This is a genomic window from Amycolatopsis sp. ATCC 39116 (assembly GCF_000231075.2).
Lineage (GTDB): Bacteria > Actinomycetota > Actinomycetes > Mycobacteriales > Pseudonocardiaceae > Amycolatopsis_E > Amycolatopsis_E tucumanensis.
Genome location: NZ_AFWY03000004.1, coordinates 109,115 through 218,961, shown reverse-complemented (window position 1 = coordinate 218,961; position 109,847 = coordinate 109,115). Strand labels below are relative to the sequence as shown.

The window sequence follows — 109,847 nt, the reverse complement described above, 5'->3', positions numbered from 1 at the left end:
CGCCTCGCGCAGCGGGATCCGCTCCTCGGCGAGCAGGTCGCGCGCGTCGTCACCGAATAGGACGCCTGCGATCAGCTCGTCGTCCCCCATGGCGATCAGGTTAGATCAGCGCACCACCACGACGTGCTCCCCGCGCGGGACGAACTCGCCGATCACCGGGGCGCCCGGGATCTCGCCTGCCAGCAGGAGGCCGCCCGAGGTCTGGGCGTCGGCCAGGAGCAGGGCCTCCTCCTCGGCCACCGCGGACAGGTCGGCGTGCGGCCGCACCCAGTCGAGGTTGCGCCGTGTGCCGCCGCTGACGTAGCCCTCGGCCAGCGCCGCCCGTGCGCCGTCCACATAGGACACCGCGGCGGAGTTCACGACGGCCGTCACCCCGCTGGCGCGCGCCATCTTGTACAGGTGCCCGAGCAGGCCGAAGCCGGTCACGTCGGTGGCCGCGGGGATGCCGGCGTCCAGCGCGGCACTGGCGGCCGGGGCGTTCAGCGTGGTCATCACCTCGATCGCCTCCGGAAAGCGCTCGCCGGTCGCCTTGTGCCGCGAGTTCAGCACCCCGATGCCGAGCGGCTTGGTCAGCGACAACGCCATCCCGGGCCGGGCGGAATCGTTGCGCAGGAGGCGATCCGGATCGCCGACGCCGGTGACCGCGAGCCCGTACTTCGGCTCCGGGTCGTCGACGCTGTGCCCGCCGGCGAGGTGGCACCCGGCGTCGGCGCAGACGTCCGCCCCGCCGCGCAGCGCCTCCGCCGCCAGCTCGAACGGCAGCACGTCCCGCGGCCAGCCGAGCAGGTTCACCGCCACCACCGGGCGGCCGCCCATCGCGTAGACGTCGGACAACGCGTTGGCCGCCGCGATGCGCCCCCAGTCGTAGGCGTCGTCGACGACGGGCGTGAAGAAGTCCGTGGTGGCGATCAACGCGAGCCCGCCGGAGATCCGCACCGCGGCCGCGTCGTCGCCGTCGTCCAGGCCGACCAGCAGTTCGCCTGCCGGATCGGACGGCTGCCTGCCGACCAGCCCGCGCACCACGTCCTCCAGCTCGCCCGGCGGGATCTTGCACGCGCACCCGCCGCCGTGCGCGTACTGCGTCAGTCGATGGCCCATGCCCACATCGTGCCGCGTTCGCGCTGCGCGGGCCGCGTGAAGTTGCGATCATGGGGTGTCCCCCGAGGAGGCGTATCCGGTCTGGTGACCGGCGCGGTCTTCAAAACCGTTGGGCGGCAGCCGCTGTCGCCGGCGGGTTCGATTCCCGTCCGCCTCCGCCACCCAGGGAGGAGCGAGGAGTGACGGACCCCCGTCGCCGCGTGCCGCGGACCGACGTGCTGCTCGCGCACCCGCGCCTGGCCGAGGCGGAGCGCGTGCTCGGCCGCGCCCTGGTCAAGGCCGCGGTCGTGGCGGCGCAGGACCGTGCGCGGGCCGGGGAGATCGAGCCGGAGCAGGTGGCCGAGCAGGCCATCGCGGCGCTGCCGTCGTCCGCGACCACGCTGCGGCCGGTGGTGAACGCGACCGGGGTCGTCGTGCACACCAACCTCGGCCGGGCGCCGCTGTCGCAGGCGGCGCTGGACGCCGTGGTCACCGCGGGGCGCAGCACGGACGTCGAGTTCGACCTCGCCACCGGCCGCCGGGCCCGCCGCGGCCGTGGCGCGCTGGCCGCGCTCGCCGAGGCGGTGCCGGCCGCGGGCGGGGTGCACGTGGTGAACAACAACGCCGCGGCGCTGCTGCTGGTCGCGCTCGCGCTGGCGCCCGGCAAGGAGATCGTGATCAGCCGCGGCGAGCTGGTCGAGATCGGCGACGGGTTCCGCATTCCCGAGCTGCTGGCGTCCACCGGCGCGCGGCTGCGCGAGGTCGGCACCACGAACCGGACCAGCCTGCGTGACTACTCCGCGGCGCTCGGCCCGGACACCGGCTTCGTGCTGAAGGTGCACCCGTCGAACTTCCGCGTCACCGGCTTCACCGCGGAGGCGTCGGTGCGCGAGCTCGCCACGCTGGACGTGCCGCTGGTCGTCGACATCGGGTCCGGGCTGCTCGCGCCGCACCCGGTCCTGCCGGACGAGCCGGACGCCACCACGGTCCTGCGCGACGGCGCCGACCTGGTGACGGCGAGCGGTGACAAGCTGCTCGGCGGCCCGCAGGCCGGGCTGCTGCTGGGCTCGGCCGAGCTGGTGGAGCGGCTGCGCAGGCATCCCGCCGCCCGGGCGCTGCGCGTCGACAAGCTGACTCTCGCCGCGCTGGAGGCGACCCTGCGCGGGCCCGAACCGCCGGTCGCGCGGGCCCTGGTCGCCGACGTGGCGGAACTGCGCCGGAGGGCGGACGCGCTGGCCTCGCGGATTCCCGGTGCGAGCGTGGTGTCGTGCCGTTCGGCTGTCGGTGGCGGCGGCGCGCCCGGGGTTGAGCTGCCATCGGTCGCGGTGAGCCTGCCGGAGTCGTTGGCGGAGCCGCTGCGCACCGGGACGCCGTCGGTGGTGGGCCGGGTCGAGCACGGCCGGTGCCTGCTGGACCTGCGCACGGTCGGCCCGGACGAGGACGAACTGCTGCTCGCGGCGGTGCGCGCGTGTACGTCGTAGCGACCGCGGGGCACGTGGACCACGGCAAGTCGACGCTGGTCGAGCGGCTCACCGGCACCTGGCCGGACCGGCTGGCGGAGGAGCAGCGCCGCGGGCTGACGATCGAGCTGGGGTTCGCCTGGACGGAGATCGACGGGCGGCGGCTCGCGTTCGTGGACGTGCCGGGGCACGAGCGGTTCGTGCCGAACATGCTCGCCGGAGTCGGCCCGGTGCCCGCCGTGGTGTTCGTCGTCGCCGCGGACGAGGGGTGGATGCCGCAGTCGGCGGAACACCTGGCGGCGCTCGACGCGCTCGGCGTCCGGCACGCGCTGCTCGTCGTGACCAAGGCCGACCTCGCCGATCCCGGGCCCGCGACGGCGGAAGCGCTTTCCCACCTCGCGGTCCTCGGGAGCTGCGACGTGGTGTCGATCGGGCGCGGCGGGGACCTGGAGCCGGTGCGCAGGGCGTTGTGCGCGCTCGTCGACCGGCTGCCCGCGCCGGATCCGGCGGCGGACGTGCGGCTGTGGGTGGACCGGGCGTTCACGGTGCGCGGCGCGGGCACGGTGGTGACCGGGACGCTCGCCGGCGGCACCCTGCGCGCGGGGGACGAGCTGGAGCTGGCCGGGGAGCGGGTGACCGTGCGCGGGCTGCAGTCGCTCGGTGCGGCCGAAACCGAGGTGACCGCGGTGGCGCGGGTCGCGGTGAACCTGCGCGGGGTGGACCGCGACCGGGTGCGGCGCGGGGACGCGCTGCTGACGCCGGGGGCGTGGGTGCACACCTCGGAGGTGGACGTCGCGGTGCGCGCGCAGGGGGAGCTGCACCGGGAGCTGGTGCTGCACCTCGGCGCGGCGGCGGTACCGGTGCACGTCCGTCCACTGGGGACGAACGCGGCGCGGCTGCGGCTGCGGGAACCGTTGCCGCTGCGCATCGGGGACACCGGACTGCTGCGGGACCCCGGCGAGCACCGGATCGCGGCCGGGATCACGGTGCTGGACGTGCGGCCGCCGCCGCTGCGGCGTCGTGGTGCGGCGCGTGCGCGGGCGGCGGAGCTGGCTGCCGGGCGGGTGGCGCCGCCGCCGTTCGCCCGCGCGAGCGAGCTGCGGGCGATGGGATTCCCGTTGACGGGCAAGCGGATCGGCGAGTGGGTCGTGGACGACGCGGCCCTCGCGCGGGCGCGCGAGGAGGCGCTGTCGCGCTTCGACGAGTGGTCATCTCGCAACCCCGTGGTGGCTGGGATGCCGGTGGAGGCGTTGCGCCAGGCGGCCGGCCTGCCCGCGGCCGAGCTGGTGCCGGCCGCGCTGGACGGCACCGGGCTGGTGATCGCCGACGGCCTCGTGCGGCGCCCGGGCGCGGGGTTGCCCGCGCCGGTGCTGTCCGCGCTGGCGCGGCTGGACGAGCGGTTCCGGTCGCAGCCGTTCCGCGCGCCCGAGGCCGACGACCTCACCGAGCTGGGGCTGGGCGCGCGGGAACTGGCGGCGGCGGTGCGCGCCGGGCGGCTGACCCGGATCGCCGACGGGGTGTTCCTCGGCCCCGACGCGGTTCCGCGCGCCGCCGAGGTGCTGGGGACGCTGCCGCAGCCGTTCACGGTCAGCGAGGCCCGGCGAGCGCTGGACACGACCCGCCGGGTCGCGGTGCCGTTGCTGGAGCTGCTCGACGCCCGCGCGATCACCGCCCGGACCCCGGATTCGCGGCGCCACCTGCGCTGAGCTGCCACGACTCGCGGGTTTCGCTCGGAAGCGTGACGGGTACTCGACTCACGGTGAGGAGAGGAGCTCGTCATGGACACGAACGCCTATGTGGCCTTCCTCGTGATAGGCGCGCTGATCGTCCTGGTCGACGGTCAGTTCGTCTACCACAGCGGGAAGCGGTACCTGGCGAACGGGCAGGGCGAATCGGAATCGGGGGCGTCCATGGCCCGGCTGGTCGCGGTGCTGTTCCACATCGCGACGCTGGGCGTGCTCGCGCTCATCTCGACGATCGACTTCCCCGGCGGCACCACGCCGACGGCGATCGTGGGACGCATCGGCGTGTTCCTGCTGGTGCTGGCGCTGGCCCACGGCATCACCATCGCCGTGCTGTCGCGCCAGCGCGAGGAACAGGTCGTCGAGCAGATCAACACGCGGATGAACGCCCCGCGCCCGGCGGACCACTCGCTCAACGACCCGGTCGTCTCGCCGGTGCCCGGGCAGGAGGGCCGCGACCCGCGGGTCAGCCCGAGCATCGAGAGCGGCACGCCGTACACCACGGACCGGTACTAGGAGTTCAGGCTCCGCCGGCGATCCGACGACAGCGGCGGTGAACTCGGTGGCTCCGGCGTCCATGTGACGCCGGAGCTTCCTGCGCGCGGCCAGCGTGATCGAGTGCTGCGGCCAGGTCGGCGCGGTTCGAAGGCGCCTCGCACGGTCGCGGCGAGTCGACAGTCACCACGGTCCGGACGCCGGTGCGGCCTCCGCGTCGCTCTCCGGCCACGGTGGCGTCGTCACCGCGACCACCGTCAGCCCGTCCGCGCCCGCCCGGAACTGGAACGCCGTGCCGAGCGGGATCGTCAGGCACACCCCGGGCGCCAGGTCGGTGACCTCCTCGCGCGTGCCCTGCCTGCGCCACATCCGGCCGCTGCCGCCGACGACGTACCAGATCTCCTCCACGGTCGCGTGCGCCACGGCCCGCGACACCTGATCCCGCTCCAGCGCGAAGTGCGCGAAACTCGCCACGCCCGGAAGTGTGCACAGTGGACGGACGGTGGAGCCGTCCGGTGCGGTCACCTCGACGGCGTCCGCGAGACGCCTGGTCTGGAACGGTTTCACGACACGGCCTTCCGGTAGCGCCGCGACAGGACCCGCAGCCGATCGACGAGTTCTGGCGGCCCGGTCACGGTGAAATCCACGTCCAGCAGACCCAGGTGCACGGCGATGCTCTGCACGGTGTCCGCGCCGGTGTGCAGCACGCACGTCGTCGCGTCGAGCGCTTCGACCGTGCCCACCGCCGGGTTGATCCGCTCACACACCACGTCCGCCGGAGCGTGCACGGTCACCTCCGCGCGGTACCGCCACGCTGCCGCCGACACCCCGCGGCGCACCCGGTCGGTCACCTCTTCGGGCAGCTCACGCGGGGTGAACCGCGGGCCGGACGGGATCTTCGGCTCCATCCGGTCCACCCGGAACGTGCGCCAATCGCGGCGGTCGCAGTCCCACGCCACGAGGTACCAGCGGCTTCCCCAGTTCACCAGCCGGTACGGGTCCGCCACGCGCCGACCGGTCGTGCCGTCGTGCCCGGTGTAGTCGAACCGCAGCCGCTCGTGGTCGCGGCACGCGGCGGCGAGGAGGCTCAAGGTTTCGGCGCTCACGCGCGGGCCTTCGCTGTCGGCAGGCGCACGAACGGCGTAGGTGCTCAGCGCTTGCACGCGCCGCCGCAACCGCGACGGCAGGACCTGCTCCAGCTTCGCCAGCGCACGCAACGCCGTCTCCTCGACGCCGGTGAGGGAGCCGGCCGCTGTGCGCAGGCTGATCGCCACCGCGACGGCCTCTTCGTCGTCGAGCAGGAGCGGCGGTAGCGCGGCGCCCGCGCCCAGCCGGTAGCCGCCGACCGAGCCGCGCGTGCCGTGCACCGGGTAGCCGAGGTTGCGCAGCCGCTCGACGTCGTTGCGGACGGTGCGGGTGCTCACCTCGAGACGTTCGGCCAGTTCAGCGCCGGTCCAGTCGCGGGGCGTCTGCAGCAGGGACAGCAGGCGGAGCAGTCGGGCGGAGGTCTCCAGCATTTTTCCGAGTCTGCCGGATCAATAGGAACGAAGTCTTCCTATTGGCCGCCTAGCTTGGTGTCATGACCGAGATCAAGCCCTTCCGCATCAACGTCCCGCAGGCCGACCTGGACGACCTGGCCGACCGCCTCGCCCGCACCCGGTTCAGCGAAGAACTCGCCGACGGCGGCGACGACTACGGCGTGCCGGTCGCCCGCGTGCGTGAGCTGGTCGAGTACTGGCGCGACGGCTACGACTGGCGCGCCTTCGAAGCGAGATTGAACGCCTATCCGCAGTTCACCACCGAGATCGACGGCCAGAACGTGCACTTCCTGCACGTCCGGTCGGCGCGCGAGGACGCGCTGCCGCTGATCCTCACGCACGGCTGGCCCGGTTCGGTCGTGGAGTACCTCGACGTGATCGAGCCGTTGTCCCGCGACTTCCACCTGGTGATCCCGTCGATCCCGGGGTTCGGCTTCTCCGGCCCGACCCGCGAGCGCGGCTGGAACCGGTACCGGGTCGCGAAGGCGTGGGCCGAGCTGATGGCCCGCCTCGGCTACGAGCGCTACGGCGCGGTCGGCAACGACGGCGGCTCGCTGATCTCACCCGAGGTCGGCCGGGTGGACCCGGAGCACGTCGTCGGTGTGCACGTCACGCAGATCTTCTCGTTCCCGTCGGGCGATCCCGCCGAGGTGGCCGACCTGACGCCCGAGGAGGCCGCCGCGCTGGAGCACCTGCAGTGGTTCTGGTCGAAGATGGGCGCGTTCAACCAGCTGCAGGCCCAGCAGCCGCAGACGCTGGCGCACGCACTGGCCGACTCACCGGCCGGCTTGGCCGGGTGGAACGGCCAGCTGCTCGCCGGCCTCGACGACGACTTCGTGGTGACGAACCTGGCGATCTACTGGCTGACGGGCACGACGGCGTCCTCGATGCGGTTCTACTGGGAGGACGCGCAGACCGAGCCGCCCGCCGAGCCGACCACGGTGCCGCTGGCGCTGGCCGGCTTCGCGAACGACTTCCAGTCCATCCGCCGCTTCGCCGAGCGCGACCACAAGAACATCGTCAGCTGGCACACCTACGAGGTCGGCGGCCACTACGCGGCGCACCAGGCCCCCGCGGAGCTGGCGCAGGACATCCGGCAGTTCTTCGGCTCGCTCTAGTTGCAGACGGGCCGGACCGCGGGTCCGCGGTCCGGCCGCGGCGTCAGGCGTAGAGCGTCGGCGAGTACAGGCGCGCGTCGTTGCCCACGCCGTCGACTCCGAAGCGGATCGTGCTGTCCTCGCGGAAGTCCTTGTCGCACACGCCCCAGTGGCCGGAGCCGAGGTTGTTCCGGCACGTGCCCTGGCGGTAGGGCGCCCCGTTCAGGTTGTTGTACCAGCGGACCTCGGCCGCTTGCCCGTTCGCCTTCGTGTCGCGGACGTAGAACAGGTCGCCGTAGGGCTGGTAGCAGCCCTCCACCCCGGTGTCCGTCACGCAGTAGTACCAGTAGTTGCCGCTCGGGCCGTTCGAGGCCGTCGCGATGTTGTAGTCCGAAGCCGCGGCCGTTCCCGGGACGAGCAGCGCGAGCACCGCGCCGATCGAGGTGGCCAGGGCAACGAACAACGAGCGTCGCGCACGCATGTGTGGGAACCCCTTCGCCAGGATGGGCGCACTGTGTGCCGCCCCAGTGGCGGAGGACACTATTCGATTGTTGAACGATCCGACAATACTACGGGTGGCTAGGTCGCGGAACTGTTTGAGCCGGTTGGAGCAGCGTTCGACCATGTTGCGCCGCTTGTAGGTCGCGGCATCGAAGGCGGGTGGTCGTCCGCCGCGTGAAGCTCTGGCGGCGCGGTGTGCGGTCTGATCCTCGCGCTCGGGAGTGACGAACCGGATCCGCCGATCTCGCATCGCTTGCCGGGTTGAGGGGTGCTCGTAGGCCTTGTCCGCGACCACACGATCGGGTCGGCATCGCGGTCTGCCTGGTCCGATTCGGGCGACCGCGATGCCGTCGAGCAGTGGCAATAGTTGTGGGTTGTCGCCGGCGCGGCCGCCGGTGAGCAGCACCCGCATCGGCAGCCCGCGGCCATCGACGGCGAGGTGGATTGTCGCGAGCGCCTCGACGCCGGGGGCGCAGCCCCCTTTTTCCGGGCGCCCGCAGACGCCACGGAGCGCCGGTGCGTGGCTTCCACAGAATCGCGTTGAGCACCTGCCGGTGATCCCGCCACCGCCGACCCCGACCCACACCGGCAACAACGGCTCGATCCGCGCCCACGCCCGATCCGTCAACACTACGTCTAGTTGCAGACGGCCCCCTGGGCGGCGGAGCCGACCAGACGGGCGTACTTGGCCAGCACGCCGGTGCGGCGCGGGGGCGGGGGCGCTTCCCAGCCGGACCGGCGTTCGGCCATCTCCTCCTCGGAAATCCCCACGTCGAGCGTGCGCGTCTCCATGTCGAGCACGATCGGGTCGCCGTCGCGGACGAAGGCGATCGGGCCGCCGTGCGCGGCCTCCGGGGCGACGTGCCCGATGCACAGCCCGGTGGTCCCGCCGGAGAACCGGCCGTCGGTGAGCAGCAGGACGTCCTTGCCCAGCCCGGCGCCCTTGATCGCGCCCGTCACGGCCAGCATCTCGCGCATCCCGGGCCCGCCGCGCGGCCCCTCGTACCGGATCACCACCACGTCGCCGGGCTGCAGCGTCGGCAGCGCGTCCATCGCCGCCTGCTCGCCGTCGAACACCCGCGCCGTGCCCTCGAACCGCGACGAGTCGAACCCGGCGCTCTTCACCACCGCGCCCTCCGGCGCGAGACTGCCGTGCAGGATCGTGAGCCCACCGGTCGGGTGGATCGGGTCCGACAGCTTCCGCACGACCTCGCCGTCCAGCTCCGGCGGCGCCAGCTCGGCCAGGTTCTCGGCCAGCGTCTTGCCCGTCACGGTGAGGCAGTCGCCGTGCAGCAGACCCGCGTCCAGCAGCGCCTTCATCACCACCGGCACGCCGCCGACCCGGTCGACCGCGGTCATCACGTGCCGCCCGAACGGCTTCACGTCGGCCAGGTGCGGCACCCGGTCACCGATCCGGGTGAAGTCGTCCAGCGTCAGCTCGACCTCGGCCTCGTGCGCGATCGCCAGCAGGTGCAGCACCGCGTTGGTGGACCCGCCAAGCGCCATCACGACGGCGATCGCGTTCTCGAACGCCTCGCGGGTCAGCACGTCCCGCGCGGTGATCCCCGCGGCGAGCATCCCGACCACGGCCTCGCCGCTCTCCCGCGCGAACCGGTCGCGCCGCCGGTCCACCGACGGCGGGCTCGCCGAGCCGGGCAGCGACATGCCCAGGGCCTCCGCCGCGCAGGCCATCGTGTTCGCCGTGTACATCCCGCCGCACGCGCCCTCACCGGGGCAGATGGCGCGTTCGATCTTGTCGACCTCCTCGCGGGAGATCAGGCCGCGGGCGCACGCGCCGACCGCCTCGAACGCGTCGATGATCGTCACCTCGCGGCCGTCCACGTTGCCCGGCAGGATCGACCCGGCGTAGAGGAACACCGCCGCGACGTCCAGCCGCGCGGCGGCCATCAGCATCCCGGGCAGGCTCTTGTCGCAGCCGGCCAGCAGCACCGCGCCGTCCAGCCGCTCGGCCTCCATCACCGTCTCCACCGAGTCGGCGATGATCTCCCGCGACACCAGCGAGAAGTGCATGCCCTCGTGGCCCATGGAGATGCCGTCGGACACGGAGATCGTGCCGAACTCCATCGGGTAGCCGCCGCCCGCGTGCACTCCCTGCTTGCTCGCCTGCGCCAGCCGTTGCAGGGAGAGGTTGCACGGTGTTATCTCGTTCCATGACGAGGCGATGCCGATCTGCGGTTTGGCGAAGTCCTCGTCGCCCATTCCGACCGCGCGCAGCATGCCACGCGCCGCCGCGCGTTCCAGCCCGTCCGTCACGTCCCGCGACCGGGGTTTGAGGTCAGCCATGCTGACGACTGTATGCGCCGCGGAGGAACGGGCGGAACACCTGGCCGTCCCCCATCCGGATGCCGACCTCGTGGCGCAGCTCGTCACCGGCCGACCGGCGCGCGCCGCTGGTGGTGCTCACCGCCAGGAGGCGCTGGACCGGCTCGAATCCGCGCGGGAGGACTGGGCGCGCGAGCTGGCCGGGGACGTCCGGGCGGACGAGCTGGCCTGCGCGCTGGAGGTGCTCCGCGCCGTCCGGCGACGGCGCGCGGAGCAGGCCCGAGATCCACTCTCTACACAACGTTGACGACCGAGAACAAGTTGTAGAGAATCGATGTCATGACGACGGTGTCATTCGATCGGCATCCGGATTCCTACCGGCACTGGCGGCTCCGGATCGAGCCGCCGCTGGCGTGGCTGGAGATGGACGTCGACGAGCAGGGCGGCCTGGTCCCCGGCTACGAGCTGAAGCTCAACTCCTACGACCTGGGCGTGGACATCGAGCTCTACGACGCCGTCCAGCGGCTGCGCTTCGAGCACCCCGAGGTGCGCGCGGTGATCCTGACCAGCGCCAAGGACAAGGTGTTCTGCGCCGGCGCGAACATCCGGATGCTGGCCGGCTCCCCGCACGAGTGGAAGGTGAACTTCTGCAAGTTCACCAACGAGACCCGCAACGGCATCGAGGACGCCACCGAGAACTCCGGCCAGATCTACCTCGCCGCGGTCAACGGCAGCTGCGCCGGCGGCGGCTACGAAATCGCCCTGGCCTGCGAGAAGATCCTGCTGGTCGACGACAACTCCTCGACCGTCGCGCTGCCCGAGGTGCCGCTGCTCGGCGTGCTGCCCGGCACCGGCGGCCTCACCCGGGTCACCGACAAGCGCCGGGTCCGCAAGGACCGCGCCGATGTGTTCGCCACCCGCCCGGACGGCGTGAAGGGCCGCACCGCGGTCGACTGGCGGCTGGTCGACGAGCTGGTCCCGCGCCAGGAGTTCCGCGCGGTCGTCGAGCAACGCGCCCGGGAACTCGCCGCCCGGAGCAACCGGCCGCGGGACGCGCAGGGCATCGTGCTCGAACCGCTCGACCGCACCGAAGAAGACGACCGCATCACCTACCCCAACACCACCGCCGAGCTGGACCGCGCCGCCGGCGTCGTCACGATCACCGTCCGCGGACCGCAAGCAGACGGCTGGCTGCTCGCCCTGACCCGCGAGCTGGACGACCTCGTCCTGCGCCTGCGCACCAACGAACCCGAGCTGGGCACCTGGGTCTTCCGCACCGAGGGCGACCCGGACGCCGTGCTCGCCGCCGAACGGGAGGTGCTCACCGGCACAGACTGGCTGTCCAACGAGGTCCTGCACTACTACAAGCGCACGCTGAAACGCCTCGACGTCACCAGCCGCAGCCTCATCGCCCTGATCGAACCCGGCAGTTGCTTCGCGGGGGTGCTGCTGGAGCTCGCGCTGGCCTGCGACCGCCAGTACATGCTGGACGGCCCGCCGATCGACGACGAGGACAGCGAGGAACGCGCGTGCCTCGTGCTGTCGGACGCGAACTTCGGCGCCTTCCCGATGGGCAACGGCCTGTCCCGCCTGGAATCCCGGTTCTACGGCGAGCACGACCACCTGGACTGGCTCAAGCGAGAGCGCGACCGGCGGCTGTCCGCGGGCGAGGCCGTGGAGCTGGGCCTGGTCACCGAGGCCCCGGACGACATCGACTGGGAGGACGAGATCCGGATCGTGCTGGAGGGTCGCGCCGCGCTGTCGCCGGACGCGCTCACCGGCATGGAGGCCAACCACCGGTTCGTCGGCCCGGAAACCATCGAGACCAAGATCTTCGGCCGCCTGACGGCCTGGCAGAACTGGATCTTCACGAGACCGAACGCCTCCGGGCCGGAGGGCGCGCTGCGCCGCTACGGCACCGGCCAGAAGGCTTCCTTCGACCGCAAGCGGGTGTGAGATGCCGACCAGGATCGACTACGACGCCAAGATCCCGAACAACGTCGAACTGTCCGACAACCGGAGGCTGCAGCGGGCGCTGGAGGGCTGGCAGCCGAAGTTCATGCACTGGTGGGCCGAGATGGGCCCGGCGCTGGAAACCCAGGGCGTGTACCTGCGCACGGCGGTCAGCGTCGGCCGCGACGGCTGGGCGCACTTCGACCACGTCGTGCCGCAGGACTACCGCTGGGGCATCTTCCTCTCCGAACGCGACCCGGACCGCCGCATCGCGTTCGGCGAGCACCGTGGCGAGCCCGCGTGGCAGCAGGTGCCCGGCGAGTACCGCGCCGACCTGCAGCGGCTGATCGTCATCCAGGGCGACACCGAGCCGGCGTCGGTGGAGCAGCAGAAACTGCTCGGCCTGACCGCGCCCAGCCTGTACGACCTGCGCAACCTCTTCCAGGTCAACGTGGAGGAGGGCCGCCACCTGTGGGCGATGGTCTACCTGCTGCACGCCTACTTCGGCAAGGAGGGCCGCGAGGAGGCGGAGGCGCTGCTCCACCGCAACTCGGGCAGCCCGGACACGCCCCGCATCCTCGGCGCGTTCAACGAGGAGACCGCGGACTGGCTCGCGTTCTACATGTTCACCTACTTCACCGACCGCGACGGCAAGTACCAGCTGGGCACGCTGAAGGAGTCCGCATTCGACCCGCTGTCGCGCACCTGCGAGTTCATGCTCAAGGAGGAGGCGCACCACATGTTCGTCGGCACCACCGGTGTCGACCGCGTGGTGACGCGCAGCGCCGAGCTGATCCGCGAGCACGACACCATGGACATCGCCGCGCACGGCGGCATCCCGCTGGACATCATCCAGCGCTACCTGAACTTCCACTACACCGTCTCACTCGACCTGTTCGGCAGCGAGACGTCGACCAACGCGGCCAACTACTACACCTCCGGGCTCAAGGGCCGCTGGATGGAGACCCGCCGCAAGGACGACCACCAGCTGACCGAGGACGCGGCGCTGCTGGAGAAACCGCAGGACGACGGCACCTGGACCACCGAGGAGATGCAGAAGATCCTGCTGCTCAACCTCGACCTGCGTGGCGAGTACATCGCCGACTGCTCCTCCGGTGTCAAGCGCTGGAACAAGATCCTCGCCGACGCCGGCATCGACTTCCGGTTCCGCCTGCCGCACCCTGGTTTCAACCGGAAAGTCGGCATAAACTCCGGCCACCACATCACGCCGGACGGGACGATCGTGGACGAAGCGACCTGGGAGCGCAGCCGCAGGCACTGGCTGCCGACCGACGAGGACCTCGCGTTCGTCCGCTCGCTCATGCACCCGGTGTACGAACGGGGCAAGATCGCGAGCTGGGTCGCCCCGCCGCGACAGGGCATCAACGGGAAGCCGTTCGACTACGAGTACGTGTACCTGTAAACCTGCGGAGGGCGGGCGCGATGGTCGAGTTCAACGCCGCGGACTACCTGGTCGACCGGCACGTCCGGGACGGCAACGGCGCCCGCACCGCGGTCGTCACGGTCTCGCGCACGCTGTCCTACGCCGAGCTTTCCGAAGCGGTGCACCGCGTCGCCGGCGGGCTGGCGGACATCGGGGTGCGGCCCGAGGAACGGGTCATGCTGTGCATGGTCGACGGCGTCGAGATGCTCACCGGGATCCTCGGCGCGATGTGCGCCGGGGCGGTCCCGGTGCCGGTGTCGACCATGGTGACCGGGCCCGAGCTGGGCCGGGTGCTCGCCGACTCGCGGGCCAGGGTGCTGTGCGTGTCCGGGGAGTTCACCGCGGCCGCGAAGGAGGCGGTCGAGCTGGCGCCGGAGGTCACCGACGTCGTGCTGGACCGCGCGGACGCCGCCCAGTTCTCCCGGGTGTCCACACACGACTGGACACGACTGTCCACAGCAGACCCGCGGGAAACGTATGACACGTGGGCGGATTCGCCCGCGCTGTGGCTGTACACCTCCGGCACCACCGGCCAGCCCAAGGGCGCGATGCATCGGCACGCGAGCATCCGGGCGGTGTGCGAGACCTACGGCAGGCAGGTGCTCGGGATCGGCCCCGACGACAAGTGCTTCTCCGTCGCCAAGCTGTTCTTCGCCTACGGCATCGGCAATTCCGCGTTCTTCCCGTTGTCGGCCGGCGCGAGCACGGTGTTCGAGCCGGGCCGTCCGACGCCGCAGCTGGTCGCCGACCGGGTGCGCGCCGAGCGGCCGACGCTGTTCTTCGGGGTGCCGACGTTCTACTCCGCCCTGCTGGCCGCCGACCTGCCGCCGGACACGTTCTCCTCGGTGCGGCAGGCGGTGTCCGCGGGCGAGCCGCTGCCCGCGGTGATCTACGAGCGGTTCCGGGACCGGTTCGGGGTGGAGATCCTGGACGGGATCGGGTCCACCGAGGCGCTGCACATCTTCCTGTCCAACCGGCCGGGCGAGGTGGTGCCGGGCACCACGGGTGTCGCGGTGCCGGGCTACGACCTGGAGATCCGCGACCCGCTCGGCACGCTGATCGAGACCACCGGCCAGCCCGGCGAGCTGTACGTGCGCGGGCCGTCCACCGCGTTCGGCTACTGGAGCCGGTACGAGACGTCGAAGCAGGTGTTCCAGGGCGAGTGGCTGCGGACCGGCGACAGCTACGTGCGCAACCCGGACGGCACGTACACGTGCCTGGGCCGGTTCAACGACATGCTAAAGGCGGGCGGGATCTGGGTGTCGCCGGCCGAGGTGGAGCAGCGGTTGCTGCAGCACCCGGACGTCGCCGAGGTCGCGGTGGTGGCGGCGCCGGACTCCGACGGCATCGAGAAACCGGTGGCCTGCGTCGTGCCTGCCGCCGGGCGGGCCGTCGACCCGGACGCGTTGATCGACTTCTGCCGCGAGGGGCTTGCCGCGTTCAAACGGCCACGTGCCGTGGTGGGTGTCGAGGAGCTGCCCAAGACCGCGACGGGCAAGATCCGCCGGAACGTGATCCGCGAGCTGGTGCGGGATTCGCTGCGGCCGGGGGCGCTCACGTGATCGACGGCTGCACCGTGGTCGACGCGCACGTCCACGCGCCGCGGCTGAGCACCTTGAAACCGGCGTGGCTGGAGTGGGCGGAGCGGTTCTCGGGCCCGCACGACTGGCGCTCGGCCTACGACGCGGATGGGAACGTCGTGCCCGCGCGGCTGGACGCGTTGTTCGAGGCCGAGGGCGTCGACCGCGCGTTGTTGTTCTGCGAGTACAGCCCGCGCGCGACCGGGATCCAGCCGATCGAGGACAACCTGCCGCTGGTCGCGGAGAACCCGACGCGGTTCCGGCTGGTGGCGAACGTGAACCCGTACCTGCACCACCCGGTGGCGGCCGAGGTGGAGCGGCAGCTGGACCTCGGCGCGGTGGCGTTGAAGATCCACCCCGTGCACGGCGCGTTCTCGCCGGGGGACAAGGAGTTGTACGCCGCGTACCACGTGTGCGCCGAACGCGGGGTGCCGGTGATCATCCACTCGGGCACGAGCAGCTTCCCCGGCGCCCGCGCGAGCTTCGGCAACCCGGAGCTGATGGCCGACGTCGTGGAGGACTTCCCGTCGGTGCAGTTCGTGTTCGCCCACGGCGGCCGCGGCTGGTGGTACGACGTGGCCGCGTTCCTGGCGCTGGCGCGCGACAACGTGTGGCTGGACCTGTCCGGCCTGCCGCCGCGGAAGCTGCCGGGGTACTACGCGCGGTTCGACTTCACCCGGCTGGCCGGGCGGTTCGTGTTCGGCACGGACTGGCCCGGCGTCCCGGGTGCCGCGCGGAACGTCCGGGCGCTGCTGGAACTGGGCCTGCCGGACGCCGTCGTGCGAGACGTGCTGTCCGGCAACGCCGCGAAGCTCTACCCGGGGCTGGGGATCTAACGCATCGCCTGGTGGAGGCAGAGCCAGTTGCCTTCGGTGTCGGCGAACCAGGCCGCCTTCTCCTTGCCGAGCGTGGCGATGTGCCCCTCGGTGCGCAGGTCGCCGGTGTCGTAGTCGGCGAAGCGCACCCCGCGTTCCTCCAGGTCGCGGACCTCCGCGGAGATGTCCTCGACCTCGAAGCTGAGGACCGTGTTCTCGCTCGGCTTGGTGTCCGGCAGCGGGCGCAGGCCGATCACGTGCCCGGAGCCTGCCTCGAAGTAGCAGGTGCCGTCGGGCCCCGTGTCGGTCTGGCGCAGGCCGAGCTGGTCACCGTAGAAGTGCCGGGCGCGATCGGCATCCTGCGCCGGGAGCATGTGCGTGATGGTCGACTTGGTGAGCATGGCCCGCCTCCTTCACGAGAGCACTAATCGTGCGCCGCGAATTCGCTGGAGGCAACGGGGGTTTCAGCTGGTGCCGTTCACTTCACGCAACGTCCGCATCGCGTCGGCCAGCGCCTGCGAAGCCTCCGGCCCCAGCGGCTCCAGCACACGGCGCCGCAGGATCTCGGCGCACGCCTGGCGCGCCTTTTCCGCCACCTCGCGCCCGTGCTCGGTGAGGCACGCGAACGTCACGCGCCGGTCGTCCGGGCTCGGCTTGCGGGTGATCAGCCCGGCCGCGACCAGCCGGTCCGCCACCTTCGTGAACCCGCCGCTGGACAGCGCCGCCTCGGTGGCCAGGCGCGTCATCGGCATCCGGTGGCCGGGCGTGCGCACCAGCCGCAGCAGGATGTCGAACGGCGCCGGCGCCAGGCCGAACCGCTCGGCGATCTCGCCCATGAGTCGATCCTGCGTGGCGAGGTACCCCTCGATCACGAGGCCCCACCAGGTCACGATCTCGTCATCGCCGGGAGTGGTCACCCCATGACTATACCGACCAGAACTCTTCTCGGAATATATCTTGCTGGCGAGAGGTTCTGCGGGTTAGGTTGAGGCCCCGGCAAAGGAGCAGACGATGTCCATCAAGACGAGCGGCTTGCACCACGTGACCGCGATCGGCGGCGACCCCCAGCGCAACGCCGACTTCTACCTGCGCACGCTCGGCCTGCGCCTGGTGAAGACGACGGTCAACTTCGACGATCCGGGCACCTACCACCTGTACTACGGCGACCAGTCCGGCAAGCCGGGCACGCTGATGACCTTCTTCCCGTGGCCGGACGCTCCCAGCGGCCGCCTCGGCACCGGCCAGGCCACCACGACCGCGTTCTCCGTGCCCGCCGACTCGATCGGCTGGTGGAAGGACCACCTCGCCGAGGCCGGCGTCACCACCGGTCGCATCGCCAACCGGGAGGGCGAGGACGTCCTGACCTTTCGCGACCCGGACGGCCTCCAGCTCGCGCTCGTCGCGCACCCCCAGGGCGACCCGCGCGATCCGTGGGACAACGGGCACGTCCCGGCCGAGCACGCCATCCGCGGCCTGCACTCGGTGACCCTCTCGGTCGCCAAGGAGGACGCGACCGCCGACATGTTCGGCGAGCTGGGCCTGACCTTCAGCAGCCAGGACAGCAACCGCCTGCGCTTCACCGCCGGTGAGGGCGGGCCGGGCGCGATGGTCGACGTCCTGGTCACGCCGGACGCCCCGCGCGGGCTCGTCGCCGCGGGCACCGTGCACCACGTCGCCTGGCGCGCGCCCGACGAGGAAAGCCAGGCCGCGTGGCGCGAGGAGCTCGTCGACCGGGGCGTGAACGTCACCTCGATCCTCGACCGGCAGTACTTCCGCTCGATCTACTTCCGCGAGCCGGGCGGCACGCTGCTGGAGATCGCGACCGACCAGCCCGGGTTCGCCATCGACGAGCCGCTGCTGGAGCTCGGCCGCGCGCTGAAGCTGCCGCCGTGGCTGGAGCCGGACCGCGAACAGATCGAGCGCGCCCTGCCGAAGCTGGACATCCCGGGCGAGAACAACCGATGACGCTCGAGCACAAGTTCATCGAGGGCTCGCCGGATGCGCCGGTGCTGTTGCTGCTGCACGGCACCGGCGGCGGGCCGGACGACCTGGTCGGTCTCGCGCGGGAGCTGAGCCCGTCGGCCGCGTTGCTGGCCCCGGCCGGACCGGTGTCCGAGCACGGCGCCGCGCGGTGGTTCCGGCGGCTGGCGGAGGGCGTCTTCGACTACGACGACGTCCGCGCCCGCACCGAGGAGTTGGCGTCGTTCGTGCTCGACGCACGCCGGGAGTACGGACTGGACGGACGCCGGCTGGTCGCGGTCGGGTTCTCCAACGGCGCCAACATCGGCGGCGCGCTGGTCCTGTTGCGCCCGGACGTGGTGCGGGAGGCGGCGTTGTTCGCGTCGATGCTGCCGGTGCCGGACCCGCCCGCGCACGACCTCAGCGCCACCCGGGTGTTCCTGTCCAATGGGGAACGCGACCCGATGGCGCCGCTGCCGTCGAACGAGCAGTTCATCCAGCTGCTGCGTGAGCGGTCGGCCTCGGTGACGGTGCACCGCCACCACGGCGGGCACCAGATCACGCTGGACGCCCTCCAGGCCGCGCAGGCGTGGCTGACCGCTTAATTTTTGTCGGTGCCTCCTGCGAAGATCACGGCGACTTCGAGGAGGAACCAATGGGAACGTGGGGAATCGGGCACTTCGACAACGACGAGGCCGCCGACTTCGCGAACGAGCTGGACGACCTGCCTGCCGGTGAGCGCGGGGAGTTGATCCGGACGACGCTGGAGGCGGCGGCGGGCAACTCGGGGTACCTGGAGGCGCCCGAGGGAATGCTCGCGGTGGCGGCGGCCGCGCTCGTGGCGTCCCAGGTCCCGGGCGGTGATCCGGTGGACGACAGCTACGGGCCGGAGGAGCCGATCCCGGTGCTGCCAAGCGAGTTGAGAGCACTGGCGGTGCGCGCGATCGACCGGGTGCTCGCGGAGAAGTCCGAACTGGACGAACTCTGGGAGGCGCCGGACCGCCCGTCGTGGCTGTCGGAGATCGACCGGCTGCGCGAGGTGCTGGCGGGGGCTTGACGCCTCGACACGAGCGGCCGGGGCCGCCGCGGCAGCAGGCGGCCTGCTAGTGGGGCGGCCTGCCGGTGCGGGGGCCTGCCGGTGGGGCGGCCTGCCAGTGCGGGGGCCTGCCACTGGGGCTGCTTACCAGTGGGGTGGCCTGCCGGTGCGGGGGCCTGCCGGTGGGGTGGCCTGCCGGTGGGGTGGCCTGCCAGTGCGGCGGCCTGCCACTGGGGCTGCTTGCCGCTGCGGGGGCCTGCCGCTGCGGCCGCCTTCGGCGGTGGTCGCCTGCCGCCGCGGCAGAGCGCCCGTTGCGCTGTGCTGGGCGCGAGCTGAGCCCGAGCAGCAGAGGCCCCCGGCCTGCTGCCGCTGCGGGGTGCGGCGAGCCCCTGGCGGGCCGCCTGCCGCGGTAGGGCGCCGATCCTGTCGGTGCCCAAGCAAAGCGCCCCGGATCAGAACTCCGTCGGCCGCAGCAATGCGTCCGATCCGCCGTCGATCATCAGCTGCGCGCCGTGGATGTAGCCCGCCCCCGGGCCGAGCAGGTAGCGGATCAGCGAGGCGATCTCGTCCGGCCGCCCCCGGCGCGGGATCGGCGCCTGGTAGTTCCGGATCGCGTCCCCGAAGCGGGATGCCAGGCCGGCCTGCAGCAGCGGGGTGTCCACCGCCCCGGGCGCCACCGTGTTCAGCCGCACGCCCGCCGCGCCCCACTGCGCAACCCGTTGCCGCACCGCGACCGTCAGCGCGTTCTTCGACCAGGAGTACGCCAGGTGTCCCGCGTACTCGCCGGCCTCCGCCAGCGCGGCCGCCTCCTCGCCGCGCGCGATCGGGTTGTCCGCCCACTTCACCATCGTCGAGGCCGACGACGACACCGCCACCGCCGCGCCGCGCAGCGCCGGGAACAACCCGTCCAGCACCTCGACCGCGCCCCGGTAGTTGACCTCGACGATCCGCAGCGGATCCGGCACGTGCGGCCCGAGCCCGGCGCACACCACGAGCCCGTCCAACGCAGGCGCCAGCGCGAGCACCCCGTCCACCGCCGCCCGCCGGCCGTCCGCAGTGGACAGATCCGCGCACACCTCCGCGTCCCGCAGGTCGACGCCGACCACCTCGTGCCCGTCCGCCCGTAACGCCGCCACCACGGCCGCCCCGATCCCCGAAGCGGACCCGGTCACGGCGATCACGTCAGCACACATCGCGTCCCCCCGTAGATCGTCGGCATGCAGCGGTTGCAGTGCACGCACAGCGAACGTGCCCCGGCCCGCAAGCGCAGCGGCAGGTCCGGCTCACGCAGCAACGCCCGCGCCATCGCCACGAACTGGAACCCCTCGGCCATCGCCCGCTCCATCGTCTCCAGCCGCGTGATCCCGCCGAGCAGGATCAACGGCAGGTCCACAGCCGCGCGGAACTGGCGCGCCCGGTCCAGCAGGTAGGCCTCCTGGAACGGGTAGCTCTTCAGGAACGCCCCGCCCACGGCACGGATGCCGAGGCGCACCGGCTGCGGGAACGCCGCCGCGAACTCCCGCACCGGCGCGTCCCCGGTGAACAGGTACATCGGGTTCAGCAGCGAACTGCCCGCGGTCAGCTCCAGCGCGTCGACGGTCCCGTCCGCCTCCAGCCACCGCGCGACCTGCACGCTCTCGTCCAGCCAGAACCCGCCCGGCAACCCGTCGTCCATGTTCAGCTTCGCCGTCACGGCGATGCGCGACCCGACCTCGTCCCGCACCGCCCGCGCGACCTCCAGCGCCAGCCGCGCCCGGTTCGCGAGCGACCCGCCGTAGGAGTCGCGGCGCCGGTTCAGCCGCGGGCTGAGGAACGAGCTCACCAGGTAGTTGTGTCCGAAGTGGATTTCCACCGCGTCGAACCCGGCCTCGACCGCGAACCGGGCAGCCGACGCGTGCGCACGCACGACGCGCGCCAGATCGTCCACAGTGGCCGCTCGTGTCATCCGCATTCCCAGCGGGTTGGGGAACCGGCCGGGCGCCAGCGCAGGCAACCGGTTCGACGCCGCGTTCGCGACCGGCCCCGCGTGCCCGATCTGCGCGCTCACCGCCGCGCCCTCCGCGTGCACGGCCTCGGTGAGCCGCCGCAGCCCGGGCAGCGCCTCCTCGCGCATCCAGATCTGGTGCCGGTCGGTGCGCCCCTCCGGCGACACCGCGCAGTAGGCCACCGTCGTCATCCCCACCCCGCCGCGCGCCGGCCGCCGGTGGAACTCGATCAGCCGGTCGGTGACCAGGGCGTCCGGCGTCGCGCCCTCGAAGGTGGCCGCCTTGATGATCCGGTTGCGCAGCTCGACCGGCCCCAGTCGCGCGGGCGCGAAGACGTCGGTCATGACCCCGCCAATCCCGCCGCGACGAACGCCCGCAGCGTGTCCACCGGCACCTCGCCGGGCATCCCGTCGGCGAAGAACTGCAGCACCAGGCCGAACGCGAGCAGCCACCGCTGCGCCGCCTCCGCCTTCGCCAGCTCCGGCCGCGCGTCCCGGAGCAACTCGATCCATGGGCCGAGCCCGAACCACCGCGATGTCCACGCCGGCTCGCGCCTGCCCAGCACGAACCGCGCCAGCAGCCGCAACCGCAGCGCTCCGACGGGGTCCGCGGCCAGTTCGGCCAGCGGGGTGACGACCAGGTCCACCAGTTCGGGCACCGTCGGCGTCCAGCCGCCGCGCCGCCGCTCGGTGACCTCGTCCAGCCGTCGCTGCCACACCGGTGCGAGCCGGGCCTCCAGCAGCGCGGCGATGAGCGCGTCCTTCGACCCGAAGTGGTAGTGCACCGCGGCCGGGTTCATGCCGGCCGCGCTGTTGATCGCCCGCACGGACACCGCGTCGTAGCCGGATTCGAGCAGCAGTCGTTCGGCGACGGTCAGCAGTCGCTCACGGGTGGAAGCGTCGGTGCTCGGCACTCCTCCAGGGAAGCACGGATCCATCACCGAATCAATCACTGATTGACCGGCACAATGAGGACATGGCCGACGCGTTGCGCAGGTGGTCCGAGCAGCTGGCGGACTGGGCGATCCCCGAGCACATCCTGGCCGCGGCGCCCGAATCGCCCTGGGTCGTGCCGAAGCAGGTGTTCGCCCGCCGCGCCGACCGCCAGATAGCGGCGGCCGCGACGCCGACCCACCAGGCCGTGCTGGACGCGTTGCCCGGCACCGTGCTGGACGTCGGCGCGGGCGCCGGGGCCGCGAGCCTGCCGTGCGCGCGGTCGATCACGCGGGTCACCGCCGTCGACACCAGCGCCGGGCTGCTCGCGGAGTTCCGGCGGCGGGCCGAGGCGCTGTCGCTGCCGCACCACACCCTCGAGGGGCGGTGGCCGGACGTCGACGTCGAGCCCGCCGACGTGGTGGTCTGCGCGCACGTCATCTACAACGCCCCCGACCTCGCGCCGTTCGCCGACGCGCTGACCGCCCACGCGCGCCGGAAGGTCGTCGTCGAACTGGCCGAGGCCCACCCGCTGACCACCCTCAACCCGCTGTGGCGGCACTTCCACGGCATCGAGCGCCCGGACGGGCCGACGGCCGACGACGCCGTCGCCGCGCTACGGGAACTCGGCCTGGAGCCCGCGGTCGTGCGCTGGCACAAGCCGGCCAGGCCGGAGTACGCCCGGTTCGACGAGCTGGTCGACGTCACCCGGCGGCGGCTCTGCCTGCCCGTGGACCGGGCGGGTGAGGTCGCCGAGGCGCTGCGTGGTCTCGGTGTCGACCAGCGGACGCCGCCGGACCTGGGCTCCTCGGGTCGCGATGTGGTCACGCTCAGCTGGCCGGTTAGCCGGTCCGTGTGATTTCGACCTGCGCGAATCCACCCACCCGAGCACAATCGGCGTATGACTCACGCGCAGGGGGACGAGCCGGCCACCGGCACCCCACCCCAGCCGCCCGTGACGGAACCCGCGCCCGCGAAGCCGGTCAAGATCAAACGGACCCGCGTCAGCGGGACCTGGGTCGCGATCATCGTCGCCCTGATCATCCTGGTCTTCCTGCTGATCTTCATCCTGCAGAACCTGGACTCGACGACGGTGGCCTTCCTGGGGATGGAGGGCAGCCTGCCGCTGGCCGTGGCCATGCTGTTCTCCGCGATCGCCGGCGCCGTCCTGGTCGCCCTGGTCGGCGGCGCGCGCATCTTCCAGTTGCGCAAGGCGACCCGGAAGGCGAACAAGGCTCTCCGCTGACCCGGCCGTAACATCATCCTGGGAAACGGGGTGATGTGGTTGACCAGCGAGAACCTGCCGAGTTCGCCGGAGGGCGGCGACGAGAACCTGCTGCGCCGGGCGGGCCGGTTCGCCGGGTGGGCCGCACGCACCGGGTTCACGATCGGCAAGCGGCTGCCGCTGCCGGGCCTCGAACTGGCCGGTGAGGGGCTGCGGCAGGTCGAGCGGCAGGTCCTGACCGGGCTGCGCCGCCGCCTCGACGAGGTCGACGACCCGTACGTGGTCGCGCTCAGCGCGGCCGGCACGGAGCACGCCCCGAACGGCGCCGGTGAGCTGGTCCCCGCGCGCGAGCCGCTGCGCGCCGCGATGAAGGAGCTGCTGGACCGGTCCGTCGGCTTCGGCCGCGAGCAGGCCCGCGAGTACCTCTACGCCACGGTGCTGCGCCAGCTCACCCCCGACGAGGCCCGCATCATCGCCACGCTCGCCACCGGCGCGGCGTTCCCTGTGATCGACGTCACTGAGCGTGGGTTCGGCGGCGGCCGCACGATCTTGCGCAACGCCTCCACGGTCGGCAAGGCGGCCGGCGTGACGCTGGCCGACGAGGTGCCCGGCTACCTGACGCGGCTGGCCGGGTTCGGCCTGGTCGAGCTGGACGACGAGTCCGCCGAGCTGGAGTCGCAGTACGAGATCCTGGCGACCGAGGACCTGGTCCGGTCGGCCGCGAAATCCGCGCGCCGCGCGCGGCTGGTGCGCCGGACCGTGCGCCTGTCGCGCTTCGGCGTCCGGTTCTGGGCGGCGTGCGATCCCGGCGAGTGGACTCGCGTCCTGTGAGCGCTGCCACTACCGTGTAACGCGCAGCGCCGGACGAGCGCTCTACGTGATAAGGCCTCACCCAGGTAAGGGGCCATAGCACACCTGGGTTCCGCAGCGCCAGCTTTCTGTTGTCATTCTCACGTGTGTTTCGTCGTTGTTGCAGGTAGCCAGGCTGTGCGCACGACGATGCGCTGAACGACCGAAACAACTCTGTTAGGTTGTTTTGACATGTCCGGAAAGCACTTGATCGAAAATCCGACCAAGGCCGACGGGGCTGCGCTTTGGCGAATCGCACGCGATTCGCAGAAGCTCGATCTCAACTCGCCTTATGCATATCTGTTGTGGTGCCGCGATTTCGCCGACACCTCGGTGGTGGCGCGGGTGGACGGTGACGCGGTCGGATTCGTGATCGCTTATCGCCGTCCCACGGCGCCGGACACCGCGCTCGTCTGGCAGGTCGCCGTCGACGCGTCGCAACGCGGGCAGGGGCTGGCCGGAGCCCTGCTCGACAACCTGTTCACGCGGTTGGTGGCCGACGGGGTGCGTCACCTGGAGACCACCATCACGCCCGACAACAAAGCGTCCATCCGCCTGTTCACCTCCTTCGCGGAACGGTGGGGAGCGGAGCTGGAGCGCACCGAGCTGTTCGGCTCGGCCGACTTTCCGGACGACGGCACACGGCACGAGCCGGAAGACCTTTACCGAATCGGGCCGCTGCTCCCGAGATAACGGCGGAATTGGGCGAGGACGCCCGTGCGATTAGCTGTCGACAAGCACCAGTGAGGGGAAAACCCAAAGTGAGCATCTTCGAAAAGCTCGAATCCGAAGTGCGCAGCTACAGCCGGGGCTGGCCGGTCGTGTTCGACCGCGCGCAGGGCAGCCGCCTCTACGCCGAGGACGGCCGCCCGTACCTCGACTACTTCGCCGGCGCCGGCGCGCTGAACTACGGGCACAACAACCCCGTGCTCAAGAAGGCGCTGATCGACTACATCGAGCGCGACGGCGTCACGCACGCGCTCGACATGTTCACCGTCGCCAAGCGCGACCTGCTCGAGACGCTCGACGAGAAGATCCTCAAGCCGCGCGAGCTGGACTACAAGGTCATCTTCCCCGGCCCCGGTGGCGCCAACGCCGTCGAAGCCGCGCTGAAGCTGGCCCGCAAGGTCACCGGCCGCGAGTCGGTCATCAACTTCACCAACGCCTTCCACGGCATGACCATCGGCGCGCTGTCGGTCACCGGCAACTCGATGAAGCGGCACGGCGCGGGCATCCCGCTGGTGCACGCCACACCGATGCCCTACGACCAGTACTTCGACGGCGTCTACCCGGACTTCCTGTACTTCGAGCGGCTGCTCGAGGACTCCGGCAGCGGGCTCAACGAGCCGGCCGCGGTGATCGTCGAGACCGTGCAGGGCGAGGGCGGCATCAACGCGGCAGGCATCGAGTGGCTGCGTGGCCTGTCCGACCTGTGCAAGCGGCACGACATCCTGCTGATCGTCGACGACGTGCAGATGGGCTGCGGCCGCACCGGCCCGTTCTTCAGCTTCGAGGAAGCCGGCATCAAGCCGGACATGGTGTGCCTGTCCAAGTCGCTGTCCGGCTACGGCATCCCGATGGCGCTGACCCTGATCCGCCCCGACCTCGACGTCTGGGAGCCGGGTGAGCACAACGGCACCTTCCGCGGCATCAGCCCGGCGTTCGTCACCGCCGCCGAGGCGATGCGCACGTACTGGAGCGACGACGAGCTGGAGAAGTCGGTCCGCGCCAAGGGCGAGCGCATCGGCGCCGCGCTGCAGGGCCTCGTCGACGCCTACCCGGAAGCGGAGCTGACCGCGAAGGGCCGCGGCCTCGCCCGCGGTTTGGAGTTCCAGAACGGGGAACTCGCCGGGCGGGTCTGCGCGGCCGCGTTCGAACGCGGCCTGCTCATGGAGACCTCCGGACCGGACAGCGAGGTGGTGAAGCTGCTGCCGCCGCTGACCCTCACGGACGCCGAGGTCGGCGAGGGGCTGGAGATCATCGACGCCTCCGTCAAGGCCGTGCTCGGTAAGTAGAGAAGAACGAGAAGGGGATAAGTTTTGATCGTCCGGACCCTCGACGAGATCACCGACACCGACGCCGACATCAAGACGCCGAACTGGCGCTCGAAGCGGATCATCCTGGCGAAGGAGAAGGTCGGCTTCTCGGTGCACGAGACCACGCTGTACGCGGGGACCGTCAACGACTTCTGGTACGCCAACCACATCGAGGCGGTCTTCGTCTACGAGGGCGAAGGCGAGATCACCAACAAGGCGACCGGCGAGACGTTCCAGCTCAAGCCGGGTTCCCTGTACCTCCTCAACGACCACGACAAGCACCAGGTCCGCCCGAAGACCGACATGAAGACCGTGTGCGTCTTCAACCCGCCGGTCACCGGCCGGGAGGTGCACGACGAGAACGGCGTGTACCCGCTCGTCGTCGAGGAGGACGAGGCGGACGAGAAGTCCGCCTGAGCCACCACGGAGCGAGGCCCCTACCGAAAGGCAACGCATAAAAGGAGGCGAACCGATTTGACGATCATGGAAACCGGTGTCGAGGACAGTTACCCGACCAGGGTTCCTGCCCCGGCCGAGCCCTTCGATCGCGTCGACCCCACTGTCTGGGGCAGTGAGGCCGACGGCCCGATCGATGCGGCGACACTCGCTTCGCACGACGCGAAGGGGTACCACATCGTCGAGGGCCTGCTCTCGCCCGCCGAAGTGCAGGGCTACTGGCAGGAGCTCGTCCGGCTCTCCAGCGACGAGCAGCTGAAGGCCGACGAGCGGGTCATCACCGAGAAGAAGACCGGCAGCGTCCGGTCCATCTTCGAGGTGCACAAGATCAGCGAGCTGATCGCCGAACTCGTGCGCGACCCGCGTGTCCTCGACCGCGCCCGGCAGATCCTCGGCTCCGAGGTGTACATCCACCAGAGCCGCGTGAACTACATGCCGGGTTTCAAGGGCACCGGGTTCTACTGGCACTCCGACTTCGAGACCTGGCACGCCGAGGACGGCATGCCGCGTCCGCGGGCGGTGAGCTGCTCGATCGCGCTGACCGACAACTACCCCTTCAACGGCGGCCTGATGGTCATGCCGGGCTCGCAGCGGACGTTCGTCCCGTGCGTCGGCGAGACCCCGGACGACTACTACAAGTCGTCGCTGAAGGAGCAGGAGATCGGCGTTCCCAGCGAGAACGACATCACCAAGCTCGCCGCGGAGTACGGGATCGACCAGTTCACCGGGCCGGCGGGCTCGGCGCTGTGGTTCGACTCCAACATCATGCACGGGTCCGGCAACAACATCACGCCGTACCCGCGCTCGAACATCTTCCTGGTGTTCAACAGCGTCGAGAACGCGCTCGTCGAGCCGTTCGCGGCGGCGAAGCCGCGGCCGACCTTCATCGGCAGCCGGGACTTCACGCCTGTGACGCGGTAGACACCGGAAGAAGTGCGGGTCGGGTGTAGCCGCTTCATCGCGCCCTGTTACAGTGCCGCCACTGCGAACGGCGGCAGCATGGGTCTTCCTTGCTCGGGGTGAATCCCGTGTGACGCCGGTAGCGATGGCGAGGCGCACCCGGCCCCGTCACTTGTTTCACCGAGTGCGGCCCCGCACCATCAGATCGGGACTGATGGTGCGGGGCCGTACTCGTTTCCTCCGGCGCGGCGCTCGGGGAGGGGCCTGTGCTCAAGGGTTTGCGCGTCCAGCTGCTCGGACCGGTGCAGCTGTGCGCCGGTGACCGGCCGGTGCCGATCGGCGGTCCCGGTGTGCGCGGGCTGCTCGCGTTGCTGGCGCTCCAGCCGAACCGGATCGTCGCGCTCGACGACCTGATCGACGCGCTGTGGGACCACGACCCGCCGCCGACGGCGCGGACGATCGTGCACGGCAACGTCTCCCAGCTGCGGCGCGTGCTGCGGTCGGTCGGCACGCCGGAGGTCCGGATCGACACGGCCGCGCCCGGCTACCGGTTGAACGTCGACCCGCTGCTGGTCGACGTTCACCGCGCCCGCGCGTTGTTCGAGCGCGCCGAGGCCGCGCCGCTGGTGGAACGGGCCTCGCTGCTGCACGAGGCGTGGGCGTTGTGGCAGGGGCCGGAGCTGGGCGGGGTGCCGGAGTCGGTGCGCGCGCCGGAACTGGCGGACCTGCGGATCGCGGTGCACGGCGCCCGGGTCGACGCCGACCTCGCGCTGGGACGACACGAAGAGCTGATCGCCGAGCTGACCACGATCGTCCGGGCGGAGCCGCGGCGTGAGCGGACGGTCGGGCAGCTGATGCGGGCGCTCTACCACTCGGGGCGCCGGGCGGACGCGCTCGAGGTGTACCGGGAGGCCGCGCGGGCGGCGTCGGAGAAGCTCGGCCTCGACCTCGGGCCCGACCTGCGGGCGCTGCACGAACACGTGCTGAACGACGACTTGGCGCCGGTCGTGTCGGCGATCGACGTGAGCCGGGTGGTGCCGCGGCAGCTGCCGCCCGCGGTGCCGCTGCTGGCCGGGCGGTCGGCGGACCTGGCCTGGCTGGACGAGGTGGCGCCGGTCGGCGTGATCACCGGGCCACCCGGGATCGGCAAGAGCGCGCTGGTCGTGTCGTGGGCGCACGGCGCGGTGCCGAAGTTCCCGGACGGGGTCCTGTTCGCCGCGTTGCGCGGGTTCGAGGCGCCGGTGCCGGCCGCGGAGGTGCTGGCGCAGTTCTTGCTCGGGCTCGGCGTGCCCGCGGACGAGGTGCCGGAGCCGGAGGGGGAGCGGCTCGCGTTGTACCGGTCGCTCACCGGTGGACGGCGGATGCTGGTGGTACTGGACGACGCGCGGTCGGCCGAGCAGGTGCGGCCGTTGCTGCCGCCGGGGCCGGGGTCGGTCGCGGTGGTGACCTCGCGGGCGCGGCTGGACGGGCTGACCGTTTCGCACGGCGCGCGGGTGCGGTCGCTGGAGCGGCTGGCGCGGCGGGACTCGGTGCGGCTCATCGCCGACGTCTCGGGCGGGGCGTTCGAGGAGTACCACTCGCAGGTGGCGGCGTTGTGCGGGGACCTGCCGCTGGCGTTGCGGATCGCGGGCGCGCGGCTGGCAGCCGGTCCGTCGTGGACGGTGCCGGAGTTCGTGGCCGAGCTGGCGAGCGAGCGGACGCGGCTGGCCGCGCTGGACGTGGACGACGCCGGGGTGCGGGCGGCTCTGGACGTGTCGGTGCGGGGGCTGCCCGCCGAGGTGGGGGCGATGTTCCGGGCGCTCGGGGCGTTTCCCGGGCCCGCGGTCGGTCCGTTCGTGGCGGCGGCGTTGTGCGGGGTGCCGGTCGTGGAGGCGCGGCGGCGGTTGCGGGTGCTGGCGGCCCACCACCTGCTGACCGAGAGCGCGCCGGAGGTGTTCACGCGGCACGACCTGGTGCGGTTGTACGCGCGCGAGCTGGCTGGTTCGTCGAGTCCGCGACCGGCGGTGCGGTACTACCAGGCGGCGGCTGACGCGGCGCGCCGCCGGTTGCTGCGAATCGTGGACCCGCTGGACTTTTCGTCCGTCGAGGTGCCGGTGCCCGCGTTGTCCGGTTTCGATGACGCGCTGGCGTGGTTCGTGGCCGAGTGGCCGAACCTCTTGGCCGTGCTGGAGGCCGCGGCGGCGGCCGGTCTGCACGAGGACGTGTGGCGGCTGGCGCGGGTGGCGCACACGTACCGGGTGGTGCGCCCGCTGTGGGACGAGTGGCGGCGGCTGGTGGCGCTGGGGATGGCGGCGGCCGAGGCGAGCGGGGATCCGCGGGCGCGGTTCTGGATGTTGATCTCGCGCTGCGCGATGTTCCTGACGTTCGACCTGGGGGCCGACGCGCTGGCGGACGCGTCCGCGGCGCTGGCCATCGCGGCGGACGAGGGGAGCCGCACCTGCGCGATGATCCACCTGGGGTGCGCGTTGAACAGCTGCGGTCGCCACGACGAGGCGGTGGAGTGCCTGACGAAGGCGGCTTCGGCGGCGGGCACGGACGAGCTGCGGGGCCAGGCGCTGGCGAACTGCGCGGAGGCGGAGAAGGCGCGGGGCCGGTACGCGGAGGCGATCGCGCACCAGCTGTCGTCGCTGGAGATCGACCGCCGCCTCGGTGACGACAGCTATGTGGTCGTGTCGCTCAACAACCTGGCCGAGTCGTACCTCGGCCTCGGCGACGACGGGGCGGCGTGGAAGCACGCGTCCGCCGCGGTCGAGTTGGCGTCGCTGCGGGGTTTCCTGCTGCAGGAGGCGGTCGGCCGGCTGACGCTGGGACGGCTCTCCCGCCGCGACGGCGACCTCGACGGCGCACGCCTGCAGGTCGGGCTGGCGGCGGAGCTGCACTCGCGGGTCAGCCCCCGGCCGCCCGCGGAGGTTCTCGCGGAGATGGCGGAGCTGGGGCTACCGGTGGACGCTGCGCGGGGTCACGAGGGGTGACGCTTTCGAGTACAAGGTGCCCCCGCACTTAGCGAATTCTTAGCGATGGATCTTGCGGAGGGCGTATGGTCCGGCTTGGCCGTCTGGCGCAGTGGGGGAGCGTCAGACGGCCGCCTTGGGTTTCGGCTGGTTGGCCCTGGTGGTTGCTCCGCTGGACGGCTGGAAGCGGTGAACGGTCCGTTCATCGCCGCATGGTGGTTTCGGTGACGGGCATCTGGGTGCGGCGCGACCGCGCCGGACCGCGCCGGACCGCACTCAGCGGTGGCCGAATCGCGCTGCGGCAGCCGAGTCGCGCCGCGCGGTGGCTGGACCGAGCCGCGTCGCGCGGTGGCTGGACCGAGCCGGGTCGCGCGGTGGCTGGACCGAGCCGGGTCGCGCGGTGGCTGGACCGAGCCGGGCCCGCCAGCCGGGCCGCGCTGAACGGCGGCACGCCGAACCGCGTCTAGCGGAGCCGCGTCGCACCGAGCAGCGTCGCACCGAGCAGCGTCCCGCGGAAGCGGGCAGTGCCGGACCGCGCCACACCGTCCTGGGCCGCGCCAGGCCGAGCCGCACCGGGGTGGGAAGTGCCGGGGCGGGCTGTGCCGCACTGCACCACGGCACACCGTGCGGGGTCGAGCCGCACCGCAGCGTGCCGCATCGGGGCGAGCTGCCCCGTGCCGCAGCGAGTCGCGCCGTGCTGGACCACGCCGCACCGCATCAAGGCCGTGCCGTGCCTGACCGCGCCGTGCCGCGCCGCACCGCATCAAGGTCGTGTGCCTGACCGTGCCACGCCGCCGGCCGAGCCGCGCCGGGCCGCGTCACGCCGCCGGTCGAGCCAGGCCGGGCCGCGTCACGCCGCCGGCCGAGCCACGCCGGACCGCGCCACGCCGCCGGACCGAGCCGTGCCGCACCGAGCTCCGCAGTGCCAACCCCGCCACGCGGAACCCAGCCCGCGGCCCCACCACCGACCAGGCTCACTGGTCGAACAGGTTCACTTCCGGCGTGATCTCCAGCAGCTCGTGCACCGGGCGGCCGCGCCGGCCGTCGATCGTCGTCGTGCGGACTACCCGCAGGCGGGCCGTCACCGGGCGGTCCAGGTTCTCCTTGATCTGGTCCAGCAGGTCCGGCGCCACCGCACCCTGGATCGTCCCGCCGGACTCGCGCTCCAGGTAGAAGATCCGGCGGCGCGTGCGCACGCCGTCGAGCCGGCCGGAGACCGTCTCGTAGCCGACCTCTTCCCGCGACTCCCGCAGGCTGTTGTGCAGCACCTTCGCCTGGTCGGTCGTCATGCTGCGGGTCACGTCCTCACCAGCGGTGGGCGTCAGCTGCAGCCCGATGCCGGTGTTCTTGACGACCGCGCTGACGATGTCGCTCACCGCGTTGCGCACCGTGTCCCGTTGCAGCAGCACCGCGTCCAGCGCGCCGTCGTCGGAGCCGTTCGCGGGCAGGAAGTCGCACAGCTCCTTCACCGCGCGCTCCGACAGCGTCTCGATCCCGTCGTGGATCAACGCGTCGTCCGGCGCCGGCTCGGGGAAGCCGAAGAAGATCGTGTTGCCCGCCTGGCCGCGCTGGATCAGCGGCGCCTTGTCGCGGTCGGTTTGCTGGACGTAGGTGATCTCGCCCTGCGGGTTGCGGATGATGTGCCCGACCTCGCCGTCGCGTCCTGCAGTGCCCGGCTGATGTCGGAGAACGTGTACGCGTCCAGGTTCGTCGACCCGAGCATCGACACGCGCAGCAACGGCGACCGGGCCGTCCGCTCGAACTTCGCGTGCGCGGCCATCGCCGACGCGCGCGCCAGGTCGTCCAGCCACGTGCCGCCCGGGATCTCGTCGGCGATCCGGCGGAAGTCCATCATCACCACACCACCTCGGGGAACCCGCGGCGCCCTTCGTACGACCAGGTGTTGGCCCACGTCTCCTCGTCACCGGGGAAGCACAGGAACCCGTCGAGCAGACCCCCGACGGGTTGTACCTGATCGAGGTACATCGCGGGCTGCCCGACGATGACCCCGCGCAGGGTCAGCAGCCCGTAAAGCGCGTCCCGCACGCGGCCCGTCATGCGCTTGAGGCTGCCCCAGTCGTCCGGGATCAGCACGACGTCGAGCCCGCTGGGCACGTCCGGGGTGCGAGTGATGAACTGCCCGCCGATCCAGGCGCGGCCGCTCGGGATGATCCGGGCGACCGCGCCGAGATAGCTGTTCAGAGCGCTGAACAGGATCTCACGGGCGTTCTGGTGCGGCGCGTCGAAGACGAGACGTTCGTAGATGTCGGCCACGTCCGCCGGAAGCCGCCCAGTCGGAAGAACCCCCTCCGGGGTCCAATGGGGCAGCGGCATGTCATGAAGTTATCAGCGACGCGCAGCGTCTCCGTTGAGGGTGGCGGTGGGCGACGGGTGGGCCTACCAACAGCTGTGTGACGCTCAGCTCGCCGGGGCGCGGTCGTCCGACACCGGCGGGCGCACCGCGAACGGCTCCAGCTGCGGCCGCTTCGGCGACAGCCCGTCGCCCATCGACTCGCCACGCAGCTGCCGCCGGATCCACGGCAACAGGTGCGTCTTCGTCCACGCCAGGTCCGACCGGCGGTTGGTGATCCAGTCCGCCCGCGCGTCGACGACCGGCCACGGCTCCCGCCAGTCCTCCGATGTCGGCACCCCCAGCACCTCGGCCGCGCGCAACGCGATCCGCCGGTGGCCCTCGGCGGTGAAGTGCAGCCTGTCGTCGCTCCAGGCGCGCGGGTCGTGCAGCGGGTCCATCGCCCACAGGTCGACGATCTTGGCGCCGTGCCGGATCGCGCTGGTCCACAGGTGCGCGTTGTAGATGCCGATCTTGCCGCGCAGCACGCTCATCACCGGCAGGTGCTTGGTGTCCGGCCCGTTGAACACGAGGACGTCGATGCCGGCCGCGCGCAGCTTGCCGATCACCTCGTCGAGCTGCGCCGCGATCTCGTCCACGTCGGAGCCGGGCACGATCACGTCGTTGCCGCCGGCGCACAGCGTCACCAGATCGGGTTTGAGCTCGAGGGCGATGGGTACCTGCTCTTCGATGATTTCGGCGAGCATCTTCCCGCGCAGCGCCAGGTTGGCGTACTGGAAGCCTGGTTGTCCTTCGGCCAGGATCTCGGCGAGCCGGTCGGCCCAGCCTCGGAAGGTCCCGTCCGGGTTGAAGTCGTTGAGACCTTCGGTGAAGCTGTCACCCAGTGCGACATAGCTGTCGTACTCACGCACGCTGCCGTCCCCTTTCGCCAGCACCTGTGTTGATCGCCCCTCGAACAACTCAGCAGGATGCACCTGTAATCCCGACCTACGCCACCGTCGGTTCAGCGCGAGGTCACAGTCTCTTACGTTCTCGGCCTCCTGAGCTTCTCCATTACCGCCGTCCGCCCGGATCGTGTGGCGAAGATCTCGATGGTAGCTGCCCGCACCGACAGTTTTGGGGCACGCTGTAGGGGTGACCGGACAAGCCACGCCGCAGAGGGAGTCGCTGGGCAGCATCCTGGGTGGTCGCAAGGGTGCGATCGACGCGAGCCTGCCGCCGCTGGCGTTCGTGATCGGCTGGCTGGCCGCGGGTTCGTCGATCGCCTGGGGCGCGGCCGCGGCGATCGCCACCGCCGTGGTGGTCGGCGTGGTGCGCCTGACCCGCGGCGACAAGGCGCGGGCCGTCGTGGTCAGCCTCGCCGCGGTGATCGTGGCGGCGTTGATCGCGTTGCACACCGGTCGCGCGCAGGACTTCTTCCTGATCCAGGTGCTGTCCAACGTGGCCAGTGCGTTGCTGTGGGTGACCAGTGTGGTCGTCCGGTGGCCGCTCCTGGGGGTCGTGGTCGGGTTGCTGCTCGGCCAGAAGACCCGCTGGCGCAAGGATCCCGACCTGCTGCGCGCTTACTCGCGGGCGAGTCTGGTGTGGTCGTTGCAGTACGTGCTGCGCGTGGTCGTCTACCTGCCGCTGTGGTGGGCGGGCGAGCTGGTCGCGCTGGGCGTCGCGCGCACGGTGATGACCTGGCCGCTGCAGGCGCTGACGATCGCGGTGAGCGGCTGGGTGCTGTACCGGACGCTGCCGAAGGAGCACCCGGGGCTGCGCGTCGTGCCGGAGTCCGGGCGCGAGTAAGAGCCCCCGGCGAGGGGGAGGTCCGGGGGCCGCCCACACCGTACGACGGGCGGCGGGCCCGGCACTCGTGCTCCGCGCACGAAAAACGCCCGGATCTTTGGTCGGTCAGCCCGGACGGCGCGCCGCGGCCTCCCCGAACGCCTCGACCGCGGCCAGCCAGGCCGCACCGAGTACACCGTCCGAACTGGTGCGGACCTCGAGCCCGGCCAGCTTCGCCCGCACCCGCTCGCCGACCCTGGTGCCGTCGCCGAGGACGCTGCCGACCAGCACCACCGGGGTGTCCTCGTCCGGCTCGCGGGTCGCCAGCGCGGTCGCGACCAGCAGGTCGGCGGCGCGCTCGACGATGTCGGTCGCGGCCGGGTCGTCGACCGCGACCAGCGGCGCGAACCGGGCGAGGCGGACCGGCGGCTCGGCGTTGGCGACCGTGATCAGCCGCCGCCACGCGTACTTCCGGTCGGTCGCGTCGACCCCGGCCTCGGCCAGCACCGCGGTGGCCAGCGGGCCGAGGTCGCCGTCGCGGCCCAGCGCGGCCAGCGTGGCGCGCACGGCCTCCCGGCCCAGCCAGAACCCGGAGCCCTCGTCGCCCAGCAGCCAGCCGTAGCCGCCCTCGGTGGCGACCATGCGGCGCTTGCGAATCCGGCCCGCGATCGAGCCGGTGCCCGCGATCAGCACGGTCCCGTCGGGCGCGTCGGTGGCGGCGGCGAACGCGACCTCCGCGTCGGTCAGCACCACCACGCGGTCCAGGCCCAGGTCGCGCCAGGTGCGCTCGAACAGGGCCGCGACCGCCGGGTCGGTCAGCTTCGCGGTGCCGGCCATGCCGACGACGCAAGCGCTTGCCCGGCCGGGGACTTCGGTGGCCGCGCGGATCGCCGCCGCCAGGTTGGCGACCGCCTCCGCGGGCGGGTGCGAGTTCGGGTTGGCGCCGCCCGCGCGCCCGGCACCGAGCACCGTGCCGTCCGCGGCGACCGCCAGCGCACGCGTGGACGTGCCACCCGCGTCGACCCCGAGGACGAACTTCATCGCGTCCTGGTCACCTTGTTCAGCCCGCGCGGGCGGTCCGGGTCGAAGCCGCGGGCCAGCGCCAGCCCGAGCGCGATCCGCTGCACCGGCAGCACCTCCAGCACTGGCGCGAGTTCCTCGGCCACGGACGGTACCGGGATGCGGACCGCGGCGGGCACCTCGCCCGCCGACGACCCGAGCGCCAGCACGTCGGCGCCGCGCCCGGCCACCGCGGTGAGCACGTCGCGCAGGGCGGCTCCGCCCCGCCCGGCGCCGGTGATCGCCAGCACCGCGGTCTCCTCGTCGACGGCCGCGACCGGCCCGTGCAGCAGGTCCGCGCCGCTGTACGCGCGGGCGGCGAGGTAGCTGGTCTCGGCGAGCTTGAGCGCGGACTCCAGCGCGGTCGCATAGGAGTAGCCGCGACCGGTGGTGATGATCCGGTCGACGAAGCGGTACCGGTCCACGGCGCGCTGCACGTCGACCTCCAGCGCCTGCCGCGCCAGCGGTTCGATCTCGGCCGCGGCGGACGAGTCGCCGCCCCGGACGGCGTCGATGAGCAGGTACAACGCGAGCAGCGTCGCGGAGTACGTCTTGGTGGCGGCCACCGCTGTCTCGGTGCCGGCGCCGATGTCGACGGCCAGTTCGGCGGCGCCGCCCAGCGGCGAGGCCGGGGTGTTGGTGACCGCGACGGTCAGCGCGCCCTGCTTGCGGGCGGTCTGGGTGAACTCCAGCAGGTCGGGCGAGCCGCCGCTCTGGCTGACCGACACCAGCAGCACGTCCCGCAGGTCGGGGCGCGCGCCGTAGAGGGTCACCGTGGAGGGCGAGACGAGCCCGGCCGGCAGCCCGAGCAGGACCTCGATGAGGTACTTCGCGTACAGCGCCGCGTGGTCGCTGGAGCCGCGCGCGGCCAGCAGGGCGAATCGCGGCGGGCGCCGGGAGATGGCGGCGGCGACGTCGGCGATCTCCCCGCGGCGGGCCACCAGGCCGCCCAGAACGGCGGGCTGTTCGGCGATTTCCGCGGCCATGTGCTGTCCGGGGTTGCTCATGCTGGATCCCTTCGGAGGTCTAGACCAATGCTACCCCGGGCGCGGTTCCATCCGGAAAGGGTAGTTTCATCCTGCGCCGGAGGCGCGGTTCGAGGAGGAGTCGGTCATGTTGGAGTCAGCCACGCGCGGTCAGCGCGAACCGAAGTACTGGGCGTTGAAGCAGCATCTGCTCGACCTGCTGGAGACGATGCCGCCGGGTTCGCCGATTCCCACCGAACGCTCGCTGGCCACCGAGTTCGCGGTCTCCCGCACCACGGTGCGGCAGGCCCTGGCGGACCTCACCGCCGAGGGCAGGCTGCACCGGGTGCAGGGCAAGGGCACGTTCGCCGCCGAGCCGAAGCTCGCGCAGCGGCTGCAGCTGTCGTCCTACACGGAGGACATGCGGGCGAAGGGTCGCGAGCCGTCGTCGAAGCTGCTGGAGGTCGAGGAGCTGACGGCCGAGCCCGAGCTGGCGAAGCTGCTCGGCATCCGCAACGGCGCGAAGGTGCTGCGGATGCGCCGTCTCCGGCTGGCCGACGGCGAGCCGATGGCGCTGGAGACCACGCACCTGCCGCTCGGCCGGTTCCGCGGCCTGCGCAAACACGTGTCGGCGGGCGGTTCCCTGTACGCGGTGTTGCGCGAGCACTACGGCGTGGAGATGGACAGCGCCGAGGAGACGATCGAGACCGCGCTGGCCGGGCCGCAGGAGGCGGATCTGCTCGGCGCCGACGTCGGCACCCCGATGCTCCTGCTGTCGCGGCATTCGTTCGCCGCGGACGGCAAACCGGTCGAATTCGTGCGGTCCATCTACCGCGGTGACCGGTACAAGTTCGTGACCACGCTGCGGCGCCCGTAACTCCCCAAGATCCCTTGCGTTGTCAAGGGATCGTTAAGCCCGTCGTGTCCACTGTGGACGTTGAGAGTGGCCTGCGTCACCTTCCGGCAACGCTGGGAGCATCTCAATCGACAAACACGTTGGACACGATGGGGTTAACACGAGAGGGAGAGCGAACACACCGCGATCATGACCGAGGAGAAGGAAGAGAGCGCCGAGAAGAAGTCCGGGCTGTCTCCGGCGCAGGTGGTGGCGTCGGCGCTGGCCGCGGTGACGGCTGCTTTCCTGGGCTCCACGCTGGGGGTGGCGGGCACGGTCATCGGCGCCGGTGTCGCGAGCATCGTGACGACCGTGGGTGGCGAGATCTATCTGCGCTCGCTGCGCAGCACGCGGGCGGCCGCGCGCAAGACGGCCGAGCTGCTGGCCGTGGCCGAGACCCGGCAGCAGACGAAGGTCGTGCCGCCCGCGGTCGCGCCGCGGTCGACGCACCCGTTGATCAGGCACCAGCAGAACGGGGCCGCGCAGCGAAGACCGGCCACGCAGCTGACCGAGATGCCGACGAGGGTCGTGCACCCGATCACGCCACCGCTGTCCGGCGCGACGCGCCGGATGCCGATGGCCGGGCAGGGCGGTTCCGGGGGCGGCGAGAAGACGGTGTTCATCCCGAAGCCGGTGGACCAGCCGGTCGAGGAGGAGGCGCCGCCCGCCGCCGCGAAACCCTGGTGGAAGAGCCGGTGGACGCTCGCGGTCGCGACCAGTGTGGTGGCGTTCGTGGTCGGGATGCTGGCGATCACCGGCTTCGAGGCGGCGACCGGGAGCACCGTGTCCGGCGGCACCGGGACGACGCTGGGCCGGGTGGTCGGCGGTTCCGGCGGCGCCGAGACGACGACCACGCAGGTCACGACGGTCACCGAGAGCTCGACGAGCGAGGACGAGCGGGCGCCGGCGAGCACGAGCAGCGCGCCGACGACGTCGTCCAGCGCCGAGGAGACCGAGTCCCCCGTGACGACGACGCCGAGCACCAGCGTCCAGGAAACGCCGTCCGCCGCGTCCGAAACGGCGACCACGGCACCGAGCAGTCCTTGATCCGAAACCGGCCACAGGCCCTTCGCGAGTTTTCGCGAAGGGCCTGTTTCGTGTCAGCCGGCGAGCAGGACGGCCAGTTCGCGCGGGTCCTCGGGGCCGAGGTGGGGCGCGTCCAGGTCGCGCACGTCGAACCGGTTGCGCGGGGTCGCTTCGTCGGCCTCCCGGATCATCCGGTCCTGCAGCGCGAGGGGGATGGCCCGGTCCCGCGTGCAGCGCAGGTAGGTGCGCGGCACCCGGCCCCACGTCGCCGGGTCGCCGCGCGCGTCACCGGTGGTCAGGGCCCACGATTCGTCGGGCTCCATCGCGTTCAGGGCGGCGCGGAACGTGCTGTCCGCGTAGTCCGCGGCGAGTGCGGCCTTCGCCGCCGCGAGGAACGCGGGGTCCGCCGACCGCCAGTTCGTCCGCGCCACGCCGCTGGCCTGCGGATCCCCGATGCCGGGAATGGCGGGCAGGAGCGAGCCGGCCGCTTCCGGGGCCAGGAAGCAGTCGAGAACGCTGCGCAGGCGGACGCAGCAGAAGGCGGACAGGTAGACCAGCCGGGCGACGAGGCCGGGGACCTGGTTGGCGACGCCGGTGATCGTCGCGCCGCCGAGGCTGTGGCCGACGAGGACCACCGGGCCAAGCGCCGCCGCCCGGCGGACCACGGCGGTGACGTGCGCGACGGTGTCGGCCAGGGTGATCCCCGCGAGCGGTGACGGTTCGGCCGCGAAGACGGCCAGGTCCTGCGGGGTCTGGTAGCTGACCGGGAAGTGTCCCCGCGGACCGTGGCCGGGGAGGTCGACGGCCAGGGCTCGGTGGCCGGCGAGGGTCAGTTCGGCGACCACCGGGGCGAAGGAGCCCGCGTTGCCGTTGGCGCCGTGGACGAGCACGAAGACCGGGTCCGCCGTGATTGCCTTCGGTGGGGTGCAGCCCGCGGCCGCGAGCGCGGTCGTGCCGAGGAAGGCCCGGCGGCCGAGTTCACGCACGGCCGGTCGCCCTGCTGGTTCGGGTGAGTGCGCAGATCAGCAGGATCGCGCCGACGGTGCCGGCCACGTAGTCGAACCAGCCGGGCAAGCCGGCGGCCCGGAGCAGGCCGGCGACGCCGAACGTGGTGTTCCACAGGGCGTCCGTGACGGCCGAGCCGAAGCCCTGGACGAACAGGAGCGTGCCCACGATCCAGCGGGCTTTCTGGGCGTTGGTCATGGCCCCTCCGTTTCCGATGCGACTGCATCGAAACCGTAGCACGATCCGATGCGCTCGCATCGGTACAGTGGCGACATGCCCAGGAAGATCGACCACGACGACCGGCGGCGGCAGATCGCGGACGCCGTGTGCGCGTTGATCAGCCGCCGCGGGCTGGAGGGCGTGAGCCTGCGCGAGGTGGCCGGTGAGGCGGGCGTGTCGATGGGCGCGGTCCAGCGGTGCTTCAGCACCAAGGAGGACATGCTGGTCTTCGCGCAGGAGCACGTGAACCGGCGGATCAGCGAGCGGGCGCAGGCCAGGATCGGCGGTTCCGCGTCACCGGTGACGATGCTCGCGGAGACGCTGACGGCGATGCTCGCGGCCGACGACCCGGTGGAGGCGCGGGTGTGGATGGCGTTCACCGCGCAGTCGGCGGTCGACCCCGCGCTGGCGGAGGTGCAGCGCGGCCACTACGCCGGGCTGGCGGAGTTGCTCGCCGTGTTGTTGCGGGCCGCGCAGGACGCCGGCGAGGTGCGGGCCGGCGTGGATGTCCCGGCGGAGGCGGAGACGCTCATCGCCCTCGCGGATGGCCTCACGGTGCAGATCCTGCTCGGCCGCCGCGCGGCGGAGTCGGCTCGCGCGATGCTGCACGAGCGGCTCGACCGCCTGCGGGTGGCTTGAGAGCCTCCCGCCGGTCTGGGGCCTCCGGTCTGGCTTGACCGCGGCGGAACCACACTCGGCTGCCGCTCGGGCGAGCCAGGGCCGACGAAGGCCCGTGTCAGTCCAGCTGTGCCCGCAGCGGGCGAGTGGCTGCAGCCGGGTCCTCGGTCTCGGTGATCGTGCCTGCCGTGGGCGCCTCGGGCGACCAGTCGAGATGTGTCCGCGGCGCGGGTGGCGGTGATGGCGCGAGCCACGATCCGTGAGGCGGCCGCCGCCAGCTCCTCGGGCAGCCGGTCGCGTGACGGCCGCTGGCTCGCCCGTGTCTGGGCCAGAGAGCCGCGCGCGGGTGGCGGTGAGGGCGCGGCCGTTCGCCAGCGCGTGCGGTCGGGAGCCCGGGGTTCCAGCGTCGAGCTGCCCGGCTCAGTCCAGCTGCGCCCGCAGCGCACGAGCGGCCGCAGCCGGATCCTCGGCCTCCGTGATCGCCCGCACCACCACGATCCGCGTCGCGCCCGCCGCCAGCACTTCCGGCAGCCGCTCGGCGTCGATGCCTCCGATGGCGAACCACGGGCGCGCCGTGCCGAGCGCCGCGGTCGAGCGCACCAAGTCCAGGCCCGGCGCGGGGCGGCCGGGCTTTGTCGGCGTCGGCCAGCAGGGGCCGGTGCAGAAGTAGTCCACACCTTCTTCCACAGCCGCGGCCTCGGCCTGTGGACGGTCGTGCGTCGAGCGGCCGATCACCGGCTCGTCGCCGATCACCCGCCGCGCCAGCGGCACCGGCAGGTCGTCCTGCCCCAGGTGCAGCACGTCGGCGTCGACGGCCGCCGCGATGTCCGCCCGGTCGTTCACCGCCAGCAGCGCCCCGTGCCGCGCGCACGCCTCCGCCAGGATCTCCAGCGCGGCCAGCTCCTGACGGGCCTCCAGCGGCGCCCCGTCCCGCTTGTCCCGCAACTGGATGATGTCCACGCCGCCGGCCAGTGCGGCGTCGGCGAACTCGGCCAGGTCCGGCCGGTCCCCGGTGCACAGGTAGAGCCGCGCCGCGTCGAGGCGTTTCCTGATCTCGTCACCACTGAGCCCTGGCATGGCCTGAACCCTATCTCGCACGTTAGGGTGGAGGTGTCCGCACGGGAGCCCGAGCCACGGGCTGAGAGGGAGCTGCCAGCGCTCCGACCGTGGAACCTGATCCGGATCATGCCGGCGCAGGGAGCGTGATTCTCATGAGCAACCAGCACGTGGCCGTCGTCGGCGGCGGGGTCATCGGCCTGTCCGTGGCCTGGCGCGCCGCGGCGGCCGGGCACCGCGTCACCGTCGTCGACCCCGCGCCCGGCCGCGGCGCGTCCTGGGTCGCCGGCGGCATGCTGGCCCCCGTCACCGAGGCCTGGCCCGGCGAGGAGGACTCCCTCGCTCTCGGCGAGGAGTCCCTCAGGCGCTGGCCCACGTTCGCGCAAGCGCTTGCGGCAGACGGCGGCGACCCGGGGCTGTCCCGGGCCGGCACGATCGTCGTGGCACTGGACCGGGCCGACGCCGACCAGCTGGACATCCTCGCCGGCTACCTGCGGTCGGTCGGCCGCGAGGTCGAGCAGGTCACCGGCCGCAGGCTGCGCTCGCTCGAACCCGGGCTCGGCGCGGTGCGCGGCGGCCTGCTCGTGCCCGGCGACCTGGCGGTCGACAACCGAAAGCTGCTCCGCGCCCTCGAAGCCGCCGCGCTCGAGCACGGCGCCGAGTTCACCGGCGACGAGGCGGTGGCTGTCGAGCCCGGCCGCGTCCGCACGGCCCACTGCGAGGTCCGGTGCGACGTCGTTGTCGTCGCCGCCGGCGCGCACAGCGCCCGGCTGCACCCGGTGCTCGCGCGAGGTGTCCGTCCGCTCAAGGGCGAGATCCTCCGCCTGCGCGCGCGGCGCACGAGCCTGCCACCGCCCACGCGCACGGTGCGCGCCGTCGTCGAGGGGCGACCGGTGTACCTCGTGCCGCGCGAAGGCGGCGAGCTGGTCCTCGGCGCGACGCAGTACGAGGCCGGTTTCGACGACACCGTGAGCGCCCGCGGCGTGCGTGAGCTGCTCGAAGGCGCCGAGCGGATCTTCCCCAGCGTCGACGAGTACGAGCTGATCGAAACCGCGGCCGGGCTGCGCGCGGCCAGCACCGACACGCTCCCGTTCATCGGTGACCTCGGCGACGGCGTCCTCGCCGCGACCGGTCACCACCGCAACGGTCTGCTCATGGCGCCGGTGACCGCCGACGCCGTCGTGGCTTGGCTGGCCGGGGAGAAACCGCCCGAGGAGGCGCTCGCGGCGGACCCGGCCCGGCTCGGAACAGGAGGGGTCTGATGGAAGTGCAGGTCAACGGGCAGTGGCGGGAGGTCCCCGACGACGCGACGGTGACCGACGTGCTCAAGGCGGTCGACGCGCCCGAGCGCGGCGTCGCGGTCGCCCTCAACGGCGAGGTCGTGCGCCGCGGCGAGTGGACGGCCAGGACCGTCCCCGCGGGCGCGCGGCTGGAGATCCTGACGGCGGTGCAAGGTGGGTGAGGTCATGTTCGACGGCGACCAGCTCGTGATCGGCGAGCACAAGCTCGGGTCACGGCTGATCATCGGAACCGGTGGCGCGGCGAACCTGTCGGTGCTGGAACGGGCGCTCGTCGCGTCCGGCACCGAGCTGACGACGGTCGCGCTGCGCCGCGCGGACGCCGAGGGCGGTTCTGGCGTGCTCGACTTGCTGCGCCGCCTCGGCATCCGGCTCCTGCCGAACACCGCGGGCTGCCGCAGCGCCGCGGAGGCCGTGCTGACCGCGCGCCTGGCCCGCGAGGCGCTGGAGACCGACCTGATCAAGCTCGAGGTGCACGCCGACGACCGGACGCTGCTGCCCGACCCGGTCGAGACGCTCGACGCGGCCGAGCAGCTCGTCGCCGACGGCTTCACCGTGTTCGCCTACACGAACGACGACCCGGTGCTCGCGCTGCGGCTGGAGGAGGCCGGGTGCGCCGCGGTGATGCCGCTGGGCGCGCCGATCGGCACCGGGCTGGGCATCCGCAACCCGCACAACATCGAGCTGATCGTGGCCCGCGCGGGCGTGCCGATCATCCTCGACGCGGGCATCGGCACGGCCTCCGACGCGGCCCTCGCGATGGAGCTGGGGTGCGACGCGGTGCTGCTGTCCACGGCGGTGACCAGGGCGCAGGACCCGGAGCGGATGGCGTACGCGATGCGCTCGGCGGTGGTCGCCGGGCGGCTGGCCCGGCAGGCGGGCCGGATCCCGCAGCGGTTCTGGGCGCACGCGTCCAGCCCGCCGCGCTGAAAAACCCGGCTTCACCTCGGTTTGCCGCGGCGAGCACGTATGGTTTAGCGCACCCGAGCGGTCGGCGAGGCGAAGGAGCTCGAGAGTGGTTGAGTCAACCGAGGACGTCGCTGGGCGGTTGTTCCTCGCCGTCGGCCGGCTGTCCCGGTCGCTGCGGCAGGCAGGCACACCCGGGCCCGGCCACGGCTCCATTTCCGCGCTGTCGACGCTGGTCGCCTTCGGGCCGATGCGGCTCGGCGACCTGGCGGCGAAGGAGGGCGTGGCGGCCGCGACGATGTCGCGGATAGTCGCCTCGCTGGTCGACGCCGGCTGGGCGAGCCGCGAGCCCGACCCGATCGACCGGCGCGCCTGGCTGGCGACGGCCACCCCGCAGGGCGAGCGGATGCTGCTGGACCTGCGGTCGACGCGGGTGCACGAGCTGCAGAAGCGGATCGACCGCCTGTCGCCGGAGCACCAGGCCGCGCTGGGTCAGGCGCTGCCGGCGCTGGAGGCGTTGCTGGCCGGCGACGAGAGCTGACCCGCGCCCGGGATGCGCGGTGGCTGGGAGGCGCCGCTCGCGGCCGGGGGTGCTGAATTCGCGCCCGGAGAGCGGGCTCGCGCCGGGGAGAGCGGAACTCGCGCGCGGGTGCTGAATTCCCGCCTGGGAGTGCGACTCCGCCCGAGAGCGTGGGACCCGCGGGAACCCGCGCCCCGGAGCGTGGGCCCCATGGACCGGAGCGCAGACCTCCCAGCCCTGAGCCCGAAACCCGCGGGTGTGGGAACCTCGCGGCTCAGCGATCCTCCGGCGCCAGCCTCCAGAACGCCGACACCGGGCCGACCTTCGCGCCCATCGGGTAGGAGTTCGCGACCGCGTTGCTGACGAACCACTTCCCGAACCGCGCGGCCTCCGGCATCGACATGCCCCGCGCCAGGCCCGCGGTCAGCGCCGACGCCATCGCGTCCCCCGCGCCGTGCGTGTGCGGCGTGGAGAACCGCGGCCCGGGCAGTTCGACGAACGTGCGGCCGTCGTAGAGCAGGTCCACGCACTCCGGGTCGCTGGTCAGGTGACCGCTCTTCACCAGCACGTACTTCGGCCCGAGCTCCTTCAGCGCCACCGCCGCGTCGTGCATGCCCGCGCGGTCGGTCACCTCGATCCCGGTCAGCAGGCGCACCTCGTCCAGGTTGGGCGTGATCACCGCGGCCCGCGGCAGCAGCAGGTCCCGCAGCGCGGCCAGCCCGGCCGCGTCGAACAGCGGGTGCCCGTGCATCGACGCGGCCACCGGGTCGACCACGAACGGCACCTTCGAGTCCCGCCCGATCTCCGCCCGGTCGCACGCCTCCGCGACCGCCTCGATGATCTCCGCGGAGGCCAGCATGCCGGTCTTCGCCGCCTGCATGCCCATGTCCGCGGCCACGGCCTCGATCTGCCCGGCCACGATCCGCGCCGGGATGTCGGACCGGTCGTGCACGCCGAGCGTGTTCTGCACGGTCACCGCCGTGACCGCGACCAGGCCGTGCACCCCGCAGGTCAGGAACGTGCGCAGGTCCGCCTGCAACCCCGCGGCACCACCGGAGTCGGATCCGGCGATGGTCAGGGCGGCAGGCGGACTCGCGTTCTGGCTCATGCCCCCAGTGTCGCAAACCCGCCGATCAAGCGAGCCGCCAGAACGGGGACACCGGCCCGACGCCCTCGCCCAGCGGGTACGCCTCGGCCACGCACCGCTCGATGAACCGCTTGCCCTCGTCCACCGCGTCCGGCACCCCGAGCCCCTTGGCGAGGAACGCGGTGATCGACGAGGCCAGCGTGTCGCCGCCGCCGTGCGTGTGCGGCGTGTCGATCCGCCGCGCGGACAGCTCGATGAACTGCACGCCGTCGGACAGCAGGTCGACGCACTCCGGGTCGTCGTAGAGGTGCCCGCCCTTGACCAGTACCCACATCGGACCGAGGGCCAGCAGCGCCCGTGCCGCGTCGCGCTGGCTGGCCCTGTCGGTGACCTCGACGCCGGTGAGCAGCCGGACCTCGTCCAGGTTCGGGGTCACCAGCGTGGCGCGCGGGAACAGCTCCGTGCGGATGGCTTCCAGCGCCTCCTCACGCAGCAGCGCGTCCCCGTGCATCGACGCCGCCACCGGGTCCACCACGAACGGCACGTCCGCGTTGCGTCCGATGTGGACCTCGTCGAGCGTCTTGGCGACGGCGGTGATGATCTCCGCCGTCGCCAGCATGCCGGTCTTGGCCGCGTCCACGCCCATGTCCCCGGCAACGGCCTTGATCTGCGCCGACACGACGTCCGGCGGGATCTCGGTGAAGCCCTGCACACCGACGGAGTTCTGCACGGTGACCGCGGTGATCGCGGTCATCCCGTGCACCCCGCAGGCGAAGAACGCCCGCAGGTCGGCCTGGATCCCCGCCCCACCGCCGGAATCGCTCCCGGCGATGGTCAGCGCGGTCTTCGGGGTGACGCTCATTACGGCTGGACCACCGGGAGGTAGACCTGCTTGCCGTTCTCGGCGAACTCGGCCGACTTCTCCTGCATCCCGGCCTCGATCGCATCCACAGTGGACAGCCCGTGCTCCTCGGCGTACTTGCGGACGTCCTGGGTGATCCGCATGGAGCAGAACTTCGGCCCGCACATCGAGCAGAAGTGCGCCGTCTTGGCGGGCTCGGCGGGCAGTGTCTCGTCGTGGAACGAGCGCGCGGTGTCCGGGTCGAGCGAGAGGTTGAACTGGTCGGTCCAGCGGAACTCGAAGCGGGCCTTGGACAGCTCGTCGTCCCAGTCCTGGGCGTACTGGTGGCCCTTGGCGAGGTCAGCGGCGTGCGCGGCGATCTTGTACGCGATCACGCCCGCCTTCACGTCGTCCCGGTTGGGCAGGCCCAGGTGCTCCTTCGGCGTCACGTAGCACAGCATCGCCGTGCCGTACCAGCCGATCTGCGCCGCGCCGATGGCGGAGGTGATGTGGTCGTAGGCAGGCGCGATGTCCGTCGTGAGTGGACCGAGCGTGTAGAACGGGGCCTCGCCGCAGAGCCGTTCCTCCAGCTCCACGTTCTCCTTGATCTTGTGCATCGGCACGTGGCCGGGGCCTTCGATCATCACCTGGACGTCGTGGGCGCGCGCGATGTGCGTGAGTTCGCCGAGCGTCTCCAGCTCCGCGAACTGGGCGCGGTCGTTGGCGTCCGCGATCGAGCCGGGGCGCAGGCCGTCGCCGAGCGAGAACGTCACGTCGTAGGCGCGCAGGATCTCGCACAGCTCCTCGAAGTGCGTGTACAGGAACGACTCCTTGTGGTGCGCCAGGCACCACGCGGCCATGATCGAACCGCCGCGGGAGACGATGCCGGTCACCCGGTTCGCGGTCAGCGGGATGTAGCGCAGCAGCACGCCGGCGTGCACGGTCATGTAGTCCACGCCCTGCTCGCACTGCTCGATCACGGTGTCCCGGTAGACCTCCCAGGACAGCTTGGCCGGATCGCCGTCCACCTTCTCCAGGGCCTGGTAGATCGGCACCGTGCCGACCGGCACCGGGGAGTTGCGCATGATCCACTCGCGCGTTTCGTGGATGCGCTTGCCGGTGGACAGGTCCATGATCGTGTCGGCGCCCCAGCGGGTCGCCCACACCATCTTGTCGACCTCCTCCTCGACCGACGACCACACGGCCGAGTTGCCCATGTTCGCGTTGACCTTCACCAGGAAGTTCTTCCCGATGATCGCGGGCTCGCTCTCCGGGTGGTTGCGGTTGACCGGGATGACCGCCCGGCCCGCGGCGACCTCGTCGCGCACGAACTCGGGCGTGACCCGCTCGCGCGCGGCGATGAACTCCATCTCGCGGGTGATCACGCCGGCCTTGGCGAAGCCCAGCTGCGTGTTGTGCTCCCGGTTCGCGATCCAGTCGGCACGCAGCGGCGCCAGTCCACTGTGGACGTCGATCGTGACGTCGGGGTCGGTGTACGGGCCGGAGGTGTCGTAGACGTCGAAGTGGTCGCCGTTGGTCAGCTCGATGCGGCGGGCCGGGACCTTCAGCCCGTTTTCGGTGTGGTGGTAGACCTTCCGGGATCCGGTGATCGGCCCGGTGGTCACGGTCGGCGCGACGTTCTTGCCGTTTTCCAGCGTCGTCACTAGAAATACTCCCTACGCCGGCATTACCCGGTCAGGTTCAGCGGTCGGCGGCGCCGGGTCCCAACGGACACCAGCCGCCCTCTCAGCCCGCCAAGGCGCGAGCTCCCGCGTGTTCGGTTGTCCGTCCGACCATGCCACGTCGCGCGGCAGACCTCAAGAGCACGACGGTGAGACCGCTCACCCGCGCTGGAGTTTCACACCGGTGTCAGCCCCTAGGTTGACGATCATGCGAACCACGGCCGCGCTGATCGCGCTCGGCGCCTGTCTCTTCGTGGTCGTCACGGCGGAGACGCTCGTGATCGGACTGCTGCCCGCGTTGTCGGCCGACCTGCGGGTGCCGGTGCCCTCGGCCGGCCTGCTCGTGGCCGGGTACGCGCTGACGGTGACCATCGGCGGTCCGCTCGTGACCGCCGCGACCCTGCGGGTGCCGCGCAAGGCGGCGCTGCTCGGGCTGGTCGCGGTGTTCGCGGCGGGCAACGCGCTCGCGGCGAGCGCGACCGGGTTCGGCGTGCTGCTGGCCGCGCGGGTCGTCACCGCGCTGACGCACAGCACGTTCTTCGCGATCGCGCTCGTGCTGGCCGCGTCGATGGTCCACCCGTCGAAGCGCGGGTGGGCCATCGCGTTCGTGTCGACCGGGCTGAACCTGGCGACCGTCCTCGGCGCGCCGCTGGGCACCCTCGCGGGTGAGGCGTACGGGTGGCGGACGTCGTTCTGGTTGCTGGCGGCCGTGGCGCTGGCCGCGATGGCGGCGGTGGCGCTGCTGGTGCCCGCCGCCCGGACCGCGGAACCGCCGCGGCTGGGACCGGAGCTGCGGGCGCTGGTGACGCGGCCGGTGCTGGTGCTGCTGGCGGTGACGCTGGTGACGGAGACCGGGTTCTTCGTGGCCTACACCTACCTGTCGCCGATCCTCGGCCGGATCTTCCCGCCCGGCGGGGTGGTCGTGCTGCTCATGGTGTTCGGCGCCGGGGCGCTGTGCGGGAACCTGGCCGGTGGGCGGCTCGCGGACCGGTGGCCGTGGGCTTCGCTGCGGGCGCTCATCTCGGTGCTGGCGGCGGCGATGGTCCCCTTCGCGGCGATCGCTTCGGTGCGAGCCGGGGCGGTAGTCGGCGTGTTCGCACTGGGCGCGGTGGCGTTCGCGCTGGTCCCCGGGTTGCAGACGCGGGTGGTGGTGGCCGCCGCCGGAGCGCCGACGCTGGCGGTCGCGGTCTACACGTCGATCTTCAACCTGGGCATCAGCGCGGGCGCGTGGCTGGGCGGGCGCGCGTTGTCGGCCGGTGCCGCGCTGGGCGCGTTGCCGCTGCTGGGGGCGGCCGGCGTGCTCGGCGGGCTGGCCGTGTCGGCTCTCCACCGCGCCCGAGCTCTTCAGTCCGGCCGGCGCAGCCCGGCGACGAGCATGCCGACCAGGCGGCGCGCGTCGTAGGGGTGCTTGCTGCTCGCGCCCGCACAGAGACCGCCGATGCCGCGCATCAGCTCGTACGCGTCGAGGCCGTCGCGGATCTCGGCCGACGCGGCTTCGAGCAGCTGTGTGCAGACCGGGACGAGCCGCTCCAGGAAGTACGAGTGCAGCGGGTCGTAGCAGGGGTCGTCGGACTGCAGCACGGCGGGCAGGCCCTGCTTGGTGATCACGAAGTCCACGAACCGGTCGAGCCACTCCGCCAGGGCGGCGTACGGCGTCGCGCTCGCGGCGAGCAGCGCCGGACCGGCCTCGGCGAGCGCTTCCACCTGGTGCCGGTAGACCGCGATGATCAGGTCCGCCCTGGTGGGGAAGTGGCGGTAGATCGTGGCGGTCCCGACGCCCGCCTTGGCCGCGATGTCGCGGATCGGCGCCTCCACCCCGGACGCGACGAAGACCGCGGCCGCCGCGTCGAGCAGGGCTTTCTGGTTGCGCCGCGCGTCGGCCCGCTTGGGTGCGCTGTCGTCCACGCCGTCCATTCTCCCACCCGGTGGTAGCTAAGCGGGACACTGTCCCGTATGTTAACCGGGACAGTGTCCCGTTTCTGATCGGAGTGAACGATGACGACCTACCTGCTGGTGCACGGCGCGTGGCACACCGGGGAGTGCTGGACGCGGGTGACGCCGTTGCTGGAGGCGGCCGGGCACCGCGTGCTCGCGCCGACGCTGACCGGCTACGGCGACACGGTGCACCTGGCCGGGCCCGAGGTCGGCCTCGACACGCATGTCGCGGACGTGACCGGGCTGATCCGCGCGGAGGACCTCACCGACGTCGTGCTCGTCGGGCACAGCTACGCCGGGCTGGTGATCTCGTCGGTGGCGAACGAGTTGCCGGACCGGATCGCGCGGCTGGTGTACCTGGACGCGATGGTCCCGGAGGACGGCGAATCCGCGGCGGACGTCCTGCCCGTCACCCAGGGGCTGATCGACCTGGCGCTGGCCTCCGAAAGCGGCTGGCGCGTCCCGCCGATGCCCGAGCTGCCGCCGCCGGCCGGCCTGTTCGGCGTCACGGATCCTGATGACATCGCCTGGCTGCGCACGATGCTGTCCGACCAGCCGGTGCGCTGCCTGCAGCAACCGGTGCGGCTGGACAACCCGGCGACGCGGGCGATCCCGCGGACGCACATCCACTGCACGGTGAAACCGGAGGGCTTCTCGCGCCGCCCCGTGCCCGCCGTGCAGCCCAACGGAACGCCCGCGGAGGTCTGGGAACTGCCCACGGGCCACGACTGCATGATCACGACGCCGGTGGAGCTGAGCGAGCTGCTGCTGAAGCTCGCCTGAAGGCCGCGGACTGACGTGCCGGACCGCGGTTGACCACGGGAAACGCCCTTCTAGGCTGCGGCACGTGGGCGACTGGGAGACCCGGCTTCGCGAGTGGCAGAACCTCGACGTGCCGGAGGGCTGGCGGGCGGAGATCACCGCGGCAGGGGTGACGTTGACGCCGCTCGTCGACAACGGGCACAGCAGGATCGCTGCGTCGGTCCATCGCGCCTTGGTGCGGGCGGTCCCGGAGGACCGGGCCATCGTGCAGAAGCTCGGCGTCTCCATTCGGGGCGCGAGCCGGCTCTACGTGCCCGGCCTGGTCGTGGTTCCGCACCACGAACTGCTGTCGCGCCCGGACAACGTGCCCGTTCCGGCGGAGGCCGCGGAACTGGTGGTGGAGATCGTCTCCCAAGGGAACGCCCGCACGGATTGCGTCGAGAAGCTCTGGGCCTACGCCCAGGCGCCGGTGCCCCTCTACCTCCTGATCGACCGGTACGCCAAGCCGAAGCCGTCGGTCACCCTGTTCTCGGATCCCGTCGACGGGCACTACCGCCGCTCGGAGCAGGTGTCCTTCGGCGAGGAGATCCGCCTGCCCGCGCCGTTCGACCTCGTGCTCGCGACCGCGGCCTTCTAACTCACCAGCTCGCTCGGCGTCGCGAACACGTCGACCATCGCGCCGTTCCTCAGCACCGTGATGGCCAGCCTCGTGCCGATCACCTCGGCGAACAGCTGCCGCTGGATGTCCTGCGCGTCCGTGATCCGCGAGCGCCCCACGGTCAGCACCAGGTCGCCCGGCCGCAGCCCCGCCCGTTCGGCCGGCCCGCCGCGCACCACCTCCACGATCCGCAGCCCCGCGCGCTGCCCGGTGTGCTCGGCGACCTCGTCCGGCAACGGCGCCGGCACCCCGACCACCCCGAGGTACGCGCGCCGCACCCGGCCCTCCACCAGCAGCGTGTCGATGATCCGCCGGGTGGTCTCGTTGATCGGCACCGCCAGACCGAGGCCGAACCCGGCGACCGCCGTGTTGACGCCGACCACCCGGCCCGCCGAGTCCGCCAGTGCGCCGCCCGAGTTGCCCGGGTTCAGCGCCGCGTCGGTCTGGATCACATTCTCGATCACGCGCCCAGCGCTGCGGGTGCGCACCGGCAGCGACCGGCCCAGCGCGCTGACCACGCCCGCGGTCACCGAACCGGCGAGCCCGAGCGGGCTGCCGATCGCCACCACGAGCTGCCCGACAACCAGCTTGTCCGCGTCGCCCATCCGGGCCGCGCTCGGCGCTTCCGACGCGCGCAGCACGGCCAGGTCCGACAACGGATCCGCGCCGACCACCGTGAACCGCGCCTCGGTGCCGTCCGAGTACGTCGCCGTGCCGTGCGTGCCGCCGCCGACCACGTGCGCGTTCGTCACCAGGTGCCCGTCGTCGGCGAACACGACCGCCGAACCACTGCCCCGGGACAGCCGCACGCTCGCCACGTGCGGCGTCACCTCGGCGGCCACCGTGCTCACCGAGCGTGAGTAGGCGTCGAGGGCATCGGTGTCATCCACCGCCACCACCACCCCGCGATTACACGATTACATCAATAACCAGTGTGCGCTCGCGGGCACGCGGAAGCCGCCCCGTTCACCGAGGGCGAAAGCTCACTCCGAGCCGGGCAGCCAGGACAGACCGGGCACGCCCCACTTGTTGCGCTTGAGCATGCGCTTCGCGTCGCGCGCGTGGCGCCCGACCAGGCGGTCCAGGTAGATGTAGCCGTCCAGGTGGTCGGTCTCGTGCTGCAGGCAGCGCGCGAAGTACCCGGTGCCCTCGACCTCGATCGGGTTGCCGTCGAGGTCGAAGCCGGTGACCTTGGCCCAGCTCGCCCGCCCGGTCGGGTACGACTCGCCGGGCGCGGACAGGCAGCCCTCCCAGTCGTCGTCGGGGTCGGGCATGGTCTCCGGGATCTCGGAGGTCTCCAGCTTCGGGTTGACCACCAGGCCCTTGTGCCGCACACCCTGGTCGTCGGGGCAGTCGTAGACGAAGACACGCAGGTCGACGCCGATCTGGTTGGCCGCCAGCCCCACCCCTTCGGCGGCGTACATGGTCTCGAACATGTCGTCGGTGAGGGTGCGCAGCTCGTCGTCGAACTTCTCCACCTCGCGGGTGGGGTTGTGCAGCACCGGGTCGCCGGCGATCCGGATCGGGTGGATGGTCACAATCCGCGATCGTACCCAGCGGACGAGCCGTGACGCGCCGGGCCGTGATCCCACAACCGGACCCTCGACCCGTGGTTGAATGGCGCCCGCGGGATCACAACCGTGTGGTTTGCGACTTGAGGAGTCAGATGGACGCCGCGGAGTCGATGGCCGGAGGCGACCGGCCGTCGCCCGAGCCCACCGGCGACGAGGGCGGGCTCACGCCCCGTGAGCTCAAGGTGCTGGCGTTCGAACGCCAGTGGTGGCGCTACGCGGGGGCCAAGGAACAGGCCGTCCGCGAAGAGTTCGGCCTCTCGCCCACCCGGTACTACCAGCTGCTCAACCAGCTCCTCGACAAAGAGGAAGCGATGCGCGCCGACCCGATGCTGGTGAAGCGGCTGCGCAAGATGCGCTCCGCGCGGCAGCGCAAACGGGTCGCCCGGCGACTGGGGATCGAAGCGCTATGAACTTTCTGCAGGGCCTGTCCCGCCCGCTGCGCCTGGCCGGTGTGGTGCTGATCGGGGTCGCTCTCGTGGCGGTCGTGATCGGCGGCATCACCGCGCTGAACGGCGACGGGGACAACGGCCAGACCGCGGCGCCGAGCCCGACGGCCACGGACGGGACGACAGCGCCCACCGAGACCACGGGCGCGACCCCCACTGAGCCGACACCGCCGAGCCCGGTCCCGCCGACCTCCGAAACGCCGCCGCCGGGCCAGCCGACGGACACCGCGACCCCGGGCGGGCCCGGTGGCACGGCGACCCAGCCGGGCGGCACGACGGGCGCCCCTGGCGCGGGCGACGGCGGAGCGGCCGCCGACCAGACCGCCGCCAAGTGGGTGCCGGTGCGGGTCTACAACAACAGCACGATCCACGGCCTGGCCGCCCGCGCCGCCAACGAGCTGCGCGCGAACGGCTGGAACGTCGTCGAGGTCGGCAACTACCCGCAGGGCATCATCCCGACGACGACGGTGTACTACACGCCGGGCACGGACGAGGAGACCGCGGCGCGCTCGCTGGCCACCGCGTTCGGCATGAAGGTCGAGCCGCGGTTCGACGGCATCCAGGACGCGAGCCCGGGTGTCATCGTGATCGTCACCAACGACTACAAGGGCTCGCAGGTCAAGGGTTCCTGAACCCGGGTTTCCGGAAAGGGCGGCCGGCGCTACCGGCCGCCCTTTCCGCGTGTCAGGCCCGGTTCTTCGCGTAGGCCTCCAGCGCGGCCAGCTGCGCCGGGTCCAGCGAGGGCCGCACCGCCTTGCGCGCCGTCTCCAAGTGCGCCGCCGTGACCTCGGCGGCCTCCAGCGACTCGCGCATCGCGGTGAGCGCGGCCTCCCGGATCAGCGCCGCGCAGTCCGCCGCCGAGTAGCCGTCCAGGCTCGCCGCCACCTCGTCCAGGTCCACATCGGACGCCAGCGGGGTGTGGCGGGCGGTGGCGCGGAGGATGTCGGCCCGCGCCTGCGCGTCCGGCGGCGGCACGTACACCAGCCGCTCCAGCCGCCCGGGCCGCAGCAGGGCCGGGTCGACCAGCTCGGGCCGGTTGGTCGCGCCGAGCACGACCACGTCCCGCATCGGCTCGACCCCGTCCAGCTCGGTGAGCAGCGCGGCGACCACCCGGTCGGACACCCCGGAGTCACCGGACTGGCCGCGGCGCGGCGCGAGCGCGTCGATCTCGTCCAGGAACACCAGCGACGGCGAGGCGTCGGCGGCCTTGCGGAACAGCTCCCGCACCGCCCGCTCCGACTCGCCGACCCACTTGTCCAGCAGCTCGGCGCCCTTGACCGCGAACACGTTGAGCGCGCCGGTGCCGGCCAGCGCCCGCACCAGGAACGTCTTGCCGCCACCGGGCGGCCCGTACAGCAGCACCCCGCGCGGCGGCGCGATCCCCAGCCGCGCGAACGAGTCCGGGTACCGCAGCGGCCACAGGACCGCCTCCGTCAGCGACTGCTTGACGTCGGTCATGTCGCCGACGTCCTCCAGCGTCAGCCCGCCGGTCGCCAGGCTGTCCGAAGTGGACATCGAGATCGGGCGAACCGACTGCAGGGCGTCCAGCAGGTCCTGCTGCGAGATGCGCGGCTCCTCGACGTCCCGCTGCCGCAGCGCGGCACGCACCGCGGCGTCCCGGCGCAGCGCCAGCAGGTCCGCGGCCACGAAACCCGGTGTCCGGTCGGCGATGCCGCCGAGGTCCACAGTGGATTCCAGCGGCACGTCGCGCAGCAGCACGCGCAGCAGCTCGGTGCGGATCCGGGCGTCCGGCTGCGGGATGGCCAACTCGCGGTCGAGCAGGTCGGCCGCGCGCAACCGCGGGTCACAGGCCTCCGGGCGAGCGGTGGTGGCGACCACCGCGAGGTCCGGGCGCGTCAGCGCGCCACGCAGCTCGTCGAGCACCACGGTCGCGACGGGCGGCGGCTGCGTCGCCGGCAGCAGCGTGTCGATGTCGGTGAGCAGCAGCACCGCCGGACCGCCCGCGGCGGCCTGGTCGATCGCCTCACGCAGCCGGGTGGCGATCGCGTTCGGCTCCAGCACGGCGATCGACGGCGCGGCCAGCGTGACCAGGCGCAGGTCCTCGGCCGCGGCGACCGACCGGACGAGCGTCGTCTTGCCCACGCCCTCCGCGCCGGACAGCAGCACCCCCAGCCGGGCCGAGGTGCCCAGCCGGGCCAGCAGGTCGGGGCGGCGGAACGTCAGGTCGACCCACTCGGCCAGCGTGCGGGCCTGGTCCTGCGCGCCGCACAGGTCGCTGACCGGCGGGGCGGGCTCCTCCGGTTCGGCGATCACCTCGGGTTCCACGCGCGGGGCCACCGTCGCCGGTGCGCTCGACCGTGCGCTCGACTGGACGCTCGACTCGGCGCTCGACTGGGCGCCGTCCCGCCAGCTGACCACGGTGGACGGGCAGATCACGACCGGTCCGCCGGGTTCGGTCGCCGTGACCGTGAGCAGTTCGGTGGTCCAGCCGGCGCCGATCGCGCGGGACAGCTGGCCGCGCACGGTCGTCACGTCCGAGCCCGGCGCGGGGGCGAGGTCCTGCGGGAGGAGCGACACCGCGTCGCCGACCGTGAGGACCTTCCCGGTGAGCGCGAGCCGGAGCGTGTTCGGCGACACCGACGCGCTGGCCAGCCGCGACCCGGCGACGGTGACCGAGCGGGCCTGCGTGACGTCCGCGGGCGCGACCACGACCTCCGAGCCCTCGGTGACGCCGAGGTTGGACAGGGTGACGTCGTCGGCGAAGACGAACCCGGGCGTCCCGGACGCGTCGCCGGGCGCGGCGAGCGCGGCGCTCACCCGGGCGCCGGTGAGGTGCACGGCGTCCCAGGCGCGCAGGCCGAGCGCGTCGAGGACCTCCGGATGCAGGCGGACGATGCCGCGCCGGGTGTCGAGTGCGGACGGCGTGTGCCGGATGGTCAACGTGATCTGGGGCGCGCTCACGCCCTCACTCTAGGGCGAGCGCGGCCGGAAGGGTGCCGAACGCGCGGTTGACGAGTACCGGCAGCAGGTCCCGCTCGCCGGACGGGCTCCACTCGGCGAGCGCGCAGTTCCACGTCCCGACCACGACCTCGACCAGCAGCCGCAACTCGAGATCGGGGCCGCCGCCGAGGACGCGGACGATCTCGGACTTGACCTCCGCGCAGTACCGCAGCGAGTGCGCGTGCAGCGCGGCGCAACCCTCGGTCAGCCGGACCGTCGGCAGGAACTGCCGGTACCAGTGGTCGTCCAGCCTGCCGAGGGTCGTCAGCAGGGCGTCCTTCAGCACGCCGAGCAGCGGCCCGGACGGCGGCCGCTCCGCGAGCACACCGAGGTAGGTCTCCCACAGCTGCTTGATCGCGGTGAGCGCGACGTCCTCTTTGGACGAAAAGTTGCGGAAGAACGTCCGCTTGGAGACCTCGACCGCGTCGACCAGCTCGTCGAGCGTGGTCGCGTCGAAGCCGCGCTCGGTGAACATGGCGACGGCGGTCTCGGCCAGCGCCTGGCGCGTGCGCAGCTTCTTGCGTTCCCGCAGCGGGAGTGACTGCTCGGTCGTGGTCATCGCGATCAGTCTAGTTGATGCGCCTTGATGGCAAGTGCCACTCAGTGGCACTATGGGCGCAAGATCGCTTTCGGAGGAGAGAACATGCGTGCGCTCGTCGTCGACCGATCCGCGGAATCCCGGCTGGTGCTGGCCGAAGCGCCCGATCCGGTGCCCGCGCCGGACGAGGCCCTGGTGCGGGTCGAGGCCGTCTCGCTCAACTACGGCGAGGCCTTCATGGTGGACACCGGCCAGCTGCCCGAAGGGAGCGTGCCGGGCTGGGACGCGACGGGCGTGGTGGTGCGGGCCGCCGCCGATGGCTCGGGACCGGCCGCCGGAACGCGTGTGATCACGCTCGGCATGACCGGCGCCTGGGCCGAACTGCGGGCCGTGCGGACCACCGCGATCGGCACCGTGCCGGAGGGGGCGGACGGCGGCGCGATCAGCACGATCCCGGTGGCCGGGCTGACCGCGCTGCACGTGCTGCGGCGGTTCGGGCAGACCCTGGGCAAGCGAATCATGATCACCGGGGCGTCCGGCGGCGTCGGCCGCTTCGCGGTGCAGCTCGCGGCTCGGGCGGGCGCCGAGGTTGTCGCGGTCAGCGCGGATCCGGCTCAGGTGAGCGTGCTCGAAGCGCTCGGGGCGCACGAGGTGATCAAGCACCCGGCCGAGGTGAGCCGGCCCGTCCACGGCGTGCTCGACAACGTGGAGGGCGAGCAGATGGTGGCCGCGTTCACGGCGTTGCGCGCCGGCGGACGGTTGGTCAGCGTCGGGCATTCGGCGGGGGAGGACGTCGTGTTCCCGGTCGGCGCGTTCGTGCCCACCGACGGCCGCCACGACCGGTCGATCAGCACGTTCTTCCTGCTCGCCGACCCGCGGACCGACTTCACCGAGGACCTCACCTGGCTCGCCACCGAGGTGGCCGGGGGCCGCCTCGACGCCGGGATCACCTGGCGCGGCGACTGGTCCCGGCATGCCGAGGCGACCGCGGCGCTGCTCGGTCGCCGGCTGCGCGGCAAGGCTGTCCTGGAACTCAGCTGACGCGGGCGCCCCACCGGTCGAGGTAGGTGATCTCCTCGACCGGTGGCCGCGCGGCGGGCTGGAAGTCCTTCTGCGTCGTGTAGGCGACCGGCAGCAACGCGACCTGGGTGAAGCCCTCGGAGATGCCGAGGAGGCGCGCGACCTCCTCCTCGTGGCCGAACAGGTGGAAGCCGGTGATCGTGCTGCCGAGGCCGCGGGCGCGCAGCGCGAGTTGGAAGCTCCGGATCGCCGGGTCGATCGACCCGTAGAACCCGGTCAGCTCCGTCCGGCCGCCCGGCCAGGCAGGCGAACGCGAGCGCCGGGACGCGGTGGATGTTGTCCAGCAGGAACTTCGCCGACGCGAGCGAGCGCGGCGCGACCAGGTGGCCGTACTGGCGCTGGGCGGCTTCACCCACCTCGCGGACCGGCCCGGCGACGCGGGCCTTCAGCTCCGGGTCCCGGACGACGAGCCAGCGGATCGCGTCCAGCTGGTTGCCCGCGATCGGCGCCTGCATCACGACGCGCAGGCCTTCGGTGATCACCTCCTGCTCCACCGGCCGTCCAGGTCCAGCTTCCGCCGCACCGAGCGGGTGGTGGTCAGCAGCTCGTCCGCGTCCATCTGCGCACAAGCAGGACCTGCTGGACGGCATCGCGGCGCGGGTCTTCGAGCAGGTCGAGCGGCTGCGCGCGCTCGGGCTCAACGCGTTCGAGACGCTCAACCGCCACCCGGCCGTCGAGTGGTTCCGCCGCACCGTGACGCCGCAGCGGCACCCGAACCTGCACCGCGTGATGCCCGCCCTGGCCGGCATCGACGGCGTGCAGGACTTCCGCTACCAGCTCGACCTGTTCGTCCGGGGCCTGCGCTAGCGGTTGCGCTGGCGCAGGCCGATGCGGCGCCAGCTGCGGCGGCGGGAGCGGTCCTGGCTCTCGGCGGCCGGGTACGTGCGCACCCCGCGCACCACGTGGTCCGGCGTCCGGCGGACGCCGAGCCGCTGGTTGCCCGCCACGCGGATCCGCGGCCGCCGCAGGCGCAGGCGGCTCGTGCTGCGCCGGATCGCCCGGCGCTCGCGCAGCGGCACGCCCCACGCCTCGGGGTGGTTGGCCAGCCACTGGTAGCGCCGCACCGCGTACGGGATGTGCGCCAGGTACAGCAGCAGCGCGACGGCCAGCGCGATCAGCGGGTACTGGATGATCGCCGCCGCCGCGAGACCGACCCCGACCAGCAGCGGCGCGGCGGCCTTCGCGGGCACCTTGACCGACTTCAGCGACAGCGTCGGCAGCCTGCTGATCAGCAGCAGCGCGATCGCCACCGTCCACACGTAGACGACCGGCGCCGACGACCACCAGCCCTCGCCGAACTCCAGCGTCAGGATCACCGGCATCAGCGCGCACAGGCCACCCGCGGGCGCGGGCACGCCGACGAAGAACTCCTTCGCGTACGGCGGTTTCTCCACGTCCAGGAGCGTGTTGAAGCGGGCCAGCCGCAGCACGATGCACACGGCGAAGGTCAGCGACACGATCCAGCCGATGCCGGAGGTGTCACCGAACCAGATGTAGAGCACGAGCGCCGGGGAGACACCGAAGGAGATCGCGTCGGACAGCGAGTCCAGCTCGGCGCCCATCTTCGACGTCGCGTCGAGCAGCCGGGCGATGCGGCCGTCCAGGCTGTCCAGGACGGCCGCGACGCCGATCGCGCCGATCGCCAGCACGAACTGCCGGTTGAGCGCGAACTGCGCGGCGGACAGGCCCGCGCACAGCGCGAGGACCGTGATCGCGTTGGGCAGCAGCCGCACCGACGGAGTCATCACCCGGACCATGATCAGGCTCCTCGCTCCGGCAGCGCAGCCAGGGGCGTCTCGCCGCCGATCGTCCGCTGGCCCTTGCGCACCAGCACCTCGCTGCCCGGCGGCAGGTAGATGTCCACCCGCGAGCCGAACCGGATCAGGCCGTAGGTGTCCCCGGCCTGGACCTTCTCGCCGTCGGCGACCTGGCACAGGATGCGGCGCGCGACCAGCCCGGCGATCTGCACGACCACCAGCTCGTGCCCGGCCTCGGTGCGCAGCAGCACCGAGTTGCGCTCGTTGTCGTCGCTGGCCTTGTCCAGGTCGGCGGAGAGGAACTTGCCCGGGCGGTAGGCGACGCGCTCGACCACCCCGGTGGCCGGCACGCGCTGCACGTGCACGTCGAAGACCGAGAGGAAGACGCTGACCCGCATCCGCGGTTCGGCGGGCAGGCCCAGCTCCGCGGGCGGCGTGGCCTCCTCGATCAGCGAGACGATGCCGTCCGCCGCGGCGAGGACGAGGTCGTCCCGCTCCGGCGGCACGCGCTTCGGCTCGCGGAAGAACGCGGCGGTCGCCAGGGTCGCCAGCGCGCCGACGGCGCCCAGCGGCTTCCAGGCCCGCCGCAGCAGCAGCGTGGCCGCGACCCCGCCGGCGACGAACGGCCGCCCGGCGGGGTGCATGGGTGGCAAGGTCTCGCGCGCGAGGTTCAGGGCATGGGTGATCGGATTGCTCGCCTTGTCCGGCGCAGTGCTGCTCATCGAAGCGGTGTCCCGATTGGTTCGTGTCCAAGGTGTGACCGGTCCGTGACGCCAGGCCAGGCGTGCCGATTCGCCGATCCGGGTATCCACGCTACCGCCAGGTCTGCGTGGCCCGTTCCGCATCCCGCCGAACGGGCCCCCGAGCGGGGCGGGCGTTGCTGACAATTCGTGGCGACGGCCGATGCAGACCGTAGTAACAGCAGAGAGGAACCGTCATGTCGGCCCCGGAGCGCATCCGTGAAGAGCGCCTTTCCGAGCTGTTCCAGGCATGGCGTGCGGACATCGACAGTGTTCCGCTACCCCGGCTGGTGTCCACCGAAACCGCGGTCGCGCTGGTGCGCTGCGCGCGAGCTCTCGATTCGTCGCGCCGGGCCGCTGAACCCCCCGACGGCCCAGCGGCCCGGCGTGACGGGCTGGTGCCGTAGGGGGTGAATCTTAGCCTCCGCAAGCGAATCAGTAACCAGTCGTAGGTCAACTGTTACAAGAAGTCACACTGAGGTACCAGTCGGCAGGAGCAGCACGTCCACCTCGCTGCCCTCCGGCGCGTCGACCACGTCCTCCGGCAGCTCGATCAGGCAGTTGGCCTGCGCGAACGCGGCCAGCAGGTGCGAGCCGGGGCCACCGCGCGGGCCGACCTCGCCGGTCACCTCGCCGTCGTGGTGCGAGTAGAACCCGCGGCGGAACTGCCGCCGCCCGGCGGGCGAGCGCAGGGACTCGGTGAGCCGCGCCCGCACCCGCAGCCGGTCCACCTGACGGTGGCCGAGCGCGGTGAGGATCGCGGGCCGCAGGAACACCTCGAACGACACCAGCACGCTCACCGGGTTGCCGGGCAGGGTCACCACGGGCACCCCGTGCCACCGGCCGTTGCCCTGCGGGCCGCCCGGCTGCATCGCCACCTTGACGAACTCGACGCCCGCGCCGGTCAGCGAGTCCTTCACCACCTCGTAGGCGCCCGCGCTGACCCCGCCGGAAGTCACCACCAGGTCGGTGTCCGCCAGCCGTGGCTCGATGGCCGACCGGAACTCCTCGACGTCGTCGACCACGCTGCGCACCACCTCGACCCGGCAGCCCAGCGCGCGGATCGCGGCGGCCAGCATGATGCTGTTCGACTCGTAGATCTGCCCGTGCCGCAGCTCCTGGGGCGGGGTCACCAGCTCCGAGCCGGTCGACACCACGAGCACCCGCAGCGGCGCGTGCACGGTCAGCCGGTCCAGGCCGACCGCGGCGGCCAGCCCGAGCTGCGCCGGCCCGAGGACGGTGCCGGCGTGCAGCGCGACCGTGCCCGCGGTGACGTCCTCGCCCGTGCGGCGCAGGTGCGTGCCGACCGCGGCCGGTTCCCGGATGGACACCTTCTCGATGCCGCCGTCGGTGTCCTCGACCTTCACCACGGCGTCCGCGCCCGGCGGCATCGGCGCGCCGGTCATGATGCGGTGCGCGGTGCCCGGCAGCAGCGGCGGCACGTCGGTGCGCCCGGCCGGGATGTCCTCGGCGACCGGCAGTTCGACCGGGGTCGCGGCGGTGGCGGAGGCGACGTCGACCGCGCGCACCGCGTAGCCGTCCATGGCCGAGTTGTCGAACGGCGGCAGCGAGACGCCCGCGGGGACGTCCTCGGCCAGCACCAGCCCGGGGCACTCGGCCAGCGGGAGCGCGGTCGCCGCGGCGGTGCCGAGCAGCTCGGTGACGGCGGCGCGGTAGGTGTCGACGGAAATCACGCGGACCATCCTGCCTCGCCGGGGTGGCCGTGCAACACTTCCCCCGCTCGTTGATCTGGAGGGGGAGGCATGCAGGTCCGCACCCGGCACACGCCCGCGTTCGGCGTCGCCCGAGTGATCCTGGGTCCCGGCGAGGCCGTGCAGGCGCGGGGCGAGTCGATGTTCGCGAGCAGCTTCGGCCTCACCGAGGTGGCCGGCGGGCGCAAGGCGCCGTCGGTGTTCACCGCGCCCAAGGAAGGCGGCTGGCTCGACCTCGCGCCGGCCGGCGCCGGCGACGTGTACCCGCTGGAGTTCGACGGCCGCACCGGCTGGTGCGTGGCGCGGCACGCCGTGCTCGCGCGCCCGGCGTCGGTGCGGACCGACTCCTGGCCGGGCCTGCAGGCGATGTTCGGCGCCGAGCACGGGTTCCTGGAGCACTACAGCGGAACGGGCCCGCTCGTGCTCGCATGCGCCGGGCCGGTGGACCAGTTCCAGCTCGCGGCCGGCGAGCTGATCTCCGTGCGGCCGGGGCACCTGCTGGCCTACCCGGACAGCGTCCAGTGCCGCCTGCGGGCGTTGGACCCTTCGGGCCAACAGTCGATCCGGACGGGCGAAGGACTCATGATCGACTTCGCGGGGCCGGGCACGCTTTTGGTGCAAGCGCGTAAATCTCGCTGAATCTTATTGATCCTTCGCGTTTCTCCGGTACCGTGACTTCCACTTCGGGAGCCGGGCGGGCACGGCTCCCGGTGGTTTTCGCAAGGAGGAAACCGTGGCTGTTGGCACGGTCAAGTGGTTCAATTCCGAAAAAGGCTACGGGTTCATCGCGTCCCCCGAGGGACCTGATGTGTTCGTGCATTACTCGGCCATCCAGTCGGACGGATTCCGCACTCTGGACGAGGGCGATCAAGTCGAGTTCCAGATCGAGGCGGGCCGGGACGGCCGGACACAGGCAGCGGACGTCCGCAAGGTGTCCTAGGGCCGGCCGCTTCCGCCACCACCCTCGACGGAGACGCTTCGCGTCGCTGTGGAAGCCGGCAGTAGGCTGCCCCGTGTGACAGGCGATGTGTCGGGGGACCTCACCGGTCGCCGGCTGGGCAACTACCGCATAGACGGAGTGCTCGGCAAGGGTGGCATGAGCGTCATGTACAAGGCCACCGACGTGCGGCTCGGCCGCAAGGTGGCCTTGAAGGTGATCGGCGAGCACCTCGGTGCCGACGCCGAGTTCCGCGAACGGTTCGTGGACGAGGCGCGCAACACCTCCGCCGTGGACCACGCGAACGTCGTGCCGTTGTACGACTTCGGTGAGCTCGACGGGATGCTCTACATCGCCATGCGCCTCGTCGACGGGGCCGATCTGGCGAGTCTCATCGCGGACGGACCGATCTCCCCCGACCGCACGCTGCGGTTGCTGGACCAGGTCGCGGACGCGCTGGACTGCCTGCACGAGCGCGGCCTGGTCCACCTCGACGTCAAACCGGCCAACGTGCTGGTCACCAGCCGGGAGTCGGCGCGCGAGCACGTCTACGTCGCCGACTTCGGGCTGACCCGGCGCGGCGCGACCGGTCACCGCACCCGTGGCGGCGACTTCCTCGGGTCGCCGACCTACGCCGCGCCGGAACACCTGCGCGGGGAGCCGCTGGACGGGCGCACCGACCAGTACGCGCTGGCGTGCGTGCTGTACGCGTGCCTCACCGGGCAGCCCCCGTTCAGCGGCGACGTGCCGACGGTCATCAAGGGGCACCTGGCCGTGGAACCGCCCGCGGTGTCGGGCGTGGTGGGGCTGCCCGCCGCGGTCGACGAGGTCGTGCGCAAGGGCATGGCCAAGGCCCCGGCGGACCGCTACGACAACTGCGTCGAGCTGATCACCGCGGCGCGCAAGGCCCTCGGCCCGGCCGCCGCCTCGACGACACCGCCGGGCCCGCCCCAGGCTGCGACACGGGAGGCCGGCATGCAGCCGTACCCGCCGGGACAGCCGGGCGGCCACCCCGGCCCGCACGGCGCCGGCCAACCGGGCGCTGGTGGTCCGGGCGCCGGGCAAGGGGGTGTCGGTGGCCCAGGTACCGGGCAGCCGGGCCCGGGTGCCTCTGGCGTCGGCGGCCCTGGCGTCGGCCAGGCAGGCGGGCAGCCGGGGGCCGGTCAACCAGGGCAGCCCGGTTCGGGCGGCCAGCTAGGCGCCGGCGGCCCTGGCATCGGCCAGGCCGGTGGGCAATCGGGCGCCGGCGTGCCGGGCCAGCCGGGTCAGCCCGGCCCGGGCGGCCAGCAGGGCGCAGTCCCCAGCGGTGGCCACCCCGGCCAGCAAGGCCCAGGACACCAGCCCGGTCCCGGCGGCCCGCAGGGCCACGGCGACCAGCCGGGCCGCCCCGGCGCCGCTCAACCGGGCCACCCCGGCCAGCCGGGTCCCTACGGCCCGCCGGGCCACCAGCCGCCCGGGAACCCGTACGGCCACCCCGGCATGCAAAGCCACCCCGGCATGCCCGCGCCGCAGTTCCACCCGAACGCCCCGCAGGGCCAGCCGTGGAACCCGGGCTGGCCGCCCCAGCAGCAGCCCTACGGCTACGGCCAGCAGCCGCCGAAGAAGGGTGGCGGCCTCAAGTGGCTGTGGGCGGGCCTGGCCGGGCTCGTCGTCGTCGCGGCGGTCGTCGTGACCCTCGTTCTGGTGAATCGCGGCGGCGGCTCCGCGCCCGCGCCGACCACCGCGCCCAACATCCCCGTCGGTCCCACCGGCGGCGCGACCGGCCCATCCACCGGTGGCGGCCCGCCGCCCGCGACGATCTCCATCAAACCGAGCCCCTGACGTGCGGTTCTTGCACTCGCCCCCGGAGAGTGCTAAACAGGCGTTGGCACTCGGCGGTGTCGAGTGCCAACGCACCAATGGTCGGGACGGTGAGGCCGGCTCGGAGCACCGAGCAGGTCGTCCGTCGCGGGCACCGAGCCTGGCCGAGCTAAGTGTCCTGCTGCCAGTCCTGAAGCAGGTCATGGCAGCGACCACTACCGGAGGACAACACCCCAATGGCCAAACTGATCGCGTTCGACGAGGACGCCCGCCGCGGGCTTGAGCGCGGACTCAACACCCTGGCCGACGCCGTCAAGGTGACGCTTGGCCCCCGTGGCCGCAACGTCGTGCTCGAAAAGAAGTGGGGCGCGCCGACGATCACCAACGACGGTGTCTCCATCGCCAAGGAGATCGAGCTCGAGGACCCGTGGGAGAAGATCGGGGCCGAGCTCGTCAAGGAAGTCGCCAAGAAGACCGACGACGTAGCCGGTGACGGCACCACCACCGCCACCGTGCTGGCCCAGGCGCTCGTGCGCGAAGGTCTGCGCAACGTGGCCGCCGGTGCCGACCCGATCGCCCTCAAGCGTGGCATCGAGCAGGCGGTCGAGGCCGTCGTCGAGCAGCTGCACAAGGCCGCCAAGGAGGTCGAGACCAAGGAGCAGATCGCTGCCACCGCCTCGATCTCGGCCGCGGACCGCACCATCGGCGAGCTGATCGCCGAGGCGCTGGACAAGGTCGGCAAGGAAGGCGTCGTCACCGTCGAGGAGTCGAACACCTTCGGCCTCGAGCTCGAGCTCACCGAGGGTATGCGCTTCGACAAGGGCTACATCTCGGGCTACTTCGTCACCGACGCCGAGCGCCAGGAAGCCGTCCTGGAGGACCCGTACATCCTCCTGTTCGGCTCGAAGGTCTCGAACGTCAAGGACCTGCTGCCGGTCCTGGAGAAGGTCATGCAGTCGGGCAAGCCGCTGCTGATCATCGCCGAGGACGTCGAGGGCGAGGCCCTGGCGACCCTGGTCGTCAACAAGATCCGCGGCACCTTCAAGTCCGTCGCCGTCAAGGCTCCGGGCTTCGGTGACCGCCGCAAGGCCATCCTGCAGGACATCGCGATCCTGACCGGTGGCCAGGTCATCTCCGAGGACGTGGGCCTCAAGCTGGAGAACGCGGACCTGAACCTGCTGGGCAAGGCCCGCAAGGCCGTCATCACCAAGGACGAGACGACCATCGTCGAGGGTGCCGGCGACGCGGACCAGATCCAGGGCCGCGTGAACCAGATCCGCGCCGAGATCGAGAAGTCGGACTCCGACTACGACCGCGAGAAGCTGCAGGAGCGGCTGGCCAAGCTGGCCGGCGGCGTGGCCGTCATCAAGGCCGGTGCCGCCACCGAGGTCGAGCTCAAGGAGCGCAAGCACCGCATCGAGGACGCCGTTCGCAACGCGAAGGCCGCCGTCGAGGAGGGCATCGTCGCCGGTGGTGGCGTGGCCCTGCTGCAGGCGTCCAAGGCTGCCTTCGAGGGCCTGCGCCTCTCGGGTGACGAGGCGACCGGTGCGAACATCGTCAAGGTCGCCGTCGAGGCTCCGCTCAAGCAGATCGCGGTCAACAGCGGTCTCGAGGGCGGCGTCGTGGCGGAGAAGGTCAAGGGTCTGCCGGAGGGCCACGGCCTGAACGCGTCGACCGGCGACTACGAGGACCTGGTCGCGGCCGGCGTCATCGACCCCGCCAAGGTGACCCGTTCGGCGCTGCAGAACGCGGCTTCGATCGCGGGCCTGTTCCTGACCACCGAGGCCGTCGTCGCCGACAAGCCGGAGAAGGCTGCTGCCGCTCCGGGTGGCGACCCGACCGGTGGCATGGGCGGCATGGACTTCTGATCCACTAGTCCGGCGAAAGCCCGGGTGCGCACAGCGCATCCGGGCTTTTTGCTGCGCTACTCCTGCGGCATGAGCATCCAGCAGATCGCGTAGAGCAGGATGGGCGCGCCGAACCCGAGCAGGGTCGCGGCGACGAGGACGATGCGGATGATCGCCGCGTCGACGCCGAGCAGGTCGGCCCAGCCGCCCGCCACGCCGGCGATCATCTTGTCGGTCGAGCTGCGGCGGAGCTTCTTCGTGGTCACTGTGTTCGTCATGTCCCCATCGTCGGCCGCGCGGGTGGTCAGCACATCGGGGACGAACCCGGAGCGCACCCGGAAACCTCTGGGCCAGGGTGCTCCGGGACGGTTAAGGTCGATCACATGGCGGGATCTTTGCTCGGCACCGAGGTCCGGCGGGTCGAGGACCCGGATCTGGTGCGTGGCCGTGGAACCTTCGTCGACAACCTGAAGTTCGAGGGCGTCTGCCATGTCGCGTTCGTCCGGTCGCCGTTCGCGCACGCGCTGGTCAACGGCATCGACACCGCGGAGGCGGCCGCCGTGCCGGGGGTGATCGCGGTGCTCACCGCCGCGGACCTCGACCTGGCCGAGCTGCCGGTGTTCCTGGACCTCAACCCGCGGGCGAAGCGGTACGCGCTGGCCACCGACCGGGTGCGCTTCGCCGGGGAGCCGGTGGCCGCCGTGGTCGCGGAAAGCGCGGCCGCCGCGGTGGACGCACTCGAACTGGTCGATGTGGACTACGAACCGCTGCCCGCCGTGGTCGACCCGGAGCAGGCTCTGGATGACGGCGCGCCGTTGCAGTTCCCGGAAATCGGGTCGAACATCGCGGCCGGCGAGCGGGACGCCGTGGGCGGCGAGGTGCTCGACGGCGCCGACGTCGTGGTGCGAGCGCGGATCGAGAACCAGCGGCTGGCGGTGGCGCCGATGGAGGGCAACGCGATCGTCGCACTGCCCGGCGACGGCGAGTTCGACCTGACGGTCTACGTGTCGACCCAGATGCCACACGGCTTCCGGGCCGCGGCGGCGAAGCTGTTCGGCTACGACGGCGACCGGATCCGCGTGGTCGCGCCGCACGTGGGTGGCGCGTTCGGCGGGAAGGTCGGGGTCACGGCCGAGCACGCGGTGGTGATCGAGGCGGCGCGGCGCTTCGGGCGGCCGGCGAAGTGGACGGAGACGCGGTCGGAGAACCTGCAGGCCTCGCCGCAGGGCCGGGCGCAGGTGCAGTACGGCGAGCTGGGGCTGCGGCGCGACGGGACGATCGTCGGCCTGCGCTGCCGGGTGGTCGGCGACGCGGGCGCGTACGCCGGGTTCGGCGGCGGGCTGGCGCTCGGTCCGACCAGGACGATGGCGCAGGGCGTGTACCGGATCCCGAAGATCAGCTACGCGGCGATAGCGGCGCTGACGAACACCGCGCCGGTCGGCGCGTTCCGCGGTGCGGGCCGTCCGGAGGCGACGGCGATGCTGGAGCGGCTGATGGACCTGGCCGCGGCGGAGCTCGGCATGGACCCGGCGGAGATCCGGCGGCGCAACTTCCTGCGCCCGGAGGAGTTCCCGTACACGACGTTCAGCGGCGCGAGCTACGACAGCGGCGACTACGACCTGCCGCTGCGGAAGGCGTTGGAGGTCGCGGGTTACGACGAGCTGCGGGCCGAGCAGCGGCGGCGCATCGAGGCCGGCGAGTCGCGGCTGCTCGGGATCGGGGTGAGCGCGTACGTCGAGATCACCGGCGGCGGCAGCGGCGAGTTCGCGTCGGTGGAGGTCCGGGCGGACGGTACGGCGGCGATCAAGGTCGGCACGTCCGGGCACGGTCAGGGCCACGCGACGTCGTTCGCGATGCTGGTGGCCGACGCGCTGGGGATCCCGCTGGAGTCGGTCGAGTTCGTGCAGTCGGACACGGCCGCGGTGCCGCGTGGCGCCGGCACGGGTGGTTCGCGGTCGCTGCAGGTGGGCGGCAGCGCGGTGCGGCAGGCGGCGGACCTGGTGCTGGAGCGCGCTCGCGAGCTGGCCGCGTCGCGGCTGGAGGCGGGCGTGGACGACATCGTGCTGACTGACGGGCGGCTCGGCGTGGCGGGCGTCCCGCAGGCGACGATCGGCTGGGCGGAGCTGGCGGAGGCCGCCGCGGCGGAGGGGCGTCCGCTGCTGGAGACGACGGACTTCAAGCCGGGCGGGGCGACGTTCCCGTTCGGGGCGCACGTGTCGGTGGTCGAGGTGGACGTCGAGACGGGCTTCGTGAAACCGTTGCGGCACATCGCCGTGGACGACTGCGGGCGCGTGCTGAACCCGATGATCGTGCGCGGGCAGCAGCACGGCGGCGCGGTGCAGGGGATCGCGCAGGCGTTGTGGGAGCAGGTCTCCTACGACGAGGACGGCAACCCGGTGACCGCCACCTTCGCCGACTACCACCTCCCGACGGCCGCCGACGTGCCGGCGCTGGAGGTCAGCAACACCGAGACGCTGACCGAGCGAAACCCGTTGGGCGCCAAGGGAATCGGCGAGTCGGCGACGGTCGGTTCAACGCCGGCGGTCCAGAACGCGGTGATCGACGCGCTGGCTCATCTGGGCGTGCGGCACATCGACATGCCGCTGACGCCGCAGCGCGTGTGGCGCGCTGTGAGGGCTGGAGAGTCCGTTTCGTGGCGGGAGCCGCCTCCAGCGTTCGAGACGTTGCCCGTGCGCTCGTCGGCGGCGTCTTCGGACGCAGACGAGGCAGTGGCTTAGCCCACCGGTTGTCAGCCGTCGTGTTTACCGTCGACCCTCGACGCGACGGAGCCGATCGAGCCAGGCCTTCGTGGTGACCTCGTCCGCGGCGGTTTCGGCTGCGCGGTCCGGTTCCGGCGCCTGTCGCAGGACCGGCAAGTAACCGTCCACAGGGGACAGTGGTTGACTGGTGGTGTCGTCGGTGAGCAGGGACATCGTGCCCAGCCCGCAGGCGAACTCCAGCTCGGGCAGCGCCCCGGCGAGGGCGAGGCCCGCCGCCAGCCCGACGCTGGTTTCGACCGCGGACGACACCACGCACGGCAGCCCGGCGGCCTCGGCGACCTCGAGCGCCCGCCGGACACCGCCGAGGGGAGCCACCTTGATCACGGCGACGTCGGCCGCGTTGGCGACCGCCACCCGGAGCGGATCCTCGGCCCGCCGGATCGACTCGTCCGCCGCGATGCGCACGTCCACCTTCCGCCGTACGGCGGCCAGCTCGTCGATGGACGGGCACGGCTGTTCGACGTACTCGAGCCCACCCGCGGCGCGGTCCAGCTCGCGGATCGCCTTCACCGCGGTGTCGACATACCAGGCCGTGTTGGCGTCGACGCGGATGGCCCCGCCGGGCCCAAGCGCGTCCCGGACGGCCGCGACGCGCTCGCAGTCCTCCAGAATGGACGCCCGCGGATCGGCGACCTTGACCTTGGCGGTCCGGCACCCCGACGCGGCGACCATCTCGTAGGCGGCGTCGGCGCCCACGACGGGCACGGTGGTGTTCACCTCGACCCGATCCCGCACCGGAGCCGGCCACCCCACCTGGGCAGCCTCCACCGCGGCCGCGAGCCAGGGCGCGGATTCGCGGTCGTCGTAGTCGGCGAACGGGCAGAACTCCCCCCAGCCCGCGGGGCCGCGCAGGAGCACCCCTTCGCGCACGGTGATCCCACGGAACCGGTTCCGCAGGGGGATCGCGTAGACCAGGCGCTCATCCACGGCGACCATCCTCGCACGCTGGGCGGTACGAACCTGCGCAGACGCTGAGGGACGGCAGTGGTGCCCGACTCGGCTTGGTGGGGCTTCCTGTGTGAGGCACTCCCTCACCCTGCGCCTGCCCGAACCACCATCACCGTGCGCCTGCCCGAAACCACCGTCTCCCAACCCTGCCGTGTCGCTCGATTCCAGAGCCCCGCGTCACCCGATCACGGTCAAGGTCATCCCCTCGCACCGGCCCGCCACACCGCCCCGGCCTGCATCGGCCCCTCCGGTGCACCAGCCGTCGGAAGCGCCGGACCATCCGGGCCCGCCTCACAGCTAATGGACTAACTGGTTAATTAGCGGTTAGCATGCGAGGTGCGGACATGTGGAGGTAGCGAATGAAGGCCGTAGTGCTGGCCGAGCCCGAGGTGATGCGGCTCGTCGACCTGCCGGAACCCGAGATCGGGCCGCGTGAGGTGCTCGTGCGCATGCGGGGCCTCGGCCTGTGCGGGTCGGACCTCGGCGTCTACCGCGGTGCCCGCGAGGTGCCCGAGCGGCCGTGGCTGATGGGGCACGAGGGCGTCGGCGAGATCGTGGCCGTCGGGGCGGACGTGGCGGACCGCGTGGTCGGGCAGCAGGTCGCGATCGAGCCGAACTACTGCTGCGGCCGGTGCGCGGCGTGCGTCGCCGGCTTCACCTCCGCCTGTACCGACCGGGTGATCGTCGGCATGAACCACCCCGGGCTGCTGGCCGAGTACGTCGCGGTCCCGGCCGAGTTCGCCTGGCCCGCGGCGGAGACGGTCGCCCTGGAAGACCTCGTCTGCACGGAGGCGCTGACCGTCGCGCGGTCGGCGATTCGCCGGTCCGGCGTCGAGCCTGGTCAGCGGGTCCTCGTGGTCGGCGCCGGCTCGCAGGGCCTGCTGCTGTGCCTGGCGCTGCGGGCGCTCGGTGCGACGGTCGCGGTCCAGGAACCACACGAGGGGCGCGCGGAGCTGGCCCATTCGTTCGGCGCCGAGACCGGCGTCGAGGGCGAGTTCGACCTCCTCTTCGAAACGTCCGGCGTCCCGCAGGCCCTGCGCGCCGGCCTGGAGCGCCTGCGCCGCGGCGGCACCGCCCTGCTCGTCGGCATCAACTCGCGCCCGCTCGACCTGACGACCGCCGACCTGGTCTACCGCCAGCACACCCTCAAGGGCTCGCTCATCTACGACCACCCGGTCGACTTCGAGACGACCGTCGGCCTGCTCAACCGCGACGAGGTCCGGCCGGGCAAGGTGCTGCAGGCGCGGTTCCCGCTGGAAGAGGCCGCGCAGGCGTTCGCGTCGGTGCAGTCGGTCGCCGGCAAGTCCTGGATCAGCTTCGACTGACGCTCACGCCTCCGGCAGGTTCGCCAGATCCGCCTCGATCGACCAGGCCGCGCGCAGCAGCTCGGGCACGTAGTCCCGCTCGACCAGGCCGTGTCCGAGCCGGTCCGGGTGCACCGACGCGGTCACCGCGGCGAGCACCCGTCCGCGCCGGTGCCGCACCGGCGCGGCGATCGCCCGCAGGTCGTCGTCGACGTCGTGTTCGGCCATCGCCCACCCGCGTTCCCGGACCTGCTTGATCTCCTTCGGCAGCCCGGCGATGTCCGGCAGCGCGTCGAGCCTCCGTGCGAGCTCGTCCTCGGGCAACGCGGCGAGCAGGACCTGCCCGCTTGAGGTGACGTGGGCGGGCCGTCGCGCGCCGACGGTGAGCGTCGGCGGAGCGTGCCGGTGCCCGGGCACCACGGCCAGGTTCACCACGTCGCCCCGGTCGAGCAGGGCGAGCGAAGCCGTCTCGTTCAGCCTGTGCGCCAGATCGTGCAGGTGCGGGTGCGCGATCTCAGGCAGGGCGAGCCCGGACAGGTACGAGTAACCCAGGTCGAGGGTCTGCGCCGTGAGCCGGAACGCCTGCCCGTCGTAACGCACGTACCCGAGGTCGGCGAGGGTGAGCAGCAACCGCCGCGCGGTCGCCCGGTCCAGCCCCGTCCGCTTGGCCGCCGCGCCCGCCGTCAGGGCCGGGTGGTCCGCCCCGAAGCAGCGCAGGATCGCGAACGCGCGGCCGACGGCCTGCACGAAATGCGGGCCGTGGCCAGGGCCTTCGCCGGCCGTCGTGCTCGTCATCGAACCCTCCGACTGCCACCCGATCGGCTTGTTCTCATCGTACGTCCGCATGTTTCACGCCCGCCCGGACGCGGGTAGTTCACCGCTGAATCCCCGGAACGGAAGGAGTGCAATCGTGGCGAACACACTCTCCGGTAAGCGAGTGGCCTTCGTCGTCGCGCCGGAGGGCACCGAGCAGGTCGAACTGACCGAGCCCTGGAAGGCGGTCCAGGAAGCGGGCGGGCAGCCTGAGCTGGTGTCCACTTCGCCGGGCAGCATCCAGGCGTTCAACCACCTCGACAAGGCCGACACGTTCCCGGTCGACAAGGTCGTCACCGACGTCTCGCCGGACGACTTCGACGCGCTGGTCCTGCCGGGCGGTGTGGCGAACCCGGACTTCCTCCGCACCGTTCCCGACGCCGTTCGCTTCGTCCGCGGGTTCTTCTCGCAGCAGAAACCCGTCGCGGCGATCTGCCACGCGCCGTGGACGCTCATCGAGGCCGACGTGGTGCGCGGCCGCCGGATGACCTCCTGGCCGAGCCTGCAGACAGACCTGCGCAACGCCGGCGCCGAGTGGGTGGACGAGGAAGTCGTGACCGACTCCGGTTTCGTCACCAGCCGGAAGCCGGACGACCTGCCCGCCTTCTGCCGCAAGCTGGTCGAGGAGTTCGCGGAGGGCAAGCACCGCGCCCAGGCGAAGAGCGCCTGACCCGGTTTCAGGACGCCCGGTCGGCTTGTCAGGACGGCAGGTCGATCGGGCGGCTCGTGACCCCCAGCCGGGTCGCGAGCGCGATGGCGTCGCCGGGCGCCTTCACCTTGATGTCGTTGTCGAAGTAGACGTACACGTCGCGTGTCTTCCCGCCGCCGGTGCGCCGCCAGCGGCGGATCTTGTCGGCCCACCGTTGGAGGGCCTCGTCGGTGTACCCACTCGCGTAGAGCTCCTCGTCGCCGTGCAGGCGGACGTAGACGAAGTCCGCGGTCACCTCCTCGAAACTCGGCCAGGTGCCGGCCGAATCGGCCGCCACCAGTGCGATGTTGTTGTCCTGCAACAGGTTCCGGCACTCGTCCGAGGAGAAACTCGGGTGCCTCGGTTCGAGCGCGTAGCGCAGGGGCCGGTTGGTTCCGGCTTCGGTGTGGGCCTCTCCCTTCAGTTTGTCGTCGTGCTTGCGGGCCAGTTCCGCGGCCGCCCGGGTGTCCCGGGGCAGTCCGGCGAAGAACTCCGCGAACCGTCCGGATTCGAACGCGAAGTTCGCAGGCAGCTGCCAGAGGATCGGCCCGAGCTTGTGGCCCAGCGCCAGCACCCCCGACGCGAAGAAGTTCGCCAGCGGTGTCTCCGTGTCGGCCAGGCGCTTCATGTGGGTGATGAAGCGACCGCCCTTCACAGCGAACACGAAGTCGTCCGGCGTCTGCTCCGCCCAGGCCCGGTACCGCTCCGGACGCTGGAGCGAGTAGAACGAGCCGTTGATCTCCACGGAGTTCACCTGCCGCGAGATGTACTCCAGCTCGCGGCGCTGCGCCAGGCCCTTCGGGTAGAACGTGCCCCGCCACGGCGGGTACCGCCAGCCCGAGGTGCCCACCCGGATTTCGGCGATGGTGACCTCCTCAACCCTTCCGTCAGTCCCAGGAGAACCTCCAGTGCCGCCGGTGCACCAGGCCCGCGGCGTACTCGCGGAGGGTGCCCGGCTGCCCGGAGAAGCTGCGCAGGCTGAACGCGCGGTGCTCGGCGGCCAGCACGAGCGAGCGGTTCTGGTTGCGTGGCGGCGCCGCGACCGAGAGCTCCAGCTCGTCGAACCCGAGCACGACGAGCGTCGCCCCGAACCGGTCCTCCCAGCTGCGCAGGACCGCGGACACGGCGGCGACCTCGTCCGTCGACTTGATCATGCCCGTCCAGCCGAGCGCGGCGGGGACGTCGGCGGGCCGTTCGACCGGCACCAGGCCGAGGCGGTGAGGCGCGCGCCGGACGAGGATCGAGCCGGTGTTGCCCGCCTCGGCCAGCGGGTCCACCCGCAGCTGGGACTTCTTCGCCAGGCCGGGGAAACCGGCGCTGTACGGGCGCAGGCAGCCGGTGCCGTCCGGGCAGCAGAACGGGTCCCACCACCGGGCGAGCGTCGCGGCGACGTCGACGTCGACGACGCGGTGGACGGCGGGCGCGAGACGGCCGCGGTCGGTCAGCCAGTCCTCGCCCGTCGCGGCGAAGCGCGGGTCGTGCGGGATCAGGACGGGCCACAGCCCCGACCGGTCGAACCCGGCGATGCAGGCCCGGTACCGGCCGGGGTCGGCCAGCGGATCGTCGGAGACCCACATCCGCCCGATCCAGCGGCCGGGCGGCAGTTCGATGTCGGTGAGGGCCTCGGCGACGAGGCTTTCCTCGGGTGTGGCGGCGGTGGTCACGAGACCTCCTCGGGATGGACTGCGTCGATGAGGTCGAACAGTAGTTCGAGGGTACGACAGTTTCCGGCCCCGAGATTTGGTTTTCGCCGGTTCACCCGATCGGTCGAACGGGTGTTCGAGATTCGTGGTAGCTTCGGTCACGAGCGGGTCGCACCCCGCCGTTGAACTGGGGTTTCGCCTGCACCTGCGTGAGTACCGGACCGCACGTGCAGGGCGAGGGCGAGCAGCCAGGCCCCCGTCAACGCGAGCGCGAGCGGTAGCAACACGAACAAGTGCTGCCAGGCGACAGCCATCCCGATCGAAGCCAGGAGACACAGGACCAATGACGGCACGACCAGGCGCGGCCACCGGTACCCGGCGACCACCGGAGCCGCCGAGAGCACCAGCCCCGCCAGACCGATCAGCGCCTTCGGCTCACCGCCGGAGAGCCACAGGACCAGCCACACCGTGCTGGGCACGGCCGCGAGCACGAAGCCGGCCCACGACGACGCGAGCGAAAGACGGCGCGCCACCGCCGCGTCCGAGCGACGGGCACGGCGCCACATCGCCGTGGCCGCTACGGCGAACACCACGACGACGAAGCACACCCCTGCCCAAACCACGTCCAGGGGATTCCACGGTTTCGCGCGGACTATGCCTCGCGGGTGCCGCAGTCCACCGTGCGGTCACCGGGTTGTGGCCGCCTCCGCCCGGAGGCGGGGCACGCGCGCGGAGCCTTCTCGGGGCAGCGCTACAGGTAGGCGTCCGCGTCGTGGATCGTGTACGCGTAGCCCTGTTCGGCGAGGAACCGCTGCCGGTGCGCGGCGTACTCGGTGTCGAGCGTGTCCCGCGAGACCACGGAGTAGAAGTGCGCCTGCCTGCCGTCGGCCTTCGGGCGCAACAGCCTGCCGAGCCGCTGGGCCTCTTCCTGGCGGGAGCCGAACGTGCCCGAGACCTGGATGGCGACGGTCGCCTCCGGCAGGTCGATCGAGAAGTTCGCGACCTTCGACACCACGAGCTTGTCGATCTCGCCGCGCCGGAACGCGTCGAACAACGCCTCGCGCTCCTTGTTCCGCGTGGACCCCTGGATCACCGGCGCGTTCAGTTCGGCGCCGAGTTCCTCGAGCTGGTCCAGGTACGCGCCGATGACCAATGTCTGGTCGCCCGCGTGCTTGTCCAGAATGGACTTCACGACCGGGATCTTCGTGCGGGCGGTGGCCGCGAGCTTGTACTTGTCCTCGGATTCGGCGGTGGCGTACAGCAGACGTTCGTTGTCGGTGAGGGTCACCCGCACCTCGATGCACTCCGCCGGCGCGATCCAGCCCTGCGCCTCGATGTCGCGCCACGGCGCGTCGTACCGCTTGGGTCCGATGAGCGAGAACACGTCGCCCTCGCGGCCGTCCTCGCGCACCAGCGTCGCGGTCAGGCCGAGCCGGCGGCGCGACTGCAGGTCCGCGGTCATCCGGAACACGGGCGCGGGCAGCAGGTGCACCTCGTCGTAGACGATCAGGCCCCAGTCCCGGGAGTCGAACAGCTCCAGGTGCTTGTACTCGCCTTTGGACTTGCGCGTGATCACCTGGTAGGTGGCGATGGTGACCGGGCGGATCTCCTTCTTCTCCCCGGAGTACTCGCCGATCTCGTCCTCGGTCAGGGAGGTGCGGGCCACCAGCTCGCGCTTCCACTGGCGTCCCGCGACGGTGTTGGTGACCAGGATGAGGGTGGTGGCCTGCGCGCGGGCCATCGCGGCTGCGCCGACGAGCGTCTTGCCCGCGCCGCAAGGCAGCACGACGACGCCGGAGCCGCCCGCCCAGAACGCCTCCGCGGCCTGCCGCTGGTAGTCGCGCAGGCCCCAGCCGGTCTCGGCCAGCTGCATCGGGTGCGCTTCGCCGTCGACGTAGCCGGCCAGGTCCTCGGCGGGCCAGCCCACCTTGAGCAGCGCCTGCTTGAGCCGGCCCCGCTCGGAGGGGTGCACCAGGACGGTGTCGTCGTCGATCCGGGTGCCCAGCATCGGGCTGATCTTCTTGTTGCGCAGCACCTCTTCCAGCACCGCGCGGTCGGTCGTGGTCATGACCAGGCCGTGGGCGGGGTTGTTGGTGATCTGCAGCCGCCCGAACCGCGCCATCGTGTCGACGATGTCGATCAGCAACGGTTGCGGAACCGGGAAGCGCGAATAGGTGGTGAGGGCGTCCACCACCTGCTCGGCGTCGTGGCCGGCGGCGCGGGCGTTCCACAGCGCGAGCGGGGTCACGCGGTAGGTGTGCACGTGCTCCGGGGCCCGTTCCAGTTCGGCGAACGGGGCGATCGCGATCCGGGCGTCGTCGGCCATCGGGTGGTCGACTTCGAGCAGCACGGTCTTGTCGGATTGGACGATCAACGGGCCATCGGTCACGTCTTCCTTTATACGGCGTTGCGGGAGGCCGAGCCGTGCTGGTCATCGGCGGGGGCGCCGAACCAGCGGGTCAGCGCGGTGTCCAGGGGACCGCCGTCCGGGGTCCAGCACCGGTAGCCGTCCGGCCGGATCAGCAGGGCGGACTCGGTGAGCTGGTGGTCCGGTTCGGCCCGGACCCGGTCGACGCGATCGGACCAGCCCGGCGGCAGTGGGTGGCCGCCGGTGAGGTCGAGCAGCAGGCCGCGGCCGGAGCGCAGGAGCGCCGACAGGCGGGTGCTTCCGGCGCCGGTGCGCAGGTCGGCGTCGGGCACCCGGCCCGCGGCGTCCAAACCGGACATCATCCCGGCCAGGTAGTGGTTCGTGTCGGGCAGTCGCAGGAGGTCGGTGAAGATGTCGCGCAGCGCGGCGACGTCTTCGGACGGGTTCGGCACGGCGAGCACGCGCTGGGCCGAGGTGTGGTGGAGCACGCGGGCCGCCGCCGGATGCCGTTCCTCCTGGTAGGTGTCCAGCAGGTCGTCCGGGGCCCAGCCGTGCACGGTGGCCGCCAGCTTCCAGCCGAGGTTGACGGCGTCCTGCACGCCGAGGTTCAGGCCCTGGCCGCCCAGTGGCGGATGGATGTGCGCCGCATCCCCCGCGAACAGGATCTGGTCATGCCGGTACCGCTCCAGCTGCCGGGTCGCGTCACTCCACCGGGACGCGGTGAGGACGCGCGCGAGCTCGGTGTCCTGGCCGTAGACCGCGGTCAGGGCGTCGGTGATCTCGTTGTCCGTCACCGGGCCGTGGGCGGTGGACTGGTCCTCGCGGCCGAAGGTGAATCGGTAGCGGTCGCCGCCGACCGGGACGAGCATCGACCAGTAGCCGCCGGTGTGCCGAGTCAGGTCGCTGATATGGCCGGCGCGCCGGGGCACCAGCGCGGACGCCGAGGCGAGCCGGATTTCGGCCAGCACGGCCTGGAAGGTGCCGGGCCGGCCGGGGAAGGACAGGCCGAGCAGCTTGCGGACGCGGCTGTGCGCGCCGTCGCAGGCGACGAGGTAGCAGGCGCGAAGCGTGTCGTCGCCGGCGGTGACCGTGACGCCTTCGGTGTCCTGCGCGACGCCGGTGACCGGCTGTCCGCGCCGCAGTTCCGCGCCACGGGCGAGGGCGGCTTGTTCCAGGACCTCTTCCACGAGGTCCTGGCGAATGGAAAGGGGGAAGGGGTGCCGCGTCGGCCAGGACGAGTAGTCGAGCGGGACCGGCAGGGTGGCGAAGTGACCGCCCACCGGTTCGCGTTCGTGGGCGCGGTCCCGCATGGCGTCGAGCAGGCCGCGCTGTTCGAGCAGTTCGGCAGTCCGGGGCTGGATCGTGCCGCCCTTGGTCTGCTCGATCCGGTCGGTCAGTGGTTCGACGACCACGGTTCCGACTCCGGCCAGCGCGAGTTCGTGAGCGAGGGCGAGGCCGGTCGGTCCGGCTCCGGCGATGACGACGTCGGCGTCCATGGATCCTCCTGAGTGCAAAAGTAGACTGAATGCAAATTACTACCGAGTGAAGGGAGTTGGTAGTCTGGGGTGATGACCGAGCCGGCCGGACTTCGCGAGCGGAAGAAGCAGCGCACTCGCGAGGCGATCTCCAGCGCCGCGATCCGCCTGTTCCTCGAGCACGGGTTCGACCAGGTGTCCATCGCGCAGATCGCCGACGTGGCGGAGGTTTCGCGACGCACCCTGTTCGCCTACTTCCCGACGAAGGAGTCGCTGGTCGTCCACCGGTTCGCCGACCACGAGACGGAAAGCGCCCGGGTGGTCCGGGGACGTCCGGGCGACCGGACGCCGCTGGAGGCACTCCGGGACCACTTCTTCGACGGGCTCGACCGGCGGGACCCGATCACCGGGCTCAACGACGCCCCGGAGATCCTCGCGCTGTACCGGATGATCTTCGCCACGCAGGCGTTGCTCGCGCGGATGCTCGAGTTCAACCAGGCGGCGGAGGAGGCCTTGGCAGACGCCCTGGCGGACACTGCCGGGGTGGGGCCCGGCGAGGCGCGGGTGGCCGCGGCGGCGATCGTCTCGGTGCTGTGGGCCCTGGCGCGCGAGAACCACCGGTCCATCGCGTCCGGCCGGTCGGCCGACGAGGTGTTTCCGCAGGCCAGGGCGGACGCGGACGAGGCGTTCAGGCTGCTGGACAGTGGCTTCGGCAGGCTCGGCGCGTGGTAGATCGTGGCGAAGGCCACAGCGGGGGAACGACACGGGGAGTGTCGGACGTCTTGCCCAGCGAAAGATTTCGGCTGGTGGGTGGAAGCCGCGCTCCCGGGCCAATACGATCGCCCGGCGGACCTCTTCACGAGTAGCGCGGACGGGGCGCGTGTGTCCGGGGTCGCTACCCTCTCCGGGGTTGGCGACCCAGCCGGTGCCGATCCGAGTCCGGCAGAACGGCTAGAGAAGGAAGTCAGGTGGCCCGGCGGCACAAGCGTCCCGAGAGCGGTGAGGCGCTGGACCGGCGGCCGGACAACAGGGCAGGCAGCCGGTGGCGGCTGCGGAACTGGCGGCTGCGCACGAAGCTGATCGCCGTCCTGCTCATCCCGATGCTGACCGTGCTGGCGCTCATCACCCTCCACGTGCGCTCCGACCTCGGGCACGCGGAACAGCTGGCCGAGCTCGCCGCGCACGCTCGTGTCGATGCGGGCGTCAACGCGGTGGTCAACGAACTGCAGCGCGAGCGTGACGTCACCGTGCGGTACGTCGCCGGGCAGCGACGGAACGGGCTCAGCGACGTGCGGGACCAGCGCACCCGCGTGGACCAGGCCGCCGGTGCGTTCGCGCGCGAACTCGCCGCCCAGCAGTCGCGGCTCTCCCCGGCCAGCGCCGCGGGGCTGAAGGAAGCCCAGTCCCGGCTCGACGCACTGCCAGGACTGCGTTACTCGGGTGAGTTCTCGAACTCGTCGGCGGATTCGATCCTGACCTCCTACAGCGACCTCATCTCGGGTGTCCTCGACCTGTCGGACCAGGCCGTCGCCGAGATCGCGGACGCCGAGGTCGCGCGGCTTCGGCTGGCCGCCAACGCGCTCGCCCGCGTGAAGGACCAGATGTCGGTCAAGCGCGCGGTGCTCGGGCAGGCGTTCGCGGAGGGCGAGGTCTCCGACGACCGGCTGCGGAAGCTCCTCGGCGCGGACGCCCAGCTCGCCGCCGCGCAGAACGACTACCGCAAGTTCGCCACCGCGGCCGAGCAGCGCTCCTACGAGCAGACCGTCGCCGGACCGGCCGTGCAGTCGGCGAACGCGCTCTTCGAGCTGGCCATCACCAGGACGGAGAACGGGCAGAGCCTGTCCGGCCTCGACTCCCGCCAGTGGGACCAGGCGATCACCGGGACCATCGACCTCGCCTACCAGTTCCAGCAGACCCTGCAGGTGCAGACGCAGCAGCGGTGCGACGCGCTCGCCACCGACGCCCGGCGCTCGGCGATCGTCAACGCGGCGGTGGTCTTCGGGGTGCTGCTGCTGTGCGCGGTGCTCGCCGTGGTCATCGGGCGATCGCTGCTGCGGCCGCTGCGGATCCTGCGCAACAACGCGTTCGACGTCGCCGAGCACCGGCTGCCCGCGGCGGTGGACGAGATCCTCGCCGACCCGCATCCGGACTTCATGACCGCGCACCGCGGTGTGGCGCCGGTGCCGGTGTTCACGCGTGAGGAGGTCGGCCAGGTCGCCCGCGCGTTCGACGCCGTGCACGGGCAGGCGGTGCGGCTGGCCGGTGAGCAGGCGCTTCTGCGGGAGAACATCAACGCGATGTTCGTGAACCTGTCCAAGCGCAGCCAGGACCTGGTCGAACGGCAGCTGGCCGTGCTGGACCGGATGGAGGCGGACGAGCAGGACCCGGAGACCCTCGGCGGCCTGTTCGAACTCGACCACCTCGCGACGCGGATGCGCCGCAACAGCGAGAACCTGCTCGTCCTGTCCGGGCACGACTTCGGTGACGAGAAGGCCGAACCGGTGGCCGCCGAGGAGATCATCGGCGCGGCGTTGTCCGAGGTGGAGCACTACCAGCGGATCGAGCTGACCGCGATGCCGGAGATCGCGATCCGCGGCGAGGCGTGCAACGACCTGGTGCACGTCGTGTCCGAGCTGCTGGAGAACGCGACCCTCTACTCGCCGTCGGACAAGACGGTGACGGTGGTCAGCTCGCTCGCCGAGGACGGCGCCTGGCACGTGCACATCACCGACCAGGGCGCGGGCATGCCGCAGCCGGAGATCGACCGCGCCAACAAGCGACTGGCGAACCCGCCCGCGGTGGACGTCGAGGTGTCGCGGCGGATGGGCCTGTTCGTGGTCGCGACGCTGGCGAAGCGGCACGACATCCAGGTGCGATTGCGGTCGGCGGACGGTGGCGGGCTGGTCGCGACGGTCGTCGTCCCTGCGGGGCTGGTGATCGAGAACGTGGCGCCGGTGCCGGAGCCGCTGCCCGCGCCGGTGGCCGCTCCCGAGCCGCCGCCGGTGCCGGTTTCGCTGCCGTCGCTCAAGCCGATCCCGCTGCCCGAGCCGCCGCCAGAAACCGAGCCCGAGCCGGAACCGGAGCCGGAGCCGGAGCCGGACGACACGGTGCTGATCCCGGTGGTGCGGGACGAGCCGCGCCGCGCGCGCACCGAGGACCGGGTCGACTGGCCGACGGCGGACAACGACGCCTTCCCGCCGGAGGACGAGGAGCCGACCGAGCGGATGCCGGCGTACCAGGCGGTGTTGTCGCGGTGGTTCACGACGGGCGAGCACTGGCCGATCCGGCGCGACGTCGCGGGCAACGGGCAGCCGGATTGGCCGGCCGAGCCGGAGTGGCCGTCGGCGGACGACGACGAGGTGGACGGGAAGGCGCCGGACTTCCCGCAGCAGGTGCGGCGGCGGCCCGACTCGTTCGACCCGCCTACGCTCTCACTCGATCCCGACGAGGTTCGTCACCGGATGTCGCGGCTGCAGAACGGGTTCGCCCGAGCCCGCGACGCGCGGGAGAGCTGACGGGTTCGATCCCGGCGAGCCGCTGCCGGGCGTCGATCGCGCGGGCCAGGCGGGACAGGGCGTAGTTGATCGCGAAGTAGAGCAGCGCGATGATCAGGTAGGTCTGGATCAGGAGCCGGTTGTAGCCGGCGAGGACCTTGCCGCTCTGCAGGAGTTCGGCGTAGCTGACGACGATCCCGAGCGAGGTGTCCTTGACGACGCCGGCGGCCTGGCTGATGAGCGCGGGCACCACGCGGCGGATGGCCTGCGGGAAGATCACGTACCGCATCGACTGGGAGGGCCGCATCCCGAGCGCGGCCGCGGCCTCGCCCTGGCCGGCTTCGAGTGAGCGGAAGCCGCTGCGGAAGATCTCGGCGAACTGGGCCGCGCGGGACACCGCGATCGGCAGGACGAGTTTCCAGAGCAGCGGCAGGTCCAGGCCGTACCGGGGCAGCGCGAACATGGCGAAGTAGATCAGCAGGAGCAGCGGGACGACGCGGACGACCTCGACGTACGCCCGGGCCGGCGCGCGGACCACGGCGTGCCGGGAGATGCGCCCGAAGGCGAGCACGAGCCCGGCCGCCACCGCGATGGCAATGGCCAGCACCGCGGCGAGGGCCGTGCCGCCGAGGCCGCCGAGGAGGTAGCGCCACATGGGCCAGGAGCCGTAGGGCGCCCAGCGCTCCGCCGAGAGCTCCCCGTTGATCGCGAACTGCCGCACCGCCAGCACGACGAGCACAAGACCAGCCAGGACCGCGACCACGGTGGCGATGCGGATGCGCCGCCGGGCGCGCGGACCGGGATCGTCGAAGAGCACGGAGGTCATGGCCGGCCTGCCTGTTTCAGCACGATTGGCCCTCTCGTGGAGCGGTGGTCGGACGGTTCATGCGCGGGCGGGTGAGTGGGTAGGTCGTGCCGCTGCGATTGGGCCGGTGGCGTTGGCGTGGCGCGGCGGTGGGTGTGACTGGGCGGGCCTGCCGGCGCGGCTGGGCGGCTGGCGTGGCGTGGCGCGGCGGCGGGTGAGGCTGGGCGGGCCCGCTGGCGTGCTGGGCGGCTGGCGTGGCGTGGCGGCGGGTGAGGCTGGGCGGCCGGCTGACGTGGCTGGGGTGGACCGGCTGGCGTGGCCTGGCTGGGCTGGTGGCGCGGCGGGTGAGGATGGGCGGGCCGGCTGACGTGGCTGGGCGGACCGGCTGGGGCAGCCTGCCTGGGTGGGCGGCACGGCGGCGCGGCGGAGCGTGCGACTGCGCGGGTCGTGTGGCGGCTGGGCCGGTCGCGCGTCGGTTGAGTCAGTCGTGTGGCGCTGATGATTCCACCAATTGGCGCGGTCTCCTTCAAACGAACCGCCGCCGTGCTCGCCGTGCCCGGCGTACCCATCGCGCCCGCCGTGCCCGGCGCACCCATCGCGCCCGCCGTGCCCAGCGCAGCCGTCGCCACCCCTCTCACCTCGGGATCGCCAGCTTCCGGTCCAGCACGCCGGCCCCTGTGGAGATCACCAGCGCCAGCACGGCGTAGCAAACCCCCGCGCCGATGTACAGCGGCAGCGGCTCCGCCAGCGCGAGGTTGACCCTGTTCGTCGCCTCCGTCAGTTCGACCACTCCGACCGCCGCGGCCAGGGCGGTGTTCATCAGCATCTGGATGGTGACGTTCCCGAGCGGCTGGATGATCGTGCGCAGCGCCTGCGGCAGCACCACCGCCGACAGTGACTGTCCGAAGCCGAGTCCCAGTGCGCGCGCCGCCTCGGCTTGGCCTCGCTCCACGCCGTTCACGCCGGCCCGCAGTGTTTCCGCGTAATACGAAGCCATGTACAACGCGGTCGCGAGGATGGCCGTCGTGAACAGTTCGAACCGGATTCCCACCGTCGGCAGGCCGAATACGAACAGCACCAGCCACACCGCGAGCGGAATGTTCTGGAACAACTCGACGTAACCGGTGCCAAAAGCCCGCAGCGGGCGAACCGGGCAAATCCGGAATGCGGTGATGACCACCGCGAGCACCACGGCGCCAACAGCGCTGAACACGGTGAGCAGCACCGTGTTCAGCGCGCCCTCGGCGAATTCCCCGAGGTGATCGCCCCACCCGGTCACGAGCCCGGGACGGAACCCGTCTTGGGCGGAACAGGCGCGTCACCCGGGATGACCGACCCCAGCGTCTGCTTGTACGCCTCCTGCCACAGCCCCGCGGCCTGGATCTTCTCCAGCCACGTGTTGACGAACCGCTTGAACGTCTCGTCGCCGTGGTGGATGCCGATGCCGTACGGGTCCTGCCCGAAGGTCCCGCTGACGATCTGCACCTTGTCGTTCGTCTGCGCGTTCCCGGCCAGCTGCGTCAGGTCGTTCACGTACGCGTCGCCGCGCCCCTGCTCCAGCGCCGTCACGCACTCCGAGTTCGTGCTCAGCGTGATCACCTGCGCCGGCTCGAACTGCTGGACCATGGCCGAGCCGGTCGAGTTCGTCACCGCCAGCACCCGCTTGCCCTTCAGGTCCTGGGGCTTGGTGACGCTCGAATCGCCCTTGCGCGTCATGATCGCGGGCCCGGACACGAAATACGGCCCGGCGAAGGACACCTTCTCCGCGCGGGCGGGGGTGATCGAATAGGTGTGCAGAACCACGTCGACGGTGTTGTTCTGCAGCAACGCCTCGCGGATCTGCGAGGTGGAATTGACGATCTTGACGTTCGGCCGGCCCAGGATGTACTTCGCCAGCAACCGGCCGAGGATCGCGTCGAACCCCTCGGTCTGGCCGGTCGTCGGGTTCTGCTGGGACAGCAGCGGCGTGTCCAGCTGGCTGCCGATGAGGATCTGCCCGCGCTGCTTGATCGCCTGCGCCGTCGGGCTGATCGCGAGGTCCGCGTCGGACGCCACCGGCGCGCGGTCGAGGAGGCTCTGCTCCTGGTCCGCGCTCCCGCCGCTGTCCGGTACCGCGCCCCCGCTCGAGGTGCAGGCGGTCACCGCGCCGAGCGCGACCGCCGTGAGCAGGACCGCGAGGCGCCGTCGCCGTGTCGAAGCCGTCATGGTGTGGCCGGATCCCTCCTGGAAGTGGAGCCTGTCGCCCCTATCTACTCTCGGTGACGCAAGGGGTACCCGAACGGGTGGCAGTAGATCACGAGGTAAGGCGCAGGATCGTGCAGTTCCAACGGCCGCGTCAAGCCCCTGTGAGGTTCCGGGGGGCACTGTGGGACATTTCCGGGCAACGTGTCACAGGCCTGTCCCGCCTTCCGGATAGTGAGATAGGTAACACTGGACAAGGGCCCTGCGACTGCACGCAGCGTGACGTGCAGTCGCTCTGTTCCTGAGACAGTTGGTGAGAATTCGTCACCGGGGTGACCGCTAAAGTTCGTGGTGAGAGGCATCTGCCCGGCTTCCCTTTCATCCCGGCAGCCGATAGCCTCTACCCCCAATCGGGTGGCCCCGTGTTAACCATTCACGTCCTGGTTCTCATGGCGTGGAACCCGAGCGCGGAAACGCGGAAACTGGACAGCTCGAACCGGGAAGGAAGTCCTCGGTGCCCCAGCCCACGAGCGGGGAGCGCGGTCGCAAGGCAGTGTCCCCGGCGGAGTCGCCTGTCGCGCAGAGTAACGACGTCGGCGCGCAGGACAACGCGATCGGAGCATCGACCGGTGGTGACGGCGGCCGTCGGGTCCGCGGTCTCGCGAACTGGCGCGTCAACGCCAAGATCGCCGCGGTGGTCGCCGTGCCGACCGCCGCCGCGCTGTCCCTGGCCGGCCTGCGCGTGTACGACAGCTTCGACACGATGACCGTCTACCAGCACGCCGAACAACGCATCGAACTCAGCCAGAAGGTCGCCGCCGAGGTCGACGCGCTGCAGCGCGAGCGGGACGCGATGTCGGCCTGGATCGCCTCCGGCCGTCCGGCCGACCGGGCCGAGCTCGACGACGCCATCAGCACCGCGGAGAACGCGGCCGACACCGTGCGCGGCGCGGTCAGCGAGGTCGCCGCGATCAGCGACGACGCCACGTCCGCGCGCTACCAGCAGGGCCTCGCCCGGCTCGACGGCCTGAGCCAGCTGCGCTCCTCGGCGGGGGCCGCGGACTTCCCGAGCCTCGCCGCGCAGGCCGGCTACACCGGGGTCATCGACGCGCTGCAGCTGATCGCCGACGAGTTCGACGCCGACATCACCGACCAGGGCCTGCAGGACCGGCACGAGGCGCTCGGCTTCCTCGCCGACGCCAAGGAGTTCTCCGCGCAGCAGAACTCCTACCTGCGCAGCGCCGCGATCCGCGGCAGGTTCGACCCGGCCGAGCTGAAGAACCTCACCACCGCGCAGTCGAACCTGGTCGCCGCCATCGACCGGTTCAACGCCGTCGCCACCCCGCAGGCCCAGCTGGACTACTCGACCACCCTGTCCGGCCCGCAGGTCTCCCAGCGGTTCACCCTGCAGCAGCTGGCGTTGCTGCGCGCACAGGCGAACCCGCCGCTCGCGCTGGCGATCGACCCGGGCGCGGTCGCGCAGTCCTCGTCGCAGACGCTCGACCTGATCAGCCAGGTCCAGAACCGGCTGCTCGACGACGCCAGGACCTACACCGAAGGGCTGATCAGCGCACAGCAGCAGAACCTGCTGATCACGGTCGCGATCATCCTCGCCGGGCTCCTGCTGGTGCTCACGCTGATGTACGTCGTGGCGCGTTCGCTGATCCGGCCGCTGCGGACACTGCGCTCGACCGCCCTGCAGGTCGCCGAGGTGCACCTGCCCGACGCGGTGGAGCGGATCATGCGCGAGGCCGACCCGGCCGCGGCCGCCGCCAAGGCGATCGAGCCGGTGCCGGTCCACACCACCGAGGAGATCGGGCAGGTCGCCAGGTCCTTCGACGTGGTGCACGGCCAGGCCGTCCGCCTCGCCGCCGAGCAGGCCCTGCTCCGCGACAACGTCAACGGCATCTTCGTAAACCTCTCGCGCCGGTCGCAGCGGCTGGTGGAGCGCCAGCTCGCGGTGATCGACCTGCTGGAGGCCGACGAGCAGGACCCCGACCACCTCGCGAGCCTGTTCGAGCTGGACCACCTGGCGACCCGGCTGCGCCGCAACGGCGAGAGCCTGCTGGTGCTCTCCGGCGCGGGGTTGAGCAAGTCGATGCCCAAACCGGTCTCCGCCGCGGACGTGATCGGCGCGGCGGTGTCCGAGATCGAGCAGTACGCGCGGGTCGACGTCGGCGCGATCCCCGAGGTCGCGGTGCGCGGCCCGTCCGTGCACGACCTGGTGCACCTGCTCGCCGAGCTGCTGGACAACGCCACCTACTTCTCCGAGCCGGAGACGAAGGTCAGCGTCCGGGCCGTGGTCACGCGCAAGAAGGCGCTGGCCATCCAGATCACCGACCGCGGTGTCGGCATGTCGCCCGAGCAGATCGCCGAGGCCAACCGGCGCCTCGCCGACCCGCCGGACCTGGACGTGTCGGTGACCCGGCGGATGGGCCTGTACGTGGTCGCGCGACTGGCCCAGCGGCAGGGCATCGAGGTGCGCCTGCGGGAGAACGAGGACATCGACGGCGGCGTGATCGCCCGCATCGTCGTGCCGCCGGACCTGCTCGGCCCCGTCGCGCGGGAGCCGATGCCCCGGCCCGCGGAGACCTCGTCGCCGAACCTGCCGCCGGTCCCGGCCCAGCGCACCCCGTCGAACCTGTCGCGCCGCGAGCCGGCCCAGGAGGCCGAGACCGGGGTGCTGCGGCCCCTCGACCAGCCGATCAGCCTCGACGACCTGGTCGCCGGCTCGACCGACGCGGCCTACCTGAGCCGGGGCAAGCCGCGTGCCGAGGAGCCGTCGCCGAACGGCCTCACCCCGCCGCAGCCGGAGGAGCAGCCGAACCACTTCGGGTCGCTGGCGCTGCCCAAGCGCGAGCCGCAGTACGTGCCGGTCACCGAGCAGCCTGCGGAGGAGCCGCCGTCGAACGAGAGCATCTTCGACGACGACGTGCCGACGAAGCGGCTGCCGATCTACCAGTCGGTTGTGTCGAGGTGGTTCAGTGCGGAGGGGGAGGACCCCGCCTCGGTGAGCGGCGAGCTCGAGGAGGAACCCCCCGCGGCGGCCGAGGAAGCCCCCGAGGCCGACGACAAAAGCGCCGATCTTTGGCACAGTGTGTCCGATGAGGGCTGGCGCGCGGCGCAATCCCTGCTCGAGTCGCGGGAGGAGGAGATCACTCCGGCCGGGCTGCCGAAGCGGGTGCCGAACGCGCACCTCGTCCCCGGTTCGATCCCGGTGGGCGAGACCGACGCCTTCACCGACACGACCGTCGGCAGGCCGGGGCAGGGCGCGCTCGCCCGCTCCGCCGAGGCGGCGCGGGAACGCATGGCGAGCTTCCAGCGCGGCTACGTGAGTGGCCGGCACGCGCTGCAGGAGAGCACGCCGGGCCCCTATGACCAGGGTGATCCGGTGAGTGGCGGGGGAACCACCCCGCCGGACGAGGCAGTGAGGAGTGAGGAGTGACACGGGCGGGATCGCTGCAGCCGGGAGGCTCCACGCCGCAGGCGCCGCGGAACGGCTTCGCGTGGCTGATCACGGACTTCGTGCACCGGGTGCCCGGTGCGGCGCACGCCGTCGTGGTGTCGGCGGACGGGCTGCTGCTCGCCGCGTCCCGGGGGCTGCCGAAGGACCGCGCGGACCAGCTGGCCGCGGTGGCGTCGGGGCTGACCAGCCTGGCACGGGGCGCGTCGAAGGTGTTCGAGGGCGGGCCCGTGGCTCAGACGGTGGTCGAGATGGCCAACGGCTTCCTGTTCCTCATGTCGGTTTCGGACGGGTCCTGCCTCGCGGTTCTGGGGTCCCCCGACAGCGACATCGGCCTCGTGGTGTACGAAATGACGCTTCTGGTGGATCGGGTCGGTCAGCAGATGACGCCCGAGATGCGGGCACAGCTCCAGGGAGCCGCGCGCGGTTGAGCGCGCCGGGCACGAGAGGGACTGCAGTGGACGGTGGGCAGCCGACGGGCGTGGGCTCGGGACGGCTGGACGACGACGCCGAAACCGCCTGGCCGGACGAGGCTCAGGCGGCGCGGACCGAGGACTGGAGCACGTTCCGGGCCAAGGTCGACCGCGCCTGGCGCCTGCGCCGGGCCGCCGCGGGCGAGAAGCGGTCCAGTACCCTGAGCGACCCGGAGCCACCGGGCTACGGGGCGACCGAATACCCGGAGATCAGCGGCGACCGGTTGCTGTCCGGTCCGGCGGCGGACCTGTTCGGCGACTCGGGCGGGCCGCTGGCCCCGGCAGGCGAGCTGCGGCCCAACCCGGCCGCGGAGAGCCACCCGAGCTTCCCGCCGGTGCCCGCGCCGGTGGCGGCGGAGGAGACCTCCGGTCTGGTCCGGCCGTACTTCCGGACGCGCGGGCGGACACGTCCCAGCTACGATTTGGCGATCGAAGCACTCGTCTCGACCAGCGAGCGGGGACGGATGCTCGACCGGGTGCGGGTGCCCGAGCACCGGTCCATCTGCGGACTGTGCCTGGACACGCGCTCCGTGGCCGAGGTGGCGGCGTACCTGCGCATGCCGCTGGGGGTCGCGCGGGTGCTGATCGGCGACGCCGTCGATCTCGGCCTGGTCCTGGTCCATTCCACGACGTCGGTCGTCGGCGATCGTCCCAGTATCGAGTTCATGGAGAGGGTGCTCAGTGGGCTTCGGAGAATTTGACTCCGACGCGAACACGTCGGCCGCGACGGGACCGACGCAGTCGGCCAAGATCGTGGTCGCCGGCGGCTTCGGTGCGGGCAAGACGACCCTGGTCGGCGCGGTCTCGGAGATCGATCCGCTGACCACCGAGGCGGTGATGACCGAGGCCAGCGTGTCGGTGGACGACACGACCGCCACGCCCAACAAGGCGACGACGACGGTCGCGATGGACTTCGGCAGGCTCTCGCTCGGCGACGACCTCGTGCTGTACGTCTTCGGCACCCCGGGGCAGCACCGGTTCTGGTTCATGTGGGACGACCTCGCGGTCGGCGCGATCGGCGCAGTCGTGCTGGTCGACACCCGGCGGCTGGCGGACGCGTTCCCCTCGATCGACTTCTTCGAGAACCGGAAGCTGCCCTACATCGTGGCGATCAACTGCTTCGACCGGCTGCTGCACCACCAGATCGAGGACGTCCGCCACGCGCTGACGATCTCCGAGTCGGTGCCGATCATCGCCTGCGACGCGCGGGAGAAGGAGTCGGCCAAGCAGGTGCTGATCACGGTCGTGGAGCACGCGATCAACCGGGACCGCGCGTTACAACCGGGGTGATCGGGTAACCGTGCCGCCGGAAGGGTGAATCGATGTGAGATCACCCCGGGCGGCAGGTCGACAGGGCCGGGTTCGGCAATACCCTGGTCGGAATAATCGCAGAACAGGCTCGACCGGTGAGGAGGCACATGACGGCATCGGCACAGCAGTCGAGCGGCTTCGGCTTCGGCTGGCTGATCACCGACTTCGTGCGACGGGTCCCGGGCGCGGCGCACGCCGTGGTCGTCTCCGCCGACGGTCTGTTGCTGGCCGGGTCGCAGGGCCTGCCGAAGGACCGGGCGGACCAGCTGGCCGCGGTCGCGTCCGGGTTGGTGAGCCTGACCTCCGGTGCCGCGCGGTGCTTCGAAGCGGGCTTCGTGAACCAGACGGTGGTCGAGATGGAGCGCGGGTACCTGTTCCTGATGGGGATCAGCGACGGGTCGAGCCTGGCCGTGCTGGCCGCGCCCAATTCCGACATCGGGACGGTGGCGTACGAGATGACGCTGCTGGTCGACCGCGTCGGGATGCAGATGACGCCGGAGCTGCGCAACCAGCTCCAGGGTGGCGTGCGCTGATGCGGGGACTTTCGCAGGGGGCCGGGCGGCCCGCGGTGGATGCGTGGGACCGGCTGCACCAGGGGACCGACCGCGAGGGGATCGACTCACCGGCGCGGTTCGTGCTGACGAAGAAGCCTGTGGTGCTGCCGGTGCGCACGCCGGTGCGGCCGTCGCCCGGCGTCGGACGAGCCGCTTCCCGGACGACTGCCGGCTGGCCGACTGTGTCTGATGCGGATGCCGTGTCGCGGGCCGGTGCTGGTGGGCGGGTTGGAGGCGCTTCGCTCAGTGGGGCTGGTGCTGGATCGCTGAGTGGCGCGGGCGCTGGTCGGCACGCGGGCGTTGAGGCTGGTGGCCGGCGCGCGGGTCGTGACGTGGGCGGCCGGCACGCAGGTTTTGAGGCTGGTGGCAGCCGGGACGCGGGTCTGGACGCCGGTGCCGGCTGGCAGGCTGGTCCCGACGCCGACTGGCCCTCCGGCGCCGATCTGGACGCTGCCGCCCGGACTGGTCTGGAGGCCGGCTGGCCGACGGCCGGTGCCGCGGTCGGCGTTCGGACTGCTGTCGACGCCCGCGGGGCTGGAGTGCCGCCCGCGCAGACGCGGGGCTCGGAACCGTCGGTACGGACGCGGATGATGATGCGCCCGTACGCCCGCACGGGAGGCCGTACCCGGCCGGACTACGAGCTGGCGCTGGAGGCGCTGGTCTCTACCACCGAGCGCGGGCGCGTGCCGCAGGCCGTGACGGGCGTGCAGCACCGACGGATCTGCGCGCTGTGCTCGGAGGCCCGCTCGATCGCGGAGATCGCCGCGTACCTCGACCTGCCGCTCAACGTGGTGAAGGTGCTGGTCAGCGATTTGGATGCGGCCGGGATGGTGCTGATCCACCAGTCCGGGCTGTCCTTCGGGGACCGCTCCTCGCGCGAGTTCATGGACCGGGTGCTCCAGGGCCTGCGACGCCTCTGAGCCGCAGCCGCCCCAAAGAAGGCTCAGTCGTCCACCAGGGCGGCCGACGTGATGCGGTGCAGGGGATACCGCTCATCATCCCGGCCGATCAGGACTCCGCCGCCCACGTGGGTCGGCGTCACGATTCGCTGGCTGGCCGTTCCGTGGGCGTCCACGAAGCCGATCCAGACCTCCCGCTGCTCGCGGTGCGCCCGGGCCAGCAGGGCCATCGTCGCCGCCGTGTCGGAGCCTCCGCCGCCGCCCGGGAGGCGCACCGCCGTGCCCTTGCGGCTCGCCGCGGCCCGGTCGCCCGCCCGGATGTGCGTGACCACCGACGCGGCCTGCTCGCCGGTCAACCCGGTCGGTTCGGGCACCACCCGCCGCGCCGTGCGGGGGCGCGCGGGGATCCGCCTGCCGGACGGGCGCAGGTCCACCACCCGCCCGTCGGGACCCTCGGCCGCCGGCGCGAAACCGGCCGCTCGCAGCCCGTCCAGCACCTCGGCCAGCGGGTACGGGCTGACCAGCACCGTCGGCGCGATCCGGCGCAGCTCGTACTCGCCCGACACGGAGTTGCCCATCACCTCCGCGAGCAGCACCTCGTCGTCGCACCGCAGGAATGACCCCGCCGCCCCGCCGCGCAGCCTGCCGTGCCGCCGCGCCACGTCGTCGATCAAGTACGTCAACGACTGCGGCACCTCGGTGGCCGACCGCTTCCGGAACAGCTCGTGCAGCTCGTCGGCGGTCCGGCCGGTGTCCAGCGCCCGCCGCACCGACGCCTCCGTGATCCGGTACACCGTCGCGTGCCCGGCGGACTCGACGTCGGCCACCGCGGCGATCTCCGTCGCCAGGTCCATCTCCAGCGGCCCCGGCGCGACCACCGTCAGATCGGCCTGCACCAGCACGTACCCGATCGGCTTCGGCATCGCGTCGTACACCGCGTTCAGCGCGCCCGAGCGATCACCCGCGAGCAACGCCCCGCCCGCCGTCGTCAGCGCCCCGAGCGCGATCACGCCCAGCACGGACGCCTCGGCGAACGTCCACCGCACCGCCTCGTCCCGCAACCGCCCGCCACGCCGCGGCGCCCGCCACGCGAGCAGCTCCACCAGGTCGTCCGCGCCCTGCACACCCGCGCCACGCGGCAGCTCGGCCAGCGTGCCCAGCACCCGCCGCCGCACCGACGGCGCCAGCGGCCGCCGCAGCTCGTCGGACAGCGGCACGATCGGCTTGTCCTTCACGTCGCGCTGACCGGCCAGCGCGGGCAGCCGCGGCAGGTCCAGCCACGCCTCGGCGAGGATGACCCACCGCTGCGCCGGCTCGGACGCCAGCCACGAGTCCGCCAGTGTCGTCGGCACCCACTCCGGGCTGGTGCTCTGGCTGTCCGCGACCAGCCCGGCCGCCGCCGCCAGCTCGGCCAGCAGCGTGGCGCGGGTGTCGTCGGTGTCCAGTTCGCGCGCCAGCTTCCGCAGCTCCCGCACCCCGAGACCACCGGACTTCAGCACCGGCGGTGGCTGCTCCGACCACTGCGTCAGCAGCGATTCGGTCTGCCGCAGGAACTCCATCGCCTCACCGGCGGCCGTCTCATCCACTGTGGACTGCTGGTGCGGGCGCGTCGGCAGCTCCGGCTCGCGCAGCGCCTTCGGCGAGCAGATCCGGCCGCCGCGCAAGGCGATCGCCACCTCGCGGGGCAGTTCGACCGTCTCGTCGTCGCGGCGCAGCAGCAGCCCGCGGGCGAGCAGCTTCTGCACCGGCTTCGCCCCCGCGTCCAGCGACGGTTCGGCCGCCGCGTCCCGGGTACGCCCGATGGGCGGGCCGGCGGCGAGGGCACCGAGCAGGCCGCGTTCGTCGTCACCGACCTCGGCGAGCGCGGACTCGACGTCCAGCCCGGGTGCCGACGCGCCGAGCCCGGCCGGGAACGGCCCGGCCAGCTCGCGCGCCGCGGGGACGACGCGGACCGCGTCGTCGTCGCCCCAGGCCAGCACCCGCGACCGCAGCCGGTCCACGGCGGGCCGGACGTCCGCGCCGACCAGCTCGCTGATCGCGGCGAGCGGGACGGCTTCGGTGTCCGCGTCGGCGACCAGCAGCGCGTCGAGCACGGAAAGGGTGAAGGTGTCCAGGTCCTCCATCGCCCTGGCGACCGATCCGGCCGTGCCGGCGCGGGTGGCCAGCACTGTGCTGTCGGACGGTGGCGGGGTCGCCAGGTCGCGCCTGGCCTGCAGGAGCGCGCCCAGCTCGTCGTCGGACGCGGACCGCAGCCAGTCCGCAAGGGAGGTCGCGGGCATCACATCGAGGATACCCGCCCTGACCATCGGGTTCGGGCGGCTGTGAGGCAAACTGGGGACCGTAGGTGCCGAGCACTGGAGGATGAAGTGGCGAAGGGCGACAAGGACAAGAAGAGCGGTCGTATCGACCCCACCTGGCCGCATCTGCCGGACGGCGAGCACCCGGTCACCGAGCTCTCGGCGGACCGCCAGGGCGCGCTGTCGCCGTTCGGGAACGTGACGTTCCCCCTCGAGACCGTGCCGTACGTGCACCCCGAGACCGAGATCAACAAGTAGACAGCAGGGGGTTACTGCCGTGCCGGTTCCCGGCCCCGGGTATTCGATCACCGTTCGTGTCGAGGCGCCGCCGTCGGCGAGCGCCGCGGGCGACCTCACCTCGGCGGTGGGCCGGGTCGGCGGCGTGCTCACCGCGTTCGACGTCGTCGAGTCCCACTCCGACGCGATCGTCGTCGACATCACGGCGAACGTCTCCAACGCCGACCACGTCGAGGTCGTCACCGAGGCCCTCGACGCGCTGCCCGGCGTGCGGGTGCGCAAGGTCTCCGACCGCACCTTCCTCATGCACCTCGGCGGCAAGCTGTCGGTGTCGCCGAAGGTCCAGCTCCGCAACCGTGACGACCTCTCCCGCGCGTACACGCCGGGCGTGGCGCGGGTGTGCCAGGCGATCGCGGCCAACCCGGCCGACGCGCGGCGCCTGACGATCAAGCGCAACACGGTCGCGGTCGTCACCGACGGTTCGGCCGTCCTCGGCCTCGGCAACATCGGCCCGGCCGCGGCCCTGCCGGTGATGGAGGGCAAGGCGGCGCTGTTCAAGAAGTTCGCCGACGTCGATGCGTGGCCGGTGTGCCTGGACACCCAGGACACCGAGGAGATCATCAAGATCGTCAAGGCGCTCGCGCCGGTGTACGCGGGCATCAACCTCGAGGACATCGCCGCGCCGCGCTGCTTCGAGATCGAGAAGCGGCTGCGCGAGCAGCTCGACATCCCGGTGTTCCACGACGACCAGCACGGCACCGCCATCGTCGTCGTCGCCGCGCTGCGCAACGCGCTGCGCGTGGTCGGCAAGGAGATCGAGGACTGCAAGATCGTGGTGAGCGGCGCCGGCGCGGCGGGCTCGGCGATCATGCGGCTGCTCATGCACAAGAAGCCGGGCGACATCATCGCCGCCGACATCAACGGCATCGTCCACCTCGGCCGGTCCGATTTGGACGACAACCTGCGGTGGCTGGCCGAGAACACGAACAAGGACAACGTGTCCGGCACGCTGCACGACGCGCTCGTCGGCGCCGACGTGTTCATCGGCGTGTCCGCGCCGAACCTGTTCGGGGCCGAGCAGGTCGCGACGATGGCGCCGGACGCGGTGGTGTTCGCGCTGGCCAACCCGGACCCGGAGATCGACCCGCTCGAGGCGCAGAAGCACGCCGCGGTCGTGGCCACCGGGCGCAGCGACTACCCGAACCAGATCAACAACGTGCTCGCGTTCCCCGGCGTGTTCCGCGGTCTGCTGGACGCCCAGGCGCACGAGATCACCGACGAGATGCTGCTCGCCGCCGCGAACGCGATCGCCGACGTGGTCGACGACCGGCTCAACGCCTCCTACATCGTGCCGAGCGTGTTCGACTCGGCGGTGGCCCCGGCCGTCGCGGAGGCGGTCAAGGCGGCGGCGCGGAAGTCCGGCGCCACGAGCTGATGAGCCGCGCCGTCGAGGAGTCGAACCGGCGGATGCTGCGGGCCCGCGACGCGATGGACCGCGCTTACGCGCAGCCCCTCGACGTCGCGGCCCTGGCCCGGATGGTGCACGTCTCGGAGGCGCACTTCATCCGCACTTTCCGGGCCACCTTCGGGGAGACGCCGCACCGGTACCTGCAGCGGAGGCGGGTCGAGCGGTCGATGTTCATGCTGCGGGAGAGCGATCGCAGCATCACCGACATCTGCCTCGCCGTGGGGTTCACCAGCCTGGGCACGTTCAGCCGCACTTTCCGCGAGATCGTGGGGCAGTCGCCGTCGGAGTACCGGGCAGCAGGCGCCGGGACGGTGGCGGCGCCCACGTGCTTCGCGATGGCCTGGACGAGGCCGAGCAGTTTCGGAGAAGCCAGGGGCGGGGCCCGCTGATTAGCGTTGCGGACATGTTCAACGCGATCACTCTCTCCCAGATATTCGTGACCGACCAGGACGAGGCGCTCGACTTCTACGTGGGGAAGCTCGGGCTGGAGGTCAAGGTCGACCAGGACCTCGGCTTCATGCGGTGGCTGACGGTGTGCGTGCCCGGCGAGCCCGGGCGCGAGATCCTCCTGGAGAAGCCCGGCCCGCCCGCGATGGACGAGGCGACCGCCGAGCAGGTGCGCGAGCTGCTCGCGAAGGGCGCGACGGGCGGCTGGATCGGCCTGACGACGGACGACTGCCGCAAGACGTACGAGGAGCTGCTGGCGAAGGGCGTGGAGTTCACGCAGGAGCCGACGGAGCGCCCGTACGGCATCGACTGCGGCCTGCGGGACCCCTTCGGCAACGCGATCCGCATCAACCAGCCCACGCAGCCGGCCTGACGGCGGCGCAGGGGCGGGCCGGGCGGCGGGATGGTCGCCCGGCCTGGTCGGGTGGTGTGGGGTGGCCGGTGGGGGACGGCGCCCGGCCTGGTCGGGTGAGGTGGTGTGGGGTGGTCGGGCGGCGGGATGGTCGCCCGGCCTGGCCGGGTGAGGTTGTGTGGGGTGGCCGGTGCGGGACGGCCGCCCGGCCTGGCCAGGTGAGGTGGTGTGCGGTGGCCGGTGGCGGTTGCCCGGTTTGGCCGGGTGGCGGTGGGTGGACCGGGGTGGTGCGGCGGGGCTGGTGGGACGCCCGCCATCGAAACAGACCGGACAGACGTGCCGCTGGCCATGCCCCCGCGGCGCCTGGCGCGGTGCCGCCGGCCCCCTGGGCTGCTCGGACCCCCGTCCGGGGGCGGTTCGCGGGGCCGTGCGGGTGGCGCACTGGGCCAGCGGGACGCCCGTCCGGTCCTGCCACGTGCGGGCCGGACGGTCGCGGCTCGGATGCCCCTTCACTCGGCAGGTGGGGCTCGGCGTTTAGCCTTGTCTCGTGAGTGAACTGAGCCACGTCGACGAGAAGGGCGCTGCCCGGATGGTCGACGTCTCCGGCAAGCAGGCCACCGCTCGGACGGCCGTCGCCACGGGGGTTGTGCACACCACCGCCGAGGTGATCGACCTGTTGTCGCGGGACGGGCTGCCCAAGGGCGACGCCCTCGCGACCGCGCGCATCGCCGGGATCATGGGCGCCAAGAAGGTGCCGGACCTGATCCCGCTCTGCCACCAGATCGCCCTGTCCGGCGTCAAGGTCGAGTTCGACCTCGGGCCCGCCGAAGTGCGCATCACGGCGACCGTCAAGACCACCGATCGCACCGGGGTCGAGATGGAGGCGCTCACCGCCGTCGCCGTGGCGGGGCTCACCGTGCACGACATGATCAAGGCCGTCGACCCCGCAGCCACCTTGGACGGGGTCCGTTTGGAGCGCAAGCTCGGCGGCAAGTCCGGCGTGTGGGAGCGGCCATGAGCAACGACAAGCGCACCGCGCGGGTGATCGTCGCGTCGAATCGGGCTTCGGCGGGGGTCTACGCCGACCACACGGGGCCGGTGATCGTCGCCTGGCTCGCTGAGCGCGGGTTCGACGTGCCGGAACCGCGGGTGGTGCCCGACGGCGACCCGGTCGCCCAGGCGCTGCGTGAGGCGCTCCACGACGACGTGCACGTGGTCATCACGACCGGCGGCACCGGGATCTCGCCCACCGACCGCACGCCGGACGTCACGGCGCCGCTGCTGGACCACCAGCTGCCGGGCCTCGCGGAGGCGATCCGGTCCGCCGGACTGCCCAAGGTGCCGACCGCGGTGCTGTCCCGCGGCGTGGCCGGTGTCGCCGGCCGGACCCTGGTCGTGAACCTGCCCGGTTCACGCGGCGGGGTGAAGGACGGGCTCGGCGTGCTCGACGGGGTGCTCACGCACGCCGTCGACCAGCTCGCGGGCGGCGACCACCCACGCCCGGCCGCCGAAACAGCCGAAACGCCCGCCGCGAAGACCCCGGAAACGCCGACGGTCACCCAGGCGACCGCGCACATCGCGCGGGCCGAGGTGACCGATCAGCCGTTGTCCGTCGAGGAGCACGCGGCCCTCGTGGACGACCAGTCCGCCGGAGCGGTGGTGACCTTCGGTGGCGTCGTCCGCGACCACGATGGCGGCAAGGGCGTGAAGTCCCTGTTCTACGAGGGACACCCGAGCGCGGGCGATGTGCTCGCCCGCGTGGTCGCTCAGGTCGCCGGCCGCCGCAGTGGAGTGCGGACGATCGCCGTCAGCCACCGGATCGGAGCCCTGGAGATCGGGGACGTGGCGCTCGCTTGCGCTGTGTCCGCCGACCACCGGGCCGAGGCCTTCGCCACCTGCGCCGAACTGGTCGACGAGGTGAAGGCCCAGTTGCCGGTGTGGAAGCACCAGCACTTCACCGATGGCACGGACGAGTGGGTCAACTCGCCCTGACGCCTGCGGCGCGGGTGGAACCCGAACCGCCAGGGTGCCGGCGCCCCACCACCCGGGGGATTGCGGTGGGGCTGCCGGACACCCCCAGCGTCACTTCGTGGCGATCTTCTGCCCGACCAGGATCAGGTTCGGGTTCGAGATGTACTGCGAGTTCAGCTCCTGAAGCTTCTGGTAGCCGCCCTCGACGTTGAACTTCTTGGCGATCCCGGACAGCGTGTCGCCGGCCACCACGGTGTAGTCACCGTTGGGGTTGGAGGTCGGAACGCTCACGGCCGGAGCCGGGGTGCTCTTCTTCGGCGTGCTCTTCGGAGCGGTGGACTTCTTCGGCGTGGTGGCCTTCTTCTGGGTCGAGCCCTGGGTGTTCTTGCCCTTGTAGCTCGCCGAAGAACCGGCCTTCTTGCCGCAGACCGGCCAGGCGCCGATGCCCTGGCCCTGCAGGACGCGCTCGGCGACGGCGATCTGCTCCTCGCGGGAAGCGTTCGCCGCGCTGCCGGTGCCGCCGTAGGCCTTCCAGGTGCTGGCGGAGAACTGCAGACCACCGTAGTAGCCGTTGCCGGTGTTGGTGCTCCAGTTGCCACCGCTCTCGCACTGCGCGATGGCGTCCCAGTTGACGCTGGCGGCCTGCGCGGGGGTCGCGGCGATCGCCAGCGGGGTGCCGACCGCGAGACCCGCGACAGCGACGCGGGCGATGTTGCGAGCGGCGGGGGACATCTTGCGGTGCTTGCCTCGGTAGGACATTCCATCAACTCGGCTTTCGCACCGACGGGCCGAAGCTGCGAGGCGAACCCTGACGGGTCCTGCTCCACCCGGCGGGGTCCGGGCGAGCCAATCGGGCCTTCGCGAAAAACGCTCGGGTCCGACCCTCTCCGTCCCTGTCCGGAAAACCTTCTTTCGCTCGGGGTTTGGTCCGGGATTCCGCCGGACAGGGTTTGGCGCTCGGAATCCCGGTGTTGCCTTGGCCGGTCGGGGCCAGCCGAAAAGCGACGGTACGTAACGGCGAGCGTGATCGGAAATTATTCGAGGTGTGTCCTACATCACAGTAACATCGCGCAACCTATGCCGATCTCGTCGTTTTTCCTGGTCAGCGCGCCGTTACCTGGCCGTTTCCAAGTCGAGATATTTCACCGATCGTGAGGTCTGGATCACGTCGTTCCGGCACGGTTGGACCAATCGTGAACCGCGTTCAACCGCCCGCGAAGGGCGGCAGGACGTCCAGTTCGGCCCCCTCCGGGAGGGGGCGCGAACGGTCGCGGACGGCCACCCCGTCGACGAGGAAGCTGGCCGCCTGGAGGATCCGCGGGAGGGTCTCCGGATGAAGATCACGGAGAGCGACGACGGCCTCGGCGACGGACGCGCCGGCGGGCAGTTGGAGTACCTCTTCTTCCACGCCCGCGGCCGCGCGCGCGGACGCGAAATACCGCACCCGGACGCTCATGGTCAAGATCTATCCCCCGATCGCGCTCATCGGCCGGATCGGCTGGGCGAAGCCGGCGTCGTTGATCTCGTGGCCGGCCAGCTTGCCCCACATCGTCGTGCGCCAGGCCTGGGCGATCGCCTCGTCGTCCGCCCCGCCGCGCAACAGCGCGCGCAGGTCCGTCTCGTCGTTGCTGAACAGGCACGACCGCACGGCCCCGTCGGCCGTCAGGCGCGTGCGCTCGCAGGCCGCGCAGAACGGGCGCGTGACCGACGCGATGATCCCGACGTCGCCCGGGCCGCCGTCGACGAGCCAGCGCTCGGCAGGCGCCCCGCCGCGCGCCTCCGGGCTCGGCGAGAGCGTGAACTCCTTGCTGAGCAAGGAAAAGATCTCCTCCGCCGTCACCATGTCCGCGCGGTTCCAGCCGTGCTGGGCATCCAGCGGCATCTGCTCGATGAACCGCAGGTGGTAGCCGTGGTCGAGGCAGAACCGCAGCAGCGGCGCGGCCTCGTGCTCGTTGATCCCGCGCAGCAGCACCGCGTTCACCTTGACCGGGTCCAGCCCCGCGTCCCGGGCGGCGGCGAGGCCGTCCAGCACGTGGCTGAGCCGGTCGCGCCGGGTGATCCGCACGAACGTCTCGGGATCGACGGTGTCGAGCGAGATGTTGATCCGGTCCAGGCCCGCTTCGGCGAACGCGCGGGCGCGCTTGGCGAGCCCGATCCCGTTGGTGGTCATGGAAAGCCGGGGCCGGGGGCGCAACGCCGTGATCTCCCCGACCAGGTGCTCGAGCCCGGGCCGCAACAGCGGTTCGCCGCCGGTGAGCCGGATGTCGGTGACGCCGAGGCGTTCGACCGCTATCCGCAGCAGCCGCAGGAGCTCGCTGTCGGTGAGCACCTCGTCACCGGGCAGCCACGGCAGGCCCTCGGCCGGCATGCAGTACGTGCAGCGGAGGTTGCAGCGGTCGGTCAGCGACACGCGCAAATCCGTCGCTACGCGGCCGAACGTGTCGACGAGGGCGGGGTTGTCAGGGCGGGGCTGCGTGGTTCCGCGTGTGCCCGGCACGCGGGGGAGCCCGAGATCTACCGCACTCATTGACACCAGCCTAACCCGCCGACCACACCGTGGATCCTCACTAGAATGTCTCAGTAGCAGAGTGTTTCAACTGCGAAGACCACTTGGGAAGGGACGCGCCGGATGCCGGAGGAAAAAAGGTACCCGGTGCCCGGCGACGTGCTCGCCCGCTTCGCCGAGATCGGCCGGGAATCGAGCACCCTCGCCGTCCTCCGGCACGCCCAGATCGCCGAGAAGCTGGGGCTGTCCGCCACCGACCACAAGGCCCTCGACCTGGCCGCCCGCGCGGAGGGTCCGCTGACCGCGGGGGAGATCGCCAAGCTCACCGGCCTGTCCACCGGCGCGGTGACCGGCGTGATCGACCGGTTGGAGCGCGCGGGTTTCGTGCGCCGCGTGCGGGACGTCCGGGACCGCCGCAAGGTCCTCGTCGAGGTCCTGCCGCTGGACGAGGAGAAGATCGCGCCGCTGTTCGAGTCGGCGCTCGTGATCACCGAGAAGGTGCTGGAGAAGTTCAGTCCGGCCGAACGCGACGCGATCGAGCGGTACCAGAACGAACTGCTCGACCTCTTGCGTGCGGACGTTCTCGGGCAAACCCCATAGCTTTTCCGCAATTGCGGAAGTAATCTCGCCTCCATGCCGCAATTCCGGTTGTCCGAAGCCGCCGAGCTGCTCGGCGTCAGCGACGACACCGTCCGGCGCTGGGTGCGGGGCGGGCAGCTTGCCGCCACCACCGACGGCGCCGGCCGCAAGGTCGTCGACGGCGCGGAGCTCGCCGCCTTCGCGCGTGAGCAGGCCGCCCGTCCCAACGACCCCTCCGGTGTCGGGCGCTCCGCCCGCAACCGGTTCGTCGGCCTGGTCACCGACGTGGTCGTGGACAAGGTGATGGCCCAGGTCGAGCTGCAGTGCGGGCCGTTCCGCGTGGTGTCGCTGATGAGCGCCGAGGCGGTGCGGGAGCTGGACCTGAAGCCCGGATCGCTGGCGGTCGCGGTGGTGAAGGCGACCACCGTGGTCGTCGAGACTCCGGGAGGACAGAGTTGAAGAAGCTGGGCGCCCTCGTGGCCGCGGCCGCGCTGATGATCACCGGGTGCGGGTCGTCGTCGGGCGGGAGCGAGAGCCAGACGCTGACGGTGTTCGCCGCGGCCTCGCTCACCGAGTCGTTCACCGGGTTGAAGACGGCGTTCGAGTCGGCGCACCCGGGCACCGAGGTCAAGTTCAACTTCGCCGGCTCGTCCGCGCTGGTGCAGCAGCTGTCGAACGGCGCGCGGGCCGACGTGTTCGCCTCGGCCGACCAGACCAACATGGACAAGGCCGTGCAGGCCGGGGTGGTCGACGGCGCGCCGTCGGTGTTCGCGACGAACCGGCTGACCATCGCCGTCGCGCCGGGCAATCCGAAGGGCATCACGGGATTCGCCGACCTCGCGCGGGGCGGGCTGACCGTCATCGTCTGCGCCCCGCAGGTGCCGTGCGGCTCCGCGGCGGAGAAGGTCGAGCGGAGCACCGGGGTGGCGCTGCGGCCCGCCAGCGAGGAGCAGGACGTCAAGCAGGTCTTGAACAAGGTGCAGACCGGGGACGCGGACGCCGGCCTGGTCTACGTGACTGACGCGGCGAGCGCCGCGGGCAAGGTCGGCCGGGTCGACTTCCCGGAGGCGGCGCAGGCGGTCAACTCCTACCCGATCGCCGTCGTCAAGGACGCCCCGCAGTCCGGACTCGCGAAGCAGTGGGTCGAGTTCGTGCTGGGCGAGCAGGGCCGGGCCGAGCTGCAGAAGGCCGGTTTTGGCGCTCCGTAGGACCCGGCGGGTGCCGTGGGTTCTGTGGGTGCCCGCGGTGCTCGCCCTCGCGCTCGTCGTGCTGCCGGTGGTCGGCCTGCTCGTGCGGACGGACCTCCGTCGCCTGCCGGAGCTGATCGTCAGCGACGCCGCCCTCACCGCGCTGCGGTTGTCGCTGGAGACCGCGGCCGTGTCGACGGTCGCGTGCATCGTGCTCGGCGTGCCGCTGGCGGTCGTGCTCGCCCGCTCGACCGTCCGCGGGATCCGGGTGCTGCGCGCGGTCGTGCTGCTGCCGCTGGTCCTGCCGCCGGTCGTCGGCGGGCTCGCGCTGCTGTACCTGCTCGGCCGCAAGGGGTTCCTCGGCTACCTGCTGGGCGTGACGGCCGGGGTGCAGGTCCCGTTCACCACGGCGGCGGTGATCATCGCCCAGACCTTCGTCGCGATGCCGTTCCTGGTGGTGAGCCTGGAGGGCGCGCTGCGCAGCGGCGGCGACCGATACGAGCAGATCGCCTCGACCCTGGGCGCCCGCCCGTGGACGGTGTTCCGGCGGGTCACGCTGCCGTTGCTGCTGCCCGCGCTCGGCTCGGGCGCGGTGCTCAGCTTCGCCCGCGCGCTTGGCGAGTTCGGCGCGACCATCACGTTCGCCGGCAGCTACGAAGGCGTGACGAGGACGTTGCCGCTGGAGGTCTACGTGCAGGCCGAGGCCGATGTGGACAGTGCGGTCGCGCTGGCGCTGCTGCTGATCGTCGTCGCGGTCGTGGTCATCGCGGTCGCCCGGCCGCGGGCGCTGGAGGGGACCGCCCGGTGAGCCTGCACGCCGAGATCGAGCTGACCCGCGGCACCTTCGCGTTGTCCGCGGAGTTCGACGTGCCCGCCGGGAGCGTGCTGGCGATCCTTGGCCCGAACGGCTCCGGCAAGTCGAGCATCCTGGGGTGCCTCGCCGGGCTGTTCCGGCCGGACCGGGCGGTGATCACCCTCGGCGGGCGGGAGTTGCACGACCTGCCCGCGCACGACCGGGCCGTCGGCCTGCTGTCGCAGGACGCGCTGCTCTTCCCTCACCTGTCCGTTGTGGACAACGTGGCGTTCTCGCCGCGGTCCAAGGGAGCGGGGCGCGCCGAGTCGCGGGAGATCGCCCGGCGCTGGCTGGCCGAGGTGGACGCGGCCGAGTTCGCCGAGCGCAAGCCGTCGCAGCTCTCCGGTGGTCAGGCGCAGCGCGTCGCGGTCGCCAGGGCGCTGGCCGGGAACCCTGACCTGCTGCTGCTCGACGAGCCGCTGGCGGCGCTCGACGTCGACGCCGCTCCGGCCATCCGCGGCCTGCTGCGGCGGGTGCTGGCCGCCGACCCGCACCGCTCGACGGTGCTGGTCACCCACGATCCGCTGGACGCGCTGGCGCTGGCCGATCACGTGGTGGTGCTGGCCGCGGGCCGGGTGGTCGAACGCGGTCCGACGCGGGAAGTGCTGGCCGCGCCCCGAACGGCGTTCACCGCGCGGATCGCCGGGCTCAACCTGGTGCCCGGGACCGCGGTCGCCGAGGGACTGCGGACCGCGGACGGCGGCCTGGTCGCCGGGATCCTGTCGCCGGACGCGGTCACCGGCGAACCGGCGGTCGCGGTGTTCGAGCCGAGCGCGGTGTCGGTGCACCCCGCCGAGGACGGGCACCCGGGCAGCCCGCGCAACACGATCGGGGCCGTCGTCGGCGCGCTCGAACCACACGGACCGGTGATCCGGGTCCGGGCCGCGGGCGAGGGCTGGGCGGACGGCCTGTCCGCCGATCTCACCCCGGCCGCGGTCGCTGACCTGCGCTTGGAGCCGGGTGTGCCGGTGCGGCTCGCGATCAAGGCCACCGCGGTGACGGTGCACCCGGCTAGTCTTCAGGCATGAGCCGTTGGACCTATCTGACCGACATGGACGGCGTGCTGGTGCACGAGGAGCACCTGGTGCCCGGCGCCGACGAGTTCCTCGCCGAGCTGCGGGCCAACGACACCCCGTTCCTGGTGCTGACCAACAACTCCATCTACACCCCGCGCGACCTGCGGGCCCGGCTGCTGCGCACCGGGCTGGACGTGCCCGAAGAACGCATCTGGACCTCCGCGCTGGCGACCGCGAAGTTCCTGCACAGCCAGCGGCCGGGCGGGTCGGCGTTCGTCATCGGCGAGGCCGGGCTGACCACGGCGCTGCACGAGGCCGGGTACGTGCTCACCGACCGCGACCCGGACTACGTGGTGCTCGGTGAGACCCGCACGTACAGCTTCACCGCGATCACCCGCGCCATCCGGCTCATCGAGGCCGGCGCGAAGTTCATCGCCACCAACCCGGACGCCACCGGGCCCAGCCTGGAGGGCAGCCTGCCCGCCACCGGGTCGATAGCGGCCCTCATCGAGCGGGCCACCGGGCGGCAGCCGTACTTCGTGGGCAAGCCGAACCCGCTGATGATGCGGTCGGCGCTGCGCAGCCTCGGCGCGCACTCCGAGGGCACGATCATGATCGGCGACCGGATGGACACCGACGTGCACTCGGGCATCGAGGCCGGGTTGCAGACGATCCTGGTGCTCACCGGCATCTCCACCAAGGAGTCGGCCGAGCGCTACCCGTACCGGCCGACGCTGGTGCTCGACTCGATCGCGGACCTGGTCGGCCGCACGCAGGACCCGTTCGGGGACGGGGCGGTGCTCACCTGACCTGCGGCAACCGCCTATCGTCGAGGGATGAGTGACCACCAGCGCACCTACGTCGTCGGCGACGTGCACGGGCACCGGGAACCGCTGGTGGCAGCGCTGCGCCGCGCCGGGTTGGTCGACGAGTCCGGCGACTGGTCCGGCGAGGACGCGCACCTGTGGTTCCTCGGCGACTTCGTCGACCGTGGCCCGGACGGGATCGGCGTGATCGACCTGGTGATGCGGCTGCACCGGCAGGCGGCCGAGGCAGGCGGGTCGACGCGGACGTTGCTGGGCAACCACGAGATCCTGCTGCTGGGCATGCACCGCTTCGGCGACACCGAGGTGCCGTCCGACTTCGGGCCGCGCAGCTTCGCCCGCAGCTGGGAGATCAACGGCGGGCAGCTGTCCGATCAGGACGCGCTGACCGACGAGCACGTCGAGTGGCTGACCAGCAGGCCGCTGATCGCGCACGCCGCCGGTCACCTGCTGATGCACTCGGACACCGTCGAATACCTCGACTGGGGCGACGACGCCGAGGACATCAACACCACCGTGCGCGAAATCCTCGTCGGCGACGACCTGGTGGAGTGGTGGGACGTGTGGCGCCGCATGACGACGCGCTACGCCTTCCGCGGCCCGCACGGCCCGGACATCGCCGACTACCTGCTGGAGCAGCTGGGCGGCGAGCGGATCGTGCACGGGCACAGCGTGATCGCCGACCAGCTCGGCATCCACCCCAGCCAGATCGAGGCGCCCTACCTGTACGCCGGCGGGAAGGTGCTGGGCATCGACGGCGGGTTGTTCGTCGGCGGGCCCTGCCTGGTGGTGCCGCTGCCCTGGAAGCCGGAGGACTGACCGGTGGGGGTGGAGCTGGAACTCCACGCCGGCCGTCCCGCACGCGACGGATCGTCGCTCCTGCGCGGATCCTACGAGCACGGCGAGGCGCTGGCCCGGGTGCTGGACGGTGTCGACACGGGCAGGTTGAGCTGGGTGGACCCGTACGGCGACACGATGTTCAACGAGCAGGTGGCGGAGGCGGCGCTGCCGCAGGTTTCCGCGCTGCTGCGGGACTGCACCGACCCCGCGGCCCGGGCCGCGCTGGCCGATCTCGCCGGGATGCTCGAAGCGTGCGCGGCCACGCCCGGCAGCTACCTGTGGTTCATGGGGGACTAACGCAGGTACGTGGTGCGGAGGCCGGTCAGGATGAGGCGCAGTCCGGCTTCGAAGGCGGCGTCGGTGTCCGGCGCGAAGATGTGGCCGACCATGCTCGCGGTGAGCGGGAACTGTTCGCGGTCGATGGATCGCTCCAGGCGGCCCGGTTCGTACGGGTTGTCTTCACCGTAGGCGGTGCCCGTGCGGGCTTGTTCCTCGATCGTGAAGCCGATCGTGTAGTGCAGCAGCGCGGGGTAGCCCTCCGCCGCGTCCGCCGCCGAGAAACCCGCGTCCCGCAGTGTGCGCAGCGTGAGTTCGACCGTGCGGAACATCCCGGGGTGCGTGGTGTTCGTGCCGGCCAGGACGCGCGCGCCGTCGCGGTAGCGCAGCATCGTGCGCCGCAGGCGGCGGGCGCCGTCGGCCAGCCAGTCCTCCCAGGACACCTCGGCGCCCGGCGCTTCGAGCCCTCCGGTGGCTTCCAGGTACATCGTGGTGGCCATCGCGTCCAGTAGTTCCTGCTTGTTCTTCACGTGCCAGTACAGGGTCGGCGCCCGCACGCCGAGTTCCGTCGCGACCAGCCGCATCGTGAGCCCGTCGAGGCCGACGTCGGTGAGCAGTCGCAGCGCCGTCCGCGCGATGACCTCCGGATTGATCGCCATGGCTTGACACTCTAACAGAGTTAGGGAACTCTCTAATCATGTTAGAGAACGTGGTGATCGCCGGCGGCGGGCCGACCGGTTTGATGCTCGCCTGTGAACTGCGGCTGGCCGGGGTCGACGTGACCGTGCTGGACCGCCTGCCCGGCCGCAGCGGCGAATCGCGCGCGGGCGGGTTGCACGCGCGCACCCTGGAGGTGCTGGACCAGCGGGGCGTCGCCGACCGGTTCCTCGCGGCGGGCCGCCCGATGCAGGTGGGCCACTTTTCGGGGCTGTGGCTGGACTTCAGCCGCCTGCCGACCCGGTACCCGTTCCTGCTGAACCTGTTGCAGGCCGACGTGGAGCGGCTGCTGGAGCAGTGGGCCGCCGAGCTGGGCGTGCGGGTGCGGTGGTCGTCCGAGGTGACCGGGTTCCGGCAGGACGCGACCGGCGTCGAGGTGGCGCTGGCGGACGGTGCCACCATCGAGGCGGCCTACCTGGTCGGCTGCGACGGCGGGCGCAGCGCCGTCCGCAAGCTCGCCGGCATCGGCTTTCCCGGCACGCCCGCGACGCTGACCGCGCTGCTCGGCGACGTCGAGCTGACCGACCCGCCCGGCGAGCCGGTCTTCATGCGCCGCACCGAGCACGGCGACTTCTCGGTGCTGGGCTTGCAGCCGGGCTGGTACCGGGTCATGACCACCCGCTACGACCGCGTGGCCGGCCGGGACGAGCCGGTCACGTTCGAGCAGTTGCGCGAGTCGCTGATCGAGATCGCGGGCACCGACTTCGGCATGCACAGCCCCCGCTGGATCTCCCGCTACGGCGACGCCGCGCGACAGGCCGAGCAGTACCGGCGCGGCCGCGTGCTGCTCGCCGGCGACGCGGCGCACATCCACTTCCCGGCGGGCGGGCAGGGCCTGAACACGGGTGTGCAGGACGCGGTCAACCTCGGCTGGAAGCTGGCCGCGGTCGTCCGCGGTCACGCGCCCGAGGCCCTGCTCGACACCTACCACGCGGAACGGCACCCCGTCGGCGAACGGCTCCTGCACAACACCCGCGCGCAGACCGCGTTGAGCCGGCCGGGAGCGCACGTCGACGCCCTGCGGGAGGTGTTCGCCGGCCAGATCGCGATCGAGGAGGTGAACTACGCACTCGCCGGCATGATCACCGCGCTCGACGTCCGCTACCCGCTCGGCGACGCGGATCCCTTGCTGGGACTGCGGATGCCGGACCTCGACCTCGTCACCGAACACGGCGCGACCCGGCTGTTCACGCTGCTGCACGCGGGCCGGGCGGTGCTGCTGGACCTCGCAGGCGACCCGGAACCGGCGGCCGCCGCGCGGGATTGGGACGACCGGCTCGACGTCGTCGTCGCCAAGGGCCCGTCCGGCTTCCCGCCGGCCGTCCTCATCCGCCCCGACGGCCACGTGGCGTGGACGGCCGCACCGGGTGTCGACGGACTTCGTGCCGCCTGCGCCAAGTGGCTGGGGCCCGTCACTGGTTGAGGTAGGCGAGGACCGCCCGCACCCTGCGGTGGGTGTCGTCGGACGGGGGCAGGTCCAATTTGGTCAGGATGTTGCCGATGTGCTTTTCCACCGAGGCCGGTGCGAGCACCAGTTCCGCGCAGATCGCCGAGTTCGACAGCCCCTGCGCGACCAGCCCGAGCACCTCGCGTTCGCGCGCCGTGAGCGCCGCGATGCCCTGGTCGCCGGTGTTGCGCGCGAACAACTGCCGCACCACCTCGGGGTCCATCGCGGTGCCGCCGGCGGCCACGCGCTCCAGCGCGTCGAGGAAGTCGTCGAGCGCCGTCACGCGGTCCTTGAGCAGGTAACCGACCGCGCCCTGGCCGTCGGCGATCAGCTCGGCGGCGTACACGCGCTCGACGTACTGGGACAGGATCAGGATCGGCGTCCGCGGCTCGCGCCCGCGGATGGACAGGGCCGCCCGCAGGCCTTCGTCCCGGAAGCCCGGCGGTAACCGCACGTCCACGATGGACACGTCCGGTCGGTGCTCGGCCACCGCCGCTTCCAGTTCCGGCGCCGTCGCGACGGCCGCGACGACGTCGTGGCCGGTGTCGGTCAGCATCCGCACCAGCCCGTCGCGCAGCAGCAGCAGGTCTTCGGCGATCACAACGCGCATGGCAACTCCGCTCGGACGGTGGTCGGCCCGCCTGCCGGACTGGTGACCGACATCGTGCCGTCGAGCGCCTCGACCCGGCGGCGCAGGCCGTCGAGTCCGGCTCCGGTCTGGTCGGCGCCGCCCCGGCCGTCGTCGCGGACCGTGAGGGACAACGTGTCTCCGGTGCGGCGGATGCTGATGGTGCAGGCGTCCGCGCCGGCGTGCTTCACGACGTTCGCGAGCCCTTCCGCGGCGACGAAGTAGGCCGCCGATTCGACCGCGGGCGGTAGGTCCCCCAGCTCGTCCGCGCGGACCTCGACGGGCAGGGGCGCGTCGCCCGCGAGCGCGGCGAGTGCGGCCACCAGTCCGCGGTCGGTGAGGATCGGCGGGTGGATGCCGCGGACCAGACGGCGCAGTTCGGCCAGTGCCTCGTCGAGCTGCCGGCGGGCGTTGCGGAGGTCGTCCCCGGCCGGGCGCAGCTTGCGCTCGGCGAGCGCGAGGGTCATGCCGGCGGCGACGATGCGGGCCTGCGCGCCGTCGTGCAGATCGCGCTCGATCCGCTTCAGCTCGGCGGCTTGCGCGTCGACCACGCGGCGACGGGTGACGGCCAGCTCGCGGGCGCGGCGCGCGAGCCGTTGCCGGGGGCCGGCTTCCAGCAGCATCGCCGCGGCACGGGCCTGCAGGTTGGCCGCGGTGGTCACGAGCGGCCACACGACCGGCGCCAGC

At 72.0% G+C, this 109,847-nt stretch carries 115 protein-coding genes, 1 tRNA gene, 2 pseudogenes and 2 riboswitches (2 of these 120 running past the window's edge); of the genes and pseudogenes, 68 read left to right on the top strand and 50 right to left on the bottom strand.

Annotation, left to right across the window (positions count from 1 at the left end; translation table 11 throughout):
• Together AMY39116_RS0307230 and selD are read right to left on the bottom strand one after the other, a co-directional pair.
• Positions 1-90: the 5' portion of a P-loop NTPase fold protein gene (locus AMY39116_RS0307230; RefSeq protein WP_020417020.1), read on the bottom strand. Its footprint begins 2,058 nt before the window's first position; 90 of the gene's 2,148 nt are visible here — the first part of the coding sequence; the start codon lies at positions 88-90; its stop codon lies beyond the left edge, outside the window.
• A gap of 15 nt (positions 91-105) precedes the next feature.
• Positions 106-1,098 carry a selenide, water dikinase SelD gene (gene selD / locus AMY39116_RS0307225; RefSeq protein WP_020417019.1) on the bottom strand — a complete coding sequence of 331 codons (993 nt, stop codon included), beginning with the start codon at positions 1,096-1,098 and terminating at the stop codon, positions 106-108.
• A gap of 66 nt (positions 1,099-1,164) precedes the next feature.
• Here selD and AMY39116_RS0307220 point away from each other — a divergent pair.
• From AMY39116_RS0307220 to AMY39116_RS0307205, 4 genes are all read left to right on the top strand, one after another.
• Positions 1,165-1,259: transfer RNA gene (locus AMY39116_RS0307220), tRNA-Sec, on the top strand.
• 18 nt (positions 1,260-1,277) lie between these two features.
• The gene (gene selA / locus AMY39116_RS0307215) at positions 1,278-2,558 is read left to right on the top strand and encodes an L-seryl-tRNA(Sec) selenium transferase (RefSeq protein ID WP_027935715.1); all 1,281 of its coding nucleotides are present in this window, start codon (positions 1,278-1,280) and stop codon (positions 2,556-2,558) included.
• Complete coding sequence (locus AMY39116_RS0307210; RefSeq protein ID WP_020417017.1) at positions 2,546-4,243, top strand: SelB C-terminal domain-containing protein; 1,698 nt, start codon at positions 2,546-2,548, stop codon at positions 4,241-4,243. The genes selA and AMY39116_RS0307210 overlap by 13 nt, the downstream gene beginning before the upstream one ends.
• Before the next feature lie 72 nt (positions 4,244-4,315).
• Positions 4,316-4,795 (top strand): hypothetical protein, encoded by a 480-nt coding sequence (locus AMY39116_RS0307205; protein WP_020417016.1) that lies wholly within the window; start codon positions 4,316-4,318, stop codon positions 4,793-4,795.
• A gap of 162 nt (positions 4,796-4,957) precedes the next feature.
• Here the strand turns inward: AMY39116_RS0307205 and AMY39116_RS0307200 are convergent, their stop codons facing one another.
• Both AMY39116_RS0307200 and AMY39116_RS0307195 read right to left on the bottom strand, forming a co-directional pair.
• Positions 4,958-5,341 (bottom strand): hypothetical protein, encoded by a 384-nt coding sequence (locus AMY39116_RS0307200; protein ID WP_020417015.1) that lies wholly within the window; start codon positions 5,339-5,341, stop codon positions 4,958-4,960.
• Entirely contained in the window at positions 5,338-6,291 is a 954-nt protein-coding gene (locus tag AMY39116_RS0307195; RefSeq protein WP_020417014.1) for a YafY family protein, read from the bottom strand. Before AMY39116_RS0307195 ends, AMY39116_RS0307200 begins: the two co-directional genes overlap by 4 nt.
• 62 nt (positions 6,292-6,353) lie before the next feature.
• Here AMY39116_RS0307195 and AMY39116_RS0307190 point away from each other — a divergent pair, with 62 nt between their 5' ends.
• The gene (locus AMY39116_RS0307190) at positions 6,354-7,430 is read left to right on the top strand and encodes an epoxide hydrolase family protein (RefSeq protein ID WP_020417013.1); all 1,077 of its coding nucleotides are present in this window, start codon (positions 6,354-6,356) and stop codon (positions 7,428-7,430) included.
• A 43-nt stretch (positions 7,431-7,473) separates the two neighbouring features.
• Here AMY39116_RS0307190 and AMY39116_RS47365 read toward each other — a convergent pair whose 3' ends face one another.
• From AMY39116_RS47365 to ilvD, 3 genes and pseudogenes are all read right to left on the bottom strand, one after another.
• Positions 7,474-7,890, bottom strand: coding sequence for a hypothetical protein (locus tag AMY39116_RS47365; RefSeq protein ID WP_020417012.1), 417 nt, complete (start codon positions 7,888-7,890; stop codon positions 7,474-7,476).
• A 99-nt stretch (positions 7,891-7,989) separates the two neighbouring features.
• A pseudogene (locus AMY39116_RS48060) lies at positions 7,990-8,496 on the bottom strand (transposase); the annotation flags it as partial.
• A 50-nt stretch (positions 8,497-8,546) separates the two neighbouring features.
• Positions 8,547-10,214 (bottom strand): dihydroxy-acid dehydratase, encoded by a 1,668-nt coding sequence (ilvD, locus tag AMY39116_RS0307180; RefSeq protein WP_020417011.1) that lies wholly within the window; start codon positions 10,212-10,214, stop codon positions 8,547-8,549.
• On the opposite strand from ilvD, the gene AMY39116_RS45975 reads away from it, so the two are divergent.
• From AMY39116_RS45975 to AMY39116_RS0307155, 5 genes are read left to right on the top strand one after another with little or no spacing between them, the layout of a single operon-like run.
• Entirely contained in the window at positions 10,213-10,500 is a 288-nt protein-coding gene (locus tag AMY39116_RS45975; protein WP_157358450.1) for a hypothetical protein, read from the top strand. The genes ilvD and AMY39116_RS45975 overlap by 2 nt on opposite strands.
• A 32-nt stretch (positions 10,501-10,532) precedes the next feature.
• On the top strand, positions 10,533-12,149 hold the full coding sequence (boxC, locus tag AMY39116_RS0307170; protein ID WP_020417009.1) for a 2,3-epoxybenzoyl-CoA dihydrolase: 1,617 nt from the start codon (positions 10,533-10,535) through the stop codon (positions 12,147-12,149).
• Between the two features lies 1 nt (position 12,150).
• On the top strand, positions 12,151-13,569 hold the full coding sequence (gene boxB, locus AMY39116_RS0307165) for a benzoyl-CoA 2,3-epoxidase subunit BoxB (RefSeq protein ID WP_020417008.1): 1,419 nt from the start codon (positions 12,151-12,153) through the stop codon (positions 13,567-13,569).
• A gap of 20 nt (positions 13,570-13,589) precedes the next feature.
• On the top strand, positions 13,590-15,152 hold the full coding sequence (locus AMY39116_RS0307160) for a benzoate-CoA ligase family protein (protein WP_020417007.1): 1,563 nt from the start codon (positions 13,590-13,592) through the stop codon (positions 15,150-15,152).
• Positions 15,149-16,006 carry an amidohydrolase family protein gene (locus AMY39116_RS0307155; protein ID WP_020417006.1) on the top strand — a complete coding sequence of 286 codons (858 nt, stop codon included), beginning with the start codon at positions 15,149-15,151 and terminating at the stop codon, positions 16,004-16,006. The genes AMY39116_RS0307160 and AMY39116_RS0307155 overlap by 4 nt, the downstream gene beginning before the upstream one ends.
• Here the strand turns inward: AMY39116_RS0307155 and AMY39116_RS0307150 are convergent.
• Together AMY39116_RS0307150 and AMY39116_RS0307145 are read right to left on the bottom strand one after the other, a co-directional pair.
• Complete coding sequence (locus tag AMY39116_RS0307150; RefSeq protein ID WP_020417005.1) at positions 16,003-16,386, bottom strand: VOC family protein; 384 nt, start codon at positions 16,384-16,386, stop codon at positions 16,003-16,005. The two genes, AMY39116_RS0307155 and AMY39116_RS0307150, sit on opposite strands and share 4 nt — an antisense overlap.
• Before the next feature lie 63 nt (positions 16,387-16,449).
• A complete protein-coding gene (locus AMY39116_RS0307145) occupies positions 16,450-16,902 on the bottom strand; it encodes a MarR family winged helix-turn-helix transcriptional regulator (RefSeq protein WP_020417004.1) in 453 nt (150 codons plus the stop codon).
• Positions 16,903-16,996: 94 nt separating this feature from the next.
• On the opposite strand from AMY39116_RS0307145, the gene AMY39116_RS0307140 reads away from it, so the two are divergent.
• Genes AMY39116_RS0307140 through AMY39116_RS0307130 form a run of 3 tightly spaced genes read left to right on the top strand, consistent with a single transcriptional unit; the run spans position 16,997 to position 19,001 of the window.
• Complete coding sequence (locus AMY39116_RS0307140) at positions 16,997-17,950, top strand: ring-cleaving dioxygenase (protein ID WP_020417003.1); 954 nt, start codon at positions 16,997-16,999, stop codon at positions 17,948-17,950.
• Complete coding sequence (locus AMY39116_RS0307135) at positions 17,947-18,549, top strand: alpha/beta hydrolase (RefSeq protein WP_020417002.1); 603 nt, start codon at positions 17,947-17,949, stop codon at positions 18,547-18,549. The genes AMY39116_RS0307140 and AMY39116_RS0307135 overlap by 4 nt, the downstream gene beginning before the upstream one ends.
• 50 nt (positions 18,550-18,599) lie before the next feature.
• Complete coding sequence (locus tag AMY39116_RS0307130) at positions 18,600-19,001, top strand: DUF4259 domain-containing protein (protein WP_020417001.1); 402 nt, start codon at positions 18,600-18,602, stop codon at positions 18,999-19,001.
• A gap of 431 nt (positions 19,002-19,432) precedes the next feature.
• Here AMY39116_RS0307130 and AMY39116_RS0307125 read toward each other — a convergent pair whose 3' ends face one another.
• Genes AMY39116_RS0307125 through AMY39116_RS0307115 form a run of 3 tightly spaced genes read right to left on the bottom strand, consistent with a single transcriptional unit; the run spans position 19,433 to position 21,878 of the window.
• Complete coding sequence (locus tag AMY39116_RS0307125) at positions 19,433-20,152, bottom strand: SDR family oxidoreductase (RefSeq protein WP_235716076.1); 720 nt, start codon at positions 20,150-20,152, stop codon at positions 19,433-19,435.
• A 5-nt stretch (positions 20,153-20,157) separates the two neighbouring features.
• Complete coding sequence (locus AMY39116_RS0307120; protein ID WP_020416999.1) at positions 20,158-21,309, bottom strand: NADH:flavin oxidoreductase; 1,152 nt, start codon at positions 21,307-21,309, stop codon at positions 20,158-20,160.
• Positions 21,306-21,878 (bottom strand): TetR/AcrR family transcriptional regulator, encoded by a 573-nt coding sequence (locus AMY39116_RS0307115; RefSeq protein WP_020416998.1) that lies wholly within the window; start codon positions 21,876-21,878, stop codon positions 21,306-21,308. Before AMY39116_RS0307115 ends, AMY39116_RS0307120 begins: the two co-directional genes overlap by 4 nt.
• Positions 21,879-21,940: 62 nt before the next feature.
• Between AMY39116_RS0307115 and AMY39116_RS0307110 the strand changes: the two genes are divergently transcribed.
• The 9 genes from AMY39116_RS0307110 (at position 21,941) to AMY39116_RS0307070 (ending at position 30,781) form a co-directional block, all read left to right on the top strand.
• The gene (locus AMY39116_RS0307110; RefSeq protein ID WP_020416997.1) at positions 21,941-22,756 is read left to right on the top strand and encodes a bifunctional 2-polyprenyl-6-hydroxyphenol methylase/3-demethylubiquinol 3-O-methyltransferase UbiG; all 816 of its coding nucleotides are present in this window, start codon (positions 21,941-21,943) and stop codon (positions 22,754-22,756) included.
• A gap of 42 nt (positions 22,757-22,798) precedes the next feature.
• Entirely contained in the window at positions 22,799-23,143 is a 345-nt protein-coding gene (locus AMY39116_RS0307105) for a lipopolysaccharide assembly LapA domain-containing protein (protein ID WP_027933766.1), read from the top strand.
• A gap of 33 nt (positions 23,144-23,176) precedes the next feature.
• Positions 23,177-23,953 carry an Abi-alpha family protein gene (locus AMY39116_RS0307100; protein WP_020416995.1) on the top strand — a complete coding sequence of 259 codons (777 nt, stop codon included), beginning with the start codon at positions 23,177-23,179 and terminating at the stop codon, positions 23,951-23,953.
• Positions 23,954-24,163: 210 nt separating this feature from the next.
• Complete coding sequence (gene ectA / locus AMY39116_RS0307095) at positions 24,164-24,664, top strand: diaminobutyrate acetyltransferase (RefSeq protein ID WP_039791273.1); 501 nt, start codon at positions 24,164-24,166, stop codon at positions 24,662-24,664.
• A gap of 68 nt (positions 24,665-24,732) precedes the next feature.
• Positions 24,733-25,986, top strand: coding sequence for a diaminobutyrate--2-oxoglutarate transaminase (gene ectB, locus AMY39116_RS0307090; RefSeq protein ID WP_020416993.1), 1,254 nt, complete (start codon positions 24,733-24,735; stop codon positions 25,984-25,986).
• A gap of 24 nt (positions 25,987-26,010) precedes the next feature.
• A complete protein-coding gene (locus AMY39116_RS0307085) occupies positions 26,011-26,424 on the top strand; it encodes an ectoine synthase (protein ID WP_020416992.1) in 414 nt (137 codons plus the stop codon).
• Positions 26,425-26,490: 66 nt separating this feature from the next.
• On the top strand, positions 26,491-27,384 hold the full coding sequence (gene thpD / locus AMY39116_RS0307080; protein ID WP_017985331.1) for an ectoine hydroxylase: 894 nt from the start codon (positions 26,491-26,493) through the stop codon (positions 27,382-27,384).
• Between the two features lie 245 nt (positions 27,385-27,629).
• Positions 27,630-30,335 (top strand): BTAD domain-containing putative transcriptional regulator, encoded by a 2,706-nt coding sequence (locus AMY39116_RS0307075; RefSeq protein ID WP_020416991.1) that lies wholly within the window; start codon positions 27,630-27,632, stop codon positions 30,333-30,335.
• A 203-nt stretch (positions 30,336-30,538) separates the two neighbouring features.
• Complete coding sequence (locus tag AMY39116_RS0307070; protein ID WP_157358448.1) at positions 30,539-30,781, top strand: hypothetical protein; 243 nt, start codon at positions 30,539-30,541, stop codon at positions 30,779-30,781.
• A gap of 507 nt (positions 30,782-31,288) precedes the next feature.
• Here AMY39116_RS0307070 and AMY39116_RS42345 read toward each other — a convergent pair.
• The 3 genes and pseudogenes from AMY39116_RS42345 to AMY39116_RS0307055 form a co-directional block, all read right to left on the bottom strand.
• Positions 31,289-32,169, bottom strand: a pseudogene (locus AMY39116_RS42345) (hypothetical protein).
• Positions 32,169-32,648 (bottom strand): hypothetical protein, encoded by a 480-nt coding sequence (locus tag AMY39116_RS0307060; protein ID WP_027933772.1) that lies wholly within the window; start codon positions 32,646-32,648, stop codon positions 32,169-32,171. Before AMY39116_RS0307060 ends, AMY39116_RS42345 begins: the two are co-directional and overlap by 1 nt.
• An 84-nt stretch (positions 32,649-32,732) precedes the next feature.
• Positions 32,733-33,536 carry an SGNH/GDSL hydrolase family protein gene (locus AMY39116_RS0307055; protein WP_164470592.1) on the bottom strand — a complete coding sequence of 268 codons (804 nt, stop codon included), beginning with the start codon at positions 33,534-33,536 and terminating at the stop codon, positions 32,733-32,735.
• A 223-nt stretch (positions 33,537-33,759) separates the two neighbouring features.
• Between AMY39116_RS0307055 and AMY39116_RS0307050 the strand changes: the two genes are divergently transcribed.
• On the top strand, positions 33,760-34,413 hold the full coding sequence (locus AMY39116_RS0307050; RefSeq protein ID WP_020416988.1) for a DUF3159 domain-containing protein: 654 nt from the start codon (positions 33,760-33,762) through the stop codon (positions 34,411-34,413).
• A gap of 105 nt (positions 34,414-34,518) precedes the next feature.
• Here the strand turns inward: AMY39116_RS0307050 and AMY39116_RS0307045 are convergent, their stop codons facing one another.
• Together AMY39116_RS0307045 and AMY39116_RS0307040 are read right to left on the bottom strand one after the other, a co-directional pair.
• Positions 34,519-35,433, bottom strand: a complete 915-nt coding sequence (locus AMY39116_RS0307045; RefSeq protein ID WP_020416987.1) for an N-acetylglucosamine kinase — start codon at positions 35,431-35,433, stop codon at positions 34,519-34,521.
• Positions 35,430-36,437: an SIS domain-containing protein gene (locus AMY39116_RS0307040; protein WP_020416986.1), complete on the bottom strand. Its 1,008-nt coding sequence runs from the start codon at positions 36,435-36,437 to the stop codon at positions 35,430-35,432. The genes AMY39116_RS0307045 and AMY39116_RS0307040 overlap by 4 nt, the downstream gene beginning before the upstream one ends.
• A gap of 127 nt (positions 36,438-36,564) precedes the next feature.
• Between AMY39116_RS0307040 and AMY39116_RS0307035 the strand changes: the two genes are divergently transcribed.
• A complete protein-coding gene (locus AMY39116_RS0307035) occupies positions 36,565-37,293 on the top strand; it encodes a GntR family transcriptional regulator (protein WP_017985323.1) in 729 nt (242 codons plus the stop codon).
• 168 nt (positions 37,294-37,461) lie between these two features.
• The gene (locus tag AMY39116_RS0307030; RefSeq protein WP_020416985.1) at positions 37,462-38,358 is read left to right on the top strand and encodes a hypothetical protein; all 897 of its coding nucleotides are present in this window, start codon (positions 37,462-37,464) and stop codon (positions 38,356-38,358) included.
• A gap of 53 nt (positions 38,359-38,411) precedes the next feature.
• Here the strand turns inward: AMY39116_RS0307030 and AMY39116_RS0307025 are convergent, their stop codons facing one another.
• Entirely contained in the window at positions 38,412-39,323 is a 912-nt protein-coding gene (locus tag AMY39116_RS0307025; RefSeq protein ID WP_020416984.1) for an alpha/beta hydrolase, read from the bottom strand.
• Positions 39,316-39,540: a hypothetical protein gene (locus AMY39116_RS42340; protein ID WP_020416983.1), complete on the bottom strand. Its 225-nt coding sequence runs from the start codon at positions 39,538-39,540 to the stop codon at positions 39,316-39,318. Before AMY39116_RS42340 ends, AMY39116_RS0307025 begins: the two co-directional genes overlap by 8 nt.
• A 75-nt stretch (positions 39,541-39,615) precedes the next feature.
• Between AMY39116_RS42340 and AMY39116_RS0307015 the strand changes: the two genes are divergently transcribed.
• Positions 39,616-40,200 (top strand): TetR/AcrR family transcriptional regulator, encoded by a 585-nt coding sequence (locus AMY39116_RS0307015; protein WP_020416982.1) that lies wholly within the window; start codon positions 39,616-39,618, stop codon positions 40,198-40,200.
• A 399-nt stretch (positions 40,201-40,599) separates the two neighbouring features.
• On the opposite strand, the gene thiE is transcribed toward AMY39116_RS0307015, so the two are convergent.
• Positions 40,600-41,256 carry a thiamine phosphate synthase gene (gene thiE, locus AMY39116_RS0307010; RefSeq protein WP_020416981.1) on the bottom strand — a complete coding sequence of 219 codons (657 nt, stop codon included), beginning with the start codon at positions 41,254-41,256 and terminating at the stop codon, positions 40,600-40,602.
• Positions 41,257-41,287: 31 nt separating this feature from the next.
• A riboswitch (TPP riboswitch) is annotated at positions 41,288-41,396 on the top strand.
• Between thiE and thiO the strand changes: the two genes are divergently transcribed.
• The 4 genes from thiO to AMY39116_RS0306990 all read left to right on the top strand — a co-directional run bounded on the left by thiO (position 41,391) and on the right by AMY39116_RS0306990 (position 43,980).
• Positions 41,391-42,497: a glycine oxidase ThiO gene (gene thiO / locus AMY39116_RS0307005; protein ID WP_020416980.1), complete on the top strand. Its 1,107-nt coding sequence runs from the start codon at positions 41,391-41,393 to the stop codon at positions 42,495-42,497. Its footprint overlaps the riboswitch before it by 6 nt.
• Positions 42,497-42,697, top strand: coding sequence for a sulfur carrier protein ThiS (gene thiS / locus AMY39116_RS0307000; protein WP_020416979.1), 201 nt, complete (start codon positions 42,497-42,499; stop codon positions 42,695-42,697). Before thiO ends, thiS begins: the two co-directional genes overlap by 1 nt.
• Positions 42,698-42,701: 4 nt before the next feature.
• On the top strand, positions 42,702-43,463 hold the full coding sequence (locus tag AMY39116_RS0306995) for a thiazole synthase (RefSeq protein ID WP_051123488.1): 762 nt from the start codon (positions 42,702-42,704) through the stop codon (positions 43,461-43,463).
• Between the two features lie 85 nt (positions 43,464-43,548).
• Entirely contained in the window at positions 43,549-43,980 is a 432-nt protein-coding gene (locus AMY39116_RS0306990; protein ID WP_020416977.1) for a MarR family winged helix-turn-helix transcriptional regulator, read from the top strand.
• 253 nt (positions 43,981-44,233) lie between these two features.
• On the opposite strand, the gene thiD (AMY39116_RS0306985) is transcribed toward AMY39116_RS0306990, so the two are convergent.
• From thiD (AMY39116_RS0306985) to thiC, 3 genes are all read right to left on the bottom strand, one after another.
• A complete protein-coding gene (gene thiD / locus AMY39116_RS0306985; protein WP_020416976.1) occupies positions 44,234-45,067 on the bottom strand; it encodes a bifunctional hydroxymethylpyrimidine kinase/phosphomethylpyrimidine kinase in 834 nt (277 codons plus the stop codon).
• 25 nt (positions 45,068-45,092) lie between these two features.
• Positions 45,093-45,908 carry a bifunctional hydroxymethylpyrimidine kinase/phosphomethylpyrimidine kinase gene (gene thiD, locus AMY39116_RS0306980; protein WP_020416975.1) on the bottom strand — a complete coding sequence of 272 codons (816 nt, stop codon included), beginning with the start codon at positions 45,906-45,908 and terminating at the stop codon, positions 45,093-45,095.
• Positions 45,908-47,551, bottom strand: coding sequence for a phosphomethylpyrimidine synthase ThiC (gene thiC / locus AMY39116_RS0306975; protein WP_020416974.1), 1,644 nt, complete (start codon positions 47,549-47,551; stop codon positions 45,908-45,910). Before thiC ends, thiD (AMY39116_RS0306980) begins: the two co-directional genes overlap by 1 nt.
• Positions 47,544-47,670: riboswitch (TPP riboswitch) on the bottom strand. It overlaps the preceding gene by 8 nt.
• Positions 47,671-47,777: 107 nt before the next feature.
• On the opposite strand from thiC, the gene AMY39116_RS0306970 reads away from it, so the two are divergent.
• Positions 47,778-48,971 (top strand): MFS transporter, encoded by a 1,194-nt coding sequence (locus tag AMY39116_RS0306970; RefSeq protein WP_020416973.1) that lies wholly within the window; start codon positions 47,778-47,780, stop codon positions 48,969-48,971.
• Here AMY39116_RS0306970 and AMY39116_RS0306965 read toward each other — a convergent pair.
• Complete coding sequence (locus tag AMY39116_RS0306965; protein ID WP_020416972.1) at positions 48,914-49,483, bottom strand: TetR/AcrR family transcriptional regulator; 570 nt, start codon at positions 49,481-49,483, stop codon at positions 48,914-48,916. The two genes, AMY39116_RS0306970 and AMY39116_RS0306965, sit on opposite strands and share 58 nt — an antisense overlap.
• Positions 49,484-49,564: 81 nt before the next feature.
• Between AMY39116_RS0306965 and AMY39116_RS0306960 the strand changes: the two genes are divergently transcribed.
• Complete coding sequence (locus tag AMY39116_RS0306960; RefSeq protein ID WP_020416971.1) at positions 49,565-50,287, top strand: alpha/beta fold hydrolase; 723 nt, start codon at positions 49,565-49,567, stop codon at positions 50,285-50,287.
• Positions 50,288-50,351: 64 nt separating this feature from the next.
• Positions 50,352-50,903, top strand: a complete 552-nt coding sequence (locus AMY39116_RS0306955) for a Uma2 family endonuclease (protein WP_020416970.1) — start codon at positions 50,352-50,354, stop codon at positions 50,901-50,903.
• Here the strand turns inward: AMY39116_RS0306955 and AMY39116_RS0306950 are convergent.
• Both AMY39116_RS0306950 and AMY39116_RS0306945 read right to left on the bottom strand, forming a co-directional pair.
• A complete protein-coding gene (locus AMY39116_RS0306950; RefSeq protein ID WP_039791290.1) occupies positions 50,900-51,814 on the bottom strand; it encodes a S1C family serine protease in 915 nt (304 codons plus the stop codon). The genes AMY39116_RS0306955 and AMY39116_RS0306950 overlap by 4 nt on opposite strands.
• A gap of 93 nt (positions 51,815-51,907) precedes the next feature.
• Complete coding sequence (locus tag AMY39116_RS0306945; RefSeq protein ID WP_017985307.1) at positions 51,908-52,462, bottom strand: peptide deformylase; 555 nt, start codon at positions 52,460-52,462, stop codon at positions 51,908-51,910.
• Positions 52,463-52,590: 128 nt separating this feature from the next.
• On the opposite strand from AMY39116_RS0306945, the gene AMY39116_RS0306940 reads away from it, so the two are divergent.
• Positions 52,591-52,908 (top strand): DUF3263 domain-containing protein, encoded by a 318-nt coding sequence (locus AMY39116_RS0306940; RefSeq protein ID WP_020416968.1) that lies wholly within the window; start codon positions 52,591-52,593, stop codon positions 52,906-52,908.
• Positions 52,905-53,576 (top strand): LytR C-terminal domain-containing protein, encoded by a 672-nt coding sequence (locus tag AMY39116_RS0306935; RefSeq protein WP_020416967.1) that lies wholly within the window; start codon positions 52,905-52,907, stop codon positions 53,574-53,576. Before AMY39116_RS0306940 ends, AMY39116_RS0306935 begins: the two co-directional genes overlap by 4 nt.
• A 52-nt stretch (positions 53,577-53,628) precedes the next feature.
• On the opposite strand, the gene AMY39116_RS0306930 is transcribed toward AMY39116_RS0306935, so the two are convergent.
• Positions 53,629-55,866 (bottom strand): AAA family ATPase, encoded by a 2,238-nt coding sequence (locus tag AMY39116_RS0306930; RefSeq protein ID WP_020416966.1) that lies wholly within the window; start codon positions 55,864-55,866, stop codon positions 53,629-53,631.
• Positions 55,867-55,870: 4 nt separating this feature from the next.
• Positions 55,871-56,464: a TetR/AcrR family transcriptional regulator gene (locus AMY39116_RS0306925; protein WP_020416965.1), complete on the bottom strand. Its 594-nt coding sequence runs from the start codon at positions 56,462-56,464 to the stop codon at positions 55,871-55,873.
• A gap of 84 nt (positions 56,465-56,548) precedes the next feature.
• Between AMY39116_RS0306925 and AMY39116_RS0306920 the strand changes: the two genes are divergently transcribed.
• The gene (locus AMY39116_RS0306920; RefSeq protein ID WP_020416964.1) at positions 56,549-57,484 is read left to right on the top strand and encodes a zinc-binding dehydrogenase; all 936 of its coding nucleotides are present in this window, start codon (positions 56,549-56,551) and stop codon (positions 57,482-57,484) included.
• Here AMY39116_RS0306920 and AMY39116_RS42335 read toward each other — a convergent pair.
• A complete protein-coding gene (locus AMY39116_RS42335; RefSeq protein ID WP_369794297.1) occupies positions 57,477-57,875 on the bottom strand; it encodes a nitroreductase family protein in 399 nt (132 codons plus the stop codon). The two genes, AMY39116_RS0306920 and AMY39116_RS42335, sit on opposite strands and share 8 nt — an antisense overlap.
• A 122-nt stretch (positions 57,876-57,997) precedes the next feature.
• Here AMY39116_RS42335 and AMY39116_RS48055 point away from each other — a divergent pair, with 122 nt between their 5' ends.
• Positions 57,998-58,330, top strand: coding sequence for a hypothetical protein (locus AMY39116_RS48055; protein WP_162146027.1), 333 nt, complete (start codon positions 57,998-58,000; stop codon positions 58,328-58,330).
• Here AMY39116_RS48055 and pssA read toward each other — a convergent pair.
• Together pssA and AMY39116_RS0306900 are read right to left on the bottom strand one after the other, a co-directional pair.
• Positions 58,327-59,280: a CDP-diacylglycerol--serine O-phosphatidyltransferase gene (gene pssA / locus AMY39116_RS0306905; protein ID WP_020416962.1), complete on the bottom strand. Its 954-nt coding sequence runs from the start codon at positions 59,278-59,280 to the stop codon at positions 58,327-58,329. The two genes, AMY39116_RS48055 and pssA, sit on opposite strands and share 4 nt — an antisense overlap.
• 2 nt (positions 59,281-59,282) lie before the next feature.
• Positions 59,283-60,002, bottom strand: coding sequence for a phosphatidylserine decarboxylase (locus AMY39116_RS0306900; RefSeq protein ID WP_020416961.1), 720 nt, complete (start codon positions 60,000-60,002; stop codon positions 59,283-59,285).
• 215 nt (positions 60,003-60,217) lie between these two features.
• Here AMY39116_RS0306900 and AMY39116_RS42330 point away from each other — a divergent pair, with 215 nt between their 5' ends.
• On the top strand, positions 60,218-60,427 hold the full coding sequence (locus tag AMY39116_RS42330) for a hypothetical protein (RefSeq protein WP_037322861.1): 210 nt from the start codon (positions 60,218-60,220) through the stop codon (positions 60,425-60,427).
• A 63-nt stretch (positions 60,428-60,490) separates the two neighbouring features.
• On the opposite strand, the gene glp is transcribed toward AMY39116_RS42330, so the two are convergent.
• Positions 60,491-61,714, bottom strand: a complete 1,224-nt coding sequence (glp, locus tag AMY39116_RS0306890) for a gephyrin-like molybdotransferase Glp (protein WP_020416960.1) — start codon at positions 61,712-61,714, stop codon at positions 60,491-60,493.
• Between the two features lie 69 nt (positions 61,715-61,783).
• On the opposite strand from glp, the gene AMY39116_RS0306885 reads away from it, so the two are divergent.
• From AMY39116_RS0306885 to groL, 4 genes are all read left to right on the top strand, one after another.
• Positions 61,784-62,371 (top strand): AIM24 family protein, encoded by a 588-nt coding sequence (locus tag AMY39116_RS0306885; RefSeq protein WP_020416959.1) that lies wholly within the window; start codon positions 61,784-61,786, stop codon positions 62,369-62,371.
• 94 nt (positions 62,372-62,465) lie between these two features.
• The gene (locus AMY39116_RS0306880; protein WP_017985292.1) at positions 62,466-62,672 is read left to right on the top strand and encodes a cold-shock protein; all 207 of its coding nucleotides are present in this window, start codon (positions 62,466-62,468) and stop codon (positions 62,670-62,672) included.
• 75 nt (positions 62,673-62,747) lie between these two features.
• Positions 62,748-64,490, top strand: a complete 1,743-nt coding sequence (locus tag AMY39116_RS0306875) for a serine/threonine-protein kinase (protein WP_063710136.1) — start codon at positions 62,748-62,750, stop codon at positions 64,488-64,490.
• Positions 64,491-64,705: 215 nt separating this feature from the next.
• Complete coding sequence (groL, locus tag AMY39116_RS0306870; protein ID WP_020416957.1) at positions 64,706-66,337, top strand: chaperonin GroEL; 1,632 nt, start codon at positions 64,706-64,708, stop codon at positions 66,335-66,337.
• 56 nt (positions 66,338-66,393) lie between these two features.
• Here groL and AMY39116_RS0306865 read toward each other — a convergent pair whose 3' ends face one another.
• Positions 66,394-66,594, bottom strand: coding sequence for a PspC domain-containing protein (locus AMY39116_RS0306865; RefSeq protein ID WP_027935706.1), 201 nt, complete (start codon positions 66,592-66,594; stop codon positions 66,394-66,396).
• Between the two features lie 105 nt (positions 66,595-66,699).
• On the opposite strand from AMY39116_RS0306865, the gene AMY39116_RS0306860 reads away from it, so the two are divergent.
• Entirely contained in the window at positions 66,700-69,054 is a 2,355-nt protein-coding gene (locus AMY39116_RS0306860) for a xanthine dehydrogenase family protein molybdopterin-binding subunit (protein WP_027935705.1), read from the top strand.
• 24 nt (positions 69,055-69,078) lie between these two features.
• Here AMY39116_RS0306860 and AMY39116_RS0306855 read toward each other — a convergent pair whose 3' ends face one another.
• Entirely contained in the window at positions 69,079-70,032 is a 954-nt protein-coding gene (locus AMY39116_RS0306855) for an o-succinylbenzoate synthase (protein ID WP_020416954.1), read from the bottom strand.
• A gap of 371 nt (positions 70,033-70,403) precedes the next feature.
• On the opposite strand from AMY39116_RS0306855, the gene AMY39116_RS0306850 reads away from it, so the two are divergent.
• Positions 70,404-71,369 carry a zinc-binding dehydrogenase gene (locus AMY39116_RS0306850; protein WP_027935704.1) on the top strand — a complete coding sequence of 322 codons (966 nt, stop codon included), beginning with the start codon at positions 70,404-70,406 and terminating at the stop codon, positions 71,367-71,369.
• 3 nt (positions 71,370-71,372) lie between these two features.
• Here the strand turns inward: AMY39116_RS0306850 and AMY39116_RS0306845 are convergent, their stop codons facing one another.
• The gene (locus tag AMY39116_RS0306845) at positions 71,373-72,194 is read right to left on the bottom strand and encodes an IclR family transcriptional regulator C-terminal domain-containing protein (protein WP_020416952.1); all 822 of its coding nucleotides are present in this window, start codon (positions 72,192-72,194) and stop codon (positions 71,373-71,375) included.
• A gap of 64 nt (positions 72,195-72,258) precedes the next feature.
• Between AMY39116_RS0306845 and AMY39116_RS0306840 the strand changes: the two genes are divergently transcribed.
• Positions 72,259-72,831: a type 1 glutamine amidotransferase domain-containing protein gene (locus AMY39116_RS0306840; RefSeq protein WP_027935703.1), complete on the top strand. Its 573-nt coding sequence runs from the start codon at positions 72,259-72,261 to the stop codon at positions 72,829-72,831.
• 28 nt (positions 72,832-72,859) lie between these two features.
• On the opposite strand, the gene AMY39116_RS0306835 is transcribed toward AMY39116_RS0306840, so the two are convergent.
• From AMY39116_RS0306835 to AMY39116_RS0306815, 5 genes are all read right to left on the bottom strand, one after another.
• The gene (locus tag AMY39116_RS0306835) at positions 72,860-73,699 is read right to left on the bottom strand and encodes a DUF72 domain-containing protein (protein WP_020416950.1); all 840 of its coding nucleotides are present in this window, start codon (positions 73,697-73,699) and stop codon (positions 72,860-72,862) included.
• Positions 73,700-73,736: 37 nt separating this feature from the next.
• Positions 73,737-74,513: a DUF4253 domain-containing protein gene (locus AMY39116_RS0306830; protein ID WP_020416949.1), complete on the bottom strand. Its 777-nt coding sequence runs from the start codon at positions 74,511-74,513 to the stop codon at positions 73,737-73,739.
• Between the two features lie 137 nt (positions 74,514-74,650).
• The gene (locus AMY39116_RS0306825; RefSeq protein ID WP_235716075.1) at positions 74,651-75,115 is read right to left on the bottom strand and encodes a hypothetical protein; all 465 of its coding nucleotides are present in this window, start codon (positions 75,113-75,115) and stop codon (positions 74,651-74,653) included.
• Between the two features lie 128 nt (positions 75,116-75,243).
• A complete protein-coding gene (locus AMY39116_RS0306820; RefSeq protein WP_020416947.1) occupies positions 75,244-76,881 on the bottom strand; it encodes a DNA repair helicase XPB in 1,638 nt (545 codons plus the stop codon).
• A gap of 8 nt (positions 76,882-76,889) precedes the next feature.
• Positions 76,890-78,356, bottom strand: a complete 1,467-nt coding sequence (locus AMY39116_RS0306815) for an FAD-dependent monooxygenase (protein WP_020416946.1) — start codon at positions 78,354-78,356, stop codon at positions 76,890-76,892.
• Positions 78,357-78,428: 72 nt separating this feature from the next.
• Between AMY39116_RS0306815 and AMY39116_RS0306810 the strand changes: the two genes are divergently transcribed.
• Positions 78,429-79,067, top strand: coding sequence for a TetR/AcrR family transcriptional regulator (locus AMY39116_RS0306810; protein ID WP_020416945.1), 639 nt, complete (start codon positions 78,429-78,431; stop codon positions 79,065-79,067).
• A gap of 236 nt (positions 79,068-79,303) precedes the next feature.
• The gene (locus tag AMY39116_RS0306805; RefSeq protein ID WP_020416944.1) at positions 79,304-81,850 is read left to right on the top strand and encodes a nitrate- and nitrite sensing domain-containing protein; all 2,547 of its coding nucleotides are present in this window, start codon (positions 79,304-79,306) and stop codon (positions 81,848-81,850) included.
• On the opposite strand, the gene AMY39116_RS42325 is transcribed toward AMY39116_RS0306805, so the two are convergent.
• The 3 genes from AMY39116_RS42325 to AMY39116_RS0306790 form a co-directional block, all read right to left on the bottom strand.
• Entirely contained in the window at positions 81,759-82,655 is an 897-nt protein-coding gene (locus AMY39116_RS42325) for an amino acid ABC transporter permease (RefSeq protein ID WP_020416943.1), read from the bottom strand. The two genes, AMY39116_RS0306805 and AMY39116_RS42325, sit on opposite strands and share 92 nt — an antisense overlap.
• A gap of 613 nt (positions 82,656-83,268) precedes the next feature.
• A complete protein-coding gene (locus AMY39116_RS0306795) occupies positions 83,269-83,913 on the bottom strand; it encodes an amino acid ABC transporter permease (RefSeq protein WP_020416942.1) in 645 nt (214 codons plus the stop codon).
• Entirely contained in the window at positions 83,910-84,839 is a 930-nt protein-coding gene (locus tag AMY39116_RS0306790) for a glutamate ABC transporter substrate-binding protein (protein ID WP_020416941.1), read from the bottom strand. Before AMY39116_RS0306790 ends, AMY39116_RS0306795 begins: the two co-directional genes overlap by 4 nt.
• Positions 84,840-85,329: 490 nt before the next feature.
• Here AMY39116_RS0306790 and AMY39116_RS0306785 point away from each other — a divergent pair, with 490 nt between their 5' ends.
• The 6 genes from AMY39116_RS0306785 to AMY39116_RS0306760 all read left to right on the top strand — a co-directional run bounded on the left by AMY39116_RS0306785 (position 85,330) and on the right by AMY39116_RS0306760 (position 91,536).
• The gene (locus tag AMY39116_RS0306785; RefSeq protein ID WP_235716073.1) at positions 85,330-88,260 is read left to right on the top strand and encodes a nitrate- and nitrite sensing domain-containing protein; all 2,931 of its coding nucleotides are present in this window, start codon (positions 85,330-85,332) and stop codon (positions 88,258-88,260) included.
• Positions 88,257-88,709 carry a roadblock/LC7 domain-containing protein gene (locus tag AMY39116_RS0306780; RefSeq protein ID WP_017985274.1) on the top strand — a complete coding sequence of 151 codons (453 nt, stop codon included), beginning with the start codon at positions 88,257-88,259 and terminating at the stop codon, positions 88,707-88,709. Before AMY39116_RS0306785 ends, AMY39116_RS0306780 begins: the two co-directional genes overlap by 4 nt.
• A 26-nt stretch (positions 88,710-88,735) precedes the next feature.
• Complete coding sequence (locus AMY39116_RS0306775; RefSeq protein WP_020416939.1) at positions 88,736-89,452, top strand: DUF742 domain-containing protein; 717 nt, start codon at positions 88,736-88,738, stop codon at positions 89,450-89,452.
• Positions 89,433-90,041 carry an ATP/GTP-binding protein gene (locus tag AMY39116_RS0306770; RefSeq protein ID WP_017985272.1) on the top strand — a complete coding sequence of 203 codons (609 nt, stop codon included), beginning with the start codon at positions 89,433-89,435 and terminating at the stop codon, positions 90,039-90,041. Before AMY39116_RS0306775 ends, AMY39116_RS0306770 begins: the two co-directional genes overlap by 20 nt.
• A 128-nt stretch (positions 90,042-90,169) precedes the next feature.
• Positions 90,170-90,595, top strand: coding sequence for a roadblock/LC7 domain-containing protein (locus AMY39116_RS0306765; RefSeq protein ID WP_017985271.1), 426 nt, complete (start codon positions 90,170-90,172; stop codon positions 90,593-90,595).
• A gap of 608 nt (positions 90,596-91,203) precedes the next feature.
• Positions 91,204-91,536 (top strand): DUF742 domain-containing protein, encoded by a 333-nt coding sequence (locus AMY39116_RS0306760; protein WP_020416938.1) that lies wholly within the window; start codon positions 91,204-91,206, stop codon positions 91,534-91,536.
• Between the two features lie 23 nt (positions 91,537-91,559).
• On the opposite strand, the gene AMY39116_RS0306755 is transcribed toward AMY39116_RS0306760, so the two are convergent.
• The gene (locus tag AMY39116_RS0306755; protein ID WP_020416937.1) at positions 91,560-93,794 is read right to left on the bottom strand and encodes a helicase-associated domain-containing protein; all 2,235 of its coding nucleotides are present in this window, start codon (positions 93,792-93,794) and stop codon (positions 91,560-91,562) included.
• Between the two features lie 87 nt (positions 93,795-93,881).
• Between AMY39116_RS0306755 and AMY39116_RS0306750 the strand changes: the two genes are divergently transcribed.
• From AMY39116_RS0306750 to AMY39116_RS0306725, 6 genes are all read left to right on the top strand, one after another.
• Entirely contained in the window at positions 93,882-94,070 is a 189-nt protein-coding gene (locus tag AMY39116_RS0306750) for a hypothetical protein (protein WP_017985268.1), read from the top strand.
• A 19-nt stretch (positions 94,071-94,089) separates the two neighbouring features.
• Entirely contained in the window at positions 94,090-95,484 is a 1,395-nt protein-coding gene (locus tag AMY39116_RS0306745) for an NAD-dependent malic enzyme (protein ID WP_020416936.1), read from the top strand.
• Positions 95,484-95,906, top strand: coding sequence for a helix-turn-helix domain-containing protein (locus AMY39116_RS0306740; protein WP_020416935.1), 423 nt, complete (start codon positions 95,484-95,486; stop codon positions 95,904-95,906). Before AMY39116_RS0306745 ends, AMY39116_RS0306740 begins: the two co-directional genes overlap by 1 nt.
• Positions 95,907-95,920: 14 nt before the next feature.
• Positions 95,921-96,337: a VOC family protein gene (locus AMY39116_RS0306735; protein WP_020416934.1), complete on the top strand. Its 417-nt coding sequence runs from the start codon at positions 95,921-95,923 to the stop codon at positions 96,335-96,337.
• A 526-nt stretch (positions 96,338-96,863) separates the two neighbouring features.
• The gene (gene moaC, locus AMY39116_RS0306730; RefSeq protein ID WP_020416933.1) at positions 96,864-97,334 is read left to right on the top strand and encodes a cyclic pyranopterin monophosphate synthase MoaC; all 471 of its coding nucleotides are present in this window, start codon (positions 96,864-96,866) and stop codon (positions 97,332-97,334) included.
• Positions 97,331-98,308, top strand: coding sequence for a molybdenum cofactor biosynthesis protein MoaE (locus AMY39116_RS0306725; protein ID WP_020416932.1), 978 nt, complete (start codon positions 97,331-97,333; stop codon positions 98,306-98,308). The genes moaC and AMY39116_RS0306725 overlap by 4 nt, the downstream gene beginning before the upstream one ends.
• A 90-nt stretch (positions 98,309-98,398) precedes the next feature.
• Here the strand turns inward: AMY39116_RS0306725 and AMY39116_RS0306720 are convergent, their stop codons facing one another.
• The 3 genes from AMY39116_RS0306720 to moaA form a co-directional block, all read right to left on the bottom strand.
• Positions 98,399-99,046 (bottom strand): transglycosylase family protein, encoded by a 648-nt coding sequence (locus AMY39116_RS0306720; RefSeq protein WP_020416931.1) that lies wholly within the window; start codon positions 99,044-99,046, stop codon positions 98,399-98,401.
• A 445-nt stretch (positions 99,047-99,491) separates the two neighbouring features.
• Entirely contained in the window at positions 99,492-99,743 is a 252-nt protein-coding gene (locus AMY39116_RS0306715) for a MoaD/ThiS family protein (RefSeq protein WP_020416930.1), read from the bottom strand.
• 9 nt (positions 99,744-99,752) lie between these two features.
• Complete coding sequence (gene moaA / locus AMY39116_RS0306710) at positions 99,753-100,814, bottom strand: GTP 3',8-cyclase MoaA (protein WP_039791269.1); 1,062 nt, start codon at positions 100,812-100,814, stop codon at positions 99,753-99,755.
• 102 nt (positions 100,815-100,916) lie between these two features.
• Here moaA and AMY39116_RS0306705 point away from each other — a divergent pair, with 102 nt between their 5' ends.
• From AMY39116_RS0306705 to AMY39116_RS0306670, 8 genes are read left to right on the top strand one after another with little or no spacing between them, the layout of a single operon-like run.
• Positions 100,917-101,393, top strand: coding sequence for a MarR family transcriptional regulator (locus AMY39116_RS0306705; RefSeq protein ID WP_039791268.1), 477 nt, complete (start codon positions 100,917-100,919; stop codon positions 101,391-101,393).
• Between the two features lie 33 nt (positions 101,394-101,426).
• Positions 101,427-101,831 carry a molybdopterin-binding protein gene (locus AMY39116_RS0306700; protein WP_020416927.1) on the top strand — a complete coding sequence of 135 codons (405 nt, stop codon included), beginning with the start codon at positions 101,427-101,429 and terminating at the stop codon, positions 101,829-101,831.
• Positions 101,828-102,580: a molybdate ABC transporter substrate-binding protein gene (gene modA, locus AMY39116_RS0306695; protein ID WP_020416926.1), complete on the top strand. Its 753-nt coding sequence runs from the start codon at positions 101,828-101,830 to the stop codon at positions 102,578-102,580. Before AMY39116_RS0306700 ends, modA begins: the two co-directional genes overlap by 4 nt.
• Before the next feature lie 10 nt (positions 102,581-102,590).
• Complete coding sequence (locus tag AMY39116_RS0306690) at positions 102,591-103,367, top strand: ABC transporter permease (RefSeq protein ID WP_020416925.1); 777 nt, start codon at positions 102,591-102,593, stop codon at positions 103,365-103,367.
• On the top strand, positions 103,364-104,440 hold the full coding sequence (locus tag AMY39116_RS0306685; protein WP_020416924.1) for a sulfate/molybdate ABC transporter ATP-binding protein: 1,077 nt from the start codon (positions 103,364-103,366) through the stop codon (positions 104,438-104,440). Before AMY39116_RS0306690 ends, AMY39116_RS0306685 begins: the two co-directional genes overlap by 4 nt.
• On the top strand, positions 104,437-105,237 hold the full coding sequence (locus AMY39116_RS0306680; protein ID WP_026153557.1) for an HAD-IIA family hydrolase: 801 nt from the start codon (positions 104,437-104,439) through the stop codon (positions 105,235-105,237). Before AMY39116_RS0306685 ends, AMY39116_RS0306680 begins: the two co-directional genes overlap by 4 nt.
• Before the next feature lie 27 nt (positions 105,238-105,264).
• The gene (locus AMY39116_RS0306675) at positions 105,265-106,071 is read left to right on the top strand and encodes a metallophosphoesterase family protein (RefSeq protein ID WP_020416923.1); all 807 of its coding nucleotides are present in this window, start codon (positions 105,265-105,267) and stop codon (positions 106,069-106,071) included.
• A gap of 3 nt (positions 106,072-106,074) precedes the next feature.
• Positions 106,075-106,389: a hypothetical protein gene (locus tag AMY39116_RS0306670; RefSeq protein WP_020416922.1), complete on the top strand. Its 315-nt coding sequence runs from the start codon at positions 106,075-106,077 to the stop codon at positions 106,387-106,389.
• On the opposite strand, the gene AMY39116_RS0306665 is transcribed toward AMY39116_RS0306670, so the two are convergent.
• Positions 106,386-107,027, bottom strand: coding sequence for a TetR/AcrR family transcriptional regulator C-terminal domain-containing protein (locus tag AMY39116_RS0306665; RefSeq protein WP_020416921.1), 642 nt, complete (start codon positions 107,025-107,027; stop codon positions 106,386-106,388). The two genes, AMY39116_RS0306670 and AMY39116_RS0306665, sit on opposite strands and share 4 nt — an antisense overlap.
• Positions 107,028-107,065: 38 nt before the next feature.
• Here AMY39116_RS0306665 and AMY39116_RS0306660 point away from each other — a divergent pair, with 38 nt between their 5' ends.
• Positions 107,066-108,508, top strand: coding sequence for an FAD-dependent monooxygenase (locus AMY39116_RS0306660; protein ID WP_027935701.1), 1,443 nt, complete (start codon positions 107,066-107,068; stop codon positions 108,506-108,508).
• Here the strand turns inward: AMY39116_RS0306660 and AMY39116_RS0306655 are convergent.
• Positions 108,498-109,142, bottom strand: a complete 645-nt coding sequence (locus AMY39116_RS0306655) for a response regulator transcription factor (RefSeq protein WP_027935700.1) — start codon at positions 109,140-109,142, stop codon at positions 108,498-108,500. The two genes, AMY39116_RS0306660 and AMY39116_RS0306655, sit on opposite strands and share 11 nt — an antisense overlap.
• Positions 109,130-109,847, bottom strand: the 3' portion of a protein-coding gene (locus AMY39116_RS0306650; protein ID WP_027935699.1) for a sensor histidine kinase. The gene runs 494 nt beyond the window's last position; the window shows 718 of its 1,212 coding nt (coding positions 495-1,212); the start codon falls outside the window, past its right edge; it ends in the stop codon at positions 109,130-109,132. The genes AMY39116_RS0306655 and AMY39116_RS0306650 overlap by 13 nt, the downstream gene beginning before the upstream one ends.

Excerpts from the sequence above, each read along its gene's own strand:
- AMY39116_RS0307015 (WP_020416982.1), top strand. The coding sequence starts at position 39,616 with ATGCCCAGGAAGATCGACCACGACGACCGGCGGCGGCAGATCGCGGAC.
- AMY39116_RS0307035 (WP_017985323.1), top strand. The coding sequence starts at position 36,565 with ATGTTGGAGTCAGCCACGCGCGGTCAGCGCGAACCGAAGTACTGGGCG.
- AMY39116_RS0306725 (WP_020416932.1), top strand. The coding sequence starts at position 97,331 with ATGAGCAACGACAAGCGCACCGCGCGGGTGATCGTCGCGTCGAATCGG.
- thpD (WP_017985331.1), top strand. The coding sequence starts at position 26,491 with ATGGAAACCGGTGTCGAGGACAGTTACCCGACCAGGGTTCCTGCCCCG.
- AMY39116_RS0306850 (WP_027935704.1), top strand. The coding sequence starts at position 70,404 with ATGAAGGCCGTAGTGCTGGCCGAGCCCGAGGTGATGCGGCTCGTCGAC.
- AMY39116_RS0307060 (WP_027933772.1), bottom strand. The coding sequence starts at position 32,648 with ATGCCGCTGCCCCATTGGACCCCGGAGGGGGTTCTTCCGACTGGGCGG.
- AMY39116_RS0306865 (WP_027935706.1), bottom strand. The coding sequence starts at position 66,594 with ATGACGAACACAGTGACCACGAAGAAGCTCCGCCGCAGCTCGACCGAC.
- AMY39116_RS0306660 (WP_027935701.1), top strand. The coding sequence starts at position 107,066 with ATGTTAGAGAACGTGGTGATCGCCGGCGGCGGGCCGACCGGTTTGATG.
- AMY39116_RS0307205 (WP_020417016.1), top strand. The coding sequence starts at position 4,316 with ATGGACACGAACGCCTATGTGGCCTTCCTCGTGATAGGCGCGCTGATC.
- AMY39116_RS0306845 (WP_020416952.1), bottom strand. The coding sequence starts at position 72,194 with ATGCGGACGTACGATGAGAACAAGCCGATCGGGTGGCAGTCGGAGGGT.
- AMY39116_RS0306720 (WP_020416931.1), bottom strand. The coding sequence starts at position 99,046 with ATGTCCTACCGAGGCAAGCACCGCAAGATGTCCCCCGCCGCTCGCAAC.
- AMY39116_RS0306995 (WP_051123488.1), top strand. The coding sequence starts at position 42,702 with ATGTTCGACGGCGACCAGCTCGTGATCGGCGAGCACAAGCTCGGGTCA.
- AMY39116_RS0307040 (WP_020416986.1), bottom strand. The coding sequence starts at position 36,437 with ATGGCCGCGGAAATCGCCGAACAGCCCGCCGTTCTGGGCGGCCTGGTG.
- AMY39116_RS0307100 (WP_020416995.1), top strand. The coding sequence starts at position 23,177 with ATGTGGTTGACCAGCGAGAACCTGCCGAGTTCGCCGGAGGGCGGCGAC.
- selD (WP_020417019.1), bottom strand. The coding sequence starts at position 1,098 with ATGGGCCATCGACTGACGCAGTACGCGCACGGCGGCGGGTGCGCGTGC.
- AMY39116_RS0307190 (WP_020417013.1), top strand. The coding sequence starts at position 6,354 with ATGACCGAGATCAAGCCCTTCCGCATCAACGTCCCGCAGGCCGACCTG.
- AMY39116_RS0307105 (WP_027933766.1), top strand. The coding sequence starts at position 22,799 with ATGACTCACGCGCAGGGGGACGAGCCGGCCACCGGCACCCCACCCCAG.
- thiS (WP_020416979.1), top strand. The coding sequence starts at position 42,497 with ATGGAAGTGCAGGTCAACGGGCAGTGGCGGGAGGTCCCCGACGACGCG.
- pssA (WP_020416962.1), bottom strand. The coding sequence starts at position 59,280 with ATGGTCCGGGTGATGACTCCGTCGGTGCGGCTGCTGCCCAACGCGATC.
- moaA (WP_039791269.1), bottom strand. The coding sequence starts at position 100,814 with ATGAGTGCGGTAGATCTCGGGCTCCCCCGCGTGCCGGGCACACGCGGA.
- AMY39116_RS0307140 (WP_020417003.1), top strand. The coding sequence starts at position 16,997 with ATGTCCATCAAGACGAGCGGCTTGCACCACGTGACCGCGATCGGCGGC.
- AMY39116_RS0306810 (WP_020416945.1), top strand. The coding sequence starts at position 78,429 with ATGACCGAGCCGGCCGGACTTCGCGAGCGGAAGAAGCAGCGCACTCGC.
- AMY39116_RS0306760 (WP_020416938.1), top strand. The coding sequence starts at position 91,204 with ATGATGATGCGCCCGTACGCCCGCACGGGAGGCCGTACCCGGCCGGAC.
- AMY39116_RS0306715 (WP_020416930.1), bottom strand. The coding sequence starts at position 99,743 with ATGAGCGTCCGGGTGCGGTATTTCGCGTCCGCGCGCGCGGCCGCGGGC.
- AMY39116_RS47365 (WP_020417012.1), bottom strand. The coding sequence starts at position 7,890 with ATGCGTGCGCGACGCTCGTTGTTCGTTGCCCTGGCCACCTCGATCGGC.
- AMY39116_RS0307110 (WP_020416997.1), top strand. The coding sequence starts at position 21,941 with ATGGCCGACGCGTTGCGCAGGTGGTCCGAGCAGCTGGCGGACTGGGCG.
- AMY39116_RS0306860 (WP_027935705.1), top strand. The coding sequence starts at position 66,700 with ATGGCGGGATCTTTGCTCGGCACCGAGGTCCGGCGGGTCGAGGACCCG.
- AMY39116_RS0306920 (WP_020416964.1), top strand. The coding sequence starts at position 56,549 with ATGCGTGCGCTCGTCGTCGACCGATCCGCGGAATCCCGGCTGGTGCTG.
- ilvD (WP_020417011.1), bottom strand. The coding sequence starts at position 10,214 with ATGGCTGACCTCAAACCCCGGTCGCGGGACGTGACGGACGGGCTGGAA.
- AMY39116_RS0307135 (WP_020417002.1), top strand. The coding sequence starts at position 17,947 with ATGACGCTCGAGCACAAGTTCATCGAGGGCTCGCCGGATGCGCCGGTG.
- ectA (WP_039791273.1), top strand. The coding sequence starts at position 24,164 with ATGTCCGGAAAGCACTTGATCGAAAATCCGACCAAGGCCGACGGGGCT.
- AMY39116_RS0306680 (WP_026153557.1), top strand. The coding sequence starts at position 104,437 with ATGAGCCGTTGGACCTATCTGACCGACATGGACGGCGTGCTGGTGCAC.
- thiO (WP_020416980.1), top strand. The coding sequence starts at position 41,391 with ATGAGCAACCAGCACGTGGCCGTCGTCGGCGGCGGGGTCATCGGCCTG.
- AMY39116_RS0307130 (WP_020417001.1), top strand. The coding sequence starts at position 18,600 with ATGGGAACGTGGGGAATCGGGCACTTCGACAACGACGAGGCCGCCGAC.
- AMY39116_RS42330 (WP_037322861.1), top strand. The coding sequence starts at position 60,218 with ATGTCGGCCCCGGAGCGCATCCGTGAAGAGCGCCTTTCCGAGCTGTTC.
- AMY39116_RS0306790 (WP_020416941.1), bottom strand. The coding sequence starts at position 84,839 with ATGACGGCTTCGACACGGCGACGGCGCCTCGCGGTCCTGCTCACGGCG.
- AMY39116_RS45975 (WP_157358450.1), top strand. The coding sequence starts at position 10,213 with ATGCTGACGACTGTATGCGCCGCGGAGGAACGGGCGGAACACCTGGCC.
- AMY39116_RS0307120 (WP_020416999.1), bottom strand. The coding sequence starts at position 21,309 with ATGACCGACGTCTTCGCGCCCGCGCGACTGGGGCCGGTCGAGCTGCGC.
- AMY39116_RS0306765 (WP_017985271.1), top strand. The coding sequence starts at position 90,170 with ATGACGGCATCGGCACAGCAGTCGAGCGGCTTCGGCTTCGGCTGGCTG.
- AMY39116_RS0306655 (WP_027935700.1), bottom strand. The coding sequence starts at position 109,142 with ATGCGCGTTGTGATCGCCGAAGACCTGCTGCTGCTGCGCGACGGGCTG.
- AMY39116_RS0306925 (WP_020416965.1), bottom strand. The coding sequence starts at position 56,464 with ATGACCACGACCGAGCAGTCACTCCCGCTGCGGGAACGCAAGAAGCTG.
- AMY39116_RS0307045 (WP_020416987.1), bottom strand. The coding sequence starts at position 35,433 with ATGAAGTTCGTCCTCGGGGTCGACGCGGGTGGCACGTCCACGCGTGCG.
- AMY39116_RS0306755 (WP_020416937.1), bottom strand. The coding sequence starts at position 93,794 with ATGCCCGCGACCTCCCTTGCGGACTGGCTGCGGTCCGCGTCCGACGAC.
- AMY39116_RS0307030 (WP_020416985.1), top strand. The coding sequence starts at position 37,462 with ATGACCGAGGAGAAGGAAGAGAGCGCCGAGAAGAAGTCCGGGCTGTCT.
- boxB (WP_020417008.1), top strand. The coding sequence starts at position 12,151 with ATGCCGACCAGGATCGACTACGACGCCAAGATCCCGAACAACGTCGAA.
- thiE (WP_020416981.1), bottom strand. The coding sequence starts at position 41,256 with ATGCCAGGGCTCAGTGGTGACGAGATCAGGAAACGCCTCGACGCGGCG.
- AMY39116_RS0306970 (WP_020416973.1), top strand. The coding sequence starts at position 47,778 with ATGCGAACCACGGCCGCGCTGATCGCGCTCGGCGCCTGTCTCTTCGTG.
- AMY39116_RS0306940 (WP_020416968.1), top strand. The coding sequence starts at position 52,591 with ATGGACGCCGCGGAGTCGATGGCCGGAGGCGACCGGCCGTCGCCCGAG.
- AMY39116_RS0306815 (WP_020416946.1), bottom strand. The coding sequence starts at position 78,356 with ATGGACGCCGACGTCGTCATCGCCGGAGCCGGACCGACCGGCCTCGCC.
- groL (WP_020416957.1), top strand. The coding sequence starts at position 64,706 with ATGGCCAAACTGATCGCGTTCGACGAGGACGCCCGCCGCGGGCTTGAG.
- AMY39116_RS0306965 (WP_020416972.1), bottom strand. The coding sequence starts at position 49,483 with ATGGACGGCGTGGACGACAGCGCACCCAAGCGGGCCGACGCGCGGCGC.
- thiD (WP_020416975.1), bottom strand. The coding sequence starts at position 45,908 with ATGAGCGTCACCCCGAAGACCGCGCTGACCATCGCCGGGAGCGATTCC.
- AMY39116_RS0307150 (WP_020417005.1), bottom strand. The coding sequence starts at position 16,386 with ATGCTCACCAAGTCGACCATCACGCACATGCTCCCGGCGCAGGATGCC.
- AMY39116_RS42325 (WP_020416943.1), bottom strand. The coding sequence starts at position 82,655 with ATGACCTCCGTGCTCTTCGACGATCCCGGTCCGCGCGCCCGGCGGCGC.
- AMY39116_RS0306935 (WP_020416967.1), top strand. The coding sequence starts at position 52,905 with ATGAACTTTCTGCAGGGCCTGTCCCGCCCGCTGCGCCTGGCCGGTGTG.
- AMY39116_RS0306740 (WP_020416935.1), top strand. The coding sequence starts at position 95,484 with ATGAGCCGCGCCGTCGAGGAGTCGAACCGGCGGATGCTGCGGGCCCGC.
- AMY39116_RS0306885 (WP_020416959.1), top strand. The coding sequence starts at position 61,784 with ATGCAGGTCCGCACCCGGCACACGCCCGCGTTCGGCGTCGCCCGAGTG.
- AMY39116_RS0306855 (WP_020416954.1), bottom strand. The coding sequence starts at position 70,032 with ATGGTCGCCGTGGATGAGCGCCTGGTCTACGCGATCCCCCTGCGGAAC.
- thiD (WP_020416976.1), bottom strand. The coding sequence starts at position 45,067 with ATGAGCCAGAACGCGAGTCCGCCTGCCGCCCTGACCATCGCCGGATCC.
- AMY39116_RS0306735 (WP_020416934.1), top strand. The coding sequence starts at position 95,921 with ATGTTCAACGCGATCACTCTCTCCCAGATATTCGTGACCGACCAGGAC.
- AMY39116_RS0306675 (WP_020416923.1), top strand. The coding sequence starts at position 105,265 with ATGAGTGACCACCAGCGCACCTACGTCGTCGGCGACGTGCACGGGCAC.
- AMY39116_RS0306700 (WP_020416927.1), top strand. The coding sequence starts at position 101,427 with ATGCCGCAATTCCGGTTGTCCGAAGCCGCCGAGCTGCTCGGCGTCAGC.
- AMY39116_RS0306665 (WP_020416921.1), bottom strand. The coding sequence starts at position 107,027 with ATGGCGATCAATCCGGAGGTCATCGCGCGGACGGCGCTGCGACTGCTC.
- AMY39116_RS0307195 (WP_020417014.1), bottom strand. The coding sequence starts at position 6,291 with ATGCTGGAGACCTCCGCCCGACTGCTCCGCCTGCTGTCCCTGCTGCAG.
- AMY39116_RS0306960 (WP_020416971.1), top strand. The coding sequence starts at position 49,565 with ATGACGACCTACCTGCTGGTGCACGGCGCGTGGCACACCGGGGAGTGC.
- boxC (WP_020417009.1), top strand. The coding sequence starts at position 10,533 with ATGACGACGGTGTCATTCGATCGGCATCCGGATTCCTACCGGCACTGG.
- AMY39116_RS42340 (WP_020416983.1), bottom strand. The coding sequence starts at position 39,540 with ATGACCAACGCCCAGAAAGCCCGCTGGATCGTGGGCACGCTCCTGTTC.
- AMY39116_RS0306900 (WP_020416961.1), bottom strand. The coding sequence starts at position 60,002 with ATGAGCAGCACTGCGCCGGACAAGGCGAGCAATCCGATCACCCATGCC.
- AMY39116_RS0307160 (WP_020417007.1), top strand. The coding sequence starts at position 13,590 with ATGGTCGAGTTCAACGCCGCGGACTACCTGGTCGACCGGCACGTCCGG.
- AMY39116_RS0306705 (WP_039791268.1), top strand. The coding sequence starts at position 100,917 with ATGCCGGAGGAAAAAAGGTACCCGGTGCCCGGCGACGTGCTCGCCCGC.